Annotated in this window: 94 protein-coding genes, 1 tRNA gene and 1 other RNA gene (2 of these 96 only partly in view); 54 read left to right on the top strand and 42 right to left on the bottom strand. The window is 57.6% G+C overall.

The genetic code is table 11. From position 1 onward, the window contains the following. Positions 1-282 carry the start of a nucleoid-associated protein YejK gene (gene yejK, locus I6L46_RS04380; RefSeq protein ID WP_216977472.1) on the bottom strand. Its footprint begins 768 nt before the window's first position, so the window shows 282 of its 1,050 coding nt (coding positions 1-282); it begins with the start codon at positions 280-282; its stop codon lies beyond the left edge, outside the window. Between the two features lie 73 nt (positions 283-355). Here yejK and I6L46_RS04375 point away from each other — a divergent pair, with 73 nt between their 5' ends. After that, positions 356-583 carry a YejL family protein gene (locus I6L46_RS04375; RefSeq protein ID WP_005333874.1) on the top strand — a complete coding sequence of 76 codons (228 nt, stop codon included), beginning with the start codon at positions 356-358 and terminating at the stop codon, positions 581-583. 47 nt (positions 584-630) lie between these two features. After that, on the top strand, positions 631-2,481 hold the full coding sequence (locus tag I6L46_RS04370; protein WP_157160541.1) for a DUF3413 domain-containing protein: 1,851 nt from the start codon (positions 631-633) through the stop codon (positions 2,479-2,481). A gap of 85 nt (positions 2,482-2,566) precedes the next feature. On the opposite strand, the gene I6L46_RS04365 is transcribed toward I6L46_RS04370, so the two are convergent. Further along, a complete protein-coding gene (locus I6L46_RS04365; RefSeq protein WP_234920477.1) occupies positions 2,567-3,433 on the bottom strand; it encodes a MetQ/NlpA family ABC transporter substrate-binding protein in 867 nt (288 codons plus the stop codon). A gap of 522 nt (positions 3,434-3,955) precedes the next feature. On the opposite strand from I6L46_RS04365, the gene I6L46_RS04360 reads away from it, so the two are divergent. Further along, positions 3,956-5,830, top strand: a complete 1,875-nt coding sequence (locus I6L46_RS04360) for a S8 family serine peptidase (protein WP_216977471.1) — start codon at positions 3,956-3,958, stop codon at positions 5,828-5,830. Positions 5,831-5,848: 18 nt separating this feature from the next. Further along, positions 5,849-6,307 carry a hypothetical protein gene (locus I6L46_RS04355; RefSeq protein ID WP_042053127.1) on the top strand — a complete coding sequence of 153 codons (459 nt, stop codon included), beginning with the start codon at positions 5,849-5,851 and terminating at the stop codon, positions 6,305-6,307. A gap of 67 nt (positions 6,308-6,374) precedes the next feature. Here the strand turns inward: I6L46_RS04355 and ppsA are convergent, their stop codons facing one another. Then, entirely contained in the window at positions 6,375-8,747 is a 2,373-nt protein-coding gene (gene ppsA, locus I6L46_RS04350; RefSeq protein WP_216977470.1) for a phosphoenolpyruvate synthase, read from the bottom strand. Between the two features lie 347 nt (positions 8,748-9,094). Here ppsA and I6L46_RS04345 point away from each other — a divergent pair, with 347 nt between their 5' ends. Beyond that, positions 9,095-9,907: a pyruvate, water dikinase regulatory protein gene (locus I6L46_RS04345; protein WP_005344832.1), complete on the top strand. Its 813-nt coding sequence runs from the start codon at positions 9,095-9,097 to the stop codon at positions 9,905-9,907. 239 nt (positions 9,908-10,146) lie between these two features. On the opposite strand, the gene I6L46_RS04340 is transcribed toward I6L46_RS04345, so the two are convergent. Further along, entirely contained in the window at positions 10,147-10,482 is a 336-nt protein-coding gene (locus I6L46_RS04340; RefSeq protein ID WP_080771376.1) for a hypothetical protein, read from the bottom strand. Between the two features lie 347 nt (positions 10,483-10,829). On the opposite strand from I6L46_RS04340, the gene I6L46_RS04335 reads away from it, so the two are divergent. After that, positions 10,830-12,212, top strand: coding sequence for an amino acid permease (locus I6L46_RS04335; protein ID WP_005333893.1), 1,383 nt, complete (start codon positions 10,830-10,832; stop codon positions 12,210-12,212). 86 nt (positions 12,213-12,298) lie between these two features. Here the strand turns inward: I6L46_RS04335 and I6L46_RS04330 are convergent, their stop codons facing one another. Continuing rightward, positions 12,299-12,625, bottom strand: a complete 327-nt coding sequence (locus I6L46_RS04330) for a helix-turn-helix transcriptional regulator (protein ID WP_042053131.1) — start codon at positions 12,623-12,625, stop codon at positions 12,299-12,301. A 106-nt stretch (positions 12,626-12,731) separates the two neighbouring features. Between I6L46_RS04330 and I6L46_RS04325 the strand changes: the two genes are divergently transcribed. Further along, positions 12,732-13,802: a permease gene (locus I6L46_RS04325; protein ID WP_216977469.1), complete on the top strand. Its 1,071-nt coding sequence runs from the start codon at positions 12,732-12,734 to the stop codon at positions 13,800-13,802. 127 nt (positions 13,803-13,929) lie between these two features. Here the strand turns inward: I6L46_RS04325 and I6L46_RS04320 are convergent, their stop codons facing one another. After that, positions 13,930-14,640 (bottom strand): HAD family hydrolase, encoded by a 711-nt coding sequence (locus I6L46_RS04320; RefSeq protein WP_216977468.1) that lies wholly within the window; start codon positions 14,638-14,640, stop codon positions 13,930-13,932. A 203-nt stretch (positions 14,641-14,843) separates the two neighbouring features. Between I6L46_RS04320 and I6L46_RS04315 the strand changes: the two genes are divergently transcribed. After that, entirely contained in the window at positions 14,844-16,397 is a 1,554-nt protein-coding gene (locus tag I6L46_RS04315) for a PAS domain-containing methyl-accepting chemotaxis protein (RefSeq protein WP_216977467.1), read from the top strand. A gap of 87 nt (positions 16,398-16,484) precedes the next feature. Here I6L46_RS04315 and gcvP read toward each other — a convergent pair whose 3' ends face one another. The 6 genes from gcvP to I6L46_RS04285 form a co-directional block, all read right to left on the bottom strand. Then, on the bottom strand, positions 16,485-19,361 hold the full coding sequence (gene gcvP / locus I6L46_RS04310) for an aminomethyl-transferring glycine dehydrogenase (RefSeq protein WP_216977466.1): 2,877 nt from the start codon (positions 19,359-19,361) through the stop codon (positions 16,485-16,487). A gap of 299 nt (positions 19,362-19,660) precedes the next feature. Further along, a complete protein-coding gene (gene gcvH, locus I6L46_RS04305) occupies positions 19,661-20,050 on the bottom strand; it encodes a glycine cleavage system protein GcvH (RefSeq protein WP_005333898.1) in 390 nt (129 codons plus the stop codon). Positions 20,051-20,136: 86 nt separating this feature from the next. Then, positions 20,137-21,234 (bottom strand): glycine cleavage system aminomethyltransferase GcvT, encoded by a 1,098-nt coding sequence (gene gcvT, locus I6L46_RS04300; RefSeq protein ID WP_216977465.1) that lies wholly within the window; start codon positions 21,232-21,234, stop codon positions 20,137-20,139. Positions 21,235-21,650: 416 nt separating this feature from the next. Then, on the bottom strand, positions 21,651-22,919 hold the full coding sequence (locus tag I6L46_RS04295) for an FAD-dependent 2-octaprenylphenol hydroxylase (protein WP_216978010.1): 1,269 nt from the start codon (positions 22,917-22,919) through the stop codon (positions 21,651-21,653). Between the two features lie 122 nt (positions 22,920-23,041). Then, on the bottom strand, positions 23,042-24,265 hold the full coding sequence (gene ubiH / locus I6L46_RS04290) for a 2-octaprenyl-6-methoxyphenyl hydroxylase (protein ID WP_216977464.1): 1,224 nt from the start codon (positions 24,263-24,265) through the stop codon (positions 23,042-23,044). A gap of 177 nt (positions 24,266-24,442) precedes the next feature. Then, a complete protein-coding gene (locus tag I6L46_RS04285) occupies positions 24,443-25,012 on the bottom strand; it encodes a UPF0149 family protein (RefSeq protein ID WP_139411392.1) in 570 nt (189 codons plus the stop codon). 173 nt (positions 25,013-25,185) lie between these two features. Here I6L46_RS04285 and zapA point away from each other — a divergent pair, with 173 nt between their 5' ends. From zapA to I6L46_RS04270, 3 genes are all read left to right on the top strand, one after another. Further along, positions 25,186-25,518, top strand: coding sequence for a cell division protein ZapA (gene zapA / locus I6L46_RS04280; RefSeq protein WP_005333910.1), 333 nt, complete (start codon positions 25,186-25,188; stop codon positions 25,516-25,518). 16 nt (positions 25,519-25,534) lie between these two features. Beyond that, positions 25,535-25,716: non-coding RNA, 6S RNA (gene ssrS, locus I6L46_RS04275), on the top strand. A gap of 111 nt (positions 25,717-25,827) precedes the next feature. Next, a protein-coding gene (locus I6L46_RS04270) for an IS3 family transposase (protein WP_216976789.1) occupies positions 25,828-27,047 on the top strand; the annotation gives its coding sequence in 2 pieces (ribosomal slippage) (positions 25,828-26,176 and positions 26,176-27,047; 1,221 coding nt in all). 173 nt (positions 27,048-27,220) lie between these two features. Here the strand turns inward: I6L46_RS04270 and emrD are convergent. From emrD to I6L46_RS04255, 3 genes are all read right to left on the bottom strand, one after another. Then, the gene (gene emrD / locus I6L46_RS04265; protein ID WP_120414003.1) at positions 27,221-28,417 is read right to left on the bottom strand and encodes a multidrug efflux MFS transporter EmrD; all 1,197 of its coding nucleotides are present in this window, start codon (positions 28,415-28,417) and stop codon (positions 27,221-27,223) included. A gap of 262 nt (positions 28,418-28,679) precedes the next feature. Continuing rightward, complete coding sequence (locus I6L46_RS04260) at positions 28,680-29,342, bottom strand: glutathione S-transferase family protein (protein ID WP_120414002.1); 663 nt, start codon at positions 29,340-29,342, stop codon at positions 28,680-28,682. 168 nt (positions 29,343-29,510) lie between these two features. Next, on the bottom strand, positions 29,511-29,966 hold the full coding sequence (locus I6L46_RS04255) for a hypothetical protein (RefSeq protein ID WP_005352991.1): 456 nt from the start codon (positions 29,964-29,966) through the stop codon (positions 29,511-29,513). A 199-nt stretch (positions 29,967-30,165) separates the two neighbouring features. Between I6L46_RS04255 and suhB the strand changes: the two genes are divergently transcribed. After that, entirely contained in the window at positions 30,166-30,969 is an 804-nt protein-coding gene (gene suhB / locus I6L46_RS04250; RefSeq protein ID WP_021230872.1) for an inositol-1-monophosphatase, read from the top strand. 391 nt (positions 30,970-31,360) lie between these two features. Here the strand turns inward: suhB and I6L46_RS04245 are convergent, their stop codons facing one another. Then, complete coding sequence (locus I6L46_RS04245) at positions 31,361-32,992, bottom strand: methyl-accepting chemotaxis protein (protein ID WP_216977463.1); 1,632 nt, start codon at positions 32,990-32,992, stop codon at positions 31,361-31,363. A gap of 387 nt (positions 32,993-33,379) precedes the next feature. Here I6L46_RS04245 and I6L46_RS04240 point away from each other — a divergent pair, with 387 nt between their 5' ends. From I6L46_RS04240 to I6L46_RS04175, 14 genes are all read left to right on the top strand, one after another. After that, entirely contained in the window at positions 33,380-34,312 is a 933-nt protein-coding gene (locus tag I6L46_RS04240; RefSeq protein WP_019446013.1) for a ZIP family metal transporter, read from the top strand. Positions 34,313-34,480: 168 nt separating this feature from the next. Next, positions 34,481-35,173 (top strand): 5'-methylthioadenosine/S-adenosylhomocysteine nucleosidase, encoded by a 693-nt coding sequence (gene mtnN / locus I6L46_RS04235; RefSeq protein ID WP_216977462.1) that lies wholly within the window; start codon positions 34,481-34,483, stop codon positions 35,171-35,173. Continuing rightward, entirely contained in the window at positions 35,170-36,132 is a 963-nt protein-coding gene (locus I6L46_RS04230; protein WP_216977461.1) for a cobalamin biosynthesis protein, read from the top strand. Before mtnN ends, I6L46_RS04230 begins: the two co-directional genes overlap by 4 nt. 37 nt (positions 36,133-36,169) lie before the next feature. Next, the gene (locus I6L46_RS04225; protein WP_216978009.1) at positions 36,170-36,946 is read left to right on the top strand and encodes a cobalamin-binding protein; all 777 of its coding nucleotides are present in this window, start codon (positions 36,170-36,172) and stop codon (positions 36,944-36,946) included. Positions 36,947-37,068: 122 nt separating this feature from the next. Beyond that, positions 37,069-38,316: a flagellin lysine-N-methylase gene (gene fliB / locus I6L46_RS04220; RefSeq protein WP_178378369.1), complete on the top strand. Its 1,248-nt coding sequence runs from the start codon at positions 37,069-37,071 to the stop codon at positions 38,314-38,316. Positions 38,317-38,337: 21 nt separating this feature from the next. Continuing rightward, positions 38,338-39,528, top strand: a complete 1,191-nt coding sequence (locus I6L46_RS04215) for a UDP-N-acetylglucosamine 4,6-dehydratase (RefSeq protein ID WP_042053157.1) — start codon at positions 38,338-38,340, stop codon at positions 39,526-39,528. A gap of 9 nt (positions 39,529-39,537) precedes the next feature. Beyond that, complete coding sequence (locus I6L46_RS04210) at positions 39,538-40,680, top strand: LegC family aminotransferase (protein WP_042053158.1); 1,143 nt, start codon at positions 39,538-39,540, stop codon at positions 40,678-40,680. A 2-nt stretch (positions 40,681-40,682) separates the two neighbouring features. Beyond that, positions 40,683-41,843, top strand: coding sequence for a UDP-N-acetylglucosamine 2-epimerase (neuC, locus tag I6L46_RS04205; RefSeq protein WP_216977460.1), 1,161 nt, complete (start codon positions 40,683-40,685; stop codon positions 41,841-41,843). Beyond that, positions 41,840-42,913 (top strand): N-acetylneuraminate synthase, encoded by a 1,074-nt coding sequence (gene neuB / locus I6L46_RS04200; RefSeq protein ID WP_216977459.1) that lies wholly within the window; start codon positions 41,840-41,842, stop codon positions 42,911-42,913. Before neuC ends, neuB begins: the two co-directional genes overlap by 4 nt. Then, positions 42,906-43,547 carry an acetyltransferase gene (locus tag I6L46_RS04195; protein WP_042053163.1) on the top strand — a complete coding sequence of 214 codons (642 nt, stop codon included), beginning with the start codon at positions 42,906-42,908 and terminating at the stop codon, positions 43,545-43,547. Before neuB ends, I6L46_RS04195 begins: the two co-directional genes overlap by 8 nt. Before the next feature lie 12 nt (positions 43,548-43,559). Beyond that, a complete protein-coding gene (locus I6L46_RS04190) occupies positions 43,560-44,621 on the top strand; it encodes a nucleotidyltransferase family protein (protein ID WP_042053165.1) in 1,062 nt (353 codons plus the stop codon). Beyond that, positions 44,621-45,592, top strand: coding sequence for a Gfo/Idh/MocA family protein (locus I6L46_RS04185; RefSeq protein WP_042053167.1), 972 nt, complete (start codon positions 44,621-44,623; stop codon positions 45,590-45,592). Before I6L46_RS04190 ends, I6L46_RS04185 begins: the two co-directional genes overlap by 1 nt. Positions 45,593-45,615: 23 nt before the next feature. Beyond that, on the top strand, positions 45,616-46,305 hold the full coding sequence (locus tag I6L46_RS04180; protein WP_042053169.1) for an acylneuraminate cytidylyltransferase family protein: 690 nt from the start codon (positions 45,616-45,618) through the stop codon (positions 46,303-46,305). After that, the gene (locus tag I6L46_RS04175) at positions 46,305-47,075 is read left to right on the top strand and encodes an oxidoreductase (RefSeq protein WP_074042646.1); all 771 of its coding nucleotides are present in this window, start codon (positions 46,305-46,307) and stop codon (positions 47,073-47,075) included. The genes I6L46_RS04180 and I6L46_RS04175 overlap by 1 nt, the downstream gene beginning before the upstream one ends. A gap of 291 nt (positions 47,076-47,366) precedes the next feature. On the opposite strand, the gene I6L46_RS04170 is transcribed toward I6L46_RS04175, so the two are convergent. The 8 genes from I6L46_RS04170 to I6L46_RS04135 form a co-directional block, all read right to left on the bottom strand. After that, on the bottom strand, positions 47,367-49,469 hold the full coding sequence (locus I6L46_RS04170) for a motility associated factor glycosyltransferase family protein (RefSeq protein ID WP_216977458.1): 2,103 nt from the start codon (positions 49,467-49,469) through the stop codon (positions 47,367-47,369). A 28-nt stretch (positions 49,470-49,497) separates the two neighbouring features. Beyond that, positions 49,498-49,800, bottom strand: a complete 303-nt coding sequence (locus I6L46_RS04165) for a hypothetical protein (RefSeq protein ID WP_042053173.1) — start codon at positions 49,798-49,800, stop codon at positions 49,498-49,500. An 8-nt stretch (positions 49,801-49,808) separates the two neighbouring features. Continuing rightward, positions 49,809-50,231 (bottom strand): flagellar export chaperone FliS, encoded by a 423-nt coding sequence (gene fliS, locus I6L46_RS04160; RefSeq protein WP_216948398.1) that lies wholly within the window; start codon positions 50,229-50,231, stop codon positions 49,809-49,811. A 24-nt stretch (positions 50,232-50,255) separates the two neighbouring features. Continuing rightward, positions 50,256-51,671 carry a flagellar filament capping protein FliD gene (gene fliD, locus I6L46_RS04155; protein WP_254203125.1) on the bottom strand — a complete coding sequence of 472 codons (1,416 nt, stop codon included), beginning with the start codon at positions 51,669-51,671 and terminating at the stop codon, positions 50,256-50,258. A gap of 23 nt (positions 51,672-51,694) precedes the next feature. Next, positions 51,695-52,165, bottom strand: a complete 471-nt coding sequence (locus I6L46_RS04150) for a flagellar protein FlaG (protein WP_080771377.1) — start codon at positions 52,163-52,165, stop codon at positions 51,695-51,697. Positions 52,166-52,193: 28 nt separating this feature from the next. After that, positions 52,194-53,060 (bottom strand): flagellin, encoded by an 867-nt coding sequence (locus I6L46_RS04145; protein WP_042053179.1) that lies wholly within the window; start codon positions 53,058-53,060, stop codon positions 52,194-52,196. Between the two features lie 185 nt (positions 53,061-53,245). Further along, positions 53,246-54,103 (bottom strand): flagellin, encoded by an 858-nt coding sequence (locus I6L46_RS04140; protein ID WP_042053181.1) that lies wholly within the window; start codon positions 54,101-54,103, stop codon positions 53,246-53,248. 690 nt (positions 54,104-54,793) lie between these two features. Then, on the bottom strand, positions 54,794-55,654 hold the full coding sequence (locus I6L46_RS04135; protein WP_042053182.1) for a flagellin: 861 nt from the start codon (positions 55,652-55,654) through the stop codon (positions 54,794-54,796). Positions 55,655-56,038: 384 nt separating this feature from the next. Between I6L46_RS04135 and I6L46_RS04130 the strand changes: the two genes are divergently transcribed. Both I6L46_RS04130 and I6L46_RS04125 read left to right on the top strand, forming a co-directional pair. After that, positions 56,039-56,671: a trimeric intracellular cation channel family protein gene (locus tag I6L46_RS04130; protein ID WP_005333975.1), complete on the top strand. Its 633-nt coding sequence runs from the start codon at positions 56,039-56,041 to the stop codon at positions 56,669-56,671. A gap of 100 nt (positions 56,672-56,771) precedes the next feature. Continuing rightward, positions 56,772-57,164 (top strand): hypothetical protein, encoded by a 393-nt coding sequence (locus I6L46_RS04125; protein ID WP_005333978.1) that lies wholly within the window; start codon positions 56,772-56,774, stop codon positions 57,162-57,164. Positions 57,165-57,240: 76 nt separating this feature from the next. Here I6L46_RS04125 and thiI read toward each other — a convergent pair whose 3' ends face one another. Continuing rightward, positions 57,241-58,689 carry a tRNA uracil 4-sulfurtransferase ThiI gene (thiI, locus tag I6L46_RS04120; protein WP_216977457.1) on the bottom strand — a complete coding sequence of 483 codons (1,449 nt, stop codon included), beginning with the start codon at positions 58,687-58,689 and terminating at the stop codon, positions 57,241-57,243. Between the two features lie 177 nt (positions 58,690-58,866). Between thiI and I6L46_RS04115 the strand changes: the two genes are divergently transcribed. Next, a complete protein-coding gene (locus I6L46_RS04115; protein ID WP_216977456.1) occupies positions 58,867-59,832 on the top strand; it encodes a hypothetical protein in 966 nt (321 codons plus the stop codon). Positions 59,833-60,261: 429 nt separating this feature from the next. Here I6L46_RS04115 and pbpC read toward each other — a convergent pair whose 3' ends face one another. From pbpC to I6L46_RS04095, 4 genes are all read right to left on the bottom strand, one after another. Next, positions 60,262-62,607, bottom strand: coding sequence for a penicillin-binding protein 1C (gene pbpC, locus I6L46_RS04110; RefSeq protein ID WP_254203153.1), 2,346 nt, complete (start codon positions 62,605-62,607; stop codon positions 60,262-60,264). A 52-nt stretch (positions 62,608-62,659) separates the two neighbouring features. Next, entirely contained in the window at positions 62,660-67,543 is a 4,884-nt protein-coding gene (locus tag I6L46_RS04105) for an alpha-2-macroglobulin (protein WP_254203124.1), read from the bottom strand. Between the two features lie 165 nt (positions 67,544-67,708). After that, positions 67,709-68,368, bottom strand: coding sequence for a DedA family protein (locus tag I6L46_RS04100; RefSeq protein WP_216977454.1), 660 nt, complete (start codon positions 68,366-68,368; stop codon positions 67,709-67,711). Between the two features lie 215 nt (positions 68,369-68,583). Beyond that, positions 68,584-70,272 (bottom strand): FAD-dependent oxidoreductase, encoded by a 1,689-nt coding sequence (locus I6L46_RS04095; RefSeq protein ID WP_005344666.1) that lies wholly within the window; start codon positions 70,270-70,272, stop codon positions 68,584-68,586. A 135-nt stretch (positions 70,273-70,407) separates the two neighbouring features. Between I6L46_RS04095 and I6L46_RS04090 the strand changes: the two genes are divergently transcribed. The 3 genes from I6L46_RS04090 (at position 70,408) to I6L46_RS04080 (ending at position 74,936) form a co-directional block, all read left to right on the top strand. Then, entirely contained in the window at positions 70,408-73,344 is a 2,937-nt protein-coding gene (locus tag I6L46_RS04090) for an EAL domain-containing protein (protein WP_216977453.1), read from the top strand. Between the two features lie 65 nt (positions 73,345-73,409). Continuing rightward, a complete protein-coding gene (pflA, locus tag I6L46_RS04085) occupies positions 73,410-74,207 on the top strand; it encodes a pyruvate formate lyase 1-activating protein (RefSeq protein ID WP_139400558.1) in 798 nt (265 codons plus the stop codon). A gap of 87 nt (positions 74,208-74,294) precedes the next feature. Further along, a complete protein-coding gene (locus I6L46_RS04080) occupies positions 74,295-74,936 on the top strand; it encodes an energy-coupling factor ABC transporter permease (protein ID WP_005361550.1) in 642 nt (213 codons plus the stop codon). A gap of 84 nt (positions 74,937-75,020) precedes the next feature. Here I6L46_RS04080 and I6L46_RS04075 read toward each other — a convergent pair whose 3' ends face one another. Together I6L46_RS04075 and ycfP are read right to left on the bottom strand one after the other, a co-directional pair. After that, on the bottom strand, positions 75,021-76,313 hold the full coding sequence (locus I6L46_RS04075; protein WP_021230998.1) for an NAD(P)/FAD-dependent oxidoreductase: 1,293 nt from the start codon (positions 76,311-76,313) through the stop codon (positions 75,021-75,023). 74 nt (positions 76,314-76,387) lie between these two features. Continuing rightward, a complete protein-coding gene (ycfP, locus tag I6L46_RS04070) occupies positions 76,388-76,927 on the bottom strand; it encodes an alpha/beta hydrolase YcfP (protein WP_005334000.1) in 540 nt (179 codons plus the stop codon). A gap of 505 nt (positions 76,928-77,432) precedes the next feature. Between ycfP and I6L46_RS04065 the strand changes: the two genes are divergently transcribed. Then, a complete protein-coding gene (locus tag I6L46_RS04065; protein WP_204478948.1) occupies positions 77,433-78,839 on the top strand; it encodes a nucleobase:cation symporter-2 family protein in 1,407 nt (468 codons plus the stop codon). Positions 78,840-78,902: 63 nt separating this feature from the next. Here I6L46_RS04065 and I6L46_RS04060 read toward each other — a convergent pair whose 3' ends face one another. The 3 genes from I6L46_RS04060 to I6L46_RS20760 form a co-directional block, all read right to left on the bottom strand. Beyond that, entirely contained in the window at positions 78,903-80,699 is a 1,797-nt protein-coding gene (locus I6L46_RS04060) for a M3 family oligoendopeptidase (protein WP_216977452.1), read from the bottom strand. Between the two features lie 123 nt (positions 80,700-80,822). Further along, positions 80,823-81,743: a DUF808 domain-containing protein gene (locus tag I6L46_RS04055; protein WP_019445488.1), complete on the bottom strand. Its 921-nt coding sequence runs from the start codon at positions 81,741-81,743 to the stop codon at positions 80,823-80,825. A gap of 12 nt (positions 81,744-81,755) precedes the next feature. Further along, on the bottom strand, positions 81,756-81,884 hold the full coding sequence (locus I6L46_RS20760; RefSeq protein WP_302054297.1) for a hypothetical protein: 129 nt from the start codon (positions 81,882-81,884) through the stop codon (positions 81,756-81,758). Between the two features lie 251 nt (positions 81,885-82,135). Between I6L46_RS20760 and I6L46_RS04050 the strand changes: the two genes are divergently transcribed. Beyond that, on the top strand, positions 82,136-82,738 hold the full coding sequence (locus I6L46_RS04050; RefSeq protein ID WP_216977451.1) for a DUF924 family protein: 603 nt from the start codon (positions 82,136-82,138) through the stop codon (positions 82,736-82,738). Between the two features lie 63 nt (positions 82,739-82,801). Here I6L46_RS04050 and I6L46_RS04045 read toward each other — a convergent pair whose 3' ends face one another. The 5 genes from I6L46_RS04045 to I6L46_RS04025 all read right to left on the bottom strand — a co-directional run bounded on the left by I6L46_RS04045 (position 82,802) and on the right by I6L46_RS04025 (position 88,170). Next, positions 82,802-84,421: a methyl-accepting chemotaxis protein gene (locus I6L46_RS04045; protein ID WP_216977450.1), complete on the bottom strand. Its 1,620-nt coding sequence runs from the start codon at positions 84,419-84,421 to the stop codon at positions 82,802-82,804. Between the two features lie 104 nt (positions 84,422-84,525). Beyond that, positions 84,526-85,785, bottom strand: a complete 1,260-nt coding sequence (locus I6L46_RS04040) for a dicarboxylate/amino acid:cation symporter (RefSeq protein ID WP_201941453.1) — start codon at positions 85,783-85,785, stop codon at positions 84,526-84,528. 204 nt (positions 85,786-85,989) lie between these two features. Next, positions 85,990-86,421 (bottom strand): hypothetical protein, encoded by a 432-nt coding sequence (locus I6L46_RS04035; RefSeq protein ID WP_041235087.1) that lies wholly within the window; start codon positions 86,419-86,421, stop codon positions 85,990-85,992. Positions 86,422-86,637: 216 nt separating this feature from the next. After that, positions 86,638-86,714: transfer RNA gene (locus tag I6L46_RS04030), tRNA-Pro, on the bottom strand. A 112-nt stretch (positions 86,715-86,826) separates the two neighbouring features. Beyond that, on the bottom strand, positions 86,827-88,170 hold the full coding sequence (locus tag I6L46_RS04025) for a dihydroorotase (RefSeq protein WP_005334027.1): 1,344 nt from the start codon (positions 88,168-88,170) through the stop codon (positions 86,827-86,829). Between the two features lie 80 nt (positions 88,171-88,250). On the opposite strand from I6L46_RS04025, the gene I6L46_RS04020 reads away from it, so the two are divergent. Then, positions 88,251-89,126, top strand: coding sequence for a 6-carboxytetrahydropterin synthase (locus tag I6L46_RS04020; RefSeq protein WP_216977449.1), 876 nt, complete (start codon positions 88,251-88,253; stop codon positions 89,124-89,126). Between the two features lie 73 nt (positions 89,127-89,199). Here I6L46_RS04020 and I6L46_RS04015 read toward each other — a convergent pair whose 3' ends face one another. Continuing rightward, positions 89,200-91,212, bottom strand: coding sequence for a methyl-accepting chemotaxis protein (locus I6L46_RS04015; protein ID WP_100646263.1), 2,013 nt, complete (start codon positions 91,210-91,212; stop codon positions 89,200-89,202). 252 nt (positions 91,213-91,464) lie between these two features. On the opposite strand from I6L46_RS04015, the gene hinT reads away from it, so the two are divergent. From hinT to tyrA, 12 genes are all read left to right on the top strand, one after another. After that, positions 91,465-91,815 (top strand): purine nucleoside phosphoramidase, encoded by a 351-nt coding sequence (hinT, locus tag I6L46_RS04010; protein ID WP_181497201.1) that lies wholly within the window; start codon positions 91,465-91,467, stop codon positions 91,813-91,815. Then, on the top strand, positions 91,815-93,251 hold the full coding sequence (locus tag I6L46_RS04005) for a COG3014 family protein (RefSeq protein ID WP_216977448.1): 1,437 nt from the start codon (positions 91,815-91,817) through the stop codon (positions 93,249-93,251). Before hinT ends, I6L46_RS04005 begins: the two co-directional genes overlap by 1 nt. Before the next feature lie 83 nt (positions 93,252-93,334). Further along, complete coding sequence (locus I6L46_RS04000) at positions 93,335-93,733, top strand: YcfL family protein (protein ID WP_021231011.1); 399 nt, start codon at positions 93,335-93,337, stop codon at positions 93,731-93,733. Further along, a complete protein-coding gene (gene lpoB, locus I6L46_RS03995; protein WP_005302153.1) occupies positions 93,733-94,329 on the top strand; it encodes a penicillin-binding protein activator LpoB in 597 nt (198 codons plus the stop codon). The genes I6L46_RS04000 and lpoB overlap by 1 nt, the downstream gene beginning before the upstream one ends. Further along, on the top strand, positions 94,319-95,164 hold the full coding sequence (locus I6L46_RS03990; protein WP_216977447.1) for a choline/ethanolamine kinase family protein: 846 nt from the start codon (positions 94,319-94,321) through the stop codon (positions 95,162-95,164). The genes lpoB and I6L46_RS03990 overlap by 11 nt, the downstream gene beginning before the upstream one ends. A gap of 3 nt (positions 95,165-95,167) precedes the next feature. Beyond that, positions 95,168-96,025 carry a DUF6279 family lipoprotein gene (locus tag I6L46_RS03985; protein WP_005361577.1) on the top strand — a complete coding sequence of 286 codons (858 nt, stop codon included), beginning with the start codon at positions 95,168-95,170 and terminating at the stop codon, positions 96,023-96,025. A gap of 96 nt (positions 96,026-96,121) precedes the next feature. Next, a complete protein-coding gene (locus I6L46_RS03980) occupies positions 96,122-96,556 on the top strand; it encodes a hypothetical protein (RefSeq protein WP_005334044.1) in 435 nt (144 codons plus the stop codon). Positions 96,557-96,714: 158 nt separating this feature from the next. Continuing rightward, positions 96,715-98,517 carry a protein translocase subunit SecD gene (secD, locus tag I6L46_RS03975; RefSeq protein WP_216977446.1) on the top strand — a complete coding sequence of 601 codons (1,803 nt, stop codon included), beginning with the start codon at positions 96,715-96,717 and terminating at the stop codon, positions 98,515-98,517. Positions 98,518-98,667: 150 nt separating this feature from the next. Then, positions 98,668-99,585 carry a protein translocase subunit SecF gene (gene secF / locus I6L46_RS03970; protein WP_216977445.1) on the top strand — a complete coding sequence of 306 codons (918 nt, stop codon included), beginning with the start codon at positions 98,668-98,670 and terminating at the stop codon, positions 99,583-99,585. A gap of 288 nt (positions 99,586-99,873) precedes the next feature. Then, positions 99,874-101,175 carry a glucose-1-phosphate adenylyltransferase gene (gene glgC / locus I6L46_RS03965; protein ID WP_005334047.1) on the top strand — a complete coding sequence of 434 codons (1,302 nt, stop codon included), beginning with the start codon at positions 99,874-99,876 and terminating at the stop codon, positions 101,173-101,175. 409 nt (positions 101,176-101,584) lie between these two features. Further along, on the top strand, positions 101,585-102,658 hold the full coding sequence (locus I6L46_RS03960) for a 3-deoxy-7-phosphoheptulonate synthase (protein WP_005344622.1): 1,074 nt from the start codon (positions 101,585-101,587) through the stop codon (positions 102,656-102,658). A 134-nt stretch (positions 102,659-102,792) separates the two neighbouring features. Continuing rightward, positions 102,793-103,920: a bifunctional chorismate mutase/prephenate dehydrogenase gene (gene tyrA, locus I6L46_RS03955; protein ID WP_216977444.1), complete on the top strand. Its 1,128-nt coding sequence runs from the start codon at positions 102,793-102,795 to the stop codon at positions 103,918-103,920. Positions 103,921-104,419: 499 nt separating this feature from the next. On the opposite strand, the gene I6L46_RS03950 is transcribed toward tyrA, so the two are convergent. Further along, complete coding sequence (locus tag I6L46_RS03950) at positions 104,420-105,499, bottom strand: porin (protein ID WP_216977443.1); 1,080 nt, start codon at positions 105,497-105,499, stop codon at positions 104,420-104,422. A gap of 395 nt (positions 105,500-105,894) precedes the next feature. On the opposite strand from I6L46_RS03950, the gene dinG reads away from it, so the two are divergent. The 3 genes from dinG to I6L46_RS03935 all read left to right on the top strand — a co-directional run bounded on the left by dinG (position 105,895) and on the right by I6L46_RS03935 (position 109,847). Then, a complete protein-coding gene (gene dinG / locus I6L46_RS03945) occupies positions 105,895-107,967 on the top strand; it encodes an ATP-dependent DNA helicase DinG (RefSeq protein WP_216977442.1) in 2,073 nt (690 codons plus the stop codon). Between the two features lie 142 nt (positions 107,968-108,109). Next, the gene (locus tag I6L46_RS03940; protein ID WP_216977441.1) at positions 108,110-108,769 is read left to right on the top strand and encodes a DUF2057 domain-containing protein; all 660 of its coding nucleotides are present in this window, start codon (positions 108,110-108,112) and stop codon (positions 108,767-108,769) included. A gap of 181 nt (positions 108,770-108,950) precedes the next feature. Further along, the gene (locus I6L46_RS03935; RefSeq protein WP_216977440.1) at positions 108,951-109,847 is read left to right on the top strand and encodes a histone deacetylase; all 897 of its coding nucleotides are present in this window, start codon (positions 108,951-108,953) and stop codon (positions 109,845-109,847) included. 157 nt (positions 109,848-110,004) lie between these two features. Here I6L46_RS03935 and ylqF read toward each other — a convergent pair whose 3' ends face one another. Next, positions 110,005-110,955 (bottom strand): ribosome biogenesis GTPase YlqF, encoded by a 951-nt coding sequence (ylqF, locus tag I6L46_RS03930; protein ID WP_005334061.1) that lies wholly within the window; start codon positions 110,953-110,955, stop codon positions 110,005-110,007. Positions 110,956-111,278: 323 nt separating this feature from the next. Between ylqF and I6L46_RS03925 the strand changes: the two genes are divergently transcribed. From I6L46_RS03925 to I6L46_RS03910, 4 genes are all read left to right on the top strand, one after another. Continuing rightward, positions 111,279-112,676 (top strand): alkaline phosphatase, encoded by a 1,398-nt coding sequence (locus tag I6L46_RS03925; protein ID WP_005334065.1) that lies wholly within the window; start codon positions 111,279-111,281, stop codon positions 112,674-112,676. An 11-nt stretch (positions 112,677-112,687) separates the two neighbouring features. After that, positions 112,688-114,079, top strand: a complete 1,392-nt coding sequence (locus tag I6L46_RS03920; protein WP_216977439.1) for an alkaline phosphatase — start codon at positions 112,688-112,690, stop codon at positions 114,077-114,079. A gap of 72 nt (positions 114,080-114,151) precedes the next feature. Beyond that, positions 114,152-114,838, top strand: coding sequence for a hypothetical protein (locus I6L46_RS03915; protein ID WP_101325225.1), 687 nt, complete (start codon positions 114,152-114,154; stop codon positions 114,836-114,838). Between the two features lie 82 nt (positions 114,839-114,920). Continuing rightward, a protein-coding gene (locus I6L46_RS03910; RefSeq protein ID WP_216978006.1) for an ABC transporter substrate-binding protein crosses the window boundary here: on the top strand, positions 114,921-115,343 show its 5' portion. The gene runs 315 nt beyond the window's last position; only the first 423 of its 738 coding nucleotides appear in the window; it begins with the start codon at positions 114,921-114,923; its stop codon lies off the right edge, out of view.

Here is a 115,343-nt window from a genome sequence, read left to right as displayed (position 1 = left end):
GGTCTGCTCGGCGAGCAGCTGTTCGAGGGCGATACGAAACGCGGGTGAAGGCTGCTTGGGAGCCTCTTCACCGTCGGCCGGCTCGGCGACGGCGGCCTCGGGGTCGGCAAAGAAGCCAAAGCCCTTGCCGCCCTTGCCGTTGTAGATCCGATGCAGTTCCGCCATCAGTCCCTGTACCGCCTCATCAGGGGGCAGGGTCTGGCTGCGGGTATCGGCGTGGGGTTGACCATCGCCGCCCTGGCGCAAGGAGTGAAGAATGATCTTGTCGATATCGAGACTCATGTCACAAAGCCATAGTGTTAGCCGAAAGGGTGAAGTATTATAAGGCGCTTTGAACCGAGATGAACTGAAGATTATGCCTATCGTATCAAAGTACAATAACGAGCAATTTGACGCCCTGATGAACGACCTGATCACCGCGCTGGAAAAGCATAAAGCGCCGGTGGATCTCAGCCTTATGGTGCTTGGCAATCTGACCACCAATATCATCAACGGTATGGCACCGGCCCAGCGCCAGGCCATCACTGAAAAGTTTGTCCAGGCCCTGACCGCATCGGTCGATAATCGCCACGACGCACACTGAGTCCCCGACTCTGTTGATTTGACGTTTCTCAACGCAGATGGATCACTATGGTCGAAACCGGTAACCCCTATCGTGATAATGTCTCTCGCCTGATCACCTGGGGGCATTGGTTCTCCTTCTTCAACATTATTCTGGCCATGCTCATCGCCACCCGTTATCTGGGTGCCATCAGCTGGCCATCGACCACGCTTGGCGTGATCTATCTCGTTGTAAGCTGGATTGGCCACTTCTCGTTTCTGAGTTTTGTCACCTACCTGTTGACGATCTTCCCGCTCAGCTTCGTGCTGCCCAAGGAGAAGTCGTTGCGGTTCATCTCGGCCATCATCGCTACCCTGGCGCTGGTGCTGCTGCTGATCGACACCCAGGTATTCCGGCTGTTCAAGTTCCACCTCAACAGTCAGGTATGGCAGTTGCTGCTGGATCAGGCGCAGACCGAAGAGGGCTCAATCTGGAGCATCATCTTCGTTGCCGTGCCCACCATCTTCCTGCTGCAACTGCTGCTGTCGGCCTATGTCTGGCGCAAGATCAACAAGCGCAAGCGCCGCCAGTACGGCAATCAGGTGGGGCTGGCCCTGCTGATCTGCTTTATTCTGACCCACGTGGTCAACAGCTGGGCGGATGCGACCCTCTATCAGCCCATCACCATGCAGAGAGCCAACTTCCCCCTCTCCTACCCCATGACGGCCCGCTCCTTCTTGGCCAAACATGGCTGGCTGGATCTGGATCAGTACGAGAAGCAGGCGGCCTCCCAGGGGGATAACAGCGACAGCCGGATGCACTATCCGCTGCGCCCGCTCAACGTTAACGCCCCCCTGACTCACAACAATCTGCTGATTGTGGTGGTCGATTCGCTGCGCTTTGACATGCTCAACAACATCAACATGCCCAATCTGCAGCGCTATGCGGATCAGCATCTGACGTTCCGCAATCACCTGAGTGGCGGCAACGACGACCTGATGGGGATGTTCAGCCTCTTCTACGGGTTGCCCGGTCACTACTACAAGGACATCAGCAGCGACAAGCGTCCGCCGGTGCTGTTCGACGAGATGCTGCGCCAGGATTACCAGTTCGGGCTGTTCGGCGCGATGGAAGATGCCCAGAAGTATCGCAAGAGCATCCTCGCCGGTCTGCGCAAACAGGTGTTTGTCTCCGAGCAGAGTGACGATGGCAAGCTGCTGACCGACTGGCAACAGTGGCTGGAGAAGCGCTCTCCCGAGCGCCCCTGGTTCTCGCTGGTCTATCTCTCGAGTCCCGGCGACTACCAGTTGCCCGCCACCATGAAGGGGCCGTTCCAACCGGAGCTAGCCAACTTCAATCCGGCGACCGCCTATCGGGCGGAGAACCTGCAAAAACTGGAGAACCGCTACAAGAACTCGGTCTTCTATACCGACCAGTTGCTTGAGCAGATGCTGACCAAATTGCAGTCGCAGGGGATGGACAGCAACACCATCGTCGTCATCACCTCCAACCACGGCCAGGAGTTCAACGACACCCGCAGCAACAGCTGGGGCGCAGGCAGCAACTACTCACTCTATCAGGTGCAGGTACCTCTGGTACTGGCCTGGCCGGGGCGCGGCAGTGACGTTCGGGAACAACCGAGCAGCCATTTCGATCTGGCGCCGACCCTGATGCAGGGGATGCTGGGCGTGCGTAATCCGGCGCGCGATTACAGCGTTGGCCGCTCGCTGTTTGATACCAGCCCGCGCAACTGGCTGCTGGCCGGGGATCAGAACGACTTCGCCATCTATGAAGGGGACACCATCACCCACTTCAACAAGCAGGGTGACTTCGAACTGCTGGAACGCAACAGCTATCGCCCGATCAAGCACGGCACCCCGGATATGGGCGCCATGATCCAGGTGATGAACGAGCTGAACCGCTTCTATCGCAACCAGTGAAGCGCCCGTTGATGGCTTGATACCATAAAAAACGCCCCGAATTCGGGGCGTTTTTCGTTGTATTGCCGGGCCACGTTCACGACTGTTAGCCACCCCACCCTTGCGGGTACTTGTAGCCGACGAAACGCTTGGCTGCATAGGCTTTGAAAGCCGCCGAGTTGTAGGCCGCCGCCACATCTTTGGCAAACGGCTGCTCCGCATCTGCGCTTTTCACCACCACCCAGTTGATAAAATCGTAGCTGCGCTCCAGAAACAGTCCTTCACTGAACGGGATTCCGCTGGAAGCGGCAAAATTACCGTTGATCACCGAGAAGTCCACATCCTCGCGCGAGCGGGGCAACTGCGCGGCTTCCAGCAACACCAGCTTGAGATTGTGCGGATTGTTCACCACATCAAACTCGCTCGCCTTGAGCGGGTTTATCCCCTCCTTGAGAGTGAGCCAACCAAGATCCTGCAGCATCAACAGCGCCCGCGCCTGATTGGTGGGATCGTTGGGGATGGCCACCGTGCTCCCCTCTTTCACCTTGTCGAGTGCTGCCAGCTTGCCGGAATAGAGTCCCATCGGACCGGTTGGCACCTGGGTAATGGGCGCCAGCGACAAGCCGCGATCTTTGGCAAAACTCTCCAGATAGGGTTTGTGCTGGAAGCAGTTCACATCCAGTGATCCGTCAGCCAGAGCAATATTGGGGGTCACATAGTCGGTGAACTCCACCAGCTTGACCTTGTACCCCTTGGCCTCCAGCTGCGGCTTGATGGAGTCGGTCACCATGTCGGCAAAATCCCCCACGGTGGTACCAATCACAATCTCCTGTTTGGTCGGCAAGGGCTCATCGGCGGCAACCGCGGAAAAAGAGAGGCTCCCGACCGCTATCGCGGCAATAAAGGTGCTGGCGCCAGCAGTGGCGCGCAAGGAAGCAGTCAAAGGAGAAGATAAGAAGGAACGAAACGGCATAGGGACTCCCTGTCAGGTACGCATCAAGCTATGGGACTGCGGCGGAGTGGTTCTCAGAGATTAGGCCCCTCAAACCGCAGCAATCTAGCCATCCAAACGGCTATTTTAGTTACCATAACAGAGCCATCCACTGCCGCCAAGCAATAAACCGCTGGCCCCACTTCATCACCCTTGCTGTCACCCCCGAATGCATAGCTGCTCTCACGTTGGCACACACAACCATGCCACTCACGTTCAAGAGCGCACGAGCTCCCCTCGGGATTGCCCCGAATCGGGATGGCTGCGGCGAAGGAGAGTCGCGAGAGGAGTGAATTACAGATAAAAAGATCAGTAGTGAGCGGTGAGAACCATTCTCAATAAAACACATAACCAGCGTCATTGGAATACCTACCACAAACCAGATCGGATTTCTTTGAACCTCATTGCGTTTTTTGAAAATGGCTCTTTTTGAACCCCTACCACCCGTGTATAGATTTCCGTCGCACTCAGGATGGTGCGATCCAAGATGGAGTTAAAAAAATAATGAAGCAAACATCGTTAGCACTGGCGATCACAGCACTGCTGTCGACCCTGCCCAGTGCGCTCGTTCAGGCAAATGAAGGTTGTGCGCCGCTCACCGGCAAGGAGAGCGGCATGGATATCGGACGCAGCAGCACCGAGCGCTGCCTGCCAGGTGCCAATCCCCTGCAGGATCAGCAGTGGTATCTGCTCAACAGCGGCCAGGATGGATTCAGCGCCCGTGGCGGTATAGCGGGCAATGATCTCAACATCTGGTGGGCTCATCGCACCGGCGTGCTGGGCCAGGGAGTCAATGTGGCCGTGGTGGATGATGGTCTGGCCATCGCCCACCCGGATCTGGCGGAGAACGTGCGTCCGGGTTCGAAAAACGTGGTAACCGGCAGCGATGACCCGACACCGACCGATCCGGATACGGCCCACGGCACTTCGGTCTCCGGCATTATTGCGGCGGTAGACAACGCCATCGGTACCAAGGGAATTGCCCCGCGAGCCCAGTTGCAGGGTTTCAACCTGCTGGATGACAACAGCCAGCAGTTGCAGAAGGATTGGCTCTACGCCCTTGGCGACAGCGATGCCAGTCGCGACAACCGGGTGTTCAACCAGAGCTACGGCATGAGTGTGGTGGATCCCCGCTCTGCCAACTCTCTGGATCAATCCCAGCTTGATCGCCTGTTTGAACAGCAGACCCTCAAGGCGCAGGGCGCGGCCTATATCAAGGCCGCCGGCAACGGCTTCAACAAGATAGCGGCGGGCGGCTATGTGCTTAACCGCACCGGCAATGGTCCTAAATTGCCGTTTGAAAACAGCAACCTCGATCCCTCCAACAGCAACTTCTGGAACCTGGTGGTGAGCGCTCTCAACGCCGATGGCGTCAGATCCTCCTACTCCAGCGTCGGCAGCAACATCTTCCTGAGCGCGACCGGCGGCGAGTACGGTACCGACGCTCCGGCGATGGTGACCACGGATCTGCCCGGCTGCGACATGGGTTACAACCGCACCGACGATCCCAGCACCAACCGGCTGCACGGCAACCCGCAATTGGATGCCAGCTGCGACTACAACGGCGTGATGAACGGCACCTCCTCCGCCACCCCCAGCACCTCCGGCGCCATGGCGCTGCTGATGTCCGCCTACCCGGATCTGTCGGTACGTGACCTGCGGGATCTGCTGGCGCGCAGCGCAACCCGGGTCGATGCCACACAGAAACCTGTGATGGTCAGCTACACCAGCAGCACCGGCAAGGTGCGTGATGTGAAAGGGCTGGAAGGGTGGGAGCGCAATGCCGCCGGCATGTGGTTCAACCCGACTTACGGTTTTGGTCTGATCGACGTCAACAAGGCCCTTGAGCTGGCAGCCAATCACCAGCCCCTGCCCCCGCTGGTACAGCTGCCATGGCAGAAGATCAATGTCACCGGCAGTGCCGCCGCCATTGCGGATGTGGGCAACAGCCCGACCAGCTCGACAACCCGCATCGCGACACCATTGACGGTAGAAGCGGTTCAGGTGATGGTGAGTCTGGATCATCAGCGTCTGCCCGATCTGCTGATCGAACTGGTCTCCCCCGCCGGCACCCGCAGCATCCTGCTGAGCCCCTTCAACAGCCTGGTCGGCCAATCTCTCGACCAGCAGCAACTGGGCTTTGTGCGAACCAAGGGATTGCGTGACATGCGGATGCTATCCAACAAGTTCTACGGTGAATCAGCCGAAGGCCAGTGGCGACTGGAAGTAACCGACGTTGCCAACGGTACCCGTCAGGTCTCTCTGCTCAATCGCGAGACCCGTGAGCGTACCACCCTGACCGAGCGCAACAATCGCCAACCGGGCAAGCTGATCTCATGGTCCCTGCGGGTCCTGGGTCACGATGCCAACCGCAGCTAACACGCTAGGAGTATTACCATGAACAAACCTGTTACCTTGCTTCTGGCAACCCTGCTGGCCCCCCTCTCGGGACAGCTCTGCGCCCAGGAGTCCGTCACCATGGATGGCAAACAATACAGCACCATAGAGGTGAACGGCCAGACTTACCTCATTCCCGACAACGGCAGCAAGAAGCGGGTCGCCCGCAGCCTTGACAGCAAGGTCCCGCAACAGACCCTGCGCCGCGGTGACGTGTTGATGCAAGGGGCCGCTAGCCCGGAGCTGACTGTAAGCGGCACCCTGCTGGTGGAAGCTGACGATGCCAGCGCCAAGGCGCTGGCGACTCGCCACGGCTTGAACTTCAAACAGAGCAGTGGTGGTATCGCCCTGCTGGAGGCCAAATCGGGCACCGATCTCAACGCCATCGCCACCAAGCTCAAGAGCGAAGGGGTGAATGTGCAGATCGAGCTGTCGGGGGCCGAACAGCAGCCGAAATAGGTCGCGACAGACAAATAACAAAGGGGGCCATCATGGCCCCCTTTCTGCTGCTCATTTTGACAGTGACTTACTTGGCGCTATGCTGCTCCGCCAAATAGAGCCAGGTATCGACCACGGTATCGGGGTTGAGCGACACCGAGTCGATCCCCTGCTCCACCAGCCAGGCGGCGAAGTCCGGGTGATCGGATGGGCCCTGACCGCAGATCCCCACGTACTTGCCCGCCTTGCGCGCAGCCTGAATAGCCATCGCCAGCAGCGCCTTGACCGCCTCGTTACGCTCGTCGAACAGATGGGCGATTAGCCCAGAGTCCCTGTCCAGCCCAAGGGTAAGCTGGGTCATGTCGTTGGAGCCGATGGAGAAGCCGTCCACGTGCTCCAAAAACTTGTCTGCCAACAGGGCGTTGCTCGGGATCTCGCACATCATGATCACCTTGAGCCCCCGCTCGCCACGGCGCAGACCGTTTTCGGCCAGGATCTCGATCACCTGCTCCGCCTCGCCCACGGTGCGCACGAAGGGGATCATCACCTCGACGTTGGTCAACCCCATCACATCGCGCACCCGCTTGATCGCCTCACACTCGAGGGCAAAGCAGGGGCGGAAGCTATCGGCGATGTAGCGGGATGCGCCACGAAAACCGATCATCGGGTTCTCCTCGTGGGGCTCGTAGCCACGACCGCCCACCAGATTGGCGTACTCGTTGGACTTGAAGTCCGACATCCGCACGATCACCCGCTCCGGCCAGAAGGCGGCGCCCAGAGTGGCGATCCCCTCGGTCAGCTTGGCCACGTAGAACTCCCGCGGGCTGTCGTAACCGGCAATCATCTTGGCGATGGTGGCCTTGAGCTCGGGACTCTGCTGGTCAAACTCCAGCAAGGCCTTGGGGTGCACCCCGATCATCCGGTTGATGATGAATTCAAGGCGCGCCAGCCCCACCCCGGCATTGGGCAACTGGGCAAAGTCGAACGCGCGATCCGGGTTGCCGACGTTCATCATGATCTTGATGGGCAGGCGCGGCATATTGCCCACCTCGGTCACTGCCACGTCGAAGTCCAACTCGCCGTCATAGATAAAACCGGTATCCCCTTCCGCGCAGGAGACGGTGATCCGCTGACCCGGCTGAATATGGTCGGTAGCGTTGCCACAGCCCACCACTGCCGGAATGCCCAGCTCACGGGCGATGATGGCGGCGTGACAGGTACGGCCCCCCCGGTTGGTGACGATGGCGGAGGCCCGTTTCATGATGGGCTCCCAGTCCGGGTCGGTCATGTCGGTGACCAGCACATCGCCGGGTTGCACTTCGTCCATCTGGTTGATGGAGGAGATGACACGCGCCGGGCCCGCACCAATCTTGTGGCCGATAGCCCGCCCTTCGATCAGCACCTTGCCCGCTTGCTTGAGGGCAAAACGCTCGAGGGTGTTGGCCTCCTGGCGGCTGCGCACGGTTTCCGGGCGGGCCTGCACTATGTAGAGTTGGCCATCCTGACCATCCTTGGCCCACTCGATATCCATCGGGCGGCCATAGTGCTGCTCGATGATGAGGGCCTGTTTCGCCAGCGCCATTACCTCCTCATCTGTGATGCAGAAGCGGCTGCGCTCGGCCTCATCGGTGTCGACAATCTTCACCTGACGGCCGTGACCGGCATCGTCCGAGTAGGTCATCTTGATAAGCTTGGAGCCGAGGGTCTTGCGTACCACCGCCGGGCGGCCCCCCTTGAGGGTCGGCTTGTGCACGTAGAACTCGTCCGGGTTGACCGCGCCCTGCACCACCATCTCGCCAAGACCATGGGCCCCGGTGATAAAGACCACGTCGTTGAAGCCGGACTCGGTATCCAGAGTAAACATGACGCCGGAGGCGGCGAGATCCGAGCGCACCATCCGCTGCACCCCGGCCGAGAGGGCAACGCCCTTGTGGTCATAGCCCTGATGCACCCGATAGGAGATGGCACGATCGTTGAACAGGGAAGCAAACACATGCTTGACCGCCGTCATGACGGCATCGATGCCACGTACGTTGAGGAAGGTCTCCTGCTGACCGGCAAAGGAGGCGTCCGGCATATCCTCGGCGGTGGCGGAGGAGCGCACCGCAAACGAGGCCTCGACACCGGCACTCAACTTCTCATAGGCAACCCGGATCGCCTGCTCCAGCTCGGGCTGGAACGGGGCTTCGATCACCCAGTCGCGGATCTGCTGACCGGCCCGGTTGAGGGCGGTGATATCGTCCACATCCAGATTGTCGAGGAGATGGTGTATCTTGCCGTTGAGGCCGCTTGACTCCAGAAACTCGTTAAACGCAAAGGCGGTGGTGGCAAAGCCCCCCGGCACGGATACGCCGGCGCCAGAGAGGTTGCTGATCATCTCGCCAAGGGATGCGTTCTTGCCGCCAACTCGTTCTACGTCCTGCATTCCGAGTTGTTCGTACCAGAGCACGTACTGTTGCACTTGGATGTCTCCAGGTTGGTGGGCACCGATGCCATAGCACCTCGTGCGCCCGATTTAATCGATGAGGTTATGGGTAAGTCAGATGCGTTATTGTCTGTTTCTTATGTTGCCAACGACCACGAAAACGTTTTCTATTGGCTTTCAAAAAAATCCCCGAGCAAGCGTTGGGGATGGTCGAATGACCGGAACATTCTACAATGGCGACATAAAAAGATAACGATTCAGGTTTGCAAGCCACTTCACAACTTGGGCACAGCAGACCGGTTGACAAAACTGGTATGGTTTCGGGAGATACTTCTCACCCCTTACCCCATGCAACCCCACCCGCGGTATCACAGGAGCCCCACGTGCACACCGTATTTTATGTTTCAGACGGCACCGCCATCACCGCCGAAGTGTTCGGCCATGCAGTACTGAGCCAGTTTCCGCTGGCCTTCGAGCAGATCACTATCCCCTTTGTGGAGACACTGGAGAAAGCCCGTCAGGTACGGATGCGGATCGACGAGCAGTTTCGCCAGACCGGGGTACGCCCCATCCTGTTTCACACCATCGTCGACCCGCTGGTACGGGAAGAGGTTCTCAAATCGGAGGCGTGCGGCCATGACTTTCTCAATACCTTCGTCAGCCCGCTGGAGCAGGAGCTGGGGGTAAAAGCCGAGCCCCGCCTCCACCGCACCCACGGTATGGAGAATCGCAAGCTCTATGACGATCGCATCGAGGCGGTCAACTTCGCACTGGCCAACGACGATGGCATCACCACCAAAGAGTACGATGAGGCGGACATCATCCTGATCGGGGTCTCCCGCTGCGGTAAGACCCCCACCAGCCTCTATCTGGCGCTGCAGTTCGGCATTCGCGCCGCCAACTACCCCTTTATCGAGCAGGACATGGGGATGCTGGAGCTGCCCGCCCCCCTCAAGGCCAACCGTCACAAGCTGTTTGGCCTCACCATAGCGCCGCAGCGGCTGCACGAGATCCGTAACCAGCGCCGTGCCAACAGCCGCTACTCCTCCATCGAACAGTGCGAGCAGGAGCTGGCCTGCGTGGAGCGGCTGTTTCGCCAGGAGGCGATCCGCTTCCTCGATACCAGCTCCCACTCGGTGGAGGAGATCAGCGCCAAGGTCCTCGAGGCAACCGGTCTGCGCCGCCAGCTCTGTTAAGCCAGCTTGACAGCTATCGGCATCAACAAAAGATAAAAATTACAGTGTCGCGGCGAAAGTCAGCTGTGGCGAACTGCAATTCACATAGATGACAGTGAAAAGCGTGGATAAAAAAGGGATAAGCACCACAAATGCTTATCCCTCTTCTTGTCGACCTTAGCGTTGTGCCCTTGTCACCTGCAGCCAGTTAGCCGCTATTCGATTCCATTCTGCTGCGCTCGGCAAACAGCCAGCGTTAACTAACGATTGAGCTCCGGGTTGTTCATCAACCGGGCATAGAAGGCCAGCAAACCGTGGCGCAGGCGAACCCGCTCCGCCAGCCAGCCGCCAACGAGCGCCCCCGTTACCCCACCCGCCAGCAACAGCGACTGCCAGTAGTGCAGCAACTCCTGATCACCGAGTAACAGCCAACCCAGCAACATAATCGCGGCCACCAGCAACAACAGCGGACTGGCGGCAATCCCTAACCAGAGCGCCACCTGTACACCCCGGGCAACCCCCTGTTGCAGCACGCTTTCGCACTTTCTGTACTCCAACTCCCTGCACTCTTCCCTGTACTCTCGCTTGTTTGGCATCATTTGCATCCATTTGTGGCTTGGCACCACAAAAGCACACCAACAAGACAAAATGTCAATCAAACAGAATTCGACTGCACAAACATTAACCAAAAACTACCAAGAAGCCTCTTCAGATCATGAAAAAGCTGCCTTTGGTACAAAACACGGCCATTAGAGATGGAAAACAGGTGCATTCATGGCGGATTATCACTATTCTGCTTCGGTTGCCAGCCAACACTAAAAATTGCAAATGGCATGATGTAACGAAATAAATACAGCTTTCGTCAGGTTTTGGCTACGCACTGCGGCCTGCTCAGGATGAGCCCAACACCGACCAGAGACAACAGAGACGTAAGGACAGACCCATGGATTTGAAACAAGACGGTGAGGAGCTGAAGCGCGGCCTTAAAAACCGCCACATTCAGTTGATTGCTTTGGGCGGCGCCATCGGCACCGGCCTCTTTCTGGGCATTGCCCAAACCATCAAGATGGCAGGTCCCTCGGTCCTGCTGGGGTATGCCATCGGCGGCTTTATCGCCTTCCTGATCATGCGCCAGCTCGGTGAAATGGTGGTGGAAGAGCCGGTAGCCGGTTCATTCAGCCACTTTGCCTACAAATACTGGGGCGAGTTTGCCGGTTTTGCGTCCGGCTGGAACTACTGGGTGCTCTACGTGCTGGTGAGCATGGCCGAGCTGACCGCGGTGGGCATCTATGTCCAGTACTGGTGGCCCGAGATCCCGACCTGGATGTCGGCAGCCTTCTTCTTCGTGCTGATCAACGCCATCAACCTCTCCAACGTCAAAGCGTTTGGCGAGATGGAGTTCTGGTTCGCCATCATCAAGGTGGTCGCCATCATCGGCATGATTGGCTTTGGCGGCTATCTGCTCATCTCCGGTGCCGGCGGCCCCGAGGCGAGCGTGACCAACCTGTGGGCCCAGGGCGGCTTCTTCCCCAACGGCATCAGCGGTCTGGTGATGGCGATGGCGGTGATCATGTTCTCCTTTGGCGGTCTGGAGCTGGTGGGCATTACCGCCGCCGAAGCGGACAACCCCGAGAAGAGCATTCCCAAGGCCACCAATCAGGTGATCTACCGCATCCTCATCTTCTACATCGGCGCCCTGGCTATCCTGATGTCCCTCTATCCCTGGGGTAAAGTGGTGGAAGGCGGCAGCCCGTTCGTGATGATTTTCCACGCTCTGGACAGCAATCTGGTCGCCACCGTGCTCAACATCGTGGTACTGACGGCGGCACTGTCGGTCTACAACAGCTGCGTCTACTGCAACAGCCGGATGCTGTTCGGTCTGGCCAAGCAGGGCAACGGCCCGAAAGCCCTGCTCAAGACCAACAAGAGCGGCGTGCCGCTGGTTGCCCTCTCGGTCTCGGCCATCGCCACCCTGCTCTGCGTGCTGATCAACTACCTGATGCCGGGCAAGGCGTTCGGCCTGCTGATGGCGCTGGTGGTCTCCGCACTGGTGATCAACTGGGCGATGATCAGCCTCGCGCACCTCAAGTTCCGCAAGGCCAAGGTCGCAGAAGGCGTCCAGCCCAAGTTCAAGGCGTTCTGGTACCCCTTCGGCAACTACCTCTGCCTCGCGTTTATGGCCGGTATTCTGGTGATCATGTATATGACCCCCGATTTCCGCATCTCGGTCGAACTTATCCCCGCCTGGCTGGTGGTACTGGGCATTGGCTTTGTCATCAAGCGCAAAGGACAGGCCCAAAGCAAGGTTGCAGCCAATCTGGGTTAATACCCGCAGTTGAGAAAAACAATGCAAAACGCCGATCGCATGATCGGCGTTTTTATTGCGCGCAGCACGACTAGCAGCCATAGCCCTCAGGAAGACAGTTCTTGCCTTTGATCTTGCCGATGCTCCGGGCTGTTGACGCAACACTCATCGCGGAAAAAGGCGATGATCTCCTCCAACACCGCGTATTGAGAGACGCAAAGCAGGGTGCGACTCTCCCGGTTTTGCTTCACCAGCCCCACCGAGACCAGCGCCGCGATATGGTGGCTGAGGGTAGAAGCGGGGATCGCCAGCTGCTTTTGCAGCTCCCCCACCGGCAGCCCCTGCTCTCCCGCCTTGACCAGATGCTTGAAGATAAACAGCCGGGTCGGATGACCCAGCTCTTTCAATGCCTTGGCGACCTCTTCCAGTTGCATCTCTGCGCCCTCCACGAATTTGACATTTCGATAATACCAGAAATATCTTGACCGACCATTAATTTCGATTATTTTGGAAATGTAGAAACAAAGTGAGGATACGACAATGAATGAGTGGTTAACCATGCTGACCGATGCAGCCCAGATGTTCCTGTTTCTGGCTGTCGAGCTGTCGGTGCTGTTTCTGGTCATTAGCGCCGGGGTCAGCCTGATCCGTCAGAAGATCCCCGACGAAAAGATCCAGCGGATGCTGGGGGCGAGACATGGCAAAGGCTATCTGCTCTCGGCCCTGCTCGGTGCCGTCACCCCCTTTTGCAGCTGCTCCACCATCCCCATGCTGAGAGGATTGCTCTCGGCCAAGGCTGGCTTTGGCCCCACCCTCACCTTCCTGTTTATCTCGCCACTGCTGAACCCCATCATCGTCGGCTTGATGTGGGCCACCTTCGGCTGGAAAGTGACCCTGCTCTACGCCGTGATCGCCGCCAGCGTCTCCGTCATGGCGAGCATGCTGCTCGACAGATTGGGATTCGAGCGCCATGTCATCGACCCCAAAGAGGCCACCCCCTCTTGCGGTAGCGGCTGTGGCCCGGCGACCCGCACCACCACTCAAGCACATTGCAGTGACAACCAACGCAGTGCCATTCGCGCAATCAAACCCCTCAACGGGGCAGCATGCTGCCCGGCACCGCAACCAGAGATGGCAGAGCAGGCCGCCCTCTCCTGCTGCAGCGATGGCACTGCAACCCTAGCCAGTGCGCCACAGCTCCCCACCGCCTGGGTCAAAGCTCGCATCGATGCCTGGCAGCAGTTCAAAGCGGTATTGCCCTTCCTGCTGCTGGGGGTGCTCATCGGCTCGTTTATTTACGGTTTTATTCCGGCCGAGTGGATCGCCGCCCATGCTGGCGCCGACAACCCGCTGGCCATCCCCTTCAGCACCATCGTCGGGATCCCGCTCTACATCCGCGCCGAAGCCGTGATCCCGCTGGCGTCGGTACTACTGGGTAAAGGGATGGGAATGGGCGCCGTCATGGCGCTGATCATCGGCAGTGCCGGTGCCAGCCTGACCGAGGTGATCCTGCTCAAATCGATGTTCAGAACCCCGATGATTGCGGCCTTTCTTACCGTGATCCTCGGCATGGCGATCCTGATGGGCTACCTGACACAACTGTTGTTTTAAGGCCCCCATCTTTAAACAGACAGAGTTTTAAGCCAGCAGAGTGTGAAACCATCCGGCACCTCATAGACAAAACGCCGATCAACTGATCGGCGTTTTATCTATTCCGTACGGCAATCTGCAACCGGCGTTACAGATATTGCCCAACGATGGGGAGCAGATCCTCGACGTCACGGGCGATATAGTCGGGTTGGTGTTCCCAGCGCTCCGGGGTCGCGCGGCTATAGGCGACAGCCACCGATATCACACGGCTCTGCTCGCCAAGCGCCGCTTGCAAATGACGGGCAAACTGCACATCCGCTTCATGGTCACCGATATAGATCAGCGACTGGCACCTGGCTGGGCCGAAGATAGACTCCAGACATTTGAGGCCACCGAAAGGATGAGGTTTTTGCTGCTGTCCAGGCACGTCATCATAGCCGACCACAGCCTTGAACAGGCTGTTCACGCCATGCTGCTCCAGTACGCGGCGAATGTTCTTTTGGGAGTTCTGCGAACAAATTCCGTGGGGAATGGCAGAGAAATGGTCAATCACCGCCTCCAGCCCCGCAAAAAACCGCACCTCGGTCCGGTTCATCTCCTGATGCTTGGCCCACAGACTGCCAGCCAGCACCATCTCGTCCCGCGACAAACCGTAGTAATCCATATAGAGCGCCTGCCAGTTCTTGGCGGCGTGATTGGCATGGTGATACTCCGCTTCGCTGCGCAGATAGCGCGGCAGATGTTCTCCGGTCAGATGAGGGGCGACCTCAGCCAGGATCTGCTTGGTGATATCGATATTCTTCGGCACCGAGTTGACCAGAGTACCGTCATAATCCCATAAAATCGCATCCAACTTCATTGCGTTACCTGTCTCGCTGCACAGCCATAAGTCACGCCATGTTACTTGGCTTGCCTCTCCTCGCCAAACCGCGCTGTAAAAATGTGAGACCCATCCCGTCCCCACGCAGTAGCACAAGAGTTAATGTGCAACAACACAATAAATGAACATCCTCTGCCATACTCAGACGAAGTATTCCGTTACGCCGAAACCGGAGTCTGATCATGGTAACCAGCTCGCTTCACACCACAGATACCGAGGTTGAATTTGCCGACGATATCCAGTTGGTATCGACGACCGATCTCAAAGGGGACATCACCTACGCCAATCCGGCGTTTTGTCAGGTGGCAGGCTATCGCCTGGAAGAGATGTTGGGGCAGCATCACAATCTGGTGCGCCACCCCGACATGCCCAAGGCAGCGTTTGCCGATCTCTGGGCCCACCTGCAGGCGGGTAAACCATGGCGAGGGATGGTAAAAAACCGCTGCAAAGATGGTCGCTATTATTGGGTTGATGCCTATGTCACCCCGATTTATGAAGATGGCAAGATGGTGGGTTACCAATCCGTCCGCTGCCGCCCCGCCGCAGAGCACAAAGCGCGTGCCAGCCAGATGTACAAAACCCTTAAAGCCCGTGAAACCGGCTCTGCCATTCACGTGGGCCTGCGTCAACTCACGCCGGCCATGATGACCATCCCCCTGCTGCTCGTCAGCGTGATCAGCGCGCTCTGGCTGATCTCACCGCTGCAGGCGCTCTGGGTAATCATACCCCTCTTGGCAACAATCTGGTTCAATCGCCACCCTCTCTTCCTAACGCCGCGATTCTTGCAGCAGCTCGAGCAGGATTACGACAGCATCAGCCGCCTTATCTTCTCGGGGGATGCCCCCCACAGCATCGCCGATTTCCATATCAAACTCGGGCAAGCGAAGATCCGTACCGTACTCGGCCGGGTGGATGACACCACGGCTTCGCTCAATGCCATGGCCAATGACCTGCGCGGCTCCGCCTCGCTGGCCAGCCAGGATATCTCTTCGCAAGACACGCAGATCCAGCAGATTGCCACCGCCGTCACCCAGATGGCTTCGGCCGCCGAGGAGATCAACCGCAATATTCAAGACAGCAACAGCCAGATCGAAGAGGCTCGTAGCCACTGTATCTCCACCAGCACCCAGCTTTCGGAAGCAGGAGAAGAGATGTCGGCGCTGGCCACCCAGGCGGAGCAAGCCTTCCAGTCAGCTGTCGAGCTGGCGAGCGAGTCCGAGCGGATCGGCACCATCATGAGCGAAATTCGCGGCATTGCGGATCAAACCAACCTGCTGGCGCTCAATGCCTCCATCGAAGCCGCACGGGCAGGCGATCAGGGGCGTGGCTTTGCAGTGGTGGCGGACGAGGTTCGCAGCCTGTCGACCAGAACCCACAAGGCGACAGAGCAGATCCAGAACAGCATTGGCCATATCCAACAAACCCTGGGGGGATGGAAAGAGATGATGCATCTCAATGTGACCAGAACCAACGCCTGCCTCGCCACCACTCGGGCAAGCACCGGCAACCTGAATCAGGTTGTGGTCGAGATAGACAAGGTCTCTGATTTTTCCAACCAGATCACCGCCGCGGCCACCGAGCAACAAGCGGTCATCGAGGAGATAAGTCGCAATATCAACCAGATATCCTCGCTCTCTCACGATAACAGCCTCAAAATCGATCAAGTGAGTGAAACCAGTGCCAACTTGCAGAGCAAAGCGAGTCAGCTCAAGGACTTAAGCCGGACATTCGGATAGCAGCAATCAGATGACATATAAAAAGGGCCACCCGTCTGGGTGGCCCTGTTGTTTATAAGGCTTAACTGTAGCTCCTAAAAACGCCACTTACTTGGCGTAATCCTCAGTCGGGATACAAGAGCAGAACAGGTTGCGATCGCCGTAGACGTCGTCGATGCGGTTCACTGATGGCCACAGCTTGCTGGCGCGCACGGCGTCGGACGGGAAGACCGCCTCGGCACGGCTGTAGCCACGGGACCACTCTGCATCCATCACGTCATCCTGAGTGTGCGGCGCATGGACCAGCGGGTTGTCGGCGAGGCTCCACTGCCCCTCCTGCACCTTGGCAATCTCGGCGCGGATGGACGTCATCGCCTCGACGAAGCGATCCAGCTCGCGCTTGGATTCCGACTCGGTCGGCTCGACCATCAGGGTGCCCGCCACCGGAAAGCTCATGGTCGGTGCGTGGAAGCCGTAGTCCATCAGCCGCTTGGCTACGTCCATCTCGCTGATGCCGGAAGCCTCCTTGAGCGGACGGATATCCAGAATGCACTCGTGGGCCACCCGACCGTTGCGGCCAGAGTAGAGCACCGGGAAGGATTCACCCAGCTTCTTGGCCAGATAGTTGGCGTTGAGGATAGCCACCTGAGTGGATCTCTTCAGCCCCTCGTCACCCAGCATGGCGATATACATCCAGCTGATGGGCAGGATGCTGGCCGAGCCGAACGGTGCCGCCGACACGGCGCCGTTGTCACGGCTCTCCTTGTCGGTCTTGACCACGGCGTGACCGGCCACGAACGGTGCCAGATGCTTCTTCACGCCGATGGGGCCCATGCCCGGGCCGCCACCACCGTGAGGAATGGCGAAGGTCTTGTGCAGGTTGAGGTGAGAGACGTCCGCCCCGATAAAGCCCGGCGCCGTCAACCCGACTTGTGCGTTCATGTTGGCGCCGTCCAGATAGACCTGACCACCGTGCTGGTGAACGATGTCGCACACCTCCTTGATGGTCTCCTCATACACCCCGTGAGTAGAGGGGTAGGTCACCATCAGACAGGAGAGTTGATCCCCCGCCTCGGCCGCCTTGGCGCGCAGATCGTCGAGATCCACGTTGCCGGACTTGTCACAGGCGGTGACGATCACCTTGAGCCCCGCCATCTGGGCAGAGGCCGGGTTGGTGCCGTGGGCAGAAGCTGGGATCAGGCAGATGTCGCGATGCCCTTCACCACGGGACTCGTGGTACTTCTTGATGGCGAGCAGACCCGCGTATTCGCCCTGCGCACCGGAGTTGGGCTGCATGCAGACCGCATCGTAACCGGTCACCTTCACCAGCCAGTTTTCGAGGTCGGCCAGCAGCAGCTGGTAGCCCTTGGCCTGCGCCAGTGGAGCGAACGGGTGCAGCTTGCCAAACTCGGGCCAGGTCACCGGGATCATCTCGGCGGTGGCGTTGAGCTTCATGGTGCAAGAACCCAGGGAAATCATGGCGTAGTTGAGCGCCAGATCTTTGGCTTCGAGACGGTGGATATAACGCAACATCTCGGTTTCGGAGTGGTACTTGTTGAACACCTCGTGGGTCAGCACGGCATCGGTGCGCAGCAGATCCTGCGGGATGGCGTGATGGGCCTGAGCCGCCTTGTCGAGAGCCTCGATATCAAGCCCGTGACCTTGACCGAGGAAGAGATCGAACAGCTCGGCCACATCGCCGCGGGTGGTGGTTTCAGAGAGGGACACCCCTACCGCACCGTCGAGATCGGCGCGCAGGTTGATGCCGAGCCCCTCGGCCTTGGCAATGAGTGCTGCTTTATCTGCCGTCTGCACGGTCAGGGTATCGAACCAGCTGGCATGCTTGAGGGCCACCCCCTTGGCCTGGAGGCCAAGCGCCAGAATGGTAGTGAGACGGTGCACGCGGGAGGCGATGGTTTTCAGTCCCACCGGGCCGTGATAGACGGCGTAGAAGCTCGCCATGTTGGCCAGCAGCACCTGGGCGGTACAGATGTTGGAGTTGGCCTTCTCGCGGCGGATATGCTGCTCGCGGGTCTGCATCGCCATACGCAGCGCGGCCTTGCCACGGGCATCCTTGGAAACACCGATAATGCGGCCCGGCATGGAGCGCTTGTAGGCATCGCGGGTGGCGAAGAAGGCGGCGTGGGGGCCACCGTAACCCATGGGCACGCCAAAGCGCTGGGCGGAACCCAACACCACGTCGGCACCCAGCTCGCCCGGGGATTTGAGCAGCAGCAGGGAGAGCAGGTCGGCGCTGACGCAGGCCAGCCCTTTCTGGGCCTGTACCGCGGCAATCAGGGCGCGCAGATCTTTCACCTCACCTGTGGTGGTGGGGTACTGGAACAGGGCACCGAACACCTCTTCGCTCACCGCGTCGCTCGCGGCGCCAACCGCCACGTCGAAACCAAAGTGAACCGCGCGCTCCTTAACCACGTCGATCACCTGCGGGTGCACGTCATCGGCCACGAAGAAGAGGTTGGATTTGGACTTGGCCATCCGCTTGGCCAGCGCCATCGCCTCGGCGGCGGCGGTCGCTTCATCCAGCAGGGAGGCACTCGCCAGATCCATGCCGGTCAGATCCAGCGTCAGCTGCTGGAAGTTGAGCAGGGCTTCGAGACGGCCCTGTGCCAGCTCGGGCTGGTAGGGGGTGTAGGCGGTATACCAACCCGGATTTTCCAGCACGTTACGCAAAATGACGTGGGGCACATGGGTATCGTGATAACCCATGCCGATATAGCTCTTGGCAATCTTGTTCTGGGCGGCATAGCCCTTGAGCTTTGCCAGCGCCTCCACTTCGGTCATGCCGGCACCGATCCCCAGCGGACCCGGCAGGCGAATGGCGGCGGGCACGGTCTGGGCAATCAGATCGTCCAGGCTTTCGGCCCCGACGGTCGCCAGCAGCTGGCGCAGCTCTTCTTCGCTCGGGCCGATATGGCGGCGGACAAAATCGGTTTTTTGCTCGAGTTCAAACAGTGACTGGGTCATTTCCCTATTTCCTGATAAATAAGTCCTGGCATGACATCCTGATAACCAAGACCTGATGTTCCAGATCGTCGGCTGATACCGACTCCACTCATGTTCTGGGTCCCGCAGAGAGGGTGCGGCACCGGATGCTGCGGCAGCATCAAGAGGGGATCGCCTTGTTGCGAACCGGCCTGTTTGCCCCCTAGGCACCCAGGCTGTTAAACGGCAGGCGTGGGCGACTTCACCCTTCCACCGGCCGGTGCTTGCCCGGCTGGCGGTCATACAAAGGGGCCCTGCTGTGTTGGCAGGGCCCGGGGGCATTACTCTTCGTCCACCACATTCTGGTAGCCTTCGGCATCCAGCAGGTTGGCCAGCTCGCTCTCGTCATCGAGCTTGATGCGGAACAGCCAGCCAGCGCTGTAGGGGTCGGAGTTGACCAGCTCGGGGCTCCCTTCCAGCTCTTCGTTAACGGCAATGATCTCGCCGCTCACCGGGCTGTAGATGTCGGAGGCCGCCTTGACCGACTCGGCCACGGCGCAGTCGTCACCGGCACTGACCTGCTTGCCCACTTCCGGCAGCTCGACAAACACCATGTCACCCAGCAGCTCCTGGGCGTGCTCGGTGATACCGACCACGGCCTCGCCGTTGGCTTCAACACGGATCCACTCGTGGGAAGTGGCATATTTCAGTTCGCTCGGGATATGGCTCATTTGTGCTTCCTTTGATCTTTGAGTCGCGTTTAAAAACGAATATGAAAAGGGATGGGGGGGAGGCACAGCCCTCCCCCAAGACGATGTTAAACCAGCTTCTGGCCGTTACGGACGAAAGCGGGCTTGGTGACCGTCACGGTGACCAGCTTCTTGCGGATCTCCACCTCGGCCTGCTCGCCGATATCGCGGGGCACCCGCGCCAGGGCAATACTGTAGCCTAGGGTGGGGGAGAAAGAGCCGGAGGTGATCACACCTTCCCGCTTCTCACCGTTTGCCGCGGTGAAGGTAACGGGCATACCGGCACGCAGCACCCCTTTCTCCTCCATCACCAGCCCCACCAGCTTGGGCTGGTTGCCCGCCGCTTTCTGCGCTTCCAGCACGTCGCGGCCGATGAAATTGCGATCGCTCGGCTCCCAGGCGATGGTCCAGGCCATGTTGGCGGCGAGTGGAGAGATTGACTCGTCCATATCCTGACCGTAGAGGTTCATCCCCGCCTCGAGGCGCAGGGTATCGCGAGCACCGAGACCACACGGGGCCACGCCGTTATCCAGCAGCGCTTGCCACAGCTCGCAGGCTTTCTCTTGCGGCACTACGATTTCATAACCATCTTCGCCGGTGTAGCCGGTAGTGGCGATAAAGAGATCGCCAGCCTGCACGCCGAAGAAGGGTTTCATCCCCACTACGGCGGTACGCTGAGCGGCGCTCAGCACAGCAGCAGCCTTGACCTTGGCGTTGGGGCCCTGCACCGCAATCATCGCAAGCTCCGGACGCTCGGTCACTGTGATATCGAAATCGATGGCGTGATGGCGGATCCAGGCCAGATCCTTCTCGCGGGTAGCGGAGTTGACCACCAGCCGGTAGAAGGTATCGGTCAGGTAATAGGTGATGAGGTCATCGATGACGCCGCCTTCCGGATTGAGCATGCCGCTGTAGAGGGCCTTGCCGGGGGCAGTGAGTTTGGCCACGTCGTTGGCCAGCAGGTGTTGCAGAAAGGCTTTGACCCGTTCGCCGGTCAAATCGACGATGGTCATGTGGGAGACATCGAACATACCGGCATCGCTGCGCACCGCGTGGTGCTCTTCCAGCTGGGAGCCGTAGTTGATGGGCATTTCCCAACCGTGGAAGTCCACCATCTTGGCGCCGGCTTCCAGGTGTTTGGGATGCAGTACAGTAGTCTGGATCATCGCATTCTTTCCTTAGCAAAAAGCCTTTTCGCTTTGGCGACCACCCTTGCGACCCGCGCCACCGCTCTGACTGCACTACGTACAGCAAAAAGCGACCGGATCCAAAAGTGTGTGCTCGCTCCTGCCCTTGCCAGGCAAGAGGGATTCCTTGAACGGAGCGGATTATATGACAAGCAGGCGAGCGTGCCGCTCAAAAAAAACTAATCCCCTCCCGTAAAACCGACTCCAGACACTAAGATAAATGCAGTGATAAAAACAGCCATAAGCCGACTCAGGCGAGATTAAATTTTGATTTTTACCGTTTCGTCACAATTTGCAGAAAAACGTTTCGCTCCAGAGCAAAATTAAAGGCTGACACCCAAAACGGGTCATCAGCCTTGTCGGATTACTTTTGTTGTCAAAAACGGCGAGTAATATTAGTTTTTTTCACCCTTGGCCTGCATGGCACTGCCCTTGGTCGCAGCAACAGCCCAGTCAGGACGGGCCAATGCGGGCAACTCTCCCTCCAGCCCCATGGCGGCGCGGATCACCCCCGCCTTGAAGGGCGTCAGCAGATTGGCCGCGCGCAATCCCACGCCCCGCACCAGCTTCTTGAGCGGGTTGGCCCCGCTGAACAGCCGCTTGAGCCCCTCCATCGCCGCCAGCATGCGAGCCGCTTCACTCTTGCGCCAGCGCTCGTAGCTGCGCAGGTTGGCGAGCAGGCCGATATCCTCACCCGCGGCATGATTTTGCAAGACCTGCTCCGCCAGCGCGGCAGCATCCAGCAGGCCAAGGTTGACCCCCTGCCCCGCCAGCGGGTGGATGGTATGGGCGGCATCCCCCACCAGCACCAGCCGCTCGCGAGCAAAGTCGCGGGCATAGCGGGCGGTGAGGGGAATGGCGCTGCGCGGCCCCTCCACCTTGCACAGACCGAGCCGGGCATCGAAGGCGGCGGTAAGCTGGCGATTGAACTGCTCGTCATCGCAGGCACAGAGCGCCTCGGCACGGGCCGCAGGCAGCGACCAGACGATGGAGCAGAGATTCTCCTGCCACAGCGGCAAAAAGGCGAGCGGGCCATCCGGGGTGAAGATCTGGCGTGCCACCGCCTCGTGGGGCTCGGAACAGCGCACCGTTGCCACCAGCGCGTGGTGGCCGTAATCCCAACTGGTAAGGGGAATGTCGGCCTGACGGCGCACCCAGGAGTGGGCGCCATCGGCGGCTACCACCAGTTTGGCCGAGATAGCCTGACCATCTTCAAGAAGCAGCAGGGCGCCCGCCGGGCCGCTCTGCAGGCTCTTGGCTCTGGCGGGGGTCAGCAGTTGGATATTGCTGGCACCTTCAATCGCCTCAAGCAGTGCCAGCTGGATCACCCGATTCTCGACGATGTGGCCGAGATTGGCCTGACGCAGGCTGGCGGCATCGAAGTCGATATGGCCGAAGCTGTCCTGCTCCCACACCGCCATCTTGTCGTAGGCCTGCAGGCGACGCGCTTCAATGCCGTCCCAGGCGCCAACATGGCGCAGGATCTGCTGGCTGGCCAGACTCAGGGCGCTGACCCGGTTATCGGCCACCTCCCCCAGTTGCGGATCGGGCAATTGCCCCTCCACCACCAGTACCTTGAGGGCGCTATGTTTCAAGGCCGCAGCGAACCCAAGCCCCACCATGCCGCCACCGACAATCACCACATCCACATTTTGCATCTGCATCATCTCATCCTTTCAGGGCTGACCGGCTGGCCAGCGAGGGGACGCCCGCAGGCATCACCTCTTTATTCAATAGGTTTTGATCAACGAATGGTGGTCAACAGGTTCCACTCAACAAGTGCTGGCTAGTTGCCGCACACATCAGCGACAAAGCCCAGGGTGCGCGAGGCAAGCGGCGCCTTGAGGCACGGGAATCGCCCCATCAGGGTGAGCGCCAGATTGCGCCCCGCCACCAGCGGATCGTGACCATTGGAGAAGAGCTGGGCCAGCGAAGAGGTGAGCCAGACGGTCTGCTCCTGATCGCGCTGACGCTGCTGCCAGTAGCCACTCAGTACCTTGAAGCTGCCGATATCCTCCCCCTCTGCCAACGCCTTGGCTACGGCGCCGGTAAGCAGGTCGAGATCCCGCATCCCGAGGTTGAAGCCCTGTCCGGCAATGGGGTGCAGGGCGTGGGCGGCATTACCGACCAGCACGGTACGCTGGGCCAGCGGGTAGTCGCAGGCTGTCAGAATGAGCGGATAGACGTGACGCACGCCACATCGCTCGAAGCGGCCGAGCCGCCAGCCAAAGGCCTGCTGCAGACGAGCAAGAAACGCCACCTCATCGAGGGCCATCAGCTCATCCACCTCATGCTGCCCGACGCTCCATACCAGCGAGGAGAGCCCATCCTGCATCGGCAGCAGGGCCAGCGGCCCCCCTTCGGTAAAACGCTCGAAGGCGCGTCCCTCAGGGTCTTGCGCCGTTTTGACCGTGGCGATGATGGCGTGCTGCTCAAAGTCGTGGCGGGTCACCGGCAACTTGAAGTGCTGACGCACAAAGGAGTTGCCGCCGTCTGCCGCCACCAGCAGGCGGGTCTCAATCTGTTCACCGTCCTCAAGGGTGAGGGTCACCTTCTCCTCATCGGGCACAATCTCGCTCACCCGTGCCGGACAACAGACCCGGATATTGGGAGAGGCCGCCATCGCCCGTTGCAGCTCATGACCGGCAGCTGCAAGCTCGATCACCTGGCCCAGCGCGGGCAGGCCGTATTCAGCGGCCGACAGGCGAGCCTGACCGAAGTGGCCCCGATCCGAGACATGAATCTGGGTAATGGGAGCGCAATGGGGGGCAAATAGCGGCCAGAGTCCGCGTCGCAACAGCGCATCACAGGTACCGGCCGAGAGCGCAATGGCGCGGGCGTCGAACCCTGAATGGGTGTGCTGTTCGGGGACGCTTGCCTCCAGCAGCAGGATCTCGAGGGGGGAGCCATCGGATCGGAGCAGGGCCGCCAGCGAGAGGGCCAGCACGGCACCGCTCATTCCACCGCCGACCAAGGTGACATCGACCTGTCGCACATCAGATTGAGACATAAGCTGAGAGGAAGAAGTGAAAAAGGTGGCCTCATGCTATCACAAAGCCGCTGGCCGAATGCGAGGTCACCGGCAAAAAACCGGTTGCGCCTCACAGGGTTAGCCACCACAAGGAAATAAAAAAGAGCGCCATCAGGCGCTCTTGCAGATTCAGTAAGGGTCGCGTTGACCCGCACCTCAATGCAGGGTCGGCGGCACACTCGGGGTATCGGGGCGCTTGCCAAACTCTTCGAAGGCCATCATGACACCCAGTTTGACGTGTTCGTAGAGCACCAGGAAAGAGGCTTCGTTCTCGTCATCTTCCTGATCGAACTCGGCGGAGACCTGAGTGATGCTGGCGATATCCTGGATCATCTCCTGCAGCTCTTCCGATGCGCGGGAGAGCTCCTGCTGCACCACGCCGAAACCGGCCAGAAATGCCTGTGACCAGTCCACCAGCGAATCGATGCGCTCGTCGAGGGGAGCATCATCACTTGGCAGCAGCAGCTCGACGCCCTTCTGGGCCATCAGGCTCTCGACCACATTGTGATAAAGATCGGTCATCACCTGGCGCACCGGGGCCGGCAGGCCGAAACCGTCGTTCACCAGATCGTTGAAATGGGGCAGCCAACTCTTGTCGTCCAGTGCCACACCGCCGCACACCAGACCGCAGATCACACCATGGGCCTCTACTGCGCTGGCCATCAGCTCATGTTGTTCCATGATGTCGGCCACTGCCGCATATTTAAGGGGGTTCGTTTTGCTCATCGAGGATCCGCTCAAAGTTCAGTCAAATTTGCAGAATTAATGGTCAGGATCCTAGCATTCTCCCTCTTGCAGAGCCAGCAAGGCCTTGAAACTTATGCATCTGCGCTATATAGTCCCGCCCAGTTGTCCACGTGGATAAAGGCGGAAATCAGCTCCGCCGTATTGAGGAAGGCATGAGCACAGAGGCCGTAGAAATCGTCATTTTGGGACGTCCCTACAAGGTATCCTGTCCCTTGGGACAGCAGGATGCCCTGCGCCAGGCCGCCGAGCAGCTGACCGACAAGTTGATCGACCTGCGTCAACGCTCCAAAGTCTCCAGCAACGAACAATTGGCTATCATGGCTGCGCTCAATTTCTGTCATGAGCTCTGCCTTGAAAAAGAGAAGAACCACCAATACTCTGAGACCATGGACAAGCGGATCAAGATGCTGCAGCGCACCATCGAAGCGGCCCTGATCGAGCACGGACAATATGGTGATTCCAGCGAAGAGGGGCAACAGCCCTAATCGCAAACCGTTTTAAAATTCCCTGGGATGTTTGTCAGCCGGTTCAAGTCCCCGAGCCGATATTCATACCAAACAGGGGATCTGCCTTCTGGCTATTGCGCATGCTCGGCACGACCGAGAAGCCTGCGGTCAGATCCGATCCCCGCCTTGAACCGACGGTTCAAGGGCCCAAACCGGCAACGGCATCTCGGGGTACCAACAGCAAAAGCCCGTCACCAGCGTGACGGGCTTTTTCTTTGCCTGATGATCAACGAACTGTCCCGTCCTGAATATGGTTTACACCTTTCCCCCCAATAAATGGAGAACCCGATGGGACAAGGTGTGAAACGGACACAGCGCGATTACTCGCTGACTTTTAAACTGGCACTGGTCGAGCAGATTGAAAAAGGCGAGCTCACCTACAAACAGGCTCAGGTGCGTTATGGTATTCAGGGCCGCTCCACCGTTCTGGTATGGTTGCGTAAACATGGTCGGCAAGATTGGAGCCAGGGGGCTTCTGTGCGTGCCGGCAGGAGCATCAACATGCCTGACCCCGACAACCAGACACCCGAACAGCGCATCAAGGAACTCGAGCAACAGCTGGCGCTGATGAGTCAGAAGGCCCAGTTCTTTGAGGCCGTCGTCGATGTACTGAAGAATGACTACGGCGTCTCCATCGTAAAAAAGCGACCCGGCAAGTCCTCTCGCAGCGGCAAGTCGAGAGGCTGACCATTGTCAGGGCTTGCCTGTTTCTGGGGATAAGCCGGCAGGCTTACTACAAGCGCAATCGGGTCGCCGACGAGCGCCATGCCCAAGGATTGCAGGTGGTGCGCTTTGTGCGTCAGGTTAGACTGCGACAACCTCGGGTCGGTACCCGCAAGCTGCATTATCTGCTGCTGGGTCAGGATGATGGCGGGCTCAAAGTCGGGCGTGACAGGCTGTTTCGGATATTGGCCGAGCACCGCTTGCTGGTGCTGCCCAGACGGGCGTATCACAAGACCACCCACAGTTTTCACCGTTTCTACCGTCATCCCAACTTGCTCAAGGCGGGGCCAGAGCAGGTCACGCCGGTGGCCCCGGAGCAGGTCTGGGTCGCAGATATCACCTATCTGCCAGCCAGGAGCGGGCCGCTGTACCTGAGCCTGGTGACGGATGCGTACTCACGCAAGATAGTGGGCCATCACGTGCACGAAGGAATGCATGCCGAATCGGTGGCAATGGCGTTCAAGAAAGCGCTGAAGCAACGACGTGGCGGCGGTGAACTCATCCATCACTCGGACCGCGGCGTGCAGTATTGCTCGGGACTGTATCAATCATTACATGAACGGTACGGGGTGAAATGCTCGATGACGGATGGGTATGACTGTTACCAGAATGCGTTGGCGGAGCGGGTGAACGGGATTTTGAAAGGAGAGTTATTGTTGCAAAGCCCGCAGGATTTGACGCAAGCGCGGGAAATGGTGCGTGAAGCAGTGGATATTTACAACGCGGAGCGGCCGCATCATGCGTTGAAATACAGAACCCCCGATGCGGTGCATAGGGGGTTCTGAGTAGAGAAATGCTAGTTGAAAATGTGTAAACCTATTTCAGGACTAGACACGGAAGTTAACCTCACAACATCGATCACTACATCAAGCTAATGCGATCTCCTAGCCCGTTCTCCGGATAAAACAAAGCCCACCGCTGAGGGTGGGCTTGCTCCAGATGCAAAAAGAGCGGCAGATCAAATTGCCATCTGCTCGTGAGGCGAGCCGTGGTGGCGCAGCCAGACAAAACTCAGCGCCACGATCAGCACCATCAGGGTCATGATGGCCCCCAGAGTCACCTGACCGGTCATCGGGAAACCGGCCGCCAGCAGGGTCACCACACCGGCTCCCAGATTCTGCATCCCGCCGAGAATGGCACCCGCGGTGCCGGCCTGACCCGGGAAGGGCTCGATGGCACAGGAAGTGGCGGTCGGGTAGAGAATGCCACTACCGATGAAGTAGACGGCCGCACCACCGACCAGCGAGGCGGCACTCACCACCCCGAACAACCCCGGCACCAGAATGATGAGAGAACCGAGCGCCAGAAAGGCGATGCCAAGACGCATCAGTTTGCCCTGAGTCAAACGGAAGCTCAGCTTGGCAGAGAGCCAGGCACCGAACAGATAGCCGGGCAGCGGCAGCACGAACAGCACGCTCACGGTACGGGCGCTCAGTTTCAGCACATCGCCCAGCAGCACACCGGCCGCAGCCTCGAACACTGCCAAACCGGCAAAGGTCGCCATCAGGCAAAGCAGGTTGCCCTGAAACTTGGGGTTGCCCAGCACATGGCGATAGGCAGCACCGACGCGCAGCGGCTGACGAGCAGCAGCAGGCAGCGTCTCACCAAACCAGGCCATGATCGCCAGAGTGGCTACGGCACCAAAACCGAACAGGAACCAGTAACCGGCGCGCCAGTTGAACAGCTCGGTCAGCCAGCCACCCAGCACCGGGGCCAGCAGCGGGGAGAAGATCACCCCCATGCTCACCAGACTGTTGGCGCGGTTGAGCTCGGCGCCGTTGTAGCGATCGCGCATCACGGTACGGCTCATGGCGCCACCGGCACCGGTACCCAGCCCCTGAATAAAGCTACCCACCAGCAGGGCGGCAAAATGAGGGATGACCTGAATGATCAGGGTGCCCACCAGAAACACCATCATGCCGACGATCAGCACCGGGCGACGGCCGATACGATCCGACAACGGCCCATAGACAAACTGGGAGAGGCCATAGGGGATCAGGTAACAGGCCATCACCGCCTGCAACTGGCCCGAGGCCACATTGAAGTCCTCCGCCATCATGGGAATGGAGGGAACATAAAGGGTCTGGGTCATCTGGCCCACAGCGACCATCAGAATGGTCAGTAAAAACAACGGATAAAAACTGTGCCGATCCATATCAGTCCCAAAAAATCGAAAAAATGCTGCCGCCCCTCTGGCACAAAATGGCCCAGAGGAATCTGATCACAGAGGCTGTGATGCAATCAAAAACAGTGTTGGAAACAGTAGGCGGGGAGCCCGCCAAGCCACCGCACAGGACGCTTGGTGGTATGTGGGCATCATAGTGATTCAGCTCACAAAAAACGAACGAATCTTTATAATCGGGTTGCCTTAGTTTTTCTAATATTACGGGGCGGCACGCCCCGTCAGCAGTTAAAAATCAACGTGTTACCATATGCTGCGCCTGTTTGATCAGCTCATCGGGCTGCTCCTTGCGTGGCGGTATGGTGATCCCCTTCTGGCAGGCAGGTTTCTCTGCCATGCGATCCATCCAGGCTTGCAGATGGGGCAATCCCTCGATGGAGATACCGCTCCAGTCATAAATACGCACCCAGGGCCAGGTGGCAATGTCGGCGATGCTGTACTCGTCCGCCAGATATTCATGATGGGCCAGATGGCTGTCGAGCACCTCGAACAGGCGGCGCCCCTCCTTCTGGTAGCGTTCGATAGCGGCGGGGATCTTCTCGGGGAAATAGCGGTAGAAGACATTGGCCTGCCCCATCATGGGTCCTACCCCGCCCATCTGGAACATCAGCCACTGGATGGCTTGAGAGCGGCGTTTGGGATCAGCGGGCAGCAACTTGCCTGCTTTCTCCGCCAGATAGATGAGGATGGCCCCCGACTCGAATACGGCGAAATCGTCGTTATCCCGATCGACGATAGCCGGAATACGGCCATTTGGGTTGATGGCGAGAAACTCGGGCTTCTTCTGATCCAGCGCCGAAAGATCGAGAGGAATGACCCGATAGGGCAAACCCAACTCTTCGAGGGCGATCGCCACTTTGAAACCATTGGGGGTCGCGGCGGTGTAAAAGTCGATCATGATTCACTCCTTGTTGGTCATAGCCAGATTGCACGGTTGGAACAGGGTGCAACACCATAGCCGCCTCATCTTGCAACAAGTGACCGGCTCCAGACCATTAAAAAGCGGCGCACCGTAGGCCAAACAAGGCCACGGTGCGCCGCTGGTGCGCTCTGGCAATAGTAGATATTAGTTAATCACGGCGACCGGCTTGCGCTGGCGCAGCATGATCAGGCGGGAAAGCAGCGGGAAGTAGGACTCCAGCTTGCGCAACAGCACCCGGCTGCAGGCAGGCTCGGCCAGCTCCGACTCATCCAGCACGATGCCGTTTGAGACAAAATAGAAACGGGGGTCACGCACATCCGGCCCGCAGACCGTCAGCTCCTTGTCCCCCTTGCGGATCAGCAGCGGCAAGACCGGCAAACCGATCGTCTCATCCTCTCCCCGAGCAAATCCGGCATCCTGCCAGGGCGCATCGCCGTCGATCAGCAGGATCGCCGCCTCCGTCTTGGCCGGTTGCCACTGGGCCAGGGGGGTCACGGTGATGTGGGCAAAGTGATCACCATACTCGGGTGATGACCGCAAGATGGCCAACAGTCCCTCGCTGGCCGCTGACACGTTCTGACTCACTAATGACAAATTCATGGCTCATATCCCTATGCTCATGACAGCCTGTATCCGGCTGCTGGGATAAGACTAGCGCAGATCTGGTCTATATTGGAGCCGTCAAATCTGGCAGTGGTAATCAATTGGTCGTAGGGGGATAACAGTTGCCATCGCACAAAATACTGGTATCATACCGCGTCCTTTTATCCCCCGTTCTTTAACATCCAGTGGTGAACCTATGCATCCGATGCTGAATATCGCCGTGCGCGCTGCGCGCAACGCCGGTCAAGTTGTAGTAAAAGCCTTCTCCCAGCCCGAGAACATTGAGGCTATCCAAAAAGGCAGCAATGACTTCGTGACCAACGTTGACCGTGAAGCCGAAGCGGCCATCATTCACACCATCAAAAAATCTTACCCTGAGCACAGCATTGTTGCTGAAGAGTCTGGTGAGATTGCCGGTACCAATCCGGACTACCAATGGATCATTGACCCACTGGATGGCACGACCAACCTTGTCAAAGGCATTCCGCACTTTGCCGTTTCCATCGCCCTGCGCGTCAAGGGCAAGACTGAACAAGCCGTTGTTTACGATCCGATCCGTGACGAGCTGTTTACTGCTACCCGTGGTAGCGGCGCCCAGCTGAACGGCTACCGCATTCGTGTCGGCAAGGCCAAAGAGCTGGCTGGCACCGTGCTGGCGACCGGCTTCCCGTTCAAGCAGAAGCATCACATCGAGCCTTACCTGAAGATGTTCCAGAGCATGTTCATCGAATGTGCCGACATCCGTCGCTCCGGCTCTGCCGCACTGGATCTGGCCTACGTGGCAGCCGGTCGTGTCGATGGTTTCTGGGAAATCGGCCTGAAACCCTGGGACACCGCTGCCGGTGAGCTGCTGGCAAAAGAAGCCGGCGCCATCGTCACCGACTTCGTTGGTGGCCACAACTACGAAAATTCCGGCAACATCGTGGTTGCCAACCCGCGCGTCCTGAAAGAGATGCTGGGCAAGATCCGCGAAGAGCTGCCGGAGTCTCTGGCCAAATAAGCCAGCCTTCGAGCAGACAGATAAAAAAACCGGCGCAAGCCGGTTTTTTTATTGCTGCGATATCCCCTGACAGGGTCACCGCAGCACACAGCTTATGCTCTCCTCCCCCGCAGCTCACCCCACTCCCATCCTCAAAACAGTTCGTCGCCCTTCTCTCGTTAGCAAACGCGCCTTAACCAACCTTCTTGAATATCACCGCAAACAGACCGGGATAATCATCTGCCCCCCCTGTTTACCCTGACCTTCATCCTCTTGCGAAGAACCCCAACCATCAGGCCTCGTACCCATCGCCGGATAAAAAAACACCCGGCACATGGCCGGGTGTCGTGAGGGCATGCAAAACGCCCCGACTTTTTATGAATGAAGAGGCCGGCGTACGCCAGCCCCTTTATCAGGCGAGGCGGAAGCGGCCGATGGTCTGCTTCAGACCCACCGCCAGCTGGCTCAGCTCCAGACAGGCGCGGGCAGTATGGTCGGCGCCGAGAGCCACCTCGTTGGCGGACTCGTTGATCCGCTCGACGTTGCGGCCCAGCTCGTCGGAGACCGCATCCTGTTCGCCGCAGGCGCTGGCAATCTGGATCGCCATGTCGGCAATCTGGGCGACCGCCTCTTCAATCTGCTGGATGCCGTTGCTGGTCTGCTCGCTCTGATCCACACACTGGCGGATCATCTCGCAGCTCTGGCCAGTCACCTCTTTGGCCTGATTGGCGCGCGCCTGCAGGGTTTCGATGATGGCCACGATCTCGCCGGTCGAGGCCTGGGTACGGCCCGCCAGGGTGCGCACCTCGTCGGCCACCACGGCAAAGCCACGGCCTTGCTCGCCGGCGCGGGCTGCTTCGATGGCCGCATTGAGGGCCAGCAGATTGGTCTGCTCGGCGATGCCGCGGATCACATCCACAACGACGTTGATCTGGGCGGATTCACGCTCCAGCTCGGTCACCAGCGTACCGGCCTGCTCGATCTCCTCGGCAACCCGGGTGATGGCCACCAGCGAGCGCTGCACATCCTGATTACCTTTGCGGGCTAAGGTATTAGCCGCACTGGCAGACTCAGAAGTGTGCTCTGTATTGCCCGCCACATCAGCAACGGTCGCTTTCATCTGGGTCATGGCCGTCGCCACCAGCGAAATCTCTTGCTGCTGGCTCTGAATACCTTTGGCAGACTGTTCGGAAACCGCACTCACTTCGTCAATCGCCGCCCCTAACTGGGTAACCGCAGCCACCACCTCTTCAATCAGACCGCGCAAATTGTCCTGCATCTTGAGAGAAGCTTTGGCCAGCATGCCCAGCTCGTCGCGGCCGATGTGCTGACGCTCCAGCTGATGGGTCAGATCGCCAGCGGCAATGGCGTTGGCCTGAGCAACTACGGCTTGCAGCGGCAGGCAGATCTGGCGAGTCAGGAACCAAGTCATCACCACCATGAACACCAGCAGGGCACCGATGCTCACCATGGCGAAGGTGGTCACCATGCTGACGCTGCCAAGCAGGCTGCCACGGTTCTCTTTGACGAAACCGAGGTTCACCTGGATCAGCGAGTTGACCGCCTGCTCCAGCGCCCCAAAGAGCGGGTTGGAGGCAAACAGCTGGGTTTTGGCCTGATCATGCTGACCCTGCACCAGCAGCATATCAAACTCGTTTACCGAACGTTGATAAGTGAGCCACTGTTGTTTGGCTTGATTAAACACCTGGCGCTCGTTGTCGGCCCCTACGGTCGCCTCGTAGGCACGAAATGCCTCGTCAACCTTGCGAATATTCTCCTGAATACGGCCACGACGGGCCTGCAGGTCGGCAGCATCATCCACCATCAGCAGGGCAAACTGGGCCCGACGTACATAAGAGACGTCGTAGAGCAGGGTTTCGACCGAGAGCACGCTCGGCAAAGTGGAGTCGGTAAAATTCAGCACCCGATCGCGCACGCCGCGCAATTCACTGGAGAGAAAAACACCGAAGACAACGTTGACTGCGGCAATGACCGCAAAAACCACGGCAATCTTTTTGCCGATGGAGAGATTCTTGTAAAACATGATTGGCTGTTGATCCTCAACTGCTGACAAGCAGGTAAACAGTAGCGATCACATCCGTATGAGCTGATCCCGGCCATTCCTGACGGGAGATGGAAGGTTGCGAAAGCGGGGGAAGGACGATTTCGCGAGGCGCGCACTTTATCACAAAATCGCCTAATCCTTCACCAGATTTCACCAAATGAATGCAAGCTGATTTCCTTCACAACCCGACATTCATCACAAAATATTTATAGCGACCAAATCATTTCAAATAGTTAACCGATAAATGCAATCGAGGCAGTGGCATGGACAAGGGGCCATCAACTCGTTGTAATGACCAACATAATCCGATGGCGGAGCGCCATCCCCCTTCGTTGTAACCATTTGCTGTAACAAGAGGCCCTGTTTATGGATAACAGCTCGTATCTGCCCGCTTCAACCTGGTCTGCCCAGCTGCGTGAACAACTGCAGGCGCGGCCACTTACCGCCCTCGGTCTCTTTATCGCGCTGGCTGCCGTCTTGTTGCTGCTGTTGCAGAGTCTCATCATGCTCGCTACCGGCGAGGTGACCAGCGGCGTGCGCTACGGCCTGATCGGTGGTGCCGCCGGGTTTGCCGCCACCGCCATCGGCGCCCTGCCCGCTCTGTTTCTGCGCTCGGTACCGCAAAAGGTAGAGGACACCATGCTGGGCTTTGCCGCCGGCATGATGCTGGCGGCCAGTGCCTTCTCCCTGCTGTTGCCGGGGCTGGAGGCCGCCGAGGGGATCACCGGCAACGGCTTTAGCGCCGCTGCCGTGGTGGTGGTCGGCATGACCCTCGGGGTGCTGTTGATGCTGGGACTTGATCAGTTCACCCCGCACGAACATGACAAAACCGGCCCCTGCGGCCCCGGCCACGAGAGCTGCTCCCGGGTCTGGCTGTTCGTCTTTGCCATCGCCCTGCACAACCTGCCGGAGGGGATGGCCATCGGGGTGAGCTTCTCCCAGGGGGATATGTCGGTGGGGCTGCCGCTCACCACCGCCATCGCACTGCAGGATATTCCGGAAGGACTGGCGGTGGCGCTGGCCATGTGCGCCGCCGGTTTTCGCCCCTCGGTGGCGGTGCTGGTTGCCATCGCCAGCGGCCTGCTCGAACCGGTTGGCGCCCTGCTCGGGGTAGGGCTTTCCAGCGGCCTTGCCATCGCCTACCCCATCGGACTTGGGCTCGCCGCCGGCGCCATGCTGTTTGTGGTCTCGCACGAGGTGATCCCGGAGACCCACCGCAACGGTCACCAGACCTATGCCACCCTCGGCCTGATGGCAGGCTTTGCCCTGATGATGACCCTCGACACCGCGCTCGGCTAAAGGCCCCCCTCCTATCTCATCAATGCTTTTTGTCACCTGCGGCGCTCCCATATGGAGCGCCGCGCTTCATCTCTCCTTTCGCTTGTGCCTCTCGGCGCCGACGCCATCTTTTGTTATGATCTACAGCAACTTAAATTCAGCCACACGGCTATCAAGACGAGGTCAGCAATGAAAGTAGGTATTATCGGCGCCATGGAGCAAGAAGTGGCCCTGCTGCGCAGCCAGATGAGCAACCCGACCCCCCTGCAACTGGGCGGCTGCGAGTTCTATCAAGGGATGCTGGCAGGCAAAGAGGTGATCCTGACCCGCTCCGGTATCGGTAAAGTCGCCGCCAGCGTGGCCACCAGCCTGCTGTTGGAAAAATTTGCCCCCGACTGCGTCATCAATACCGGCTCTGCGGGCGGCTTTGCCCAGGACCTGCACATCGGTGATGTAGTGATCGCCAGCGAGATGCGTTTCCACGATGTGGATGTGACCGCTTTTGGTTACGAGATGGGCCAGATGGCGCAGCAACCCGCCGCCTTCCCCTGCGACGAGAAGCTCATCGCGGTCGCTCAGGATTGCATCGCCGAGCAGGGCAAGCACCAGACCAAGGTTGGCCTTATCTGCACCGGTGACCAGTTCATGTGCAAACCGGACGCCATCGCCAAGGCTCGCGCCGACTTCCCGCAGATGCTGGCGGTCGAGATGGAAGGTGCCGCCATCGGTCAGGTGTGCCACATGTTCAACGTGCCCTATCTGGTGGTGCGCGCCATGTCCGATATCGCAGGCAAGGAACAGGTTGAATCCTTCGATGCTTTCATCGAGGTGGCCGGCAAGCACTCCGCCGAAGTGATTATCAAGATGCTCGGCAAACTGTGATCGAAACGGGCTCGCTTGATTTGATGGCCGACGCCCTCCTTTCGACGACGGCGGCCATTCTGGTAGGTGCGTCCCTGCTGGAGGCGGTGATCCCGTGGCCATCCCATCTGCGTCTTTCGGCCGTCACGCCACTGCTGACCCGGCTGGGTCACAAGGTGCACAGAGCCGATGGCACGCCACGCCAGCAGCTGCAAGCAGGTATGCTGGCGATGCTGGTAGTCTGGCTCCCCTGCGCTGCCGGGCTCTGGTCGCTGCGCAATCTGGCCCTGAGCGAGCCGCTCTTCGACCTGCTGTTCCTGCTGCTGATGCTCGAATCCCGTCCACTGCGCGAACTCGCCCATGCCACCCGCTCGCTCGCCACGCAGGAGACCCTGCCGCTGGCGAGATTGCAGTCAGCCCCCTGGCTCAAACGGGAGACAGGCAAACTCTCGGCCATGGGACTCGCCAAAGCGGTGACGGAGAGCTGCGCCCTGCGTCTGGTCGGCCAATGGGCTGGCCCGCTGCTGGGATTTGCTTTGGCTGGCGTACAGGGCGCCCTGCTCTGGCGGCTGGTGCAGCTGATGAACCTGAGCTGGAGTCGCAAAGATCCCGCCTTCGACCACTTTGGTCGCGCCGCCAGCGCACTGTATCAGGGGCTCAATGCCTCCGTCATTTTGCTGCTGGGGCTGCCACTGCTGGCAAGCCGCCTCAAACAGGCTGCACAGCTGCTGCGAAGTGGCGCGCTCTGGCCCTATCCCGCCATGGGGATGCTGCTCACTCTGCTGGCAGACAAGTGCCGGATCCGCCTTGGTGGCCCTCGCTACTATCAAGGGGCTCTCCAGCGCTGGCCCGTCATCGGCACGGGTGCTGAGCCAGATAGCGAGACACCGCGCAAGGTGCTCAACATTCTGCAAGGGTGCGGCTGGGGCTGGTTGATACTGGCGCTGGTTGTCACGGTAGCGGGGTTATTTCATGGGTAGTTTGTTGCACTTGCCTATCTGGCTGCCCTGCGTGCTGATGGCCTGGTTGCCCGGTGCGCTGCAGGCAGCCACTCCGAGCCGGGTGGTGAGCGTGGTGCCCCATCTTACCGAGCTGCTTTATGACATCGGTGCCGGTGACAAGCTGGTCGCCATCGACGATGCCTCCGATTATCCCGCCGAGGTGAAAACCAAGCCCAAGGTAGCCAATTATCGCAGCATCAATGTGGAGGCCCTGCTGGCGCAAAAGCCGGACTTGATCCTCGGCTGGCGCTCGGCCCAGTCTCGCATGCTGGCCCCGCTGGAACAGCTCGGGATCCCGATCTTCTACTCGGAGCCTACCGATTTTGCATCGCTGGCCACCGAGATGCGGGCGCTGGGCAAATTGCTGGGTGTGGAAAAGAGTGCTAACGAGGCCGCCGAGCGCTATCTGGCGCGCCTGCATGAGCTACAACAGCGCTATGGCCAACCAACCGGCGTCAAGGTGTTCTACCAGCTCTGGTACCCTCCGCTCACCAGCGTCAGTGGCAATGCCTGGCCTGCTCAGGCCATCGAATTCTGCGGCGGGATCAACGTCATGGCGAATGCCAAGACCCCCTACCCTCAAGTGGACATGGAACAGGTGATCAGAGCAAACCCCGCGCTGATCCTGGCAGGGAGTCAAGATCCTGACGCCCTGCGTCACTGGCGAAAGTGGCCAAATCTCGACGCGGTGCAGCATCAGCGACTCGATTTGATCAACTCGGATGAGCTGCACCGGTTTACCTCCAGAACCTTGAACGGTGTAGAGTCGATGTGTCGTATGATCCATTACTGACGCAACATCAGCCACCACTGTTTCGCAGGAACAACCACAGGAAAAACAGGCTCTGGATTCATCATGGTACTAAACTTGCTAGGTTACAGCGTGTAACCTTAGCTCAAAAATGGACTTATAAAATGACCAAATCGCCCCCTGCTCATCAGTTTGTTCCGGTTTTTTTCAAAAATTTCCAGTGTATTGGCGATAAGTGTGAAGACACTTGTTGCAGAGGGTGGAACATAAGTATTGATAAAAAAACCTATCGCACCTATTCAAGTCATCCAGACTTATGGCTTCGTACAGAAACGATGAAGCATATTCAGAAAGTGAAGAAAGATGATCATAACTGGGGGCAAATTATCTTAAATGAGGAAGGATATTGCCCGTTTCTATCTGATGGCTGGTGCCAAATTCATAAGGAAGCAGGAGTCGATGCGTTAAGCAATACCTGTCGTAGCTATCCACGGGTTGAAACCCGCTTTGGCGACAATCTGAAATTGAGCCTGACACTCTCCTGTCCCGAGGTGTGCCGTCAAGTGTTACTCAATCCTGATGCCATGGCCATGGAGGTTCAACCATTCAAGGGATTCTACAAGACACAATTGATATCTGAGCAAGTAGAAAACTACCATCTTTTTTCAATCGATATTCTTTTGACACAAGGAATAAGTATTGAAGAGAAATTGTGGATCATTGGTTTAATGTTACATCGAAGCGAAGATAGCCTACCCAATCAGCAATTTCTAGCACAAATTGGGAATTTGATAGACAGTGGTGAATTGCACAATGCCTTCTTGCAAATTCCTTACTTAGATAAACTACAATGGTGGGCCTTACATCACCTCACACAGTTACAATTACTGAGCAACCAGAAAAAAGGTCGCCGAGGTAGAGTAGTCATAAATTACTGCTTGCATAAAATAAAGGAATTATTTTCTGATGATGGTGACATCACCCATCTCACGAAAATACATGATGTTTGGCATAAAGAAGTTGAGCCTTTTTTGAACGCTCATCCACATATAATGCAAAATTATCTGGTTTACTATGTCTACCATCATAACTTTCCACTTGATCCTGATCTTACTCCCCAACAGTGTTATCAATTGATGATTGCAGATTATTTCCTGCTGCGTAGTTATCTCTGTTTGATAGCCATGTCAGGCCCTCTTACAGTACAGGATGTCACAAATTTATTGTATAGTTATCACTGCGTCAGAATGCATAACAAAGAATTTGAAAAAGCTATGGCTATAGGTCTGAATCAGTATGGCAGCAATAACGATGTATCTCTTTATGCATTGCTTAATACGACGCCCCCTTCAATGATGGCGAACCGTAAAGAGCAAAATGATGCTAGCGCAGATAACGATAGACAAAATTAACTATTTGATTCGGGAGATCAAATGATATCTTCTCTGGCACTACTAGGTCGCTCAGCATCACTTTTTGAGCAAGATGTTGCTGAATGTCAGCATACGTTAAATGATGTTGTTGCCAAGTCACGATTCTTAGTGCTTGGTGGTGCGGGTTCGATTGGCCAAGCAGTTACCAAAGAAATTTTTAAAAGAAATCCGGTAACGTTGCATGTTGTCGATATCAGTGAAAATAATTTAGTAGAACTAGTGCGAGATATTAGAAGCAGCTATGGCTATATTAATGGTGACTTTAAAACATTCGCACTAGATATTGGTTCTATTGAATATGATGCATTCATTGAATCTGATGGTGCTTATGATTATGTTCTAAATCTTTCTGCTTTAAAGCACGTGCGTAGTGAAAAAGACCCGTTCACATTAATGCGGATGATTGATGTGAACGTTTTTAATACCGACAAAACAATTGTTCAAGCTATCTCTGCTGGTGTCAAAAAATACTTCTGTGTCTCGACTGACAAAGCAGCCAATCCAGTTAACATGATGGGGGCGTCCAAGCGCATCATGGAGATGTTCCTGATGCGCCGCAGCGAACAGATTGCCATTTCAACCGCGCGCTTTGCCAACGTGGCCTTCTCCGATGGTTCCTTGCTGCATGGCTTCAACCAGCGTTTGCAAAAGCGTCAGCCCATCGTCGCCCCCAGCGACATCAAACGCTACTTCGTGACCCCCCAGGAGTCCGGTGAGCTGTGCCTGATGTCCTGCATCTTTGGTGAGAACAGGGATATCTTTTTCCCCAAGCTCAGCGAATCCCTCCACCTGATTACCTTCGCCGAAATTGCCGTGAAGTATCTGGAGCAGCATGGTTACAAGCCGTATCTGTGCAAGGACGAGGATGAAGCCAGGGCCTTGATGGCGAGCCTGCCTGAGCAGGGGATGTGGCCCTGCCTCTTTACCGAGAGTGACACCACGGGTGAAAAAGACTTCGAAGAGTTCTTCACCGACAAGGAAGTGCTGGATATGGCCCGGTTCGAGAACCTGGGCATCATCAAGAATGAACCCTCATATCAGAATGATCTGCTCAACTATTTCGAGCAGACCATTGCAGCCATGAAAACAAAACGCGCCTGGGACAAGAAAGAGATCGTCGAGTTGTTCTTCGCCATGATCCCGGATTTTGCTCACAAAGAAACGGGCAAGTATCTCGACGGCAAGATGTAAGGAGTCGGTATGCATACTCAATTGATACGTTTTATTCGTGATACCTATAAAACCGATGACTTCATCCCTCTTCACGCCCCGACCTTCGCCGGCAATGAGCGTCAATATGTGCTCGATACCCTTGAAAGCACCTTCGTTTCCAGTGTCGGTGCCTATGTTGAGCAGTTCGAGCAACAAATAGCCACCTTTACCGGTTCAGCCCGTGCCGTTGCCACCATGAATGGCACGGCGGCGCTACATATCGCGCTCTACATGGCAGGTGTGCAGAGCAGCGATCTGGTGATCACCCAGCCCCTGACCTTTGTGGCAACCTGCAATGCCGTCTATCACATGGGCGCAGAACCCGTGTTCGTTGATGTATCACGCCAGAGTCTAGGGCTCTGCCCCGTTGCCCTGGCCAACTGGCTGGAAGAGCATGCGTCTCGCACCGAGACAGGTGCCATTCACAAGGCAAGCGGACGCCGCCTCAAAGCCGTCGTGCCCATGCACACTTTTGGTCATCCGGTTGAACTCGATGAACTGCTGGCCGTATGCGAGGCCTGGGGCATCGCCCTGGTGGAAGATGCTGCCGAGAGCCTGGGTTCCTACTACAAAGGCCAACACACGGGAACGCTGAGTGCGTTTTCCGCCCTGAGTTTCAATGGCAACAAGATCATCACCACGGGGGGTGGTGGCATGGTGCTCTGCCAGAATGCCGAACAGGGGGCGCGCACCAAGCACATTACCACCACCGCCAAGGTGCCCCATCCGTTCGAGTTCTATCATGATGAACCCGGTTTTAACTACCGGATGCCCAATCTGAATGCGGCCCTCGGATGTGCCCAGATGGAAGCCCTGCCGCAATTCCTGGCGCAAAAGCGGGTGCTTGCCATGCACTATGCGGAGTTCTTCAAGGGACAGGCATGCAAGTTTGTGACCGAGCCTTCTTATGGACGCTCCAACTACTGGCTCAATGCGATTGTCTGTGAAGATCAAACCCAGCGGGATACGTTGCTGACCGAGCTGAACAAGGCTGATGTCATGACCCGGCCTGTATGGAAACTGATGCATCGCCTGCCCATGTTCTCTCATGCCTTGCGTGGAGAATTGAGCAATGCCGAGTGGCTGGAAGCCCATCTTATTAACCTGCCCAGCTCGCCTGTCGAGGTCTGAACATGGCCAACACCATTGCCGTCTTTACCGGTACTCGCGCCGAATACGGGCTGCTCTATTGGTTGATGAAAGACATTGCCGCGGATCCCGACCTCGAGCTAAAGCTGATCGTCTCGGGTACGCACTTGTCCCCCGAGTTCGGCCTGACCTATCAGCAGATAGAGCAGGATGGCTTCAAGATCGATGAGCGCATCGAGATGCTGCTCTCCTCCGATACCTCTGTGGGTGTGGTCAAAAGCATGGGCGTGGCCTTGCTCGGGCTGGCAGATGCGCTTGCGCGTCAGCAGCCGGATGTGCTGGTGATCCTGGGGGATCGCTTTGAAGCGCTGGCGGCCGCCCAGGCGGCCATGTTGCAACGCATACCTGTTGCTCACCTTCATGGTGGTGAGATAACCGAAGGAGCCTATGATGACGCCATCCGCCATGCCATTACCAAGTTGAGCTACCTGCATTTCACGGCTGCCGAGCCCTATCGACAGCGCGTCATCCAGCTGGGTGAAGCACCTGAGCGGGTGTTCAATGTAGGCGCCGTCGGTCTGGACCACATCATCAAGACACCACTGCTGTCCATGGACGAGCTGCAATCCTCTCTTGGGTTTACGTTGGACTCACCGTTCTTCGTGGTGACCTATCACCCCGTGACTCTGGCCGATGAACCGGCCAGAGAGAGTTTCAGTGCCTTGCTGGCGGCGTTGGATAACTATCCAGACCATCAGGTCATCCTGACGTACCCGAATGCAGATGACGGTGGTCGAGCCATCATTCCATTGCTTGAGCAGTATGCGGCAGCCAATCCTGCACGCGTGCTGGCCATCCCGTCTTTGGGTTACAGACGTTACCTGAGCGCGGTGAAACACTGTGCCGCCGTGATCGGCAACTCGTCGAGCGGCATCATTGAAGTGCCTTCTCTGGGTGTCCCGACCATCAATATCGGCCAACGCCAACAAGGGCGCTTGGTAGCGAAGAGTGTGCTTCATTGCGACGCGAAGGCTGAGGCCATTACGCAATGCATTGCCAAGGCCTTGCAGCCTATGGGCCCGGATGCTTATGTCAATCCTTATGGTGCAGGGGACGCCAGCGGCCAAATCGTGGCACGCCTGAAGCATTTTGCCCCCGCCACCCTCAAACAGTTCCATGATCTCGACAGGAGTCCGTCGCCATGATCCGCATAATCGCCGAAGCCGGCGTCAACCATAATGGCGACGAAGCACTCGCCGTGGCACTGATCGATACAGCCCACCGGGCAGGCGTCGATGTCGTCAAGTTTCAGACCTTCAAGGCGGTCAATCTGGTGACCCGCCAGGCCAAGCAGGCAGCTTATCAAACCGCTAACACCGGCAAGGAAGAGAGCCAGATTGCCATGCTCTCCCGCCTTGAGCTTTCGTTCGATGCCCATCTTCGTCTGATCGCCCATTGCGAGTCTCTCGGTATGACGTTTCTGTCTACCGCCTTCGATACCGAGAGCCTGGACTTTCTGGTGAACCGGTTGAAGTTGCAGACCCTCAAGATCCCGTCCGGGGAACTGACCAATGCGCCTTTCGTACTGGCCCATGCTCGCACCGGTTGCGAGTTGATCGTCTCGACCGGTATGGCCACGTTGGCAGAAGTGGAGGCGGCCCTGGGGGTGATAGCCTTCGGATTGACCGCGCCGCAGGATGCGCAGCCCGGTGAGGCCGCCTTCATGGCTGCCTATGCCAGCGAGGCTGGTCAGGCCGCTCTTGCCAACAAGGTGACCCTGCTGCATTGCACGACCGAGTATCCGGCGCCCATGGTGGATATCAACCTCAAAGCCATGGATACCCTGTCGCACGCCTTCCGGTTGCCGGTCGGTTATTCGGATCACAGCCAGGGCATCACCATCCCGGTGGCGGCAGTCGCCCGTGGAGCCTGCCTCATCGAGAAGCACTTCACGCTGGATCGCAACATGGAAGGGCCTGATCACAAGGCTTCTCTTGAACCCGATGAACTGGCCGCCATGGTGAAAGGGATCCGCGATGTGGAGCTGGCACTGGGAGACGGCATCAAAGGGCCTCGCCCGAGCGAGATCAAGAACAAGGAGATCGCTCGCAAGAGCCTGGTGGCTGCCTGCGACATTGAGGAGGGCGCCATCCTCTGTGCCGACAACCTCGCCATCAAGCGTCCGGGTGACGGCATGAGCCCCTATGCCTACTGGCAACTTCTGGGACAACCTGCGAAACAGGCTTATCAGTCAGGTGAACTGATCCGTGAATAAACCGGTCATTGTCCTCGGGGCAGGCGGACATGCCTCGGTGCTGGTCGACATGCTGCGCAGCCAGGGAGTGGTTCCCCTCGCGCTGGTTGCCCCCATAGCTGATGCACCGCGTGCCGCGCTGGCAGGTATTCCCCTCTGGCATGATGAGGAGATACTGACCCATCTCCCGGATGAGGTGGAGCTAGTCAATGGTATCGGCTCCCTGCCGGGCAACCCGTTGCGGGCAGAGTTGTTTGCCCGTTATCGCGCTCTTGGTTACCGCTTTGCAAGCGTAGTCAGCACTAAGGCCATGGTCTCTGATTACGCCGTGCTGGAAGAGGGGGTCCAGGTCATGGCGGGAGCCATCATTCAAACTGGTACCCAAATAGGTGCCAACAGCATCATCAATAGCGGTGCCATCGTGGATCACGACTGCCATCTGGGTGATGACAACCACGTCGCACCAGGTGCGGTGTTATCCGGCGGTGTGGTGACGGGTGAGAGAGTCCATATCGGTACGGGATCTGTCGTGATCCAGGGCATATCAATTGGCTCTGATGCAGTGATCGGGGCTGGCGCTACACTGACGCGCCCTCTCGGAGAAAAGCAGATTGCATACGTTGCCCGGGGCAGCGTGGTGTCTATCAAGCAGTAAAGGATGGATAGGATGAGCAAAAATTGGGAAAAAGTAGTGCTGTCACCTGAACATTCGGTGCGTGATGCCTTGGCAGTCATCAATGCAGAAGCGCTGCGGGTTTGTCTGGTGGTGGATGACTTACGGCACTTGCTGGGCGTCGTGACAGATGGCGATGTTCGCCGCGCCATCCTGAACAATGTCTCCCTGACGCAAAGCGTCACGGCGGTGATGAACTCCACCCCCATCACAGTCTCGGCCAAACTGACCCGTGCGCAGCTGCTGGAGACTATGCGCGAGCACAGCATTCTTTCCCTGCCTGTAGTTGATGACGCTGGCAAGTTGATCGGACTTGAAACGTGGGAAAAAGCAACCAGTCAACCAACATATGATAATCCTGTTTTGATCATGGCTGGCGGGTTTGGGACTCGACTTAAACCACTTACAGATACCTGCCCGAAGCCTATGCTAAAAGTCGGTGATAAACCGATTTTAGAGACCCTGCTTAATCAATTTATCAAAGCAGGGTTCAAAAACATCTATATTTCTACTCATTACATGCCTGAACTTATCACTGATTATTTTGGTGATGGTTCTGCTTGGGGTGCAAATATTAAATATATTCATGAACAACATCCACTTGGAACAGGGGGCGCATTAGGTTTATTGCCTGCCAATCTGCCTCCGCTACCACTGATCATGATAAATGGGGATGTGTTAACAACTGTGGACTTCAACAGTTTGCTAGATTTTCATACTCAGAATGGTTCAGATGCCACAATGTGTGTTCGTGAGTATAATTATCAAATTCCTTATGGCGTGATAACGGGAGAAGGAAATAACATTACCAGCATGGTTGAAAAACCCGTACATCATTTTTTTGTTAATGCAGGTATCTATGTTGTTAATTCATATATAGCGCAGTCAGTGATCAAAGGAGAACGTATTGATATGCCGACCCTTCTTGAGAAACATATGCAAGAAAAAAAACGTATATCAATGTTTCCCCTTCATGAATATTGGTTAGATATTGGACGAATGGAGGATTTTAACAGGGCCCAGTCAGATATTTCTACACTAGGATTCCGCTCATAATGGAACGTATCGCTGTGATTGGCCTGGGTAATATATCTATTCGCCATAGACATAATCTTAAGTATCTCTATCCTTTTGCTTCCATCTATGCAATGTCAGCCAGTGGTCAGGTGGCCGCAAGTGAGGTCAGTGATTGCGATGTGTTTGTTTATTCAGTAGAGGAGCTGATTCAGCATCGGATCGAACTCGCGATCATCGCATCCCCTGCGACATTGCATGCAGTTCATGCAATCCCTCTAATAAAGGCCGGTATTCCAGTCTTAATTGAAAAGCCCCTCGCTGTATCACTTTCCGATTGTAAGGCGATCCAAACTGCAAGTCGTGAGCATAATACTGCTGTTGCGGTCGGATACTGTCTTCGATATTTGCCGTCAGCATTCACTATGAAAAATCTATTTGATCAGAAAAAAGTAGGGCGTTGCTACTATGCTCATGTCGAGGTCGGTCAATATTTGCCGGACTGGCGTCCCAACATAGATTATCGCCACAGTGTCTCCGCACGAGCAGAATTGGGTGGCGGGGTGTTACTGGAGCTCAGCCATGAATTTGATTATATCCAGTGGCTGCTTGGACCGCTTCAAGTAAAATACGCAAATTTGTCTTCTTCCGAAGAGCTTGGCCTGTCGGTTGAGGACATGGCCGATATCATACTTGGCGACACAACGGGTGCCATTGCCACGGTTCATCTGGATTTTCTCCAACGAAAAGCGCATCGCAAATGCCGAGTGATTGGCAGTGAAGGTACGTTGGAGTGGGACCTGATTCACAACTCAGTCACATTGAGCTCGGCCAACGGTATTGAGATCATCTACTGTGATCCCGCTTGGGATAAAAACCAGATGTATCTCGCTATGATTTCCGACTTTGTCAATCTTATTCAGGGGAAAAAGAATAATGGTGCCTCAATTGAGGAGGCTACACAAACGGTTACACTGATTAAAGAAGTCAAAGCGTACTCTCATTATCGATAACAGGTAACCGGAACTTGAATCAGATGAAAAATTTCGCGTTTATTTTCGCTCGTGGTGGTTCAAAAGGGTTGCCAGGTAAAAACATTCGCCCATTAGCGGGAAAACCCTTGTTGCAATATTCCATAGATACGGCTCTGGCATCACCTTCGATTAGCCAGGTGTTTGTTTCTACGGATGATGCTGCCATTGCTAACGTTGCAATCTCATCCGGTGCGGTGGTTATCGAGCGTCCATCCGAATTGGCGACAGATAGCAGTCCGGAGTGGCTTTCCTGGCAACATGCCATTGAATGGGCCACCGCGCATTATGGAGCATTCGATGGTTTCATCAGCTTGCCGGCAACCAGCCCGCTGCGCAGTGTGAGTGATGTTGAAGCGGCCATTGCCAAACGTTGTGAGCAAAATGCCGATATCTGTATCTCCGTCACGCCAGCTAATCGCAGTCCCTATTTCAACATGGTAAAGAAAACGGTGGATGGCCGGGTCGAGTTGGTCAATAAACCGGCGGGCAATGTTGCTCGACGCCAGGATTCACCCCAGGTTTTTGATATCACAACCGTGGTATATGCAACGACACCAGCCTTTGTGCTGGCACACTGTGGGCTGTTCTCGGGAAAAGTCACCAGTATCGAAGTGCCGAAAGAACGCGCAGTCGATATTGACGACATTTACGACTTTAAACTGGCAGAGGCTATTATAGGAGTGCGGAAATAATGGACAGTTTGTTAAAATATAAGTGTTTCTTGGTCGCAGGTGCAGGTGGCTTGCTGGGATCTCATTTGGTCCCATCCATTCTTGCCCAAGGGGGCAAGGTTATTGCAGCAGATATCAATGTCGATGCCATGGCCCAGCGTCTTGCCACTCAGGGTGTAGACATTGCAGACGATAATCTGACGTTGATATCGCTGGATGTAACCTGCGAGGGAAGCCTCAAGACATTTTTTGCACGACAAGAACATCTTGATGGTGCAGTCAATGCCACCTACCCGAGAAATAAAACCTATGGCGCACATTTTTTTGATGTATCGCTTTCTAGTTTTAATGAAAATATATCTCTTCATCTGGGTAGTGCTTTTTTATTTACTCAACAATGTGCCGCGTACTTCAAAACACATGAAACTGCGTTTTCATTAGTCAATATGTCCTCCATATATGGTGTTGTTGCACCTAAATTTGACATTTACAACAATACAAAAATGACAATGCCTGTGGAGTATGCGGCAATAAAATCTGCAATACAGCACTTGAGTAAATATGTTGTCACATATGTGAATGACAGCCGTTTCAGAATTAATTTGATCAGTCCGGGGGGATTACTTGATAATCAATCTGAAGTTTTTTGTCAAGCCTATAAAAAACAGACATGTGGAAAGGGAATGCTTGATGTTTCAGATGTTGTAGGTAGCGTTATGTTTCTATTATCAGATCAATCCAGATATGTGACCGGACAAAATATTGTCGTGGATGACGGTTTTTCTTTATAATAAGACACACTCCACCGTCATTTCGCAGCTGTATTTAGTATTTTTGCTTGACGATGAGCAGCCATTCTGAACCATTATTCTATTTCAGGTAGGTCATCATGGCTACATCTATTTTATTTATCCATACCTCAATCCCCCCAAGTTTGGTCGCTGCTCAGGTTTTGTGGCAACGACTAACTATGGGTAATCCTGTTTCTGATATGCCAAAATACAATACGAAAAGCATTGTGATAACTGATTGAGTCACGTAAATATGATAATATAAAGCCCAAGTAACACTTGGGCTTATAATCAATTACTACGGTATAAACTAATAATTTCACAATCCACTTTGTCAGGACTATCAAGCGCCTGAGGGTATAATTCTTTGGCTTTTAATAGATAAGCATTAAATATTTCAAGCGCATCACTTACTGCCTCCAGCGTCTCCTCTTCATCCGCGAAAGCATGGCAAAAAGTGATGAGGAAACTAAATAAATAATTGAATGTACCGATTAGAACTCTGGAGATATGACATTGTCTACTGTTCTCTATCACCAATAAATACTCAAATTGTCTCATCATGCGATTGACAACGTCAGCACGTGATAGCAAAGGCTCTTTCCACTCCAAGAGGACCTTGTCGATAAAGAAGTTAAAATAATCGGTATCAAGAGCCGAAGCCACCCTGGAACGATCAATATTAAGTGGCTTGAAGACCTCATTCGCAATGAACTCAATAATATCAATCTTATTAAAAGAAACAGGGAGATCACTAAACTGACTTTCTTTGATATCTAAAGCCTCGGCTCCTTCTATTTTTGCCCCATGGGAAGTATTAAAAAAGTTGGTGCCAGAGTATTCCCTTATAAGCCGCTCCATGACTCTGATTGAAGTGACAAACATTTTGCTAGAGATAACTTCCCCACCAAAATTGCCAGGAATGACCTGATCAGATCCTGCTGTCGCAAGACGTTGTAATGCCGCAATTGGGGCGCCATTATCATCATAATAAGAGCTTAACCTAGAATGATGATGCTCACTGTCATAATGACCATTATCGATGCCAAAAAGGTATATTTCTTTGAATCCCAAGCGGGCCGCGACTGAAATCCCCGTATTTCCAACCAAAGGGTTAACATGACTAAAGTAATCAAACCCTTGAACCTCTTCGAAATTAATACTAGCAAGAGATAGCATTGGCTCGTTAGGCTTGAATGCTAAAAGGCTACGTCTAAAAAACTGGTGGCAATCAGGGTGGGTGAGATCAGTACTTATATACAATATATCTTTAAGGTAATCTTCATCATTAATCAATGCGATGAAATCTGGTACCGCTTTCGTTCTTTCTATGGTGACATATATATCAGGTTTAATCCCTTCTTTGTGCAGCGCTGAAATACTGCTACCACATGATATTAATATGGCTTTATTTTTATTTTCTTTAATATATGGGATGGTGGCATCTAACGATGGCCCATTACCTATAATAAATACTGGCACAGTGTTATATTTATCAGGCAGACTCTTACCTTTAACTAAAAATGGAATGCCTTTTGAAATATTTTCAACGCTATGCGAAAGAGCTAACATATTGTCGTCGAAAAATCCCCAGCCCATAGTAAAAAGAAAGAACTCTTTTTTCATTTTAGCAACAAGATGTTCAATAATTTCTGATGGGTAGTGCACCAGTCCGACAGGGGCCGCAGCAATAAATGGTCCTGCTTTGTGAATAGCATGTAGTGCATCATTCATCAAGTTATCTTTATCTTGCCCTAAAAAAATATGGATCCTGAGATTCTCCGCCATAATGTAATCAAGTAAAGATACCCAATCAAAGGCATAGAGCGAAGCATAAAACAGATCTAGATCAGGTTCAAAAACAAACAAGTTGGCAACCTTGCAGGTTTCGTATAAATAACCTAGCTGATATCCTAAACCTACACCAAACATCATCATGAATGGCATTGATTCAGGGACTTGCTGAAGGGGACTGTATTCATTTCTTTTCTTTGCCAAAAGTTCAGCAAGTTGATTCAAATAATCAATGTGAATTTGATTGAAAAAATTTTTCTCTGTTCCAAAACGAATACCACCACTAGCACTAGAGGACATCATATGCTTTATTTGTTGCTGGCATTGAGAATATGGATCATCGCCATAAATAGCTACATTTTCATCTATCCACGCTAGATTAGGAATTCCATTTTCAGTGCAGAAAAATCTAAATTCTCTTTGTACTTTATAATTTAAAAAAGCCTTGTGTATAGATGGTATATATTTAGAGAATGCAACCATATTTTGCTCGAAACGAATAGGCAAAACTTCAGCCATTGCTTTCTCTTGCTCAGCCTGAAGCATGATTCGCTCAGCATCTTGTGTTATTTTTGCTAGTATCTCTTCAGGCTTAATCATATCCTCTCCTGTCACCACGCGATTATAATTAAATTTCGTTTGCTTTATAGTGATTAATTGCTTTGTTTTTTTTACTGATAGAAAAGGCTTCTTTTTGCACTAGTTGCTTTGCCATTTCCAGTTTATTTTGTACTATAACACTTGTATTTAATATGTTATCAAGCTGTTCTAAATGAAGATCCTCCCACCCACTGGCAGAGTAGAGAGAAAAGATGATTGCTTCTCTCTCATCAAATAGTTCATCAAGGGTATCAAAACTTTCCGATTCCACATATGTTAATATGTGCGCTGTATTACGCTGCAACGCGTCAAGCAACTGTTTATATGCCACGATAAAACCTATAAATCCCCAAGTGATTGCCGCATAGTATACGCTTTTTGCTTTTCCTGATCTGGTATCTTATCCCAAGACTCTTTGATCATTAACATAAGTTTCATAGACTCATCCAGAGGTGATACCTCCATTTTTACGCTAGCATCCAGCAGACGTTCACCCATATATTCATAAAGAGAGAATAATCTTTCTGATATTTCACCTTGAGACATATCAAGGCTATCTTTCAATCCATTTAAAATTGCATTTGCCGATGAAATACGATCGCTTTTTAACTGATAATCATTGCGCTCAATTGCACCTTTAGCCTGAGCGACTCTTTCTAAAAAACCTTGCATTAACAACTGAATAACCTTGTGTGGATCTGCAACAGACAGCTCAGCTTCAAGTGAATTTTTCTTATAGACGCCAAGTGATTTGTTGTACATGATAACCTCTCAAAAACTATCCGTTCAGGACTTCTTGTTCATATTAACCAAGGTAGTCAAGCTACCCATAGATGAATTCATCCTAGCAACCAATACATCCAAGCGGGCATACTTCTGGCGCAACCCCTCTTCGTACTTAGTAAGATAAGCATCAAAATCTACACGTTCCTGTTTAATTGACCTGACATCCTGTTGAAGACTATCACGTCTTTTATCAAGAGAGCCTGAAGATTTAGTGTATTCGTTCAATTGTGAATCAAGTCTCTTCGCCAACCCGGTTTCACCAGAAAAAACACTTTCCAGCTTACCAAAATTTTCATCCATCACTTTTGTCAATTTTGCATTATCAATAGACAAACGACCTTTTTTATCAATGTTAATACCGACATTAAAAAGTGAGTCGTTGTCTACGGTAGATAATGAGAGTTCTTTGAACAAAAGACTCTTAACACCATTGAGAGTTTGATCACCAGCTAGAGGTCCTGAATCCCCCACTCGCTCGCCACCCACTATCGTTGGTCGCTTACCCAGAGTATCCATGGTATCCATCAAAGCGTTATATGATTTAATAAACGCCTCAATATTTTCCTTGGTTTTCCCTTTATCCTGCTCTACGGTTACCTTGGTTGCTTTATAGTTATTCGCCGCATCTTTTTCACTCAATTGCAACACGGTAAACGACGTATCTTGGATCACATTATCAAATTTATTCGTAGCACTATTAACCTCCAGACCGTCGATTTCAACTATTGCATCTTTTGCATTTTTTTGGCTTCCCATCACAGATGCAGGATCACTGGTTGAAAAACGCTGTAAGTCAGCATTACTGGCCGTCACCTGTAAATCATTACCTTGACCACTCACGGATGACTCAATAACAAGTCGTGACTTACCATCGACATTTATAATGTTCGCAGAGACACCAAAATTATTAGATGCACTATTAATTTTATTACGCATGTCGAGTAAGGTGTCATTAGCTGCCAAATCAACATTAAGGGTTTTACCCCCTGCGCTAAATGTCAATGTACCAGCAGATGACGTTGCAATATCGGAAGAAGATGTGAATGCGTTATCTGCCGAAATAAAAGAACTGCCAGTGGCAAGCTGCTTAACTGCAATATTGTAATTTCCAGTATTAGCTTTATTAGTTGCCGTAAATGCCAGTAGCTGATTATCTGCAGACTGGCCAATCGTCACCTTATTACCAGAAAAATCTGCTGGTTTAGCCAGTTTTTGTAATGCAGCATTAAAGGTGCTGATAGCCGACTTGAGTTGACCTATACCAGAAAGGTTACTATTCAGGCGAGTTTCACGGCCCACAATACGCCTTTCAAATTGTGTTTTTTTGGCACTTAACTCCGCCTGGATCAAATCATTAAGTGGCAAATTGGACCCTACACCTGCTGAGCTTATACTCGCCATTTCAATATCTCCCAATATGAGATCAGGCTACCACCTGTTCAGATTGACTGATCAAACAAGAGGCCTATTTGCTGAGCACCATCAATTCTCTTGGACAACTCAAGCTCTTTGAACCGCCGAGATATGCTTAACATTTCCTCACTTGGTATTTGCCTGATCAGATCCCCAGTTTCCTTGTCATGCAACTTAATCACTGTTTTACCGGCTGTTTTATCCTGACTAATGTTCAAGTACCAACCCTTTGTTGCAACAGCCTCTTGCAATTCTTGTACCTGTTTTTCCAAATCAGCCTTCTGCTGCCTTAAATCGTTCATCGATGAACTTAGAGCACGCAGAGATGCCTCTTTTGAATCCGCATCATTTGATCCTGCCCCACCTATGGGTCGTGTAGTCACGTTGCCCTCCGGTTTCGGATTGGTCGATGCAAAAACAGCAGCCTCCCGGCTGCCGTTATCACTACGCCCTACAACAGGAGAGGAGCTAACGCCTACATTTAAATCGGTCGACATAATAGCCTCCTAATACCCATAGTCAGTATTAACGCAGCAGCGAGAGCGCGCCATTAGGTCGCTGGTTTGCCTGCGCCAATACGGTGGAGGCAGCCTGCTGCAAGATGTTGTACTGGGTGAGCGCAGCCGTCTCTACAGCAAAGTCCGCATCACGTACCCGAGACCGGGCAGATGAGAGGTTTTCGGCGATATTTGCCTGGTTGCGAATGGTAGACTCCATCCGATTCTGGATTGCACCCAGCTCAGCCCGTTTACTGTCTACTCCGGCTATCATTTTGTCCACCGCACCAAGCACATTTTGAGCTTTGTCTTGCGTTGAAATAGACAGCGAAGCTACAGTACTAAATCCACCTCTAGAACCAGCAAATCCAGCTGCAGCCGCGATACCGGAGATACCAAATCCCCCACCCTGAAATAATGTAAAACTGATCGTTTGCTTGGCATCCGCCCCTACCTGGAAAACCCCTTTATAGGTGCCATCCAATAGCTTGGTCCCGCCAAAGGTCGTATCTTTGGCAATCCTATCAATTTCAGTTGCCAACTGCTTGACTTCTTGTTGCAGCGCAGAACGATCAGCATTTGTATTGGAGCCGTTGGCTGACTGCTCGGCCAACACTCGCATCCGCTGGAACATACCGGTGATCTCTTCCATCGCCCCTTCAGCGGTTTGTGCCAGGGAGATACCGTCATTAGCGTTACGGTTACCCTGGTTCAAACCGTTGATCTGGGAGGTCAAACGGTTGGAGATCTGCAGACCGGCCGCATCATCTTTGGCACTGTTGATCCGCAAGCCAGAGGAGAGGCGTTGGTAGGCGGTATCCAACGCCTTGTTGGTATTCATCAAATTTCGCTGAGAGTTCAGCGAAGAGACGTTGGTATTAATAAACATCGACATGATATCTCTCCTATCGATAAGGGCTCCACGGCATACCGCACGCTTTCCCCTCGTGTGATAAGGTGAACCGCCTCATCACACTCTCTTGGCAGAGAGTTTGTCCCCCTCTGCCATCTCGTCATATCAGGAGTCCCGAACACCCAATATTGTGCTAACCGATGAACGGCCTTACTGGCCGCTCTCCTTTAACGCAGCAGTGAGAGCGCACCGTTAGGACGCTGATTTGCCTGCGCCAATACGGTGGAGGCTGCCTGCTGCAAGATGTTGTACTGGGTGAGCGCAGCCGTCTCTACAGCAAAGTCCGCATCACGTACCCGAGACCGGGCAGATGAGAGGTTTTCGGCGATATTTGCCTGGTTGCGAATGGTAGACTCCATCCGATTCTGGATTGCACCCAGCTCAGCCCGTTTCCGGTCTACCCCGGCAATCATCTTGTCCACTGCACCGAGCACACTCTGTGCATTGGATTGACTAGTAATATTTATCGCCGCCAAGGTTGCAAACGCAGCGCCTGCACTGGCCGCGGCCGCAATACCGGAGATATTGAAGCCATTGGCCTGAGTCAATGAAAAACTGATGGTTTGTTTGGCATCCGCCCCTACCTGGAAAACCCCTTTATAGGAGCCATCCAATAGCTTGGTCCCGCCAAAGGTCGTATCTTTGGCAATCCGGTTAATTTCTGTTGCCAACTGTTTGACTTCTTGTTGCAGCGCAGCACGGTCAGCGGTCGTATTGGAGCCGTTGGCTGACTGCTCGGCCAGCACCCGCATCCGCTGGAACATACCGGTGATCTCTTCCATCGCCCCTTCAGCGGTTTGTGCCAGAGAGATACCGTCGTTGGCGTTACGGTTACCCTGGTTCAAACCGTTGATCTGGGAGGTCAAACGGTTGGAGATCTGCAGACCGGCCGCATCATCTTTGGCACTGTTGATCCGCAAGCCAGAGGAGAGGCGTTGGTAGGCGGTATCCAACGCCTTGTTGGTATTCATCAGGTTCCGCTGAGAGTTCAGCGAGGACACATTGGTATTAATAAACATCGACATGATATTTCTCCCATTCGATACAGACTGCAGGCCTCGCTTACATCAGCCCTGTTGCAATCCGGGAGTGAAGGGGTGAACAAGCCCTTCGACTCTCGACCAGCGGCAGTTGTTTGAACAGACAACCACCGCCACACCGCAAAATTCAGGAGTCCCGAACACCTTCTTTTGCTTACTCTGGTTAACGGCCGCGTTGCAACAAGCTTGAGGATTTTTTGCCGCTGGCGGCAAAACATTGCCGCCCCGACCTGTGGCTTCCAGTCAACATGGAGGGATGTAAAGATAATGAAGCGGGAAGAGGAGATAGCAGGGTCACCGCACGCCTCGGTACCCCCTGTTCGACGTCAATATATTGACTTATCAAGACCAGCATCTGCCTGACTGATGGTCAGACCGTCGGATAGATCCACACCAGCCACCGCCAACATAGCTAAAACGTCAAACTGGCATGTTTCATGCTTTGTGTTTTATGACAACAAAAGCATGAGCAGTGCTATAAAAAAGGCCGACTCAAGGTCGGCCAACGAGCTTTAGCTCAGGAGAATGTGGCGAGTCAGGTTGTGCAGTTGCAAACCGCGCTCGCTGAGCATAATAGTTTACTACAGTGTTGTGACTTATCAGAGACATGATTTCCCGAACACCCTCTGATGCGTCCTACCGAAAGGCGGCCTGAACAACCGCCTTTCTTTTTTATTAACCTCTTAACAACTGAAGTGCGCCATTGGGACGCTGGTTTGCCTGCCCCAGCACAGTTGATGCCGCCTGTTGCAAAATGTTGTACTGGGTCAACGTGGCAGTCTCTTGCGCAAAATCAGCATCTCTGATGCGGGAGCGGGCAGCACTGACGTTTTCAGCAATATTGGCCTGGTTGCGAATGGTTGACTCCATCCTGTTTTGAATGGCACCCAGCTCGGCACGTTTGCTATCCACCCGGGCAATCATCTTGTCCACCGCCCCCAACACACTTTGCGCGTTACTCTGGCTCGACACTGACAATCCAGCAGCCGTGCCAAAAATCGTGTTCACACCCGCAGCAGCACCCAATCCCGAGATACTAAAGCCGCCAGTCTGAGAGAGCGTAAAGCTGATAGTTTGCTTGGCATCGGCCCCCACCTGGAAGATACCTTTATAGTTACCATCGAGTAACTTGGTGCCACCAAATGTGGTATCTTTGGCAATCCGGTTGATTTCGGTGGCCAGCTGTCGCACTTCCTGCTGGATGGCAGTGCGGTCAGCAGCGGTGTTTGAACCGTTTGCCGATTGCTCAGCCAGCACCCGCATCCGCTGGAACATGCCGGTGATCTCTTCCATCGCCCCTTCAGCAGTCTGGGCCAGCGAGATGCCGTCATTGGCGTTACGGTTACCCTGGTTCAAACCGTTGATCTGGGAGGTCAAGCGATTGGAGATCTGCAGACCAGCCGCATCGTCCTTAGCTGTATTAATTCGCAAGCCGGAGGAGAGTCGTTGATACGCAGTATCCAAAGCCTTGTTGGTGTTATAGAGGTTACGCTGCGAGTTGATGCTCGATACGTTGGTATTTACATACATACTCATGATATTTCTCCTAAGCGATTAAATTTGCTCTTTATTAGCTCAGGCTTTCTTTTTAGTTTGTGCCCGATGCGTCTTATTTAACGGCTCGTTTTTGGATGTCTTTAGCATTTTTTTCAACGCTTCATCGCATTAACGCCGCTTACCTTATATATCGGCGGGTCGGGGGGATACTTAAGGAAAAAATCGGTCCTAAACCTGTGATGGAACTCAACCTTCTAAAGCTCGCCAACGGCGGAGAGCTACGGGCACGCACGAGCCTCACCCGGTTCATGCCGCGAGAGAAAATCCGTCCCGACTCTCAATTTTGTCGAGCACTGTTGGCGATTGGGCTCACCAGCCCCTAAAATCGCGGCCCCATCAACAATTTGGCGTGAGTTGTTCTCCATGCAGACACTGGTTGAGCAGATTGTTTACATCAGCGACATGTTTGGTACTGCGGTATTCGCGTTTTCAGGGGTATTGGTGGCTGGCCGACTCAGAATGGACGGGTTTGGCGTCATGGTTTTGGCGGCGGTCACTGCCATCGGCGGCGGAACCATCCGTGACATGATCCTGGGAGCCACCCCCGTATTCTGGGTGCGCGACCCGCTCTATATCTGGGTGGTCATCGCGACGGCGCTGATCGGTATGTGGATGGTCAAACTGCCCCGCAGGATGCCCTGGTATGTACTGCCGGTGGCGGATGCCTTCGGGCTAGCCCTCTTTACCGTGATCGGTGCCCAGAAGGCCCTCAACTTCGGCACCCCGGGGCTGATTGCCGTGATCATGGGCACCATGACCGGGGTAGCCGGTGGCATGATCCGCGATGTACTGGCGCGGGAGGTCCCCATGGTGCTGCAAAAAGAGATCTATGCCACCGCCTGTATCCTCGGCGGCATTCTCTATACCTTGGCGCTGGAGGCAAACATGGACAGGGTCACAGCCATGCTCATCTGCATGACGGCCGTGTTTGGCCTGCGGGTCGCGGCTATCTACTGGCATCTTTCGCTACCGACCTTCTCCCTGCAACGCAATTGAGAGCAGGCCCACAGCGTCATCATGTCGCTGTGGGCCGCGCGTTGAACCAAATAGGCTTTTCTGTTGTCATAGAAGCAGTCGTTGTTAGCCGGAACTTCTCATGCGCAAAATCGGTATGCTTACCACCCTCCTCCTGGCGAACGTGACGGCAGCCCACGCCGAAGCACAAGTGGTATTTGGACGACTGGCCTCGGCGCCGGTGCAGCAGTTCAACCAGCAGATACGCCAGGCAAGCCATCAACAGCAAAACTGGGTTAATGACTACCGTGAGGTCGCTCTGCGATTCGTCGGTCATGGTGACACGCCCAGCCGCATCCATGCCCAGCAACTGGACAATGATCTGGTGCTCTCGGTCGCCCTCGACGGCAGCAAGAGCGACATGATCTACATCCTGACCCTCTATCGCAGCAACAACCTGTGGCAGATGCGGGAGGCGGAAATGGGCTGGCGTTGTCAGGGGCAAGACTCCTTCACTCCGGTTCCCTGTCCCTGATAGTCATTGCTCACTCTGTGAAATAAAAAAATCCGGCACATTGGCCGGATTTTTTTATTGAAGGTAAAAAACACGCTTACGGGCGGTACACCTTGACATTGTCAAAGCCCTTCTCTTTCAGATAGAGCGCCTGCAGCTTGCTCATCACGCCGCGATCGCAGTAGAGCAGGTAGGTCTTCTCCTTGGGCAGATCGCCAAAGGCGGTGGCCAGCTTGAAGAAGGGGATGTGCAGCACTTCACGATCTTCTACCACCAGCGGCTTGTCGTCGTGTTCATCGGCAGAGCGGATATCCAGGATCACCTCGTCAGCGCCCAGCACCTGGGTGGTTTCCACCTCTTGCACTTCAGCGGCGGTCTCTTCACCGATACGACGGATATCGAGGTAACGGGCCTCGGCCACCACCTTGTCCAGAATGGCGAAGTCGAAGTTGCCCTCTTCCTCTTCAATGCGCGTCAGATCGGCCTTCACGGTCGGCTTCTTGGAGATGACACCACAGTACTCCGGCATGGTCTCGGCGAACTCCAGGGTGCCGATGCGTCGGGCTTCACTGATGATGTCCGGCTTGTCCCAGGTGATAAGCGGGCGCAGGATCACCTTGTCGGTCACCCGGTCGATGACGTTCAGGTTGGTGAGGGTCTGGCTGGATACCTGACCCACACACTCACCGGTCACCAGCGCCGGGATCTGGAACTCGTCAGCCACCTTAGCTGCGGCACGCATCATCATCCGCTTGAGCACCACGCCCATCTGACCGTTGTCGATCTTCTCGAGGATCTCGGCGACCACCGGCTCGAAGTCCACAGCGGTGAAACGCACCCGGTGGGATGAACCGAAGCGGTTCCACAGGTGATAGGCCACCTGCTTGACGCCAATTTCGTGGGCAGCACCGCCCAGATTAAAGAAGCAGTAGTGTACCCGGCAGCCGCGCTTGATGAACTGGAACGACGCAACGCCGGAGTCAAAACCGCCGGAGAGCAGGCTCAGCACATCTTCCTGGGTCGCGATGGGCATGCCGCTCAGGCCCTGATGAATGGCGCTGACAATAAAGAGCTCCTCCCCGTCGATCTCGAGGTTGATCTTCACATCCGGGTTCTTGAGGCGCACACCATTGCTTTCGCAGTGCTGATTCAGACCGCCCCCCACATAGCGCTCAACCTCAAGGGAGGAGAACTCATGCTTGCCGTGGCGCTTGGCGCGCACGCAGAAGGTTTTGCCCTTGAGCTGGTCGCCCCAAACGGCTTTCACCTGCTCGAAGATGTCGTGCAGATCGGTAAACTTGCTGGCTTGTACCTCGAGGAAGGCCTGAATGCCGGGAATGCAGGCCAGGGCTTCGATTGCCTGCTCGCGGAACTGGTCATTGCGGGAGCTCACAATCAGCTTGTCCCAATCCATCCGTACGCGGGCATCGTCGTCGAAGCGGCGCAGGACGTTGCGGATATTGCCCTGCAGGATCTTGATAAAGCGCTGGCGAACCGACTTGCTCTTGATGGTGATTTCCGGGAACAGCTTGATAATGAACTTCATGGTAATGACTCGGGTGACCTTGATTTAAGGGCGCGAATTATATCAGAACTTTGTGGCCAGCGCCTACTGGATGAGCGTTTGCTCACATTCCCCTACGCAATGTTTGCCGCGCGACCGCAATCTTGCGTATATTCCCGACCCTGCGCCTCGCCAGATTTTTGACAACAGACTGATCCGATGAAGACCTATATCTACTACCCCGGCATGGAGGTACGCGACGAGCTCTGGCTCAAATTTGCCTTGCTCTATCTGGAGCGGCTTGCCTTTGTCTTCACCGTCAGCGAAAAGAGCGGTCTCACCGCCCTGCTCGATACCCTTCAACAGCAGACCGATCTGCTGGCCGAGCGGCCCGATGCAGCCTTTTTTGCCGCCATTACCCCGCAATTGGAGAGCCAGATAAGCGGCCTGGTGGCCCCCGATTTCGTCCGCCACAAGGTGTTTGGCAACAAGGAGCTGATTGGTCGCTGGCGTCAGGAGGCCAACCACGACTGCTTCTGCCCGGATCAGGCGGGACTGGAGCGACTGCACGGCTTTTGCCTGACTCACGGCTTTGCGACCCGGGATGAGGGTGGGATCAGAATGGCGCGGCGCTTTGCCAATCTGCTCTCCATGCGTCTCGCCCGTGAGTGGGCACTCGCCAATGACGGGGCGCTCATTACCGATCACGACTATCTCGACCGCCTGCTCCATCTGCTCGAATCCCGCTACCACAATCGCGGCGGTCAGGATTGCTTCCACCTCGAAATCCCTTTGCAAGTGCCCACTCACCTGACCGACATTCCGTTTGCAGAGCTGATTGCCCTGCGCGGGCGCAGCGGCTTTCGCCAGCAGTTGGCCGAATTTCATCTGGCCATCGACAACCTGCTCACCATGCTGGGTAGCGGCTATGCCGACCCGGCGGCCCTGACCCGCTTTGAGCAGGCTCAGCAAGGGCTCAATCAACTGCTCGGGCCCGAGACCCTCAGCATGCCACTCACCACCCTGGTCAGCACCAGCCTGCCCGCCGTAGCCATGCTCCACCCGTTAAAAGCGAGCCATCCCGAAAGCCGCCTCATCTTCCATCCCATCAAGAAGAGCCACTTTCACCAGCGCAAGAGCCAGCACTTCTTCACCCGGCTCGGTCATCTGCGCCAACAGGGCTGAATTGGCGGAATGAAAAAGGGGTTGGCATCTGCCAACCCCTCTCGTTTTCTGCGGCCTACCAATCATCACCCCGGTGATTGGCCCGCTCTTGCGCCTGCCTGCGCGCCTCCATCGCCCTGTCACGGCGGATATTGGCAGGGGTACAGGCAAACTGTTTCTGATAGCAACGCGCAAAACTCTCGGAAGCAGGTTCGAAAGGTGAATAGAACCCGGTACGTTCAGGAGAAACATGGTGATCACCATGACTACTGGTTGTGGCACAACCCGAACTCATCAGCACCAGCAAGGGACACAGAACACGCAACAAAAGAGAACTCCTGATTGGATTTGAATGAATTCGTAATTATTCACAAATTAATTCATCCAATCAAATATTGATGCATTTCAAATAGTTAATCACATTCACCTCAATGGTTGTCGGCAAAACGCTCAACGGGTGATGGTGCTGGCATCACCGTCAGGATGCACCACGCGAAACTCGATACGATCGCTGTTGCCCGCTTCATCCACCACCACCAGCTGATAGCGCCCCGCCACACTCAGCACCTGATCCCCATCCCAGCGCAGCCGCTGGCCGTTGAGAAACCAGGCCGGCTTGCCGACACCGCCCAGCACCTTGGGCTGCAACCGATAGCGCTGGCTGCGGATAAGGTTGCCCTCCCCCAGCGCCACGATGCGAATGGGGGCCTGCAGCTCGGCGCTCTGCCCCTCCCCTGCACAACTGCTGGCGAGCAGCGACTGCCGCCGCTCGCCGGGGGACCGCCAAGGCTCCAACGACAACGGCCAGAGTGCCCGAAAACCGGATTGTGCCGCATCGGGGCAACGGGTCAGCGTCGGCTTGCCTTCGGCAGTGAGTGCAACTTGCCGCAGCGGCGAGGGCCAGTCCATGGGATCCGGCAAGGTGGGAGGATCGCGCCCTTCCAGCAACCAGGCGCTCTGGCGCTGCAAACAGGCTTCAGGCAGGGTCGCGTTCGCCTTGCGCCCCAGCGGCCAGCAAATCTCGGCCTCGCTCACCGTGTTGGGCTGTGCCGGCAGAGGGCTGTTGTCAGCCAGTCGCGAGTAGACCGAAAGCAGCAGCGGCACCGCTGCGCTCTGGCCGTAAAAACCGGGCATGGGGGTGCCGTCGGGGCGCCCCAGCCAGACGCCGATGGTCCAGCGACCGGAGACTCCCATCGCCCAGCTGTCGCGATAGCCATAGCTGGTGCCGGTCTTCCAGGCCAGTCGGTTGACCCGGCCGGTCGCCTCGCTAGCAAAGGGCTGATCGGCGCGCCCCTGCGCGCTCAATATTTGCCAGATGATCCAGGCCGCTCCCGGACTCAGCAAGGGGCGCGACACCGCCTGCTGCCCCGCCAGCCAAACCGGCATCGCCACCTGCCCCTGCCGGGTCAGCGCACTGTAGAGCGCCACCAGCTGCTCAAGCCGAATACCCGCAGCCCCCAGCGCAATGGCCGGGTTGGGCTTGTCGGAGAGCGCCAGCCGCACCCCGGCATTGTCGAGGCGGCTGACCAGCTTGTCGGGCCCGAGCGCCTCCAGCACCTGCACCGCCGGCACGTTGAGGGATTGCTGCAGCGCCTGCGCAAGGGTCACAGGCCCCTGAAAGGCACCGGAAAAGTTGGCGGGGCGATACTCCGAGCCCAGCCTTGGCGCATCGGAGAGCAGGGAGGCCGAATGCACCAACCCTTCGTCCATGGCCAGACCGTAGATGAAGGGCTTGAGGGTGGAGCCGGGAGAGCGGATCGCCTGCACCATGTCGAGGTAACCGTGGCGGCGCAAATTGCCATACTCGGCGCTGCCCACATAGGCGCGCACCGCCATAGTTTTGTTGTCTACCAGCAGCAGGGCAGCGGAGGTCTGCTCGGGGAAACGGCGGATATAGCTCGCCACCCGCCCCTCCAGCCAGCGCTGCAGATCGCCGTCGATGGTGGTGTGCACCAGCGCCCCGGCCTGATGGTCGGCGGCAAGGCGGGCAAAGAGCGGCGCCTCCATCGGCGTGAAGTGACCGCGGGCCAGCACCGGCTCGATACGTCCCTCCAACCACACCTGTTCGGGCCAGACACCCTGAGCCACCAGCCGCTGCATTACCTTGTCACGGGCGGTGCGGGCCCGCTCGGGGTGCCGGTCCGGCCGATTGCGGCTGGGGGCCTGGGGCAGCACCGCCAACAGCGCCGCCTCGGCATAGGTCAGCTTGGCCGCGCTCTTGCCGAGATAGGCAAAACTTGCCGCCTGCACCCCCTCCAGGTTGCCGCCAAACGGTGCCCGGTTGAGGTAGACGGTGAGCAGGGTGCGTTTGTCGTAGTGCCACTCCAGCTGCAGCGCGCGGGCCATCTGGCGCAGCTTGCCGGGCACGCTCCGGTGGTAGGGCTCGATAAAACGCGCCACCTGCATGGTGAGGGTCGAGCCGCCCGACACAGCCCGCCCATAGCGCAGCCACTGCCAGACCCCGCGCACCATGGCCACCGGATTAACCCCGGGATGACACCAGAAGTAGCGGTCCTCGTAACCCAGCAACGCCTCGATATAGCGGGGGGAGACCTGCTCCAGGGTCACGGGGTAGCGCCACACGCCGCTGGTATCGGCAAAGGCGCGCAGCGGCCGCCCCTTCATGTCGAGCACCACCCGTGCGTAGGCAGGGTCGAGCGGTGGCGGTGGGAAAATACGATCCAGCGCCAGCAATGACAGCAGCAGTGCGACAACTCCCAGCACCGAGACACGCAGCCAGCGTGGCAAACGACCAAGCCAGCGCCAGCCAGCGCGGCCAGTGCGACCCAATTTCAGCCAGCCACGCTGCCAGAAAGTGAGCGGGCGAACCCGCTCAAGGGAAGGAATGTTACTCAGAGATGATCACCTCATGGATATCCTCACCCACGGCACGCAGCTCGGGGCGGTACATATCCTCCACCTGGGTCGGCGGCACCTGATAGCGACCCGGCGTCACCGCCCGCATCAGGTAGACCAGCTGCTGGTTGCTCCCCTCGCTCAGATCCAGCGCCGCCGTATAGCGATCGTCGCGAAACTCCTGATGCTTGAGATAGTCGTTCCATTCGCTCTGCCACGCCGGTTTCCCCTCGATGGAGAGCTCTTCGAGCTTGATGCTGTGGCCAAGGGCTGGGTTCTCCAGCTCGAAGCCAGCGGGCACCATCTCCACCAGCAGGGCATCGGGCACGGCCGACTCGCTGCTGACGTTGAGCCGCACCACCACCAGCTCGCCCACCTTCACCTTGGCGGGATCAAACGGCTGACCGTCGCTATTGAACCAGCTACGGGTCACGCTTATCCCCTGACTCAACCGGGTAGGAGCCTGCTCGGGATAGCCGATGAGGGTGCGCTGCACATAGAGGGAGCCCTTGCCCTCGTTGGTGACGGTGCTCGCCGCCAGCGCCTCGGGGGCGCCCTGCTGCAACGGAGCCGAACCGCTCAGGGATCCACTGCCAAGAGAGGAAGTCACCCTGGCCTGCCAGTCGGCGGCCGGATCGAAGCGGGCGAGTCGCAGCAGGGCGAGCCGCTCCTGAGTGCTGAGCCACTGACGATGAGCCAGGGTATCGGCCACCTTGGCACTGAGGGCCGGCCAGCGCTCCGCAGCCAGCTTGTGCTGGCGCAGCAAGGAGAGCTCAAGGGCTTCATCGCGCAGCGGCGAGCCGTAATCCCCCAGATAGTCGTCCCCGCGCTCGGTCGCCAATGCCCGGCTGAGGGCCTTGGCGGCATTCTGCTCATCCCCCATGGCCGAGAGCGCCAGCGAGAGGTGGAGCAGCGGCAAACCGGAGCGGGCGTGATCGGCCTGCTGCTCCCAGATAAGACGCAGGGTAGCGAGCGGCGCCTTGCCCACCCGGGCCAGCACATAGGCGCTGTAGGCCTGATAGGCCAGCCGGCTGTGCTCGGGGGCACTGCTCCAGCGCTCACCATACTGACTGTCGGTGAGATAGCTTTGCAGCCGGTTCAAAGCCTGATTGAGCATCGCCTCCGGCACGGCATCGGCCACTTCTTTGCGCGCCAGCAGATAGTCGGCGGCATAGGCGGTGAGCCACTGCTCCTCGTCGGAGCGACCATCCCACAGGCCAAAACCGCCGCTTGGCAGTTGCAACCGCTGCAGCCGTTGCAGCAGGGCGCGTTGCACGTCCGCCTCACTCGCCGCTTTCTTGCCCGCTGCGGGTTTGCGCCAGACGGCCCGCTCATCGGCCGTAGTCAGCAAGTAAGGCCAGGCACGGGACAAGGTCTGCTCCAGACAGGCATAGGGGTAGTCGGCCAGCGCCTGCCACTGGCCTGCCGGATCCCAGGGCGGCGTGCCGGAGAGGCTGAGCAGCCCCTGCAGGTTGGCGCGATCCAGCCCTGCCAGCTCAGCTGGCGCAAAGCTCATCTGCTGGCCGGGGGCCAGCATCTGGTAACGCTGGCGAGTCTCGGCAGGCCAGGGGGAGCGCAGCGGAAGAGTCCAGTCGCGGCTGATAGCAAAATCCTTGCCGCTGGCCGCCAACTGCAGGCTTGCCACGCCGCTTGCCCCGGTCACGGTGAGCGGCAGGGTCAGCCACTGCTCTTCGCCGTTTTTAAGGGCAAGGGTGCCGGGCAGCTCGCCGTTTGCCTTGAGCCCACCGTTGAGGGTCCAGACAAGGGAGAGGGTCTGATCTTCGCCGCTCATGTTGCGCAACTGCACCAATGCCCGGGTCTCATCCCCTCTGGCACCAAAGCGCGGCCAGCCGATCTCGGCCACCAAGGGCGACACTACCTTGACGGTGCGCTCGGCCTCCCCGACTTGCTGTTCGTTCCAGGCCAGCGCCATCAGTGCCAACTCGCCGTTGAAGTTGGGTAGATCGAGCGGGATCACCGTCTTGCCGCTCTCATCAAAACTCACCTCGCCGCTCCAGAGCGCAGCGATCTCGACCCGGCTCTCCAGCGCGCCGCCCTTTTTCAGCGGCGCCCGATCGCCGCCGTAGTTGAGGCGGGCCAGCTTGCCATCCTGCGGCGGGATCACTTGCCCGTAGTTGTCGAACAAATCTTGGGCGAAGCGCTTGCGACCAAAGAAGATCTCGAACGGGTCGAGAGGCTGGTAGTCGCTGATATTGAGCACGCCCCGATCCACCGCCGCCAGCACCACGCGCCCCTGACTGTTGGGGGTAGAGGTGGCGGTCACTTCCAGCCGGGTAAGCGGCACCGCTTTATCCGGTGCGCTCAGGGTAAGCAGCAGACGACGCGCTTCCCGATCCAGGGTGAGCGGCACCAGCCCGACCGAGCGCAGGCTCTGCCCCTGCTGCTTGCCGACTGGTTTGGAGGCGCTGTCTGGCGCGGCGATCTGGGCCGAGATATGCAAGTCATGGCGCTGCCACTCGGGACTGACCGGGATCTCGAACTCGCCGCGGGCATCCTTGGCATCGCCAGCGGCGCCCTTGAGCTCGATACGCTGCCACCAGCGCAGGCCGTCGCCATCTTCCACCAGCAACAACCCCTTGCCGGGGCGCGGGGCCACCAGCGTCACTTTGGCCTTGTCGCCCGCCTGATAGGCGCGCTTGTCGAGGGTGATGGCAATCTTGTCAGGCCGCGCCTGCTCGCCACCGCCGCCCCAGGCGTAACTGCCGATCTCCACCCGCAGGCTGGATTGATGGCCCTGACTGTTCTCCACCTCCAACCGATACCAGCCCGCCGCCAGTTGCAGCGTGAACGGAGTCGGCCCCTTGCCATCCAGCTGCAGGGTCTGCTCCTGCTCCAGATAAGGCTGGCTGTTGAACTCGTACTTCCACCCCTCGCCATCGGCGTAGTGCCAGTAGTAGTCGCGGTACTCGTTGATAAGGCGCACCTTCACCGCCCCTGCCACCGGTTGGCCTTGCTCATCGAGGTTGAGGATCTGGAAGGAGAGCGGCTTGCCCCCTTCCACCCGATCCGCCACGAAGTCGGCCTTGAGTGCCGGCCACTGGCTGTCTGCGGGCCAGCCATACTGGGTACGGCTGCGATTGACAGCGCGGCCACCGGGCTCGGCGAGCGACACCCGATAGGCCACCTCCAGCGGCCCGAGGGCACGTACCCCATCGAGCTCATCAGCTAACGAAAAAGTCCCCTGCCCCTGCGCATCGAGGGTGAGATTGAGAGGCTCGAGATCCTTGGCCTGCTCGGCGAGCAGCACGTCACCCAGCGTGAACTCCTGCCACTGGGTAAAGGGCATGGTGGCGCGGCTGATCTTCACCTCCGCCTTCGCCTTGGTGGCACTGGCCGGCGCGCCGTAGAGATAGTCCCCCTGCAGTGGCAGCGTCAGGGCGGCGTCCAGACTCGTGACTTCCCCATCCGGCACCTTGCCAAGCTGCAGTTTCAAGCGCTCTGGCAGAAACTCCTCCACCAAAAAGGGCCACTCGAAACGGCTGCCAGCGGCGGTCTTGAGGTTGATGGTCCAGCGCCCCAGCGGCGCATCATCCGGCAAACGCAGGCCGTAGTGGGCCGCGCCAAGATTGTCCGGTAGCAGCCGCTTTTGTTCGAGCAGCTGACCATCCGGCTGTTTCACCTCCAGCTCCACTGCCATACCGGGCAGCAGCTGGCCATCCTGCCCCTTGAGCAGGATCTCGCTGTCGAGCCGCTCGCCGGGGCGATAAAGGTCGCGCCCGCTAAAGAGATACAACTGCTGGGCCTGCCAAGGCTGGGTGCCGAGATCGAAGGTGGAGAGATCGAGCGCCGCCCCATCGAGGCGCAGCACCGCCAGATGGTTGCCCTGTTCGGCCAGCAGCAGGCGAGCCCCCTGCACCTGATCGAAGCGACGATGGCCCTGGGGATCGGTGGTTTGCACCTGCAGCCGGTTGCCCTTCTCGTCGAGCAGGGAGAGCTGCACATCCTTGAGCGGGTCGGCGCTGGCCAGGGAGCTCACGAACACCTCCAGCTGATCGCGGTAACGGCGGGCACTGAGCCCCATGTCGCTCACCGCAAAATAGGTGGTCTCCTTGCGCCAGTCGTAATTGCCAAGGGGCGACATCACCGCAAAGTAGACACCGGCCTCGGCCAGCTGCGGCTCCTTCACATTGATGAGGCGGGTCTCGCGCCGGTTGGCATCGAGTTCCAGCGCATAGCGGCCGCTGAACACCCGCTTGGCCCGCTTGGTGATCTGTTCAAGCTCCCAGTTGCCCATGCCGGCACCGGGGCGATACTCAGCCAGAAAACGGGGCAGATATTCCGCATCGACCCGAAAGAAGTCGATATTGACCTCATCCACGTTGACCGCGCTGATGGGCAGGCGCAGCTCGTCGCGCAGCGGCAATACCATGCCGCTGGCGGTAAACGAAGCCCCCGCCTCCAGCGGCCGGGTTTTGAGGGTCCAGCTCTGGGGGGATGGGCCCAGCCCCGCCTTGAGGCTCACCTCATAGCTTTTATCGGGCTGCACGTTCGGGAAATAGAGGGTGCGACCATCGTCGGCGAGGATCCACTCCCCCTGCACCTGCTTGCCCCCTTCATTGACCGAGAGCCAGCTCTGCCAATTGGCCTTGGGCGCCAAGGAGCCGGAAAAGACCAGCGCCAGCGCTGGCGCATCGCGGTATTGGCGGGCATTGGCCTGCACTACAGAAGTTGGCGCCCCGGCCTCCTGCTGGGCTGTGGATTCTGTGTTCGATATTTGGCTGGTGGGCTTGTCAGGGCCGCAGCCAGACAGCAAACCGACCACCCCGCAAAGCAGCAGGGTTGACCAGCGGCGGCGCAGAGCGCCGGTTTCAGCGGTAGAGCGGTGAGAAGCAGAGGGAGAGTCGAAGAGGCGCATAAGTTCCATCCCGAGTTGGAGCGCTGCAAACGCAGCGTGGCTGGAAACAGGATAAGGCATCCTGCTCACCCGACACAAAGCTCATTACCCGAATGGGCACAATTGAGCGCCCCTGCAGCACGAGAACCCCCTTGCCCACTGATCCAGTGCGGCAAGGGTTGTCATCTAGTCGTGGCTGGTCTCGTTTTTTGCTCCGCCTTTGAACCAGCGAAACAGGATGGCCATGACGGCCGCCAGAAACAACACCAGTGAAGTAATCAGCAGGGCCCGGGTCAACAGTTCGCTGTGGTGGAGGAAGAAGGGGGTATTCATCGCCAGCTTGCCCACCAAACTGAGGCAGAGCGCCCACATAAAGGCACTGGCAAAGCTGGCCACGCACATCCGCAGCACGCTCAGGCGGCCAATCCCCATCAACATGGGGGTCAGCACCCGCACGAACGGGATAAAACGGGAGGAGAACATCGCCAGAAAACCGTACTTTTTCAGCAGCCGGGTCGCCTTGGGCAGGCTGTCGGGAGGCAACATCCGCTCGATATGATCCATAAAGCGGGTACGCTGCAGGGCCCGTCCCTGCCAATAGGCGAGCACAGAACCTATGCCAGCAGCCAACGGCAGATAAATAAGTGTTACTTCAGGGCCAAACACCCCCATGCCAACCAACCCACCGGCCAGCAGTACCAGGCTGTCCCCCGGCAGGGGCAGGAAGACGAATGCGGACTCCAGCAGCAGTACCAGCATCAGGCAACCGATCAGCAGGGGTACCGCCTGCATCTGAACCAGGGCGTCAAAATCCTGATGCCAAATGGCCATCAGCATATCCAGCATGTCACTCTCCCTACTACACGGTTCATCATGAACGAGGCAGGGGTTATAGCACCCATCCCCTGAACAAAACGTTAATTTTGTCCGGCACAGGAAATAAAGTGTGTCGAAATATTGCAGCAACGAGGGGAATGCAAGAAGGGCGAAAAGCAGAAACAAAAAGCCCCTCATCTTGCACGCACAAGGGAGAGGGGCAAACAGGCACAGAAATAAAACGGTTACTCGGCGGTAGCCATCTGCCAGGTTTTGAAGCCGCCGGAGAGATTCTTCACTTTAAAGCCGTGCTGGCTAAGCAGGCGGCAGGCCACATGGCCGCGCAGCCCGACCTGACAGCTGATCAGCAGCTCTTTCTCTTTGGGCAACTCATGGAGGCGACCACGCAACTCGTCGAGGGGGATATGCAGTGCCCCCGGAATGCGGCCCAGCTTGTCGAGCTCCGGGCCATTGCGCACATCCACCACCAGCTGATGGGGGTTACGAGCCTGCACCTCGGCCACGTGGCAGAGCAGGGTGTCCCCCTTCAGGTGGTTGCTTGCCACGAAGCCAGCCATATTGATCACATCCTTGGCCGAGCCGAACGGCGGCGCATAGGTGAGCTCCAGATCCTGCAGGTCAAACACGGTGAGACCGGCGCGCTGGGCCACCGCCAGCACATCGATGCGCTTGTCGATGCCATCCTTGCCGATGGCCTGGGCGCCATAAATCTTGCCATCCGGGGCAAACAGCAGCTTGAGGCTGACCGGATGTGCGCCCGGGTAGTAACCGGCGTGGCTGCCCGGATGGACATAAACCTTCTCGAACGGCAATCCCAGTTGCACCAGTCGCTTCTCGTTGAGGCCGGTGCTGGCCACCGCCAGATCGAACAGCTTGCAGATGGCGGTCCCTTGCGTCTTCTTGTAGGTTTCGCTTCGGCCCAGCATATTGTCGGCGGCGATGCGCCCCTGCCGGTTGGCGGGGCCCGCCAGCGGGATCAGCACAGATTCGCCGGTGACGAAGTCAATCTCTTCAACCGCATCCCCCACCGCGTAGATGAAGGGATCCGAGGTACGCATCCCGGCATCGACCTTGATGCCGCCCCGTGGGCCCAGCTCCAGCCCCGCCTTGGCGGCGAGCAGGGTTTCCGGCTTGACGCCGATGGCGAGGATCAAGAGACCGGTATCAAGATGGGAACCGTCATTGAGGGTCAGGCGCAGGCCACCGCTTTTGGCGGTCGGTACGGCAGAGGTCTTCTCGGCAGGCAGATCCAGACTCTCGATGGCGGTGAGGCCGGTGCGCAGGCGCAGATCGATCCCCTCTTCCCGGATGCGGGCATGGAGCATGTTGGCCATCTCCTTGTCCACCGGTGCCATCACCTGATCGGCCAGCTCCAGCAGGGTGACATCCAGCTTGCGCTGGTGCAGCGCCTCCATCATCTCCAGCCCGATAAAGCCGCCGCCCACCACAGTGACGTGGCGCGGCTGATCGTGGTGCAGGGCCGCCAGAATGCGATCCATGTCCGGGATGTTGCGCAGGGTATACACATGGGGGCTGTCGATACCGGGGAAGGGAGGACGGATCGGCGCCGCCCCCGGGCTCAGCAGCAGCACATCGTAATGCTCGCGCTGCTCTTCACCGGTTTGCAGGTTGCGCACCAGCAAGGTCTTGCCCGCCTTGTCTATCTCAATCACATCGTGGAAGACCCGCACATCGACGTTGAAACGGCGCTTGAAGCTCTGGGGAGTCTGCAGCAGCAAGGCATCCCGGTCGGGGATATCGCCCCCGATGTGATAGGGCAGACCGCAGTTGGCGAAGCTGACAAACTCGCCCCGCTCGAACATCACGATCTCTGCCTCTTCACTCAAACGACGAGCACGAGCCGCCGCCGATGCGCCCCCCGCGACACCACCGATAATCAGGATCCGTTTCATCTGCAAGACTCCTCATACATGATAATGGGCAATAAATTAGACTTTTCTAATTTAGAATTCAATGAAATTTTGTTTCACACCATTTTGCAGTATTCTTGCAACCCCGACGGTTGCTTAACAGGATGTTGTTTGTTCATGTCGTCTACCGCACTCAGTCATCTTCCTCCTGCCCTCCAGACGCCGCTCTTTTTCCGTCTGGATCTGCGCAGTCAACGGCTGGTCGCCCTGACCGACGTGATGCAAACCCCACTCTACTGGCTCGATGAGCCGCGCGCCCCCTGGCCTGCCCAGCTACCCGATGCCCTGCGCCTGCCCATCGAACAACTGCTGGCCAACGGCCATGGCGGCAAGATCACCGTGCGCTTTGCCAGCCAACTCTGGCACATCGCCCTCGCTCACGAGCAGGATGGCTTCTGGCTCATCTGTCTGCAGAACCTTCGTCAGGAGCCCATCGCCGATCTGGCATTGCAACTGCCGCGCCTCAGCCAGATGGCGAGCCAGCAACAGTATGCGCCCCTGCTCGAGGCCCTTAAAGAGAGTTTGGGGGCCGATCGGCTCATCCTCTGGCACTATCAGGCCAACGGCGATCTCGGCAGCGAGCAACTCACCCCTGTGTTCACCCTGGGGGTCGAGGCGCTCTACCCCATTCGCGGTGACAGCCGCTATATCCGCGCCCTGCGTACCCGCAAATCGTTGAGCTTCTCGGAGGCAGCCCACCAGCCGATGCTGAGCAATCACCTCTATCTGACCAGTGCCGGTGTGCGCTCACGGCTCGATGGTGCCTTGCTGGAGCAGGACAAGCTGTTCGGGGTGCTGAGTCTGGAGTATCTCGATCCCACCCCGCTTAGCGAGGAGATGTTGCAGCTGGTGCGCAGCAGCGCCCAACTGCTCGGCCACTGGCAACCGCAACCGGAAGAGCACCGCGCCGAGCTGGCCCTCCCGCCCGAGCTGCACCAGCAGACCGGCATCGACTACTGCAAGACGCTGGTAAGCTGGGCCATGAGCGCCAGCGGTGCCCGGGTGGGCTGGATCGGCGAGTTCCAGCCCCGCGGTCAGGATCTCTGGATCATCCCCCGCTGCGTCATCAACGAGGAGATCTGCTCCACCCTCAAGCCCATCCAGCTCGACCCCGGCCCCGCTCAGGAGCTGTTCCAGCACGGTCAGGCCATCTATGTGGAAGATCTGCCCGTGCGCTATCCCAAGGCGACCCGGCTGCTCGCCCTCAATGCCAGCGCCTATATCGGCATCCCGCTGCACAACGCGGGTGGCACCCCGACCGGCCAGCTCACCTTGCTGCTCGACGAGACGCTGAGTGACCCGGAACCGCTGCTGGATCTCTTGCGCAGCCAGCACGAGCGGGCCGCCATAGAGCTCAAGCGCCTCGCCACCGACGATGCCCTGCGACTGGCCGAGGTAGCCTTCAATACCCACGATGGGCTGATCGTGATGGATCACAACGGCATCATCCTCAAGGTCAACCACTCCTTCAGCCGGATCACCGGATTTGGCGAGGTAGAGGTGATCGGTCACTCCATTCGCAAGCTGCGTCCCACCTACTACGGGGATCATCTCAAGGAGGATGTCAGCCGCACCGTCAACGAGCAGGAGTTCTGGCTTGGGGAAGAGCGCTGCCTGCACAAGGATGGTCACCTCTTTCCGGTGCGCTTGATGGTGAACGGCGTCAAGGATGAGCAGGGGGAGCTCAGCCACTTTATCTGCAGCTTCTACGACATCACCCAGGAAAAAGAGGCGGCCAGACATATCGAGCAGCTCGCCTACTACGACGATCTCTGCGGTCTGCACAATCGGCGCAGCCTCAACCATATTTTGCAGCAGACCCTGAGCGCCTCCAACGGCCAGTGGGGTGCCCTGCTGCTGGTGGATCTCGACAACTTCAAGTCGATCAATGACTCCCTCGGTCACGCCTGCGGCGATCTGCTGCTGCAAGCCGTGGTGCAGCGTTTCAGGGAGCTGCCCCAGGACAATCTGGTGCAGGCGCGCATCTCGGGGGATGAGTTTGCCCTGCTCTTTACCCAGCTGGGACAAGGGGAAGTCACCGCCAAAATTCTGGCAGAGCACTTCGCCCGCGAGCTGATGGGGCTGTTTCGCACCCCGTTTGACATCGGCGATCACAAACTGCACTGCAGCGCCTCGGTGGGGATCAGCCTCTTCTCCGGCAACGAGACGGATCATCTGGTCCTGATGCAACAGGCCGACACCGCGACCCACATGGCAAAGCGCGCCGGTCAGGGCCACTACGTCTTTTTTACCGAGGCGATGGCCCAGCATGAGAAGAACCGGCTGACCCTCACCAATGAGCTGCGCGATGCCCTGCGTCACCACGAGCTGCAACTCCACTATCAACCGCAATACCGGGTCGACAATGGCTCACTGTCGGGTATCGAGGCGCTGCTGCGCTGGCAGCGCAGCGACGGCACCATGGTGCCGCCCGGGGAGTTTATCCCCATCGCCGAAGAGACCAGCCTGATCCTCGAGATCGGCTACTGGGTGATGAAGACCGCCTGCGCCCAATACAGCTTCTGGCTCAACCGTGGCCTGCAGATCCCCCATCTGTCGGTCAACGTCAGTGCCCGCCAGTTCCACACCCAGGGCTTCGTACAACAGGTGGAGTACATCTTGCGCGATACCGGTGTGCCCCCCTCCCGCCTGCTGCTGGAGGTGACCGAATCTGTAGTATTGGAGAATCGGCAGGAGAGTATTGCCAGAATGCGCCAGCTCAAGGAGCTCGGCATCCTCATCTCCATCGATGACTTCGGCACAGGCTACTCGTCGCTGGCCTATCTGCGGGATCTGCCCGCCGATGAGGTGAAGCTGGACAGAAGCTTCATTCAGACCCTGGTACACAGCGAACAGGACAGAGCCATCGTCAAGGCGATACTCGATCTGGCCCAGGTCTTTCGTTTTACCGTCACCGCCGAAGGGGTGGAAGAGGAGGCGCAGCTGGCCATCCTCAAAGCGCTGGGATGCCAGCATTATCAAGGGTTTCTCACCAGTCGGCCGCTCACAGTCAAAGGGCTGGAGCAGCTGCTTGGCAGCCGGGCGCCGGACTAAAGGTGTAGGATCAATAGGGGTTTATGTAATAAAATAACGGCCTGCTCGAATCGTTGGAGTTGTTTATGTCTGTCATTAATCGGATCCCTGCCGTTGAAATCAGCCAGCCAGCCGGAGCTCACGGCACCGTTGGCCGGATCCATTCCGTCGAAACCTGCGGCACTGTCGATGGCCCGGGAATACGCTTTATCGTATTCATGCAAGGTTGCCTGATGCGCTGCAAGTACTGCCACAACCGCGATACCTGGGATACCGAAGGTGGCCGCGAAGTGACCGTACCGGAGTTGATGAGTGACATCACCAGCTATCGCCACTTCATGAATGCCTCCGGCGGTGGCGTGACAGCGTCCGGCGGTGAAGCCATGCTGCAACCCGCTTTCATTACCGAACTCTTTACAGCCTGCAAAGAGAAAGGGATCCACACCTGTCTCGACACCAACGGCTTCGTCCGTCATCTCGACGAACAGGTGGACAAGCTGCTCGACCAGACCGATCTGGTACTGCTCGACATCAAACAGATCAATGACGATAAACACATTCCGCTGACCCACGTCAGCAACAGATACACCCTGGAGTTTGCCCGCTATCTGGCAGCCAAAGGCAAGACCATGTGGATCCGCTACGTGGTGGTACCGACCTGGAGCGATGACGACGAGAGCGCCGAAGGGCTGGGTCAGTTTATCGCCGAGCTGGGCGAGAGCGTGGAGAAGGTGGAGCTGCTCCCCTACCATGAGCTGGGCAAACACAAGTGGGACGTGCTGGGCGACCCGTACGAGCTGAGCGGGATCAAGCCCCCCAGCAAGGAGACCATGGAACGGGTCAAGGGCATCCTCGGCAAGTACCACAACAACGTCAAATATTGATGGTAAAAGCAGGCTGACTCGTCAGCCTGCTCTGCTATGGGCGGTTGGGAAGGCCGCCCGGACTCTACTGCATGAATGGACGACAAGATGAGTGAAGGACAACTCGCCGCCCTCCTGATCTGGCTGGTACTGCTGGCCTTCAGCCTGCGCCGCTCCCTGTGGCAGACCCTCCATGACAACCCCCTCTATCAGCACCTGCTGCTGGGCAGTGCCATCGCGCTGGTGCCGCTCTGGTATCTAAGGGCCGGTCTGCATGAAGGGCTGGAGGTCCATTTTCTCGGGCTCACCTCCCTCACCCTGCTGCTTGGCTGGCGGCTGGCACTGCTCGCCCCCTGCCTGACCCTGCTGGTGCTCGGTTACTTCGGTGTCACCAATCTGGCCGATTTTGGCTGGCAGGCACTGGTTGGCATCGCCCTGCCGGTGGCCACCAGTTGGCTGTTGTTTCTGGCCAGCTGGGCCTGGCTGCCGCGCCATCTCTTTGTCTATATCTTCGTGGCCGCCTTTCTCGGTGGCGCCATCACCATCTCGGTCAAGGTGGCCGCCAGCGCGTTGCTAATGGGGCTAAGTGACAGCTACCCCTGGCACACCATCACGGCAGATTACCTCTCCATCTGGCCACTGCTGCTGTTCCCCGAAGCCCTGCTCAACGGCATGGCGATGACGGTGCTGGCCATCTACCGCCCTCACTGGGTCAATACCTTCTTCGACCGCACCTATCTGGGCAAGTAGCTCTCTCTTTCCTGATCTGTGCCCATAAAAAAGGAGAGGCGATCGCCTCTCCTTTTGGTATTCCGAATTCTGTCAAACCTTGGCTTAGTGCAGCTTCAGGGTCGGGCGCAGTACCCGGTTGATGCGACCCACCAGCATGATGAGGCCGGTCTTGACGTAGCCGTGCAGGGCGATCTGGTGCATCCGGTAGAGAGAGATGTAAACCAGACGGGCGATGTAACCTTCCACCATCATGGAGCCGCGCATCAGGTTGCCCATCAGGCTGCCCACGGTGGAGAAGCGGCTGAGGGAGACCAGCGAACCGTGGTCGTGGTAGAGGTAGGGCTTCATCTCGCCGCCGTTCATCTTGGCCAGAATGTTCTTGAACGCCTGGCTGGCCATCTGGTGGGCAGACTGGGCGCGCGGCGGCACGAACTTGCCATCCGGCTGCGGGCAGGCGGCGCAGTCACCGATAACGAAGATGTTCTCGTCACGGGTAGTCTGCAGGGTCTCTTTCACCACCAGCTGGTTGATGCGGTTGGTCTCAAGGCCCGCGATATCCTTCATGAAGTCAGGTGCCTTGATACCGGCCGCCCACACCATCAGGTCAGCTTCAATCAGCTCGCCATCCTTGGTGTGCAGACCTTCGGCAGTCGCTTCGGTGATCATGGTGGCGGTACGCACGTCCACACCCAGCTTGACCAACTCCTGATGGGCGGCGCCGCTGATGCGCTCCGGCAGAGCCGGCAGAATGCGCGGGCCCGCTTCCACCAGGGTCACCTTCAGGCTGTCGGTGGTGAGGTTCTTGAAGCCGTAGGCGTAGAGCTGCTCGACCGCGTTGTAGAGCTCGGCAGAGAGCTCGACGCCGGTGGCGCCGCCGCCGACGATGGCAATCTTCACCTTGTCGCCCGGCTTATATTCGGTGGCGAACTGCAGGAAGCGGTTCATCATGCTGTTGTGGAAGCGATGCGCCTGGGAGGGGCTATCGAGGAAAATACAGTTATCCTTGATGCCCTTGGTGTTGAAGTCGTTGGAGACAGAACCGATGGCCATCACCAGATAGTCGTAGGGCAGCTCGCGCTCGTTGACCACGATGTCGCCATTGTCGTCGTGGATCGGGGCCAGCACGATGCGTTTATCGTCACGCTTGATGTCGGTCAGGGTGCCGAGCTGGAAGTCGAAACCGTGGTTCTTGGCGTGAGACTGGTAGCTCAGGGCATCGATGCCCGCGTCCATGGAGCCGGTGGCCACTTCGTGCAGCAGGGGTTTCCACAGGTGGGTGCGGTTGCGATCGACCAGAGTGATCTTGGCCTTGTTCTTCTTGCCAAGCTTGCGACCCAGACTGGTGGCTAGCTCCAGGCCACCGGCGCCGCCGCCTACAACGACAATATTCATCATGATGATTTTCCTCGGTTCCTCAAAACGAAAGGGAGCCATTGGCTCCCTAAAACGAAATCGGTCGACGTGATGGATTAGGCTTCTTTGAAGGCCTTCATCCGCTGCAGATGATGCGAGATATTTTTGAACTTATGAGTCTCGCGCTCATCCCACACGATGTCGTAATAGTTCTTCAATTCACGTTCAGTGTCCCGATTATCGCGCACTTCATCCTGAACGGAAAGGATACACAGGCAGTTTCCTGAATTTTTCTTACGAAATTCAGTTACACACTTGGTACCGATATCGTCATATTCTTCCGGCCGGTCGATCTTGCCCTGCATGTTCTCTTCCGGATGGAGGTTGGGGTTGAAGATCACCTGGCGAATGCCGCACAGAAAGCCGATCCGCTCGCTCCAGTAGCCACCAAGACCCACGCCGCAGATCAGCGGTTTGGGATCGGTACTCATATCGAGCTGTTTTTTCACTTCCTTGAGCAGATGGCTCATATCATGACGGGGGTGAACCGTGCTGTAGTGCACGAAACGCACATCATCATCAATAAACTGCAACTGCAGCACTTTCTCGTGATTGCCTGGGCTGGTGGCATCAAAGCCATGCAGATAGATGATCATGGATAAGACCTCAGGATCTGTGTCGGTTTTATCGAAACTACCCCAGCGGCGGCCCCGTGCGCCACCAAAACATCCAACTTTCTTGCTTTGGATCACGCCCCCGCCCCCGATTACGCCCAGCAGCCCGCGAGCGCAGTCACATGCTGAGGGGCGCATTGCGAGCAACGTTATGGTGCCCGGCTATCAAAGTGAGATCGCCAGACCAATAATGATAAACCCCTTACCAATCTGAGATGCCCTCACCTCCTTCCCCTGCCAGCAGCCGGACACTTATCTGGCCGGTATGTGACTCATCCCGCAAAAACAAGGCGTTATCGCCAAACGTTTTCTCTCGTGAGCGGCGTTGTGCATGTTTTGTGCACTGACCCGTGCTGCACCGGATCCCTCTCACTACTGCCGAGGGATCTGGCACCTCTGTCAATACACGAGATCAATGACCGGGAAAGCTGCGGCTTTCACTATCTTGCCTGTAGCAGTTGCGCGGGCTTCAAGGAGTGATCTGTTCATGAGCGAGACCAATCCCCCCTCCCCCCGACCGGGTGCGCGCAAGCGCCCGGTGGATGAAGTGGAGCGCATGCTCCCCATGGGCCAACTCTTTACCCTGGGCCTGCAACATGTGCTGGTGATGTACGCCGGCGCCGTGGCGGTGCCGCTGGTGATTGGCGGCAGTCTGGGGCTGCCCAAGGATCAAATCTCCTACCTCATCAGTTCGGATCTCTTCTGCTGCGGCATCGTCACCCTGCTGCAATGTGTCGGGATTGGCCGCTTTGCCGGGATCCGGCTGCCGGTCATCATGTCGGTCACCTTTGCCGCCGTGATGCCCATGCTGGCCATCGGAGCCAACCCGGATCTGGGGCTGACGGGCATCTTCGGCGCCACCATTGCCGCCGGTATCATCTCGACCCTGCTGGTGCCGCTGATAGGTCGGCTGATGCCACTCTTCCCCACCGTAGTGACCGGGGTGGTTATCACCTCCATCGGGATCAGCATCATGCAGGTGGGGATCGACTGGATGGCGGGGGGCAAGGGTAATCCGGAATATGGCAGCCTGCGCTATATCGGCACCAGCTTTCTGGTGCTCGTCTTTATCCTGCTGGTGACCCGCTTCACCAAGGGCTTTTTCAGCAATATCTCGGTGCTGCTCGGGATCATCTTCGGTTTCGCGGTGGCCATCGCCATGGGCGAAGTAAGCCTCGATGGCCTCGGCGAGGCAGCCTGGTTTGCCCCCATAGTGCCCTTCGCCTTCGGCTGGCCCACCTTCGATCCCATCTCCATCGCCACTCTGACGGTGATCATGCTCATCACCTTTATCGAATCCATGGGGATGTTTCTGGCCCTTGGCGACATCGTCGGCCATCCGGCCAGGCGCGGTGATATCGTACGCGGGCTGCGGGTGGATGGCATCGGCACCATTATTGGTGGGATATTCAACAGCTTCCCCCACACCTCCTTCTCCCAGAATATCGGTCTGGTGAGCGTGACCGGGGTATCGAGTCGCTGGGTCTGCGTGATGTCGGGGGGGATCCTGCTCGCCTTTGGCCTCATCCCCAAGATGTCGGTGCTGGTCGCCTCCATCCCGCCCTTCGTGCTGGGGGGCGCCGGTATCGTGATGTTCGGTATGGTACTGGCCACCGGCATTCGCATCCTGGCGCGCACCGATTACAACAGCAACCGCCACAACCTCTATATCGTCGCCATCAGTCTCGGAATTGGCATGATCCCGACGGTCTCCGGGAATTTTTTCCAGCAGCTTCCGGCGCAGCTACAACCGCTTTTTCATAGCGGTATCCTGCTGGCCACCATCAGCTCGGTGCTGCTCAACCTCTTCTTCAACGGCTATCAGCCGGATCTGACTCACCAGACCCGCCCCCTGTTCGTTGGCCCCATCAAACCGCAGCAAGAGCAGGCATAACAAACAGGCCCCCGGACAGCGAGACTGTCCGGGGGCCTGTTGTTCATATCACCGCTGACCCAATCAGGCAGGCAACTGCGTGAAGCGCTCTACCGCCTGCGCTACTTGTGCCAGACTCCCCTGCCAGAAGGCGGCCTCACGGATATCCTGCCCCAGATGCTTGGCTACCAGATCTTCGGCGCTCATCCGGCCGGTATCGCGCAGCAAGGCGCGATACGCCTCGGCCACTCCCGCTTCCCCCGCCGCTTTGCGGCTCGTCAACTGCTGATAGACCCCGAGGCTGAACAGGTAACCGAACAGATAGGGGTAGTTGTAAAAACCCAGCCCCGCGATGGAGAAGTGCGCCTTGGCCGCCCAGAACATGGGGTGATAGCGGGTCAGGCTCCCCTCATACCAACGCCCCCATGCCTCGTCAGTCAGCGCCTTGAGTCGCTCTGCTGATACATAACCCTGCGCCCGCTCGGCCACCAAGGCCTGCTCGAAATCGAAGCGGGCCGGAATATTGACCAAGAAGGTGGCTGCGCCGTCGGCCTCCGCCCAGGCGATGGCCAACTGCTCTTCCGGGCTTTGCGCCTGCTCGAACAGGGCGCTGCGCACCAGGGTTTCGGCGAAGATGGAGGCGGTCTCCGCCAGCGTCATGGGGTAGCTGCGCTGACTCATCGGCAGATCGCGGATCACCCAGTTGTGCCAGGCGTGACCCAGCTCATGGGCCAGGGTAATGACGTTATCCATGGTGCCGGCATAGGTAACAAAGACCCGCGGTTCGACCGGTTCGGCAAACTTGGTGCAGTAGGCGCCTGTGCGGCGATTTGGCGTGGGCGCAGCATCAATCCACCCCTTCTCGGCCATCATGCGGGCAAATGCCCCCATCTCGGGATCGAAACGGCTAAAGGCATCGGCAATCAACTCGATCGCCTCATCAAAAGGAATGTCGCGGCTGCTGGAAGCAGGCGGCGGCGCAAAGAGATCCTCCGGCCCCAGATCGTCGAGACCAAGGCGCTCGGCCATCAGCTCCAGCGCCCGCTGGCCCAACCCACGGGCTCGCCAGGTTTCGCTCATCAGGGCATCGAGGGTGGCACGCTCGATATGGCTCTGGTGGCAGGAGAGATCCAGCGCATCGAGCACACGGGTTTTGCCGCGCTGACGGGCCAGCTCCAGCCGCCAGCCGTTGAGGGCATTGAGGATAGCGGCAACCGTCTCCTGCTCACCTTCCCAACCGGCGCTGATGGCATCGAACGCCTCAAGGCGCAGGGCACGCACCGGACTGGAGAGCAGATTGCTCGCCTCGGCCAGCCCCATCTCACGGCCATCAATGATCAAGCGGATCTTGCCCACCAGATCGTTGTAGAGGTTGCCCCAGGCGTGCAGGCCATCGGTGCCCAGGCCAATCACCAGCTGCTCCGCCTCCACCGGCAAGCGCTGATCCTGCAAACGACGCTCGTGGCGCAGGCGGTACGCCTCTTCACCGAGCAGCGGATCCGCCATCAACGCGGCGAATTCCTCTTCCGGCAACGCCAGCATCAGATCTTCCACCGGTGCGAGCGTCTTGAACAGATCGGCATTAAGGGCGCGGGCACGGGACGCCAGCTGTTTGGCCTGCGGATCCCGCGCATCCTGACTGCCGCGGCACGCGGCCAGAATGGCGACGTTCCAGCCGATATGGCGAATATCACGGGCGCGCAGCCGCACTTCCCGCAAGAAATCCAGAAGCGCAGCGTCATCGTCGCGCACCCCGTCCAGACCTGCCATATAGCTGGCCAGCTCTTCCAACGCGTGGCGGGCGGCGCGCATGTCCGCTTCCAGCTCAGGGCTGTCGAGGCCCGGGTAGATATGGTCGTTATTCCACTGTTGTTGATACATAACTTCTCGCAAAGGCCTTTATCGGGAGGCGCAACAGACCTGCGGGCAGCAAGTCCGAAACAGGGCAACCCGAGGGCCAAAAAATGAAGAGAGGAAAAAAGAGAAAATGGCCCGCAAGCTCGCTTATCCCTTGGCCGGGGCAAGACGGCTCACCAGCGTCATCACGGCAACCAGCAGCAGACCCGCTACCACACCGGCCACGGCGTTGAGCAGCGTCGGCGTCACCGCCGCCAGTACGGCCCCTACTGTGGGCAGGGTGGCGACAACAGCGGCTGCGCCTTCAATCAGGTGATGGGCAAAAGGCCAGCCATGCACCAGAATGCCGCCGCCCACCATAAACATGGCAATGGTGCCGACCAGTGCCAGCAGGTGCATCAGACGAGGAGCCGTCACCAGCAATCCCTGCCCCACCGCGCGGCGAAGGGCGCTGCCATCAGGCTTTTGCAGCAGATGCAGACCGATGTCATCGAGCTTGACGATCAGCCCCACCAACCCGTAGACCCCAATGGTCATCAGCAGGGCAATGCCCGCCACTACCGAGAGCTGCAGCGCGAGGCTTGCTCCCTGTACCGTGCCAAGGGCGATGACGATGATCTCGGCAGAGAGAATAAAATCGGTGCGGATCGCTCCCTTTACCTTCTGCTGCTCAAACGCGGCCAAATCATCGGGAATAGGAGCAGTGTGTGCCTCCCCCTCACTCGCCTCATGGGGCAGGAACTTGTGGGCCAGCTTCTCGGCCCCCTCAAAGCAGAGGTAGGCGCCTCCCAGCATCAATAGAGGCGTGATAAGCCAGGGCACCAGCGCACTTATGGCGATGGCGGCGGGCACCAGAATGAGCTTGTTGCGAAATGACCCCTTGGCCACCGCCCACACCACCGGCAGCTCCCGCTCGGCACGCACCCCGGAAACCTGCTCCGCGTTGAGGGCCAGATCATCCCCCAACACCCCGGCGGTCTTCTTCGCCGCCATCTTGGTCATCAGTGCCACGTCATCAAGCACGCTGGCGATATCGTCGAGCAGGGCCAACAAACTGGTTCCAGCCATATCAAAGATCCCTTATATCAGTGAGAAACGTCTACCCAAAAAAGTCTCGCGCTTGTTCATCACGCCCTTGGTCATCAGCGCCACGTCATCAAGCACGCTGGCGATATCGTCGAGCAGGGCCAACAAACTGGTTCCGGCCATATCAAAGATTCCTTATATCAGTGAGAACAACCCCGGGAGAGAGGTGTACGTCCCGATAACCACCAGGGTCAAGAGGACCACCTCATGGCGATCGCAGGCCATCATCGGCCGAGCCAAGAATTCGGCGCTCGCCATCGGGGGGTTACGTCTTTCGGGCAAAAGATGGCACAGTGTAACGAGAAGCCGCCGTTTCGGCAGCACCCCTGAGCCATTTGTTCCTGGTTCCCTCTGAATCACCTCAAGGAGTTCCCATGCAACCCTGGCAACCTCTGCTCGATCTCTGGTTTGGCGACGAAGCCGATGACGTCCTGCGGGCCACACGGCAAGCCCCCCTCTGGTGGGGAAAAAGCAGTGAAACGGATGCCCTGCTGGCCAGCCGCTTTGGCGAGCTGGCAGAGGCGGCAGCCAAGGGCAGCCTCGCCCACTGGGCCGATACTCCCAGCGGTCGGCTGGCGCTGATCCTGCTGCTTGACCAGCTGCCCCGCAATATCCATCGCGGCACGCCTGCGGCCTTTGCCCAGGATCCGCTGGCACGGGATCTCTGCCTGAAAGGACTATCCATCGGGGCGGACAAATCCCTCTCGCCACTGGAGCAGGTCTTCTTCTATCTGCCGCTGGAGCATGCCGAATCCCGCGAACAACAGGCCAGAAGTGTGGCGCTGTTCGAGACACTCGCTGCCGAGCAGGCTGGCACACCGGCGCAGGCGACCTTTGCCGGATTTGCCGACTTTGCCCGCCGTCATCAGGTGATCATCGAACGCTTTGGCCGTTTCCCCCACCGCAACGACATTCTGGGTCGCACCAGCACACCGGAAGAGGCGGCATTTTTGCAGCAACCGGGCTCAGGCTTCTAAGCAAGCCATATAAAAAATCCCCGCCAGCTGGCGGGGATAGCAGATGGATAACAACCGTCGGCGTTACTGAATGCGATAGCGGGATATCTGCTGGTGGATACTCTCGGTGGTGACATTAAGCTCCTCGGCTGCGGCTGAGGTCTCCTCCGCTGTGCTGCTGGTTTGCTGCACGACCTGAGCAATCTGCTCTACCTGATGAGCGATCGACTCAGCGGCCGAACTCTGCTCGCGGATGGCATTGGTGATCTCGCCCACCTGATCCATCACCCGGTGCGACGCACTGCGGATCTCGGCAATAATGGCGCCACTCTCGGTCGCCATGGTGACCCCCTGGCTCACCTTCTCCTCCACCAGATGCATGCGGGAGACCGTATTGTTCGACTCCTGCTGGATCGCCTCTACGGTGGCGGAGATCTCCTGGGTGGATTGCGCCGTCCGCTCAGCCAGTTTGCGCACCTCATCCGCCACCACCGCAAAGCCACGGCCGGACTCCCCCGCCCTCGCCGCTTCAATGGCCGCGTTCAAGGCCAGCAAATTGGTCTGTCCCGCCACATCACGGATCACGTTGACCACACCGCCAATGCGCGAAATGCCCTCACCCAGCGCAATGACCTCGGCCGAGGCCTGCCGAATGGAGTCGGCTATCTCGTTGATGGCATGAACGGTGCGCTCGATGGTCCGGCCCCCTTCGGTCGCTAGCTGCCCCGACTCGTTGGTGATGCGGCTCGTCTCCTGAGTGCGCTGGGAGATATCTGTGATGCTGACCGTCATCTCTTCGACACCGGCGGCTATCAGACTGGTGGCATCATTGGCCTGATTAGCCGAGCTGGCCAAGTGTTGCGCTGCCTGAGAGAGGGATTCGGCAGTGCTCTTGATCTGCAAGCTGCCGACGGAAAATTCGGTAAATGTCTGTTGCAGTGTATCGAGCAGCCGGTTGACCGCATTGAGGGTCAGGCCAATCTCATCCAGCTGTTTCACGTCTGCTCTGAGGGTAAAGTTGAGGTCACGCTGGATCCGGGTCAGGGTATCCATGGCGGTGCGAAGGGGATTGGCCACCTGATTGAACAACCAGACAAACAGCCCCATCGTCAGTACGGTGGCACCACCGGCGATAAACAACAGGGTTTGCAGGCTGTTGTCGTAGTTCTCCTGGCCCTGCTTCTTGAGCGCCAGTCCCAAATCCATATTGAAGTTGACGTGAAGCTCGATTGCCTTGGCAAACTGCTGGAACAGTCTGGAGGCTTCTCCTGCCAGCATGTCTCGCGCTTCATCGTTTTTGTTTTGGTGGGAGAGCTGCAGAACCTTGTCTATCTCCTGATAATATTGCGCAATAATGCGTTGATCATCGTCGGTCAGGCGTCGGTCTTCGTCATTGGAGAGCATCTCTGCTTTATATTTCTCCAGTTGCGAATTGATCTGTTTGCGATGCTCGGCAATATCGGCTTCTATCTGCTGCATCTTGTCATTGTCGGTGTTGAGGATATGGCTTTGAACCCGGGAGTGCAGCTCATAAAATGCAGCCTGCACCTCCTTGATCAGCGCAATACTGGGCACCGTATTGTCCGTCACATAGCTCAAATCACGGTTGCCTGCCCCAAGGCGATTGATACTGAACCAACTGAGAAAAATGAGCGTCAGCATCACCAACAGCGCTATCAGTTGCAGTCGACGAGCAATATTCATAACCGTACACTCCAGATGGAAACTATCTAGCAGTGTAGACGAGCCATAAACAACAACGGCCCGCATTGGCGGGCCGTTGTTGTTTATTTTTCATGGCGTTGCGATCAGGCTTTGGCTGGCTCACTCTCGCCCAGCGCGACGGTTTCACCCAGACTGTCTTCGGTCTTGGCGACCACGCTGGCGGCGATGGCGTTGCCCAGCACGTTGGTGGCTGAGCGGCCCATGTCGAGGAAGTGGTCGATCCCCAGCAGCAGCAGGATGCCCGCTTCCGGAATATGGAACTGGTTCAGGGTGGCGGCAATCACAACCAGAGAGGCGCGCGGTACCCCGGCCATCCCCTTGGAAGTGACCATCAACAGCAGCAGCATGGTGATCTGCTGGGCCATGGAGAGCTCGATACCATACGCCTGGGCGATGAACATCACCGCGAAGGTGCAGTACATCATGGAGCCGTCGAGGTTAAAGGAGTAACCCATCGGCAGCACGAAGCTGGCGATGCGCTTGTCACAACCGAACTTCTCCAGACGATCCAGGGTCTTCGGATAGGCCGCTTCGGAGCTGGCGGTCGAGAAGGCGAGCAGGATGGGTTCGCGGATCATCGCCAGCAGCTTGATGACACGGCCACGCAGGAAGACGCTGCCCATGGCGATCAGCAGCAGCCAGAGGCAGACCAGCGCGATATAGAACTGAGCCATAAAACTGCCGTAGGTAACCAGAATACCCAGCCCCTCTTTGGCTACCATGGCGGCGATGGCGCCAAACACCGCGAACGGCGCAAAGTTCATCACATAACCGGTCACTTTCAGCATGATCTCGGCAGCGCTGGCCATCAGCACCACTACCGGCTTGGCCAGATCGCCGAGCGCGGCGGCAGCCAGACCGAAGAAGAGGGAGAAGACCACGATCTGCAGGATCTCGTTGGTGGCCATCGCCTCGACCACGCTCTTGGGAATGGCGTGGGTCACAAAATCTTTCAGGGTAATGGCACCGGCAGCAATGCCCGAGCTGGCGGTGTCATTGGGCAGGGAGAGCGAGAGACCCACACCCGGCTGCATCAAGGTCACCATCACCAGACCCAGACTCAGGGACATCAGGGAGGCCAGCATGAACCAGCCGAGGGTCTTGGCACCGATACGACCCACGGTGCGGGTGTCGCCCATCTTGGCGATACCGACCACCAGGGTGGTGAAGACAAGGGGAGCGATGATCATCTTGATCAGGCGCAGGAAGATATCGGTCAGGATCGTGATGTTATTGGCAAAATCCGCAGCCTGATCTGCGGCAAACATCCGATAGCCCTGGCCGGTGAGGATGCCAAACATCATGGAGATGAGGATGGCGACCGTCAGTTTATTCATTTTCATGGGGGAGTCCCGGTTTTGATTGGTGCAAGCCGTAAACAGTGGCGTGGGAGCCACTACAGTCCGTTTTTGTGATCCGAGCCGTTGATTCCTGGCGGCTGGTATGCTGGGAGAATGCCTAAAAGCAGGAGGTAAATCTAGAGGCTTTATCCAGAATTTTATCCTGCCATTAGGTGTATGTGATATAGATCTTGCAAACCACCAATATTAATCACTGTTTATTTTGATTTCGGCGAGATATTTCGCATTCAGAGTTCGCTCATCGAGTGCCCGTGGCAACAGGCGAAAAGTGAGCAGCGCCGAGATGGTATGCTGCACCTGCATCTGGGCCATAAAGAGATCCGGCTCATCCTCGTCAAAGCCGAAGATCGGCCGTGATGGGGTCACCCTGACGGCATCGCGGTTAATGGTCAGCTCATCGACCTTGAGCCAGGAGTAACCCTCTGCCAGTGCCAGCTCCCCTGCCCGCTTGAGCACATATTTGCGGGCGGTCTCCCTGTCCACCAGATCGTTGCCGACAAACTCCAGCTGCCACTTGTCAGGGCCAAGCCGGGTCTGGGAGAAACCGGTCTGGCCGTTCCAGAATGACTTTTCACTCTCGTAAGGGGTGGCGCAGCCCACCAGCAGCAGGGTGAGCATCAGCAGACAACAGGGTTTAGATACGGATGCAGACACGAAAGGCCTCGCCAGGCAAATGAGCAACAGAGTCGTTACTACACCATAAAGCGCGGTGGCTGCACAATCCGCTCGCGCCAACAGCGACCAGCGTGCATCACCACTGGCTTCGCGCCTGTGCGGCAAATCGCAGGCAAAAGAAAAGGCCTTGTCGTTTGACAAGGCCTTTATCGGGGAATTTGGTCGGTGTGAGAGGATTCGAACCTCCGACCCTCTACACCCCATGCAGATGCGCTACCTGGCTGCGCTACACACCGACGGAGTCAGCTCGGCTGACGGGGGCAGAGTTTATGGAGATGACCCTGCCCTGTCAACAGGGAAACGCCGCCAATTCCTCGGCCACGGTGCGTTCGCCTGCTTTGCGAACAATCAGCGGTTAAAGGTCAGCCGCTTGCCCAGGATCTGGTCAGTCACCTGCCCGTTTTGCCAGGCGATCTGGCCGTTCACCAGCGTCATCTCCACCGTGCTGTGGAAGCGGTAGCCGTTGAAGGGCGACCAGCCACAGTGGTAGAGGATGTTGTCATCGTTGACCACATAGGGCTTGCCCAGATCCAGCAGCACCAAATCGGCGAAATACCCCTCGCGGATATAACCGCGATCCTGCACCTGGAAGCGCTCGGCTACCGCGTGGGAGGTCTTCTTGACGATAGTCTCCAGGGTAAACACGCCGTTGTGGTAGAGCTCCAGCAGCGCCTGCAAAGAGTGCTGCACCAACGGTACGCCAGACGGCGCCTTGAAGTAGCTGTTCTGCTTCTCTTCCCAGGTGTGGGGCGCGTGGTCGGTGGCGATGATGTCGAGCACGTCATTGCGTACCGCATCCAGTAGTGCCTGCTGGTCGGCGGCACTCTTCACCGCAGGGTTGCACTTGATCAGGCTGCCCTGGGTCTCGTAATCGGCTTCATTGAAGAAGAGGTGGTGAACGCACACCTCGGCGGTGATGTTCTTGTCCTTCAACTCGCTCAGATCGTGGCTGGCGGTAAATAACGACAGCTCCTTGGCCGAGGTCAGATGCAGCACATGCAGCTTGGCACCGTATTTTTTCGCCAGCGCCACCGCCATGCTGGAGGATTTGTAGCACGCCTCGTCACTGCGAATGCGGCCGTGCTCGCCCATCGGCACATTCTCGCCCCACTTGGCCCGCGCAGCCTCTTCCGCCTTGGCGATGGTCGGGGTGTCTTCGCAGTGGGTGACGATCATCACCGGACTTTCGCGGAAGATGGCCGCCAGGGTCTCCTGATTGTCCACCAGCATGTTGCCGGTCGAAGAGCCCATAAACACCTTGACCCCGCAGGACTGCTTGGGGTCGAGACGCTTGATCTCTTCAAGATTGTCGTTGGTGGCGCCGAGATAGAAGCTGTAGTTGGCGACGGAGGAGTTGGCGGCGATCTGGTATTTGGCTTCGAGGGCGTCGAGGGTGGTGGTCTGGGGATTGACGTTGGGCATTTCCATGAAACTGGTGGTGCCACCGGCGACGGCGGCGCGGGATTCGCTGGCGATAGTCCCCTTGTGGGTCAATCCCGGCTCCCGGAAGTGGACCTGATCATCGATCATTCCGGGGATGAGATGGCGACCTGCGGCATCGATAACCAGCGCATCGGGCGCCTCGATATCCGGGGCGATGCGGGCAATCCGTTCCCCCTCGATCAACACATCGGAGGCATAGATACGGCCTTCGTTGACCAGGGTGGCATTCTTGATAAGCAGTTTGTTCATGGGGGGTTCCAGTTCCTTTGCCGATAATCGCGGGTCATAATAGCGCAAAACTGCCCTTTCTCTGTAGCAAGGCCTGACTGATGAAGTTATTTGTAAGAGATTTGACCGTGATCGACTCCAGCTACCTGTGCGAACGCCGCGGCATGGTGGGCGAGAGCTGGCTGGTAGATATCGAAATGAGCGGTGAGCTCAACGAAATGAGCATGCTGCTGGACTTTGGCCGGGTAAAGAGGCTGATCAAATCGATCATCGATGAAGAGGTGGACCACAAGCTGCTGGTGCCGACCGAGTGCCCGCTGATCCACGTCGAGACACTGGATGGTGACGAAAGCACAGTGGATCTGCTGCGCCCGGGTCGCTCCATCCATCTGCGCTGCCCATCCCAAGGCTTTGCCTTTATCCCGGCTCCGCAAGTTGATAAAGAGTCGGTGACCCGCTACCTGCTGGCGGTACTGGCCAAACGGCTGCCGGGCAATATCAAGGATCTCTCCCTAACCCTGCGTCAGGAGGCGATCACCGGTGCCTTCTACCACTACAGCCACGGCCTGAAAAAGCACGATGGCAACTGCCAGCGCATCGCCCACGGCCACCGCTCTCCCATCGAGGTCCACGTCGATGGCGAGCGCGACCAGGAGCTTGAGCTTAACTGGGCCGAACGCTGGGGCGATATCTACCTCGGCACCGAGGAGGACAAGGTGGCGCTGACCGAGCTCGCTTTGAGCCCCCGCGCCAATGCCCAGCTTGGCGAGCATCACTGCGGCTTCAAATATGTGGCGCCGCAAGGGCTGTTCCAGCTGGCCATTCCCAGCGCCGAGGTGGAGATGATCGACACTGACACCACGGTTGAGCTGCTGGCCTGCTACATCGCCCGCGAAGTGAAGAAGATGGTGGGCGACAAGTTCGTCAAGATTGTCGCCTATGAAGGGGTCGGCAAGGGCGCGATTGCCTACGCCTGATCCCCTTGTCACTGCCGCAATAAAGAGAAGGCCCCGCATCTGCGGGGCCTTCTCTTTTTTCAGCGCGTGACCATCAGGCGCTGAGGCGGAAGCGCTTGACCAGGCTCTCCTGCTGCTCGGCAAGGGAGTCCAGCTGCTGGCTGGTCTCGGCCACCCGCTCGATCCCCTGATAGTTGAGATCCGAGATATCGGAAATGCGGTTGAGGTTGGTGGCGATATCGGCGCTGGTGGCTTGCTGCTGCTCGGCGGCAGAAGCGATCTGACTCGACATGTCGCTGATCAGCACCACAATTCCCTGCACCTCCTCCATGGCGTTGTTGGCGTGAGAGCTCTGATCCACGCAGCTGTCCATCTCGCGAGAGCACTCCTGCATCACGGTCACCGCCTTGGCGACTCCCTGCTGCAGGTTTTCGATCATGGTCTGGATCTCGCTGGTGGACTGGGCGGTACGGCCCGCCAGACTGCGTACCTCATCCGCCACCACCGCAAATCCGCGCCCCTGCTCGCCGGCCCGCGCCGCTTCGATGGCGGCGTTGAGGGCCAGCAGGTTGGTCTGCTCGGCGATGCCTCGAATGACATCGAGGATATTGCCTATCTGGCTGCTCATGGCGCTCACATCACCAATCACCTTGCCGGTCTGTTGCAGTTTGCCCGCCAGTTGATGAGTGGTGGTGATATTGCCTGCCATCACCTTGCGTCCCATCTCGGAGGCCTTCTCCACATCCTGCACCCGCTCCAGGGTCTGGTTGGCAGCCTGCGCGACCTCCCGCACCGAGGCCTCCATCTGGGTCATGGCGGCGGCGACCGAGGCGGTCTCCTGCCGCTGTTTTTCCAGATCCGCCCGCACCGATTCGGTGGTGTGGCGATTGCCGTGGGCGGCATCGTTAAGCTGTGCAGACGCTTGTGAAAGCTGTGCCAGCACCTCCCCCATCTGGGCAATCAGCAGGTTGATCTGGCTGCCCAGCTGGCCGAATTCGTTCTTGCTCTGAAAACCGATGCGCTGGGTCATGTCGCCCTGGGTCACTTCGGTCAGCACCCGCAGCAACTCCCTGAGCGGACGGCGAATGGCCTTGCCCAGGGTATAAGCCACCAGCATGGCGATCAGGATGGCGACGACGATGCTGGTTCCCTGTGTCAGGGTGCTCTGGCTCTGTGTGGCTTTGGCGTGCTGAATGCTCTGACTCATCAGCTGCTGACTCTGGCCGGTGATCCGCTCAAGCCGGTTCTGGATCTCGACGATCAGGGCGCTCGCCTGCTTGCTCTTCTCCCGCATCTGTTCCTGCTGCTTCATCAGCGCCAGATACTGGGAGAGCACGCCTTCGCTTGCGGTGGTGTCGCGCACGAAGCCGTGAACATAGTGGCCCATGTCGTTCTCGAAGTTCTTCAGCTCCCCCTGCAGATCCTTGATGGTGCTGTTGAACCCCTCGATCTGCATCTTGTTGCGCTTGAGCGCCCCTTCGATGGGAGCCGGAATAGTCTGATTGAGGGCGTCCATGGTGGAGAGTTCGATGGCGGAGAGCTTGGTGGTCAGGGTCTCGGAGAGCATCTTGATAAAGCTGTCGTCGATGGTGACCATCATGTCACCCAGACTCTTCTTGAACTGGGGCAGACTGACCTGAAACTGCCCCTTGGCCAGATTGACCTTGTGCAGCCGGGTGAGCAGCGCCTCGTGTTCGCCGGGCAGGGTATCGGTCAGTTGCAGGTAGCTGTCGACCTGCTGGCTGAGGCTGCTCATCTCCCCTTGCAGTTCGGGGTGGTGGGCCACCTGCTGGCGCAAGACGTCGAGGCTCTTGCCCACCGCAGCCTTGGCCTGTTTCAGTTCGGCCACTTCGGCCGGCAGCTGTTTGGGGTCCTGCTCGGTGAGCACATCCCCCAGCCACTTGTTGGCGCTGAGCAGGGTGATCTGGGTCTGGCTGCTGGCAATCACCAGCGGCATCGACTGCTGGGTCACCTGCTCCAGTGCGTTCCCCAGAGTCTCCTGACTACGAAATGTGAGCAGTGAACTGGCCACCATCACGGCCACCAGGATCGCGAAGCCAAGGTAGACTCGCTGCAAGATGGAGAGATCCGACATTGTTTGTTTCATTATTGTCCCGCTGTATATGCAAAAGTCCCTTGCCTGAGTACCCCGTCCTTTTGATACCCTGCAGACCACCCTGAACAGGCGCTGCAGATGACGTCCCTCTGGCTATCGGTATTTTTAACAATAACTGAAGGGAATGGGACATCAGCTGTGTCAAATGTCGGCTTGTGTCACACTTGGCGTGCTGCTCGCCCCCCTTTCGGGAGCCGCTTGGGGTTCTAGTTCAATTTTCTGTTTCATATAAGGGAGTTAGCCATGGCGCAAGAAACCATTTTCAGCAAAATAATCCGTAAAGAGATCCCCGCCGACATCCTTTATCAAGACGATCTGGTCACCGCATTCCGGGATATCCAGCCCAAGGCCAAGACCCATATTCTGATCATCCCCAATGTGCTGATCCCCACCGTCAATGACGTGGAAGCCGAACATGAACTGGCCCTTGGCCGGATGTTCACCGTGGCCCGCAAACTGGCCACCGAGGCTGGCATCGCCGAAGATGGCTACCGCCTCATCATGAACTGCAACCGCCACGGCGGGCAGGAGGTCTACCACATCCACATGCATCTGGTCGGTGGCCAGCCGCTGGGACCGCTGCTCAGCCTGTAATGAATCGCAACGCCTCAACCTGCCGCAGCGCCCTGTTGCTCTGCGGCGCCCTGCTGTTGCTGGGAGGCTGCGCCTCCCGCTGGCAGGATATGTTCGTCTCCTACTCCGATCAGATGGTGCCCCTGCGCAACCAGCTGCTGCTGGGCCATGCCGCCGAGGCGCTGCCCGAGGTGCGCGACTCCACCCTGGGGGATGACACCTTTGTGCTGGATCGGCTCGAACAGGGGCGCATTGCCTGGCTGGCAGGTCAGGATGCGGGCAGCAAGCAGGCGTTCACCGCCGCCGACAGCCGCCTTCAGTGGGAAGAGAATCAGGCCGAATACCGGCTGAGCCACGGTCTGGATCAGGTGGGCAGTCTGCTCACCAACGATCAGTCGATGGCCTATCGTACTCCCGATTACGAACGCACCATGCTGCATCACTATCTGGCCCTCAACTATCTGCAACGGGGTGATGCCGATGGCGCCCTGGTGGAAATACGCCGGGCCAATCAGGTGCAGGAGCAGGCCCTGAAACGGCGAGCCGATGAGGTGCGCAAGGCGAAGGATGAGAGCGAAGAGGCCGAACCAGAAGGGGAGATGCGCCAGCTGATGTCGCGCGGCGCACCGGATCTCGACCGGTTGATCGGCAAGGTCAAAAACGGTTTTCAGAACGCCTACACCTTCTATTTTTCCGCCGTGCTCTATGAGGCGGCCGGGGATCTCAACGATGCCTGGGTCGACTATCAGCGCGGCTACCAGATAGCGCCGGACAACCGCAGCCTGCAAGATGCCTTGCTGCGTCTGGCGCGGCTGCGTGGCTCACCGGACGAGATCCGCGAGACCGAGAAAAAGATAGGCCGCAAAGCACCGCCGCTTGCAAAAGATCAAGGCCAACTGGTGGTGCTGTTTGAAGATGGTTTGATCCCGGCACGGCGCGAGCTGTTCCTGCCACTGCCCATCTCCACCTCCCGCGGCGATTTTCGCACCTTTACCGTGGCCATCCCCTATTACGATAATCGGGCCAGCGACACCAGCCCGCTGACGGTGGAGGTCGGCAAGCGGGCCTGGCAGACCAGCGAGCTGGTCAGGCTGGAAGCGCTGGCCGCCAAAGATCTGCAGGAGCGGCTGCCCGGTATGCTGACCCGCCAGGCGCTGCGACTGGTGGCCAAGGAGCAAATGCGCCGCACCGCCGCCAAAGAGGGGGGCGATGTGGGCAATATTCTGGTGGGGATCTTCAACACTCTCTCGGAGCGGGCCGATACCCGCAGCTGGCTGACGCTGCCAGCTCAGGCATCGAGCTGGCAGGGAATAGTGCCGGCAGGTGACATCAATCTCACCCTGGGCGCGGGGGCAGCGCAGCGGCAATTGCCGCTCACCATCCACAAGGGCCGCACCACCCTGGTCTGGGTACAACGCCTCGGCGCCGGTCTGACCACCCGGGTGATGCCGCTCTGAGCAGATGGCGAAGAGATATGAGCAAGACCATTAACGGGCAGCCCCTCAGTGCTGCCCAAATCCCTCCAATCAAGGAGAGCAAGATGAAATCATACGGGTTGGCCCTCGGGCTCGCGCTGCTGCTGACCGGCTGCGCCACCAACACCTCAGGCGTGGCGCTCTATGGCCCGGCGGGCGGTGCTCCCACGCTGGAGCAGCATCAAAACGTCAACGTCACCCTGACCGAGCTGAGCCGCCGCCAGCAAAATGGCCTGCTGCAGGTCAATGTGGCCGCCGCCAGTACCCAGCGCGGCGATAACAAGCTGCAATATATCTTCTATTGGTATGATGAGGCCGGTCAGGAGGTCGCCAGCGATGGCCGCGGCTGGACCCCCATCAAGCTGCATGGCTATCAGACCCGCACCCTCTCGGCCCTGGCGCCCAGCCCGGCGGCGCAGGGTTATCGGATTTACGTACGCGAAGTGATTGAGGAATCCTACTGATGAAAATGAATCATGCCCTGCTGATCCTGACCGGCGCGTTGCTCTTGGGCGGCTGCTCCAGCACCACCGTCAGCTATGGCGATCCCACTGAAACTGAAACCGTCACCGTCGATTACGGCTCAAGCGACCTGCAGGCCATCGCCGACAAGATGGCGGACTCCATGCTCGCCTCCCCTGCCACCAGCGAGATCACCGCAGGCGGTCGTCCGGTGATGTTTATGGACTCTATCCGCAACAAGACCTCCGAGCACATCGATACCGAAGCCATCACCGATACCATCCGCACCAAGTTGCTGCGGGCCGGCAAGTTCCGCTTCGTCGACATGAGCAAGGTGGCCGCCGTCAAGCAACAGCTCGAATACCAGCAGAGCAGCGGCATGGTGGATCCTGCCTCCATGGTGCGGCTTGGCAAGCAGACCGGTGCCCGTTACATGGTCTATGGCAACCTCGCCAGCATCGTCAAGGACAATGGCAAGGTGAAAGATGTCTACTACCAGATGACCATGAACCTGATGGATCTGCAAAACGGCGAACTGCTCTGGGCCGATCAGAAAGAGATCCGCAAACAGGCGAAGAAATCCACCTTTGGCTGGTAACAAGCTCCCGGTGACAGGCAACCGTGATCCGCTACTGGCCAGCCTGCCCGCCCCCTGGCGGGAGGGGCAGCTGGAACCACTCGGGTTAGGTCTGACCAACTGCAACTATCGACTGCGCCTCCCCTCGGGGCGCAGTTACTTTTTGCGCCAAGGCCACCCGGACCCGGTGCGCCTTGGCATCGACCGGGCCACCGAGTGGCAGCTCTATCAGGGAGCGATGGCCGAAGGGCTGGCCCTACCCTGTCACTACAAGGACCCCGCCAGCGGCCTGATGCTGCTGGAGTGGTGCGACGAGCCAAACTGGCTAGAGGCTGCGCCTCCCGTCGCCAAACAGCCCCGTCTGCTGGCAGAGGCGCTGCGCAAGCTGCATCGCCTCCCCCTTCCCTCTGTGGTGATGGCGGTGCGCGCCCACGCCGCCGGTTATCGCGCCCGGCTGGCTCAGGTACCGACCTGGTTGCCGGCACTGGAGCGCAGCCTGCTTGCCAGCCGCGAACCCGACAATTGCTGGCGCCCTTGCCACCATGATCTCAATCCGGCTAACTTGTTGGGAAGCAAACCCTGGGTCATCGACTGGGAGTATGGCGCGGCAGGTCACCCCGGCTTTGAGCTCGCCAGCATCCAGCGCACCCATGAGTGGCCCGCCGAGCGGCGCGACGAGCTGGAAGCGCACTATCTGCAGGCCCTGCCGCGCCACCAGTGGCCCGATTTTCAGAGCGAGGCATTTTTACCCTGGGTCGACTATATCGGCCTGCTCTGGGCCCTGCTGATGACAGAGCAACAGCCCTCACTCGACTATGACACCCTGATCGCCATCAACCGGCAACGACTGGAGTAACAGATGATAAACAAGGTGCGCTGGCACAAGCCGAAAACCTGGGGTCTGCTGCTGATCGGCCTGCTGCTGACCGGCTGCTCCACCCGGGTGATCTACTACTGGCTCGATACCGCCATCATCTGGCAGCTGGATGACTACTTTGCCCTCTCCTATTCGCAGAAGGATCTGCTCAGCCGCGAAGTGAAGGGGCTGATGGCCTGGCACCGCCAGCACGAGCTGCCGCGCTACGCCAGGGATCTCGATGCACTGGCCAAGGCGGTGGCCAGCCCCATGACGCCGGAGCAGATCTCGACCAACCTAGATGCGGTGCAGCAGAGCCTGACCCGCACGCTGGAAAATACTATCCCCCGCGCGGTCAGGCTAGCGCGCACCCTGACCGATGAGCAGGTGGCCCGCTTTATGACCGATCGGGTCAAGCGGCAACAGGAGCGGCAAAAGGACTTTGCCACTGAGCCCAAAGAGCAGATGCTGGCAGAGTTTCGCGACAAGATGAACAAGCGGCTCGAGTTCTGGATTGGCGAGGTGAAACCGGCACAGGCACCACTGGTGGCCCAGTGGGCCGAATGGCAATACGAGCTGATGCCCCCCTGGCTCGAGTTTCAGGAGTCCTGGACCCAGGAGCTGGACAGGCTGATGAAGCAGCGCCAGAGTCCCGACTTTACCCGCGAGCTGACTGACCTGCTGGCCGAGGGGGATGGGCTGATGGATGGCCGCTTTACCGGCTATACCGAACAGTCGCGCCAGCGTACCGTCAACTGGCTGAGCGCCATGAGCCAGTCGCTGGATATCTCCCAGCGGGCCCATCTCTACTCCCTGCTCAAGGGTTATGCCCGCGACTTCAAGCAGATGAGCGGCAGCTGACAGCCAGCACCGAATGGTGCCATGCGCACGGGGCAACCTTGTTCAAACCGGGCGCTTATGGTAGTTTGCCCTTTCTATTTATCGGGAATTAACTTTTTGCGCCTTATCGACAAAGTAAAACTGGTGCTGGTAACTCTGGTTATCGCCCTCACCCTGCTTTGTTCCATCGCCCGAATGGAAGGCCCGCTGCTACCCGCATCTCCCCAGAGTGAACAGCAGCAGACTCAGGTGTTCAATCAGCTTAGCGACAGCGATGATGGCATCATCAAGTTTGTCGGCAGCCATCAGAATCACCTGCTGCGTCTCGAACAATCCCTGCGCAGTGACAACCAGCCCAAGAGTGTGGTCTACGAGCTGATCCAGAGCTGGTCGGCCCAGGCCATCCTGCTGTTGCTGCTCGGCTGGCTAATGCTGGCACCCGAGCTCTATCACAAACAGAGTTTTCGCGATCGCTTTGGCGCGATCCACCGACGCCATCTACAGCGCCAACATCTGCAATACCGCTTCACCCAGAGCTATCTGAGCGCCTAACCCCGGAGGGGCTGGCACATCCACTGTTTGCTCATCTCCTCTTCCTGACGGATCCGGCAACTGCCTGATCCGCATCTGATGCATCCCATTTTTTGCGCCTTGCCGAGCCTTGTTGCTATCGGCCCGGGCACCATTCTCCTGACAGAGGCTTGTTTGCCATGAGAAAGAGCAATCGCACCGTTCTCAACCGCATGAGCAAGTGGCAGTACGCACTGCTGCTGTTGATGCTGTTGACCTTTACCTTTTACTCCCTGCCCACCTTTTTCGGTGAGCAGCCCTCCCTCGACCTGCACGGACAGCAGCGCCTGACGGCTCAGCAACAGATGCTGCTGAGCGACAAGCACCTGACACCGGTCAAGGTGATCGAGCAACCTGAGCGAGTCGAGCTGGTCTTTGCCAGCCAGGGCGAACAGCAGCGCGCCAAGCAGTTGCTGGAGCTGCAAGGGGTCGACAGTGCCGCCCTGACCCTGGAGTTTCACTCCAATGCGCCGGCCTGGATCACTCGCCTCGGCGCCGACCCCATCAAGCTGGGGCTCGACCTGCGTGGCGGCTCCCAGCTGCTGATCGGGGTGGACGTGGACTTTGTCATCGACAATCAGACCAAGAATTTGGTGGATACCCTGCGCACCCGCTTCCGTGAAGCCAATCTGCGCGGCGCCAGCGTCACGCGCAGCGCACAGGGCGCCGTAGCCGTCACCCTGCCGGAGGTGGCCGAACAGGAGAGCTGGCTCGCCATCATCAAGGAGAGTGCCGGTACCCGTCAGGATCAGTGGAAGCTGACCCGCTCCGGCAATGAGCTGAAACTGGTGCTGAGCGAGGCGGAGCGTACCCTGCTGGTCAACAACGCCGTGGCCCAGAACCTGTCGATCCTGAAAAAACGGATCAACGAGCTCGGCATCGTCGAAGCCTCGGTGGTGCGTCAGGGGCAGGATGGCATCCGTATCGAACTGCCCGGGGTGCACAACCCCAAGCAGGCGAAAGAGGTGATCGGGGCCACCGCCTCGCTGGCCTTCTACGAGGCCAAAGCCGACAGCCACTTCTATATCGCCGATCGCAACGGTCAGGCCGTCGGCATGGCACGCAAGCCGGTGCTGACCGGCGCGCACATCGTCGATGCCCGCGCCAACATGGGCGAAATGGGTCAACCCCAGGTCAATATCGTGCTCGACACCCTGGGTGGCAGCAAGATGAACCAGTTCAGCCGCCAGCATGTGGGCAAGCCGATGGCGACCGTCTTCACCGAGTACAAGACCAACGCTCAGGGCAAACTGCGCGCCCAGAGCGAGGTGATCAACGTCGCCACCATCCAGACCGCCCTTGGCAACCAGTTCCGCATCACCGGCATTGGCAGTCTGCCGGAAGCGCAAGAGCTGGCCATGCTGCTGCGTGCCGGCGCCCTCACCGCCCCTCTCAAGATCCTGGAAGAACGCAGTATTGGCCCGACGCTGGGGATGCAGAATATCGAGGCGGGCTTCACCGCGCTGGCCTTCGGCATGGCAGGCATGATGCTGTTCATGATGGCCTGGTACCGCAAATTCGGCTGGGTTGCCATCACGGCGCTGGTCGCCAACCTGTTGATGCAGGTCGGCATGCTGGCGGTGCTGCCGGGCGCCGTGCTGACCCTGCCGGGGATCGCCGGTCTGGTGCTGACGGTGGGCATGGCGGTGGATACCCATGTGCTGATCTTCGAGCGGATCAGGGACCGTCTGCGAGAAGGGGGCTCACTGGCCAACGCCATCGACTTTGGCTATCGCTCCGCCTTCCACACCATTTTCGATGCCAATATCACTACGCTCATCTGCGCCGTGGTGCTCTATTCCATTGGCTCCGGGCCGCTGCAGGGCTTCTCCATCACCCTCATTCTGGGTCTGCTCTCCAGCATGATCACCGGGATCTGGGGGACGCGCGCCATCATCAACCCCCTCTGGGGACGCAGCAGCGAGCGCACGCTGAAGGTGTAACGGGACAGTTGTCCCTCTGATGAGCGGCTTTGGCTGCGCCATCGGCCATGGATATGACCGGGGCGGCCAAAGCAGAACACTATTCCCCGGCGTGTCGCGACACGTCGTGATGGGCCAACAGCCTGATGCTGGATGGCCAAGGAGAGAATTATGTTGAGAATGATCGTTGCCATGGGGCTGACCCGTTGGCGTTATATTGGCCTGTGGGCTTCCATCCTGCTGACCGTGGCCAGCGTCGCCATCTTGCTGGTGAACGGCCTGACACTGGGGCTCGATTTTACCGGCGGGATCCTGCTGGAGTTTCATATCCAGACCCTGAAAGAGGCCCATGAACTCAATGCCATGCTGGTCTCCCCGCTGGCGGGAGCCGTTGAGCTGAGCTCGGCCGGTATTCCCGGCGAGTGGCTGATCAAGCTGCCCCCCCACGAACTGCACTGGCCCGCGGCGGATCTCGCCACCATGCTGACCCAACAGCTGGGGATGCCGGTCGAGTTGCTGCGCACCACCATCGTCGGCCCTCAGGTGGGTGCCGAACTGTTCCAGCAGGGGATGCTGGCCGTGCTGGTCGCTTCGCTGGCGATGTCGGCCTATCTGGCGTTTCGCTTCGAGTGGCGTCAAGCCATCGGCATCCTGCTCTCGGTGGTCCATGACGCCATCGTGGCGCTGGGGCTGCTGTCACTCTTTCAGATCGAATTCGATCTGAACATCATCGCCGGTTTGATGGCGGTGATCGGCTACTCCCTCAACGACAGCATCGTCATCTCGGACAGGTTGCGGGATCTTCTGAGCTCGCGTACCCAGATGGGGATCCACGAATGCTCCGATGTGGCCATCAAGGCGACTTTCAGTCGCACCATGATCACCTCGGGCACCACCCTGTTTACTGTGGGTGCGCTGCTGCTGTTTGGCGGTGACGCCCTCTACGGCTTCTCCTTCACCCTGTTTGCCGGGATCCTGGTGGGCACCGTCTCCTCCATTACCGTCGCCTCGACCGTGCAGGAGCTGCTTGGGCTCACCCCGCAGGCCTACCAGAAGAAGAGCGAGGAGCCACTGGCCAACGCAGCCTGAACCTTGTTAACCAGGCCCGGCTTACCGGGTCTCAACAAACCGGGCCCCTGCCAACCATTGGCAGGGGCTTTTTCATCCCTCCTCTCGGTCTCTCGCCGTCCCTTTTGTTGCTCGGCTCGCTTCAATTGACAACTGACCATATTGAAAGCAATGACGGATCAACCCGTCATTTTTAATAACAAAAAGGTCATTTTATTACGTCAGAAACCATAAAATGTGACTGAAAGCACTTTCTTGAGGGCTCAAAGGAGGCAACATTGTAGTGATTTATCTACAAAGGGATATGAGATGTTGTTACAACCTGCCAATACAGCAAAATCCAGACAGTTGCTGAACGAGACCATGGCTTTGGTACTCGCAGGAGGGCGGGGTAGTCGCCTCAAACAGTTAACCGACAACCGTGCAAAACCTGCCGTTCATTTCGGCGGCAAATTCCGCATCATCGATTTCGTGCTCTCCAACTGCATCAACTCCGGCATCCGTCGGGTCGGTGTCGTGACCCAGTACAAATCCCACAGCCTGTTGCGCCATCTCCAGTCAGGCTGGTCTTTCCTGCGCTACCAGATGAACGAGTTTATCGATCTGCTCCCTGCCCAGCAGCGGGTGGATGAGGTGAACTGGTATCGGGGTACCGCCGACGCGGTCTACCAGAATCTGGATATCATCCGCGATCACGCCCCCAAATATGTGGTGGTGCTGGCAGGCGATCACATCTACAAGATGGATTACGCCGCCATGCTGCTCGACCACGTAAATATGGGCGCCAAGGTGACCGTTGCCTGCATCGAGGTGCCACGCAGTGAAGCAAGCGCCTTCGGGGTAATGGCGGTGGATGATGATCGCAAGATCAATGCCTTCGTCGAAAAGCCTGCCAACCCGCCCGCCATGCCGGGCAAGGCCGACACCGCGCTGGCCTCCATGGGCGTCTATATCTTCGATGCAGAGTATCTCTATCAGTTGCTGGAAGAGGACATTGCCAACGAGCAGTCCCATCACGATTTCGGCATGGACGTGATCCCCCGCGTGGTGAAAGAGGGCACCGCATTCGCTCACCCGTTTGGCATGTCCTGTGTCGGCTGCTGTCCGGATCGCCGCCCCTACTGGCGCGATGTGGGCACCGTGGACTCCTTCTGGGAAGCCAACATGGATCTCGCCTCAGTCACGCCGGAGCTGGATATCTACGATCAGGACTGGCCCATCTGGACCAGCCAGAACATGACTCCTCCCGCCAAGTTCGTGCAGGACCGAAACGGCCAGCACGGCATGACCATCAACTCCATGTTTGCCGGGGGCACCATCGTCAGTGGCTCTTTCATCCTGAGTTCGGTGCTCTTTACCAATGTGCGGGTCGACTCCTTCTGCACCCTGGATCAGGCCGTGATCTTCCCGGGTGTGGAGATAGGTGCCGGTTGCCGACTGCGCCGGGTGGTGATCGACAAGGGGTGCAAGCTGCCGGAAGGCACGGTGATCGGTGAAAACGCCGATGAAGATGCACGTCGCTTCCACCGCTCCGAGCAGGGTATAGTGCTGGTCACCCAGGGGATGCTCACTCGCCTGAACAAAGAGCTGCAGGGAAAACAGAAGCGCTGATCCGCAGCCAGACGGGATCCCCCTTCCTACCGCAAAGGGAGCCTTTATGGCTCCCTCTTTCTATGGCTGACCAGATAGCCACCTCACACCATCATTGCCATCGCGTTGCAGTCTCCCAGAGATACCATTTACTGTGGGTAAACAGCTGGGCAACGCAGCCTTCACGCCCTCAAATCGTAAACATTAAATTACACAAAAACCATTATCCCTCCGAAAAACCATCTGTATTATTACTGTTCGCGCTATATAGCAGCTCCTTTATCTGACTTTTTAGCGGTAAATCCACTAGTTTCACTTGATTGTTTGTTTTTCCTTGGTAAGGTGATGGCGGTTGCGTAACAAAGCAGGTACCAGTGTAAATATATAGGTACAGCCGCTTTTGGCTTAATACAGTAGAGAGAATGAAATCATGCAAAGAGACCCCCTGAACAACATCCATATCCAGTCCGAACAAGTGATGATCACGCCTGCCCAGCTCAAGGAGAAGTTACCCATCTCCGACAAGGCGCTGGCATTCGTGCAAGGGGCCCGCAATACCATCGCCGACATCATCCACCGCCGCGATCACCGCTTGCTGGTGATCTGTGGTCCCTGTTCCATCCACGACATGGACGCCGCCAAAGAGTACGCAACCAGACTCAAAGCGCTGCATGATGCCTATCAGGACTCTCTCTACATTGTCATGCGAGTCTACTTTGAGAAGCCGCGCACCACGGTCGGCTGGAAAGGCTTTATCAACGACCCCAATCTGGATGGCACCTTCGATGTGGAGCTGGGGCTGCACCGTGCCCGCGAGCTGCTCTGCTGGCTGGCGGAGCTGGAATTGCCGCTGGCCACCGAAGCGCTCGATCCCATCAGCCCGCAATACTTGGCTGAGCTCTTCTCCTGGTCAGCCATCGGCGCCCGTACCACCGAATCCCAGACCCACAGGGAGATGGCGTCCGGTCTCTCCATGCCGGTCGGCTTCAAGAACGGCACCGACGGCAACCTGGGGACTGCCATTAATGCGTTGCAGGCGGCCTCCTCCCCTCACGCCTTTATGGGGATCAACCAGCAGGGCCAGGTTGCGCTGCTGCAGACCCAGGGCAACCCGGATGGCCACGTGATCCTGCGCGGCGGCAAACATCCCAACTATGACTCGGTCAACGTGTCGCTGGCGGAAGAGGCGCTGGAGAAAGCGGGCCTGCTGCCGAGCCTTGTGGTGGATTGCAGCCACGGCAACTCCAGCAAGGATCACCGTTTGCAGCCCAAGGTGGCCGACAACGTCATCCACCAGATCCAGGAGGGCAACCGCTCCATCATCGGGGTGATGCTCGAATCCAACCTGTTCGAGGGAAACCAGTCCAGCGAGCAGCCCAAGCAGCAGATGCGCTACGGGGTCTCCATCACAGATGCCTGCATCGACTGGGACACCACCGCCACCCTGCTGGCCCGCTGCCACAACCAGCTGGCTGACCCTCTCAAGGGCAGAACTGCGCGGTAAGCCGTGGTATCTTGTCGTAACCTATTGAACAATCGAGGTATCACCGCTGGTGGCATCAAGCCGCTCACGCAGTGATACCTTGTTGCATCTGATTTTCAGGGCGCCGCCGCTCGCGGCGCCAGCAGGGACTGGATATGGCTGAAGAGTTGAATGTACTCAGGGACAAGATAGATGCGGTGGACAAGCAGCTGATCGATCTGCTGGCCGCCCGTCTGGCCCTGGTGGGAGAAGTGGGTGAGGTAAAGAGCCGCCACGGCCTGCCCATCTATGCACCGGATCGGGAAGCGAGCATGCTGGCCCGCCGCCGCGCCGAGGCTGAGCAGTTGGGAGTACCCGGCGATCTCATCGAAGACGTGCTGCGCCGGGTGATGCGTGAATCTTATGCCAGCGAGAAAGATACCGGCTTCAAATGCATAAAGCCGGACCTTGGCAAGGTGGTCATAATCGGCGGTCAGGGTCAGCTTGGTCGGCTGTTCGGTCATATGTTCAGCCTCTCAGGCTATCGAGTCGAGACGCTGGAACAAGCCGACTGGCCGCGCGCTGACGAGATCCTCGCCGGAGCCGGTCTGGTGATGGTGGCGGTGCCCATCGATATCACCTGCCAGATCATCGACCGGCTCGGCAACCTGCCCGCCCACTGCCTGCTGGTGGATGTCACCAGCGTGAAAGCGGCGCCGCTCGAACATATGCTGGCGGTGCACCAAGGGCCGGTACTGGGACTGCACCCCATGTTCGGGCCGGATGTGGCGAGCCTCGCCAAACAGGTGATCGTCTGCTGCCAGGGGCGTGACCCCGCCGCCAGCCAATGGCTGCTGGAGCAGATGACTATCTGGGGCGCCCGCTTGCAACAGGTGGAAGCCAAGGCCCACGATGAGGCGATGACTCTCATTCAGGCGCTGCGTCACTTCGCCACCTTTGCCTATGGCTGGCACCTATCCCGGGAGCAGGCCAATCTGGATCGCCTGCTGAGTTTGAGCTCCCCCATCTACCGGCTGGAGCTCGCCATGGTGGGGCGGCTGTTTGCCCAAGATCCCCACCTCTATGCCGACATCATTTTGTCGTCACCGCAGAATCTGGCGATGATCCGCCGCTACTACCAAAACTTCGGCGACGCGCTGGGGCTGCTGGAGCGAGGGGACAGGGACGGTTTCATCGCGGCCTTCTCGCAAGTCTCCGGTTTCTTCGGCGAATATGCCGACCAGTTCCTGCGTGAAAGCCGCATGCTACTGGCCCAGGCCAACGACCGCCGCCAACACGGCTGATCCTGCAAAAGCAGTCACCGCTCATATCACCAAAAAGGGAAGATACTCAGGCATCTTCCCTTTTTTGTTTATTACCGATTTCAACGCTAACTCAGTCGCGAGCGGCGACACATCAAGTACCTACCGCTGATTGGCCTCACAATCTCCCCCTACTGTGCTGCATCACATCCCAAGTATGCCCCCTCAATATCCGCACAATCCACGCAAATAGCACCGCCCCTTGCAAGGGCTGCCAGATTCTCACAGTCAAACCAAGCTGCTGCGAGCAATGACTCTATGGCGTAAAGGAGAGCAGTGCCCTCCCCATCAAAGAAATAGTAGGAAGCAGGAGAGATTAATCGAGACAGATGGTTTGCCAAACATAACTTAACACAGCAATCCGGAGATTCATCATTGCGCCAGTACGCTGTCGCCAAAAAAGAAAATGGCCGAGATATCATCTCGGCCATTCGTTGCTTGGTCAAAGACTCAAGCCAGGATATTACTCATGTGCAACTTATTAGAAGTTGTACTGCAGAGCAACAGTCCACTGATCGTCTTTCTTATCCAGACCTTCGATTTTGTATTCGGTGTAGGCTTTCAACTTCGGAGTGAAAGCATACTGAACGCCCAGCAGGGTATCTTCTACCAGATCTTTGTACTCACCACCAGTCTGACGAGCCTCAGCAAAGTTATAACCGGCCAAGAAGGTCCATGCATCTACATTGTAAGAAGCTGCAAACTCGTAGCCTTTACCATCAACTTTTGCACCGTTAGTTTTATTCTTGATTTCACCTTCAGTGTACATGCCAGCAAAGTAGAAACCTGCAATGCCATAGTTAGCACTCAGTGCCCAATCTTCTTTCTCACCTTTGTCAGCTGGGGCAGTCTTACCTTCCAAATCTGAATAGGCATAGCCTGCATTTACACCCAAACCGAAGTCGAAAGCATAACCTACTGCGGCACTGTAAGCATTTTTACGCTTAACATCAGTGATAACTAGCTCTTTGATATCGCCTGCTGCATCAGTATCGACGAAGAACTTGTCGTCACTAGTTTGATAAGAAACTTTACCAGTGAAGCCACCAACTTTATTGGAATAAATTACTTGACCTTCTTGACGACCTTCGTAGTAGTTACCACGGCTACCCCATTCGTTAAAGATATCGGTTGCAGCGATAGAGTCGTAGAAGGCGGTATCAGTCTGACCAAAAATGACTTGACCATATTGGGAACCATCGAAACCGGCGTAGATATGGCGAGCTTTGAACTTACCATTATCATCCTCAACAGTTCCAACTACATCGCCATTTTTATCCAAAACTTTGCGAGTTTTACTGTTGTCGCTGTTCTCTGCAGCAACCTGCCATTCAGTTTTTGCGATACCAGACCAAGTGTTGTTCAGTGCAACTTTGCCTGACCAGCCCAGACGGGAGGTACCAACCAAAGTCCCATCTTTATCGTCATGCTCGCCGTTGTAGTTAGCCTGTACACGGCCGTATACGTCGAAAGTGGTACCGTCTTTGTCATAGATCACTGCGGCGTTAGCGGCAGATGCAAACAGAGCCGGGATAGCAATAGCCAGAATTGTCTTTTTCATAGTTTCCAATGCCTACTGTAATTAAACACTAAGTTGTTGTTATTCCCTGTGTTAGCGATGTTCTTTGCATCACTATGCCGCCGAGACTAGCACCGGATTTTTTGAACCGCAATGAAAAAACTTGGAACTTTTTACGCAAACCATAGTCATGGAGGCAAAAATGTGAGCCAAGTCTCACCTGACGGCAAGGCAAAAGGAAAACGTTTACAATGAATCCTGCTGATTATTTGGACTCAAATAGTCTATTTTGCATGCAAATAACGCTAACTACCTGATAAACAACCAAAGTGGTCTGATCAGCGTAAAACAGCCGTGATAATGGCAGTTGCCTCGACCTCACCAAGGGGTTGCGGGTATCCTTGTCCTTCGATTAACCCCTAACTGGCCTTCTCTTCATGCTCTCTACTCGCCTTAAAGCCACCATTCGTCAAACCTATCGCCAGATTTCGGATGGATTAACCGGTTTTGTGCCGCGCAAAGAGCAGAACTTTCTGGTGGCAGAGATAGCCAAAACCCTGACCGGCGAGTACGACAAGCAGCGCCGGATCCTGGTGGCCGAAGCGGGCACCGGTATCGGCAAATCCCTCTCCTATGCGCAGGGTGCCATCCCGGTGGCGCGGCTCACCCAGAAGAAGCTGGTGATCTCTACCGCCACCGTGGCCCTGCAAGAGCAGCTGATCCACAAAGACCTTCCTTTTTACCACCGCCACAGCGAGCTGCCGTTTCGCTTTATGCTGGTCAAGGGGCGTCAGCGCTACTGTTGCGAGCATCTGCTGGAGCAGGCAGCCAGTGGCGCCGAGATGGCCAACTTCGAGCTCGACTTTGGCAGTCTGAGCAAATCCAAACCATCTGACAGCGACAAAGATCGCTACCAGGCTCTGTGGCAGGCCTACACCAATGGCAAGTGGGACGGGGATCGGGACAACTGGCCGGAGCCCATTCCCGACACTTGCTGGGATCGCATCGCCGCCGACCGCCACACCTGCAACAAGGCGCTAAGCCATCACCAGCACTGCCCCTTTCATCGCGCCCGCAACGACATGGAGAGCGCCGATGTGCTGGTGGTGAACCATGCGCTACTGCTCTCCGATCTCACCATGGGGGGCGGCATCATTCTGCCCCCCCCTGATGAGTGCATCTATGTGCTGGATGAGGCCCATCACCTGCCCACCATCGCCCGGGATCACGGCGCGGCGTCGGCCAGCGTCAAAGGCTCACGTCGCTGGCTGGAGAAGCTGGTACAAAGTGCAGGCAAGCTGGCGCGGACGCTTAATAAGGAGAGCCTGCTCGACCCCCAACTCAAACTGCAGGATGCACTGGCCTCCATCCAGCCCGACCTGAAGGCGGTCGAGCAGTGGCTCAGCGCCAACGATCGGCTGTTTGGCACAGAACCCCACTACCGCTTCGCCGAAGGGGTATTGCCGGATCCCCTGCCCATGCTGGCGGAGAATCTCAAGGAGTCGAGCAAGAAGGCACTGCGGGCGCTGGATCGGATGCAAGGGGCCATCGGTGAAGCGCTGAAAGATGGCGAGATCCGCCGCAAGGAGGCCGAACCTCTGCTGGCAGAGAGCGGTTTTCATCTGCAACGGCTGGAGAGTTTCTGCGCCCTCTGGGAGATGCTGGGGCGCCATGTGCCGACCGGCAAAACCCCGCTCGCCCGCTGGATGGCCAAGAGCGATGACGGCGATATCTGGCTGCACGCCTCACCGATTGAGGTGGGCTATCTGCTGGAAGAGTGGCTCTGGTCGAAATGTCTGGGAGCCGTTCTGGTCTCCGCGACCCTCACAGCACTCTCTTCCTTTAGTTATTTTCGCCATCAGGTGGGGCTCAAGGAGCACGACGGTACCCGCTATCTGCGCCTGCGCTCCCCCTTTGATTATCAGAAAGCCGAGCTCTATCTGCCCAAGATGGAGCACGAACCCAACTCGCCGGCCTTTACCAACGAACTCATCAGCGTGCTGCCACGTATTCTTGCGGGCAAGGAGGCGAGTCTGGTGCTCTTCTCCTCCTACCGCCAGATGAATGAGGTGGCTGTTGGCTTGCGAGCCAAGGGACTGTCACTGCTGGTGCAGGGGGAAGCCTCCCGCAATGCCCTGCTCACCCTGCACAAACAAAAATGCGATGGCGGTCAGTCCAGCATCCTGTTTGGTACCGGCAGCTTCTCGGAGGGGCTGGATCTGCCGGGTCACTACCTTACCAATCTGGTGATCACCAAACTCCCCTTTGCGGTGCCCAACTCGCCGGTCGAGGAGGCTACTGCCGAGTGGGTGGAGCAACGAGGCGGCAACCCCTTCCTGCAACTGACGGTGCCAGAAGCATCGCGCAAGCTTATCCAGGCCTGTGGCCGCCTCATCCGCAAAGAGGCTGATCGGGGGCGGGTCACCATTCTGGACCGCCGCCTGCTGACCAAACGTTATGGCAAGGGGCTGCTCGACGCCCTCCCCCCGTTTACACGGCGGATCGAATAAATAAGTCGGTCGCTATTGATAAACAAACTGACAGCAGCGCGAACATCGACCACCAGAAAGAGCCATTGCCGCAGTAGGCCAAACCTGTAAAAATGAGCCCCTGTTTTCAGTGGGCAATCGCCTGACTGTTCAAGGAGATGAAATGAAACTGACTGTTCTGGTACCGGCGCTGGCTGGTCTGTTGTGGGCCGGTAGCGCCCTTGCTGATGCCCAATTGGAAGTGACCACCCCGTATGTCGTCCAGCTGCTCGATGGTCAATCCATCAACCCCAAGCTGCTCGACAAAACCAGCACCTTCCCCCTCTCTGCCGGCAAACACCAGTTGGTCGTCGCCTTTGAAGGCAACTACTCCAGCCGTAACGAAATCAAGCTGGTCACCGCAGAGCCGCTGGTGCTGAACTTCACCGCCGCCGACAATCAGCAGCTGGTGCTGGACTATAAAAAGCCCCGCAATGAAGCAGAAGCCAAACAGTTCCTGAAAGATCAGAAAGTGGCGCTGAAAGACAAGGTCAGTGGTCAGCAAGTGAGTAGCGAACAGTTCGTGATGCCGAAAGTAGAGGGCTTCCAGCTGACCCGTGACTATCAGCAAGAGCTGATCAACATGGGGAAAGCCTTCAACCAGCCCAAAGCGGTTGCCGTCTCCTCTGCTGCCGTGATGGCTGCCGCCAGCGCACCGGTTCAGGTTGCCCCCAGCAAGGCTCAAAGCAATCCGGAAGCGCTGACCCAGTTGCAAAACTGGTACAACAAGGCCGATGCGGAAACCCGCAAAGCCTTCCAGATCTGGGTTATCCAACAGCAATAAGCCGGGCTGAGTGATTGACTGAAAGGGGAGCCAAGCTCCCCTTTTCCATATCCTGCGGTCTCACTCACGACGCGTCTTGATTTATGCGCTGCCACTTCCCCTTTATATAGGGAGTACATATATGGATTCATCTGCTGATTTCATATATAGAAAGCGCCACCTCGCCAGGGAGAATGGCACCATGTCGTTGCGCATTTTCTATCACCCCCTCTACTCCTCCCTGACGCTACCCGAGCGCCATCGCTTCCCGCTGGCCAAGTATCAAGGGCTGTTTGAACGCCTGCAGGTGCAGGGTTACCCCCTTGGCGAAGCGCCCGCCGCTACCCGGGAGCAAATCTGTCGCATACACGATGCCGATTATGTCGCGGCGGCCCTGAGCGGCCAGCTGGAAGATCGCGCCATCCGCAAGATCGGTTTTCCCTGGTCACCCATGCTGATAGAGCGCACCTTGCGCTCGGTGGGTGCCACCGTTGCCGCCAGCCGCTATGCACTTGAGCAGGGCTGCGGCTTACAGATCTCCGGTGGCTACCACCACGCCCATCGGGATCACGGCAGCGGTTTTTGTCTGTTCAACGATCTGGTGATTGCCGCCCAGACTTGCCTCGACGAGGGGCGCTGTGAACAGGTGCTGATCGTCGATCTCGATGTGCATCAGGGAGATGGCGGTGCGGCCCTGTGCGCCGGAAGGCGCGATATCATCACCCTCTCCCTCCATGGGGAGCACAACTTTCCCCATCACAAAGCCGCCTCTCACCTCGACTTTTCGCTGCCAAGCGGCATGACGGACGATGCCTATCTCACCACACTGCAACAGGCGCTCTCGCTGGCACTGCGCCTCTATTCGCCGGATCTCATCCTCTATCAGGCAGGCGTCGATGTGCATCATGCCGACGAGCTTGGTTATCTCTCCCTGAGCGATGAAGGGGTGCGCCTGCGCGATGCCATGGTATTTGACTGTGCAATCAAGCATGGGTTGCCCATCGCGGCGGTGCCCGGTGGCGGCTATCGCCGCGACTGGCAACAGCTGATCCCGCTTCATATGTCGCTGTTTGAAGCGGCACGCCACCGTTTTGGCTGATGGCATTGCTTGAGAGCGCGGACACCCCATCAGAGTCGGGCGTACACTTCACCAAATAAAACAGAAGAGGCGACCCTGGGGCCGCCTCTTCGTGTTTCGTCATCTGGGTCACACAAGCTCGCTCGTTGTCAGGCAAGCTCGGGACGCCTGAGGATAACTATTTCTGACGCTTGCGGGCGTACTTGCGACGGGCGCGGGCCTGACGCTCCTCTTCCCGCTCGGCCTTCTCTTTGGCTTTTTGCTCGGCTTCTGCGGCGGCTTCGACAATCTCGACGCTTACCATCTCCGGCGTCTCCAGCGAGATGCGGCCAAGCAAGCCGGAGCGAAACTCGTTGATCAGGATCTCGGACGCCTTGTGCAGGTCGGCCAGCCCCCCTTTGCGCATAAACGCCCGCTGGCGGGCGATCATCTCCAGCAGCTCGATCTCGGTCTCGGGCAACTCGTCAATCTGGTAGCGCGCCTTGATCCGCTCCGGATAGGCCTTGATGAAGTAGTCAGCGGCGAACATGGCGATATCGGCATAGTCGAACACCGTGTCCTTGATGGCCGCTGTGATGGCCAGACGATAACCACAGGAGGGCGGGTTGAGCTTGGGCCAGAGGAAACCCGGGGTATCGGTCAGGATAACGTTGTTATCCAGCTTGATCCGCTGCTGGGACTTGGTCACCCCCGCCTCGTTGCCGGTACGGGCGATGATGCGCCCCGCCAGGGTATTGATCAGAGTGGACTTGCCCACGTTGGGGATCCCCATGATCATCGCCCGCACGCCGCGCAGCTCAAAATTGCGCTCCGGCAGCATCTCATGGCAGAGGGTCAGCAGTTGCTTGATCTTCTCCGGCTCTTGTTGTGTCAACGGCAGCGCCTTGATCCCCTTCTCTTTTTCCATGTGCGCCACCCACAGATCGGTGATCGCCGGATCGGCCAGGTCCGCCTTGTTCAGCACCTTGATCACCGGGGTATCACCACGCAGCTCGGGCACCAGCGGGTTTTCGCTGGAGAAGGGGATGCGGGCATCGAGCATCTCGATGATCACATCGACCTGGGGCATGACCTCGGCAATCTCTTTGCGGGCCTTGTGCATGTGACCGGGGAACCAGTTGATGGACATATCCGTTACTCTCTGTGGGGGCTGCGGGCGCGCGCATGCAACAAGAGGCGCTCTGCCGCGGGCATCGAACGAAGGGGGCGCATTTTACCTGCTGCGGGCACATTTTGACAGGTCATTCTAGCCATCACTTCATCAAATCAGCAAACCGCCGAGGCGAAGCAACCTTGCCGGAAGCGACCGGACCAACTGGCTCAATTGATAGATAACACATTGATATAGTGTAACATTTTCATCACTTTTTCACACAACCGTCACCGATAGTCAGTAAAAGTGTCATCTGCCCCCTCTAGGCTGCGCTCAGGTTTTACAAGGAGCGAACCCCAATGAGAAAAATGGCAGGACTTGCAGTGATGATCGGCGCCGCCCTGGCTGCCGGCTGCAAATCAGACAATGACACGGTGGCGACCAAGCCCGCAGCCCAACCCACCAACGTCATCTTCTTCCTCGGTGACGGCATGGGCCTAAACACCCTGACGGCAGCCCGCATCTACGGTGTCGGCGAAGAGGGTGATCTCACCATCGATACCCTGCCAGAGACGGCCTTTATCAAGACCTTCTCCCACGATGCCCAGGTCACTGACTCGGCCCCCTCCATGGCGGCCTACATGACCGGGGTCAAGAGCAACAACGGCGTCATCAGCATGGACGGCGATGCCACCTATGAGAGCGACTGCAGCAAGAGCGCCGGCAAGCCGGTGACCACCCTGCTGGAGCTGGCCAAAGCCGATGGCCGCGGCACCGGTGTGGTAACCAGCACTCGGGTAACCCACGCCACCCCGGCGGCTACCTATGCCCATATCTGCAACCGGGATCTGGAGGCAGATATCGCCGTCCAGCTGGTACCGGGCGGCAAAGGCTACAACAGCGCCCTCAAGGAGGGGCTGGATGTGGTGCTCGGTGGCGGCAGCAGTTTCTTCCTGCCCAAAGCCGACAAGGGCAAGCGGGAGGATGGCCGCAACCTCATCAGCGAAATGCAGGCCAAGGGCTACCAGTTTGCCAGCAATCTGGATGAGCTGAACAAGGCCGATGCGGGCAAGCCGCTGCTGGGCCTGTTTGGTTCCAGTCACATGAAATATGACCTGGACCGTCCCGCCAGCGAGCCGTCACTGGCCCAGATGACCCTGGCTGCCATCAAGCAGCTCAAGGGCAAAGAGAAGGGTTACTTCCTGATGGTGGAAGGGGGCCGCATCGACCACGCCCTGCACGACACCAACGCCAAGCGGGCGCTGCAGGACACCATCGCCTTCGACAACGCCATAAAAGCCGCCATCGACGAGGTAAAAAAGAGCGACCCCGAGCTGAAAAACACCCTGATCGTGGTCACCGCCGACCACGACCACACGCTAGTGCTCAACGGCTATGCCAAGCGCACCGGCAAGACCACCGCCGACAACCCCGGCGTACTCGGGCTGGTGAAGAACTACGAGACTGGCGAACCGAGCAAGGATAGCGAGGGCATGCCCTACACCATCATAGGTTTTGGCAACGGCTACAACCGGGTGGATGGCCCGCGCAGCAGCGTCGCCCCGCTCGACGATGCCACCGTCTCCGCCAATGACTACCACCAGGAAGTGGTGGTCAAGGTAGGCGAAATCGGCAACGAGACCCACGGCGGCACCGATGTCTTCCTCGGCGCCATCGGCAAGGGGGCTGACAGCTTCCATGGCTCACTCGATAACACCGCCGTGTTCGGCAAGATCAAGGCTGCGGCCAAGCTGTAAGGAGCACTTTCATGAGCAAACAGATGAACACATCCATCAAGTACACGCTGGTCTGCGCCGCCCTGTTCAGTGCGCTGGGCGCAACCTCCCAGGCACAGGCCGGTGATGCCAAAAACGTCATTCTCTTTATCGGTGATGGCATGGGGCCTACCGTGCTCACCGCCACCCGCCTGTTCAAGGTGGGAGAAGAGGGCAATCTGGAGATGATGAAACTGCCGCGCAGTGCCCGCATCAAGACCTTCTCCAACGATGCCCAGACCACCGACTCGGCCCCCTCCATGGCGGCCTACACCACCGGGGTCAAGATGAACAACGAGGTGATCGCCATGAGCAGCGACACCAAAGCCGTCGCCCCCGGCAAAGACGTCAATGGCAACAAAACCGTCAACAATTGCAGCAGCGACAACGGCAAGCCGGTGCCCACCATCCTGGAGCTGGCCAAGGCGGCAGGCAAATCGGTCGGGGCAGTCACCACTACCGAGCTGACCCACGCGACCCCGGCGGCTACCTACGCCCACATCTGCCATCGGGATGCCGCTTATGACATCGCTGCACAGGCCGTTCCGGGAGGCGCAGGTTTCAACCAGGCGCTTGGGGATGGGGTCGATGTGCTGATGGGCGGTGGTGCCAACCACTGGACCCCCTACAGCGCCAGCAACAAGGGCGGTCGCAATGACAACCGCGACCTGACCGCCGAGATGAAGGCGCAGGGATACAGCTATGTCACCACCCAAAGTGAACTGGCCAAGGTCACCAGCGGCAAGGTGCTCGGTCTGTTCAGCAGCAAATCCCACCTCGACTACGAGCTGGATCGGGTCGCCAAGGGGGCTGCCAATACCCAGCCGTCCCTCTCCGAAATGACCGCCAAGGCGATCGATTTACTGAGCAAGAACAGTCAGGGTTACTTCCTGATGGTAGAAGGCGGCCGGATCGATCACGCCCTGCACGGCACCAATGCCAAGCGCTCGCTCACCGACGCGGTGGCACTGGATGAGGCGGTCAAGACGGCGCTGGGTAAAGTGGATCTCAACAATACCCTGATCGTGGTCACCGCCGACCATGACCACACCATGACCATTAACGGCTACTCCGCCAAGGGCAATCCGGTGCTGGATCTGGTGAAAAATAGCGATGGCTCGACCCAGAACGACGTGGATGGCAAGCCCTTCACCACCCTGGTGTTCGGTAACGGCCCCAACCGCCCCGATGTGCGTTCCGTCCTCACCAGCGATCAGGTGATGGCTAATGACTATCTGCAGGAGACCGGCGTCAAACTGACATCGGAAACCCACGGCGGCGGCGATGTGATGCTGTTTGCCGATGGAGCCGGCAGCAACCGCTTCAAAGGCACGCTGGATAACACCAAGGTGTTTGGCAAACTGCGGGAGGCGCTCGGCCTGTAAGCAGCAGGGGCCCGGGTGCATCTGAGCAATTGACTCAGCGACCCGGGCCTCGGCTCTTTCGAGCGACAGATGATGATGCGACTTTTGCTTTCGTTATGGCTGCTTGGCAGCACCCTCGCCTTCCCCCTGCATGCTGACGACACGCCCCCGGACCTCGCCGCCCGGATCAGCTATCACGACCGGAACACCGGCAGCGATGGCATCGCCAGAGAGAGTGTCTGGCAAGAGAAGTGGCTGCGCGTGGGCAATCAGGTGTGGAGCCAGCGGCTCATTCCCCTCCCCCTTGCCCGTGCCTATCACGCCACTCACGACGCCACCCCCGGCCACAAACACTTTACCCACCAGATGGCGGCCCGCTGGGTCAGCCGCAGTGATGAGGGTGAACTTCAGCTGCGCTATGCCGACAGCTGGCACAACCAGCTGGTTGAAGTGCCGGTGGAAGAGTATGGCCAGGTGGCCTTCAAACCCGACTGGCCGCGGATCCGCCATCTTGTCAACCCGGTGCTGATCGAGGGAATGACCCCGCTGGATGAGGCCGCCCCCGAGCAGGCCCGCTGGTATGAAAAGCGCGAAGGGCAGCAACGAACTCGCATTCTCTGGTCGAGTCAGTGGCAGATCCCGCTGGTGGTCGAGTCGGCAAGCCTCGATGGCTATCGCAGCTACCGGATGGAGGTGACCCTGCGCAAGCTGCCTGCTCAGCTCCCCTGGCAGCAACTCGCTGATTACGAAGTGCGCGATCTGCGGGATTTCTTCGACTGAGATCCCAACCCCTCAGCGGGCACAACGACAACGCAGGCAGGAATGTTACACTCTGCATATTCGACTCTGGCTCACGACCTTGATGCGCGCTCTCTGCCTGCCCTTTTTTGCCCTGCTGTTATTGCTGGTGAACACCGGTGCCCAGGCTATTGTGCTGGTGGCGGCCGAGTTGCCCCCTTACGTCATTCGCTCCTCTCACGGCAAACCAAGCGGCGTGGGTATCGAGATCATGGAGGAAGCAGCCCGCCGTCTAGGCGAGCCGCTTACCATCGAGCTGATGCCACTTCCACGTGCACTGACCCAGACAATTCACCGCCCCGATGTATTGATGATACCGCCCGTGCGAAGTAGTCAGCGAGAGCACCTCTATCAGTGGGTAACGCCCATCCTCGATGAGCAATTTTTGATCGTCAGCGATCGCCGGTTTCACCCAAAAGCACTGAAAAGCAGCGATTTGAAAAACCTTGATGTGGGCGTGCTGCGCTACTCGTTTGGTCAACACCTA

It is taken from the genome of Aeromonas sp. FDAARGOS 1416, assembly GCF_019048085.1.
GTDB lineage: Bacteria > Pseudomonadota > Gammaproteobacteria > Enterobacterales > Aeromonadaceae > Aeromonas > Aeromonas veronii.
This window is presented reverse-complemented; position numbering and strand designations above follow the sequence as displayed.

Bases quoted from the DNA above. Each gene is read 5' to 3' on its own strand.
- I6L46_RS04045 (WP_216977450.1), bottom strand. From the start codon at position 84,421: ATGAATATTGCTCGTCGACTGCAACTGATAGCGCTGTTGGTGATGCTG.
- I6L46_RS04015 (WP_100646263.1), bottom strand. From the start codon at position 91,212: ATGAAACAAACAATGTCGGATCTCTCCATCTTGCAGCGAGTCTACCTT.
- pflA (WP_139400558.1), top strand. From the start codon at position 73,410: ATGTCTGTCATTAATCGGATCCCTGCCGTTGAAATCAGCCAGCCAGCC.
- I6L46_RS04210 (WP_042053158.1), top strand. From the start codon at position 39,538: ATGCATACTCAATTGATACGTTTTATTCGTGATACCTATAAAACCGAT.
- secD (WP_216977446.1), top strand. From the start codon at position 96,715: ATGAGAAAGAGCAATCGCACCGTTCTCAACCGCATGAGCAAGTGGCAG.
- I6L46_RS04190 (WP_042053165.1), top strand. From the start codon at position 43,560: ATGAGCAAAAATTGGGAAAAAGTAGTGCTGTCACCTGAACATTCGGTG.
- I6L46_RS04145 (WP_042053179.1), bottom strand. From the start codon at position 53,060: ATGTCGATGTTTATTAATACCAACGTCTCTTCGCTGAACTCTCAGCGA.
- I6L46_RS04285 (WP_139411392.1), bottom strand. From the start codon at position 25,012: ATGAGCAAAACGAACCCCCTTAAATATGCGGCAGTGGCCGACATCATG.
- I6L46_RS04135 (WP_042053182.1), bottom strand. From the start codon at position 55,654: ATGAGTATGTATGTAAATACCAACGTATCGAGCATCAACTCGCAGCGT.
- I6L46_RS04295 (WP_216978010.1), bottom strand. From the start codon at position 22,919: ATGCAGATGCAAAATGTGGATGTGGTGATTGTCGGTGGCGGCATGGTG.
- I6L46_RS04240 (WP_019446013.1), top strand. From the start codon at position 33,380: ATGGATAACAGCTCGTATCTGCCCGCTTCAACCTGGTCTGCCCAGCTG.
- hinT (WP_181497201.1), top strand. From the start codon at position 91,465: ATGGCGCAAGAAACCATTTTCAGCAAAATAATCCGTAAAGAGATCCCC.
- I6L46_RS04180 (WP_042053169.1), top strand. From the start codon at position 45,616: ATGAAAAATTTCGCGTTTATTTTCGCTCGTGGTGGTTCAAAAGGGTTG.
- suhB (WP_021230872.1), top strand. From the start codon at position 30,166: ATGCATCCGATGCTGAATATCGCCGTGCGCGCTGCGCGCAACGCCGGT.
- emrD (WP_120414003.1), bottom strand. From the start codon at position 28,417: ATGGATCGGCACAGTTTTTATCCGTTGTTTTTACTGACCATTCTGATG.
- I6L46_RS04100 (WP_216977454.1), bottom strand. From the start codon at position 68,368: ATGCTGGATATGCTGATGGCCATTTGGCATCAGGATTTTGACGCCCTG.
- I6L46_RS04025 (WP_005334027.1), bottom strand. From the start codon at position 88,170: ATGAACAAACTGCTTATCAAGAATGCCACCCTGGTCAACGAAGGCCGT.
- I6L46_RS04355 (WP_042053127.1), top strand. From the start codon at position 5,849: ATGAACAAACCTGTTACCTTGCTTCTGGCAACCCTGCTGGCCCCCCTC.
- I6L46_RS03950 (WP_216977443.1), bottom strand. From the start codon at position 105,499: ATGAAAAAGACAATTCTGGCTATTGCTATCCCGGCTCTGTTTGCATCT.
- fliS (WP_216948398.1), bottom strand. From the start codon at position 50,231: ATGTACAACAAATCACTTGGCGTCTATAAGAAAAATTCACTTGAAGCT.
- I6L46_RS04365 (WP_234920477.1), bottom strand. From the start codon at position 3,433: ATGCCGTTTCGTTCCTTCTTATCTTCTCCTTTGACTGCTTCCTTGCGC.
- I6L46_RS04315 (WP_216977467.1), top strand. From the start codon at position 14,844: ATGGTAACCAGCTCGCTTCACACCACAGATACCGAGGTTGAATTTGCC.
- I6L46_RS03920 (WP_216977439.1), top strand. From the start codon at position 112,688: ATGAGCAAACAGATGAACACATCCATCAAGTACACGCTGGTCTGCGCC.
- I6L46_RS04105 (WP_254203124.1), bottom strand. From the start codon at position 67,543: ATGCGCCTCTTCGACTCTCCCTCTGCTTCTCACCGCTCTACCGCTGAA.
- gcvT (WP_216977465.1), bottom strand. From the start codon at position 21,234: ATGATCCAGACTACTGTACTGCATCCCAAACACCTGGAAGCCGGCGCC.
- I6L46_RS04095 (WP_005344666.1), bottom strand. From the start codon at position 70,272: ATGAAACGGATCCTGATTATCGGTGGTGTCGCGGGGGGCGCATCGGCG.
- I6L46_RS04255 (WP_005352991.1), bottom strand. From the start codon at position 29,966: ATGAATTTGTCATTAGTGAGTCAGAACGTGTCAGCGGCCAGCGAGGGA.
- lpoB (WP_005302153.1), top strand. From the start codon at position 93,733: ATGAAAATGAATCATGCCCTGCTGATCCTGACCGGCGCGTTGCTCTTG.
- I6L46_RS03915 (WP_101325225.1), top strand. From the start codon at position 114,152: ATGATGCGACTTTTGCTTTCGTTATGGCTGCTTGGCAGCACCCTCGCC.
- glgC (WP_005334047.1), top strand. From the start codon at position 99,874: ATGTTGTTACAACCTGCCAATACAGCAAAATCCAGACAGTTGCTGAAC.
- I6L46_RS04080 (WP_005361550.1), top strand. From the start codon at position 74,295: ATGAGTGAAGGACAACTCGCCGCCCTCCTGATCTGGCTGGTACTGCTG.
- I6L46_RS03935 (WP_216977440.1), top strand. From the start codon at position 108,951: ATGTCGTTGCGCATTTTCTATCACCCCCTCTACTCCTCCCTGACGCTA.
- I6L46_RS20760 (WP_302054297.1), bottom strand. From the start codon at position 81,884: ATGGCCGGAACCAGTTTGTTGGCCCTGCTCGACGATATCGCCAGCGTG.
- I6L46_RS04320 (WP_216977468.1), bottom strand. From the start codon at position 14,640: ATGAAGTTGGATGCGATTTTATGGGATTATGACGGTACTCTGGTCAAC.
- I6L46_RS04185 (WP_042053167.1), top strand. From the start codon at position 44,621: ATGGAACGTATCGCTGTGATTGGCCTGGGTAATATATCTATTCGCCAT.
- dinG (WP_216977442.1), top strand. From the start codon at position 105,895: ATGCTCTCTACTCGCCTTAAAGCCACCATTCGTCAAACCTATCGCCAG.
- ylqF (WP_005334061.1), bottom strand. From the start codon at position 110,955: ATGTCCATCAACTGGTTCCCCGGTCACATGCACAAGGCCCGCAAAGAG.
- I6L46_RS04125 (WP_005333978.1), top strand. From the start codon at position 56,772: ATGCGCAAAATCGGTATGCTTACCACCCTCCTCCTGGCGAACGTGACG.
- I6L46_RS03960 (WP_005344622.1), top strand. From the start codon at position 101,585: ATGCAAAGAGACCCCCTGAACAACATCCATATCCAGTCCGAACAAGTG.
- thiI (WP_216977457.1), bottom strand. From the start codon at position 58,689: ATGAAGTTCATTATCAAGCTGTTCCCGGAAATCACCATCAAGAGCAAG.
- I6L46_RS04090 (WP_216977453.1), top strand. From the start codon at position 70,408: ATGTCGTCTACCGCACTCAGTCATCTTCCTCCTGCCCTCCAGACGCCG.
- I6L46_RS04370 (WP_157160541.1), top strand. From the start codon at position 631: ATGGTCGAAACCGGTAACCCCTATCGTGATAATGTCTCTCGCCTGATC.
- I6L46_RS03985 (WP_005361577.1), top strand. From the start codon at position 95,168: ATGATAAACAAGGTGCGCTGGCACAAGCCGAAAACCTGGGGTCTGCTG.
- ycfP (WP_005334000.1), bottom strand. From the start codon at position 76,927: ATGATCATCTATCTGCATGGCTTTGATGCCACCAGCCCAGGCAATCAC.
- I6L46_RS04325 (WP_216977469.1), top strand. From the start codon at position 12,732: ATGAATGAGTGGTTAACCATGCTGACCGATGCAGCCCAGATGTTCCTG.
- I6L46_RS04150 (WP_080771377.1), bottom strand. From the start codon at position 52,165: ATGTCGACCGATTTAAATGTAGGCGTTAGCTCCTCTCCTGTTGTAGGG.
- I6L46_RS04115 (WP_216977456.1), top strand. From the start codon at position 58,867: ATGAAGACCTATATCTACTACCCCGGCATGGAGGTACGCGACGAGCTC.
- I6L46_RS04215 (WP_042053157.1), top strand. From the start codon at position 38,338: ATGATATCTTCTCTGGCACTACTAGGTCGCTCAGCATCACTTTTTGAG.
- gcvP (WP_216977466.1), bottom strand. From the start codon at position 19,361: ATGACCCAGTCACTGTTTGAACTCGAGCAAAAAACCGATTTTGTCCGC.
- I6L46_RS03940 (WP_216977441.1), top strand. From the start codon at position 108,110: ATGAAACTGACTGTTCTGGTACCGGCGCTGGCTGGTCTGTTGTGGGCC.
- I6L46_RS04040 (WP_201941453.1), bottom strand. From the start codon at position 85,785: ATGAAAATGAATAAACTGACGGTCGCCATCCTCATCTCCATGATGTTT.
- I6L46_RS03925 (WP_005334065.1), top strand. From the start codon at position 111,279: ATGAGAAAAATGGCAGGACTTGCAGTGATGATCGGCGCCGCCCTGGCT.
- neuC (WP_216977460.1), top strand. From the start codon at position 40,683: ATGGCCAACACCATTGCCGTCTTTACCGGTACTCGCGCCGAATACGGG.
- I6L46_RS04020 (WP_216977449.1), top strand. From the start codon at position 88,251: ATGAAGTTATTTGTAAGAGATTTGACCGTGATCGACTCCAGCTACCTG.
- I6L46_RS04225 (WP_216978009.1), top strand. From the start codon at position 36,170: ATGGCCTGGTTGCCCGGTGCGCTGCAGGCAGCCACTCCGAGCCGGGTG.
- zapA (WP_005333910.1), top strand. From the start codon at position 25,186: ATGAGCACAGAGGCCGTAGAAATCGTCATTTTGGGACGTCCCTACAAG.
- I6L46_RS04060 (WP_216977452.1), bottom strand. From the start codon at position 80,699: ATGTATCAACAACAGTGGAATAACGACCATATCTACCCGGGCCTCGAC.
- I6L46_RS04175 (WP_074042646.1), top strand. From the start codon at position 46,305: ATGGACAGTTTGTTAAAATATAAGTGTTTCTTGGTCGCAGGTGCAGGT.
- I6L46_RS04340 (WP_080771376.1), bottom strand. From the start codon at position 10,482: ATGCCAAACAAGCGAGAGTACAGGGAAGAGTGCAGGGAGTTGGAGTAC.
- I6L46_RS04140 (WP_042053181.1), bottom strand. From the start codon at position 54,103: ATGTCGATGTTTATTAATACCAATGTGTCCTCGCTGAACTCTCAGCGG.
- fliB (WP_178378369.1), top strand. From the start codon at position 37,069: ATGACCAAATCGCCCCCTGCTCATCAGTTTGTTCCGGTTTTTTTCAAA.
- I6L46_RS04050 (WP_216977451.1), top strand. From the start codon at position 82,136: ATGCAACCCTGGCAACCTCTGCTCGATCTCTGGTTTGGCGACGAAGCC.
- I6L46_RS04075 (WP_021230998.1), bottom strand. From the start codon at position 76,313: ATGATGAATATTGTCGTTGTAGGCGGCGGCGCCGGTGGCCTGGAGCTA.
- ubiH (WP_216977464.1), bottom strand. From the start codon at position 24,265: ATGTCTCAATCTGATGTGCGACAGGTCGATGTCACCTTGGTCGGCGGT.
- I6L46_RS04000 (WP_021231011.1), top strand. From the start codon at position 93,335: ATGAAATCATACGGGTTGGCCCTCGGGCTCGCGCTGCTGCTGACCGGC.
- mtnN (WP_216977462.1), top strand. From the start codon at position 34,481: ATGAAAGTAGGTATTATCGGCGCCATGGAGCAAGAAGTGGCCCTGCTG.
- I6L46_RS04375 (WP_005333874.1), top strand. From the start codon at position 356: ATGCCTATCGTATCAAAGTACAATAACGAGCAATTTGACGCCCTGATG.
- I6L46_RS04005 (WP_216977448.1), top strand. From the start codon at position 91,815: ATGAATCGCAACGCCTCAACCTGCCGCAGCGCCCTGTTGCTCTGCGGC.
- I6L46_RS04260 (WP_120414002.1), bottom strand. From the start codon at position 29,342: ATGATCGACTTTTACACCGCCGCGACCCCCAATGGTTTCAAAGTGGCG.
- I6L46_RS04360 (WP_216977471.1), top strand. From the start codon at position 3,956: ATGAAGCAAACATCGTTAGCACTGGCGATCACAGCACTGCTGTCGACC.
- I6L46_RS04330 (WP_042053131.1), bottom strand. From the start codon at position 12,625: ATGCAACTGGAAGAGGTCGCCAAGGCATTGAAAGAGCTGGGTCATCCG.
- I6L46_RS04055 (WP_019445488.1), bottom strand. From the start codon at position 81,743: ATGGCTGGAACCAGTTTGTTGGCCCTGCTCGACGATATCGCCAGCGTG.
- I6L46_RS04170 (WP_216977458.1), bottom strand. From the start codon at position 49,469: ATGATTAAGCCTGAAGAGATACTAGCAAAAATAACACAAGATGCTGAG.
- I6L46_RS04130 (WP_005333975.1), top strand. From the start codon at position 56,039: ATGCAGACACTGGTTGAGCAGATTGTTTACATCAGCGACATGTTTGGT.
- secF (WP_216977445.1), top strand. From the start codon at position 98,668: ATGTTGAGAATGATCGTTGCCATGGGGCTGACCCGTTGGCGTTATATT.
- neuB (WP_216977459.1), top strand. From the start codon at position 41,840: ATGATCCGCATAATCGCCGAAGCCGGCGTCAACCATAATGGCGACGAA.
- I6L46_RS04035 (WP_041235087.1), bottom strand. From the start codon at position 86,421: ATGCTCACCCTGCTGCTGGTGGGCTGCGCCACCCCTTACGAGAGTGAA.
- I6L46_RS04065 (WP_204478948.1), top strand. From the start codon at position 77,433: ATGAGCGAGACCAATCCCCCCTCCCCCCGACCGGGTGCGCGCAAGCGC.
- tyrA (WP_216977444.1), top strand. From the start codon at position 102,793: ATGGCTGAAGAGTTGAATGTACTCAGGGACAAGATAGATGCGGTGGAC.
- gcvH (WP_005333898.1), bottom strand. From the start codon at position 20,050: ATGAGCCATATCCCGAGCGAACTGAAATATGCCACTTCCCACGAGTGG.
- I6L46_RS04335 (WP_005333893.1), top strand. From the start codon at position 10,830: ATGGATTTGAAACAAGACGGTGAGGAGCTGAAGCGCGGCCTTAAAAAC.
- I6L46_RS04245 (WP_216977463.1), bottom strand. From the start codon at position 32,992: ATGTTTTACAAGAATCTCTCCATCGGCAAAAAGATTGCCGTGGTTTTT.